The sequence below is a fragment of the Mycolicibacterium sp. 624 genome (genome assembly GCF_040548615.1).
Taxonomy (GTDB): Bacteria; Actinomycetota; Actinomycetes; order Mycobacteriales; family Mycobacteriaceae; genus Mycobacterium.
Genome location: NZ_JBEPRZ010000001.1, coordinates 459,660 through 571,637 on the forward strand (window position 1 = coordinate 459,660; position 111,978 = coordinate 571,637).

The following is a 111,978-nucleotide window of genomic DNA, read 5'->3' on the forward strand; positions in this document are numbered from 1 at the left end:
GCACCCCGGTGCGCCGTATCGTCGCCATAGTCGCATCAAGTGAAACAGCCAGAAGGGTTGCCCTTGTCCGAAGCCTCGAGTTCCAACGCCGTTCCACAGGAGATCTGGCGCGGCAAGGCCTATCCGCTGGGCGCGACGTACGACGGATCAGGCACCAACTTCGCGGTCTTCAGCGAGGTGGCCGAGCGTGTTGAGCTGTGCCTGTTCGACGCGGACGGCACCGAGAGCAGGATCGCGCTTCCCGAGGTCGACGGTTTCGTGTGGCACGGTTTCGTGCCCACCATCGAGCCGGGGCAGCGGTACGGCTACCGGGTGTACGGACCCTACGACCCCGACAACGGTCACCGCTGCAACCCGAACAAGCTGTTGCTCGACCCCTACTCCAAGGCCATCGACGGCACGTTCACCTGGAACCAGTCACTGTTCGGCTACACCTTCGGCGACGAGAACAGCCGCAACGACGACGACTCGGCCGCCGACATGCCGAAGTCGGTCGTGATCAACCCGTTCTTCGACTGGGGCACCGACCACCCGCCGCACCACGAGTACGCCGACACCGTCATCTACGAGGCCCACGTCAAGGGGCTGACTCAGACTCATCCCGACATCCCCGAGCAGATCCGCGGCACGTACGCGGCGGTGGCGCACCCCGTCATCATCGAGCACCTGAAGTCGTTGGGCGTCAACGCCATCGAGCTGATGCCGATCCATCATTTCGCCAACGACTCAACCCTGATCGAGAAGGGCCTGTCGAACTACTGGGGCTACAACACGATCGGGTTCTTCGCACCCGATCACAAGTACGGCAGCAGCGCCACCCCCGGCGGTCAGGTGCAGGAGTTCAAGGCCATGGTCCGCGCGCTGCACGAGGCCGATATCGAGGTGATCCTCGACGTGGTCTACAACCACACCGCCGAGGGCAACCACCTGGGCCCGACGCTGTCCATGCGGGGCATCGACAACGCGGCCTACTACCGACTCGTCGACGATGACAAGCGGTACTACATGGATTACACCGGCACCGGTAACAGCCTCAATGTCGGTCACCCGCACTCACTTCAGCTGATCATGGACTCGCTGCGCTACTGGGTCACCGAGATGCACGTCGACGGGTTCCGCTTCGACCTGGCGTCCACCCTCGCCCGGGAGTTCTACGACGTGGACAAGCTGTCGACGTTCTTCGAACTCGTGCAACAGGATCCGACGGTCAGCCAGGTGAAGCTCATCGCCGAACCGTGGGACGTCGGCCCCGGCGGCTACCAGGTGGGCAACTTCCCGCCGCAGTGGACCGAGTGGAACGGCAAGTACCGCGACACCGTGCGCGACTTCTGGCGTGGCGAGCCCGCCACCCTCGACGAGTTCGCCTACCGCCTCACGGGTTCGGCCGACCTGTACGAGCACACCGGCAGGCGACCGGTCGCGTCGATCAACTTCGTCATCGCACACGACGGGTTCACGCTGCGCGATCTGGTGTCCTACAACGAGAAGCACAACGAGGCCAACGGCGAGGGCAACAACGACGGGGAGAGCCACAACAGGTCGTGGAACTGCGGCGTCGAGGGCCCAACCGACGATAAGGAGATCCTCGCACTGCGGTCCCGGCAGGAACGCAACTTCCTGGCGACTCTGCTTCTGTCTCAGGGCGTTCCGATGATCTGCCACGGTGACGAACTCGGGCGCACGCAGGGCGGTAACAACAACGGCTACTGCCAGGACAACGAGATCACCTGGATCGACTGGGCCAACGCCGACGCCGAACTTCTCGACTTCGCACGGGCGGCCTCGGCACTACGCGCGGCGCACCCGGTGTTCCGTCGCCGCCGGTTCTTCAGCGGCAAGCCCGTCGGCAGGCGGGGTGAGGCCGGGCAGCCCGATATCGCGTGGTTCGCGCCCGACGGCGACGAGATGACGGGCGACGACTGGGGTTCGGGATTCGCCAAGTCGGTGGCGGTCTACCTCAACGGCCAGGGCATCCCGGACCGCGACGTGCGCGGCCAGCGGGTCATCGACGACTCGTTCCTGCTGTGCTTCAACGCCCACTACGAGGACATCGAGTTCACCCTGCCGCCGGCCGCGTTCGGCGAGGCCTGGCAGGTCGTCCTCCAGACCGGCGGCCCGGAGCCGGCACCCGATGCCACGGCCGCAGCGGGTGCGAGTCTGACGGTTGAGGCCCGCAGCACCGTCGTGTTGCAGGCCGTGGCGCCCGCGGAGTGACGTTGCGGGACCAGGAGACGACCCACCACTAGGAGACGACGTCGAAGAACGAGTCGCCGTCCTCGGGTGTGCCGTCGATCTGCCCGCGGTCACGGCCGTGCTGCTCGGGGTCGAGTCGGTCGATGTCGACGTCGCTGACCAGGTCCAGCCCACCACCCAGATCTGAGTCGTGCGCGTCGCTGGACGGCTGATCGTCGCCGTCGGGGCTGATGTCGGGCTCCTCGTCGGAGAGGCGTTCGGCCAGCGTCTCGTCGTCCTTCGGCTCGATCCAGTTCTGCGGCGCGTCCACCACCTCGTCGCCGTCGTCGTTGCGAATCTCGTCGGAGTCGAGCGACTCGGACGTCGACAGTGGGTTGTCGTCGAAGCCGTCTGTGCTCATACGCCCATGTTGCCCGACTTCTGCCAGAAAGAAACAGTCCACACTCGCAATTCGGCACCCAACAATATTTACCTCTGCAACAGAGGTATTGTTCTGGCATGGGCACCCGCGCCGATCTCGCCGCCGAACTGTTCGGCACCGTGGGCCGGTTCCGCCGTCAGGTTCGCCGCTCGGCGGGGCCGGCCATCGGCACCGGACTGCCCGAGTCCCAGGCCGAACTCCTGCGCCTGATCGGACGCCGGCCCGGCATCTCGGTGCGCGAGGCCGCGACCGAACTCGGTTTGGCCCCCAACACCGCCTCGACCCTGGTTTCGCGGCTGTGCGCCGATGGCCTCCTCGACCGCACCGTCGACCCCGACGACCGGCGCGTCGGCAGGCTGGCCCTGACCGAGTCCTCACAGCGCATCGCCGACGAGTCCCGCGCCGCACGCCGCGCCGCCCTCGCCGCCGCATTGGATCGCCTCGACGCAGACGCGATCGATCACCTGACCGAGGGCCTGGCCGTGCTGGCCACGCTCACCGAGCTACTGCGCGAGGAGGTTTCATGACACCCGCGGTACCCAATTCGCGGCCCGCCGCGGTACCCAATTCGCGGCCCGCCGCGGTCCACTGCCGGCACCTGACCCACCGCTACGGCGACTTCACCGCCGTCGACGACGTCAGCCTGCAGGTCCACATCGGGGAGACCATGGGGCTGCTCGGCCCCAACGGCGCGGGCAAGACCACCCTGGTCCGCGGGTTGACCACCCTCACCCCCGTGCAGGAGGGTGAGGTGAGCATCTTCGGGCTGGACGCGCGCCGCGACACCATGGATATCAGACACAATATCGGCTATGTGCCCCAACAGCTCTCGATCGAATCGGCACTGACCGGACGGCAGAACGTCGACCTCTTCGCGCGCCTCTACGACGTACCGCGCAAACAGCTCCGCGCCCGTGTCGACGAGGCCCTCGATGCGATGCAGCTCCTCGACGTCGCCGACAACCTCGCGGGCACCTACTCCGGCGGGATGGTCCGACGGCTGGAGTTGGCGCAGGCACTGGTGAACCGGCCCTCGCTGCTGCTGCTCGACGAACCCACCGTTGGCCTGGATCCCATTGCCCGCGACAGTGTCTGGTCGCAGGTGGCGCGGATGCAGGACGAGTTCGGCATGACGGTCCTGCTCACCACGCACTACATGGAGGAGGCCGACGCGCTGTGCGACCGGGTCGCGCTCATGCACCGCGGCGTGCTCCAGGCCGTCGGCACCCCCGCCGATCTCAAGGCCGAGCTGGTGTCGGAGGCCTCACCCACCGTGAGCCTGGAGGACGTGTTCCGGCACCACGCGGGATCGGACCTGTCCGAGGACGCCGCGCGCAAGGGACTGCGTGAGATCCGCTCCAGCAGAAGGACGGCCCGCCGTGTCAGTTGAGAGCACCACTCCCGTCGACCTGATCCGGGCACCCCGCGGAGTGCGGCGCGTCCCCGGCCTGCTGCGGCGGATGAACGCGTTCGCGCTCGTCGAACTGCAGAAGCTGCGTCACGACCGCAGCGAGCTGCTCACCCGGATGGTGCAGCCCGCGCTGTGGCTGCTGATATTCGGGCAGACGTTCTCGCGTCTCGACGTCATCGACACCGGCGGTGTGCCGTACCTGGCGTTCCTGGCGCCGGGCATCATCGCGCAGTCGGCGCTCTTCATCTCGATCTTCTACGGCATTCAGATCGTGTGGGACCGCGACGCCGGCATCCTGGCCAAGCTGATGGTGACGCCCGCGCCCGCATCCGCGCTGATCACCGGCAAGTCGTTCGCGGCGGGCGTGCGGTCGGTGGCTCAGGTGGTCGGGGTGCTGGTGATCGCCTATCTGATGGGTATTCACCTCACCGCCAACCCGCTCCGAATCCTGGCCGCGATGGGGGTCGTGGTGCTGGGGTCCGCGTTCTTCGCGTGCCTGTCCATGACGCTGGCTGGTCTGGTGCGCAACCGTGACCGGTTGATGGGCATCGGTCAGGCCATCACCATGCCGCTGTTCTTCGCCTCCAACGCGCTCTACCCCGTCGATGTGATGCCGCAGTGGTTGCGCTGGCTGTCAGCGATCAATCCCTTGAGCTACGAGGTAAACGCGCTGCGGGCGCTTCTCATCGGCACGCCGGGCAACACGCTGCTCGACGTCGCGGTGCTGATCGTCGCCGCCGGAATCGGGGTTGTCGCCGCCTCGACGCTGCTACGGCGCCTGGTGCGCTGATTCGTTCGGGTCGAGCCCTCAACTCAATGCAGTTGCCGTCGTTAGGGAGTTCGTCGGGTGCGAAGGTGCTCAACACAACCAAGGGGTGCGCAAACGGCCGATCCCGGCGCCATCGTCTGGCACGACGACGCACCTGACAATCCGACTGACCTGAACCATGAAGACAGCGGCTTGACTTCTTCATTGAGCGTCCCTTCGCCCACTCCCGACTTCCCGTGAGCCTTCCCGCCTTGTTGTGCTTGCGGTGGGCAGCTGAAGTCGTTTAAGCATCAGGGCGTTGACGGCCACGATGAGGCTGGAGCCCGACATCGACAGGGCGGCGATCTCTGGACGCAGCACCAATCCCAGCGACGGCTGAAGAGCACCGGCCGCGATCGGCAGGGCGATGACGTTGTAGCCGACCGCCCATCCGAGGTTCTGACGCATCTTGCGCAGAGTCCCCCGGCCGATGCGGAGTGCGGCTGCCACGTCGAGAGGATCCGAGCGCATTAGCACTAGCTCCGCGGTTTCAATCGCCACGTCGGTGCCCGCGCCTATCGCAATTCCCAGGTCTGCTTGCGCCAGCGCTGGGGCGTCGTTGACGCCGTCACCGACCATCGCGACCTTCTTGCCCGACCGCTGTAGCCCGGCGATCTTGCTCGCCTTGTCGCCGGGCAGTACCTCGGCGATGACGATGTCAATACCGAGCTGTTGCGCAATGCGGTGGGCGGTTGCCTCGTTGTCGCCACTGAGCATGACCACCTCGACGTCGAGGTCCTGCAGTGCCGATACCGCTTCTGCCGAGGTATCCCTGACGGCATCGGCGAGAGCGATGACCCCCACGCCTTGGCCGTCGACGGCCACCAGCACCGCGGTCCGGCCACTCGAGGCCAGCTCGTCACGCCGCTCCATCAGAGGTCCGAAGTCCACGTTCTCGGCGATCATTAGTTTGCGGTTGCCGACCGCGACGTGGCGGCCCTGCACGTCGGCGGTAGCACCATGCCCGGGCACATTGCGGAACCCGACCAGCGGCAGCTTCGGAACCGCGCGGGCAGCTGCGTAGCGCACGATCGCACCGGCCAGCGGGTGCTCGGATTCGCGTTCGACCGACGCGACAAGCGCGAGCATCTCGTCCTCGCCGATCGATGCGACGACAACATCGGTGACCTCGGGCTGCCCCTTGGTCAAGGTGCCGGTCTTGTCCATCACCACGGTGTCGATGCGAGCCGAGGTTTCGAGTGCGGTGGCGTTCTTGAACAGAACCCCACGCTTTGCGCCCAGCCCGGTGCCGACCATGATCGCGGTCGGAGTAGCCAGGCCCAGCGCGTCAGGACAGGTGATGACCACGACCGTGATCGAGAACAGCAGCGCAGACTGCACACCCGCACCAACAAGCCACCAGACCAGGAACGTGGCCGTGCCGCCGATTAGTGCGACCAGGACCAGCCAGAATGCGGCCCGGTCAGCGAATCTCTGCCCTGGGGCCTTCGAATTCTGAGCTTCCTGCACAAGGGACACGATCTGGGCCAGCACGGTGTCGGAACCGACCTTGGTCACGCGAACGCGAAGCGTTCCGGTGGTGTTGATTGACGCACCGATAACTGTCGAACCGGCAGCCTTCGTCACCGGCAAGCTCTCACCGGTGACCATCGATTCGTCTACCTCGGAGTCGCCGTCCGCGACGATGCCGTCGACCGGGATCTTTGCGCCTGGGCGGATCAGCAGCAGATCCCCTGCCACGACCTGCGCAGTCGGAATCTCGACCGGCTCGCCGTCGCGCAGCACCTCCGCCATTGGAGGTGCCAGTTCCAGCAGGGTACGGATGGCATCGTTGGCGCCGCCGCGGGCGCGCATCTCGAACCAGTGACCCAGCAGCACGAACGTGGTCAACACGGTGGCGGCCTCATAGAAGACCTCGCCACCGCCGGTCAGTGTCACACCAACGCTATAGACCCAGCCAGCGCCCACCGCGACGGCGACGAGCACCATCATGTCCAGCGTCCGCGCCTTCAGTGCCCGGTAGGCGCCGTCGAAGAATATCCACGCCGAATAGAAGATCACCGGCAGGCTCAGCAGCAGGGTGAACACATCATCGCGCAGCCCGAATGGCGCCGGCACCGTGAACCCGAACATGTCGCGCCCCATCGGAGACCACAGCATGATCGGGATCGACAACACCAGCGCGACCAAGAACCGGTTGCGCATGTCGCGGACCATCGCGTCCATCGACATTCCTGCATGCCCGCCGCCATGGCCCATTGTTTCCTGCGGGGATCGTCCAGTTGAGGTCTCATGCGCAATGGATGGCTCAGACATCGGGTCACACACGTGGGCGGGCACCGACCGGCCAGCGCAGTGAAAGCCGCAGTCCCGTAACCATTTCGACAGTTCCACCACCGATGTGCGGCCGGGATCGTAAGTGACGGTGGCGGTCTGATTGACGGCGTTGGCCTCAACGGCAATGACACCCGGTCGACGGAGAAGTGTGGCCTCGATGGCCGCCGTCGAACTCGTCCAACTGAGGCCACCCACCTCGAGAACGGTGGTTTGGTTCATTTGACACGGCACCCCCAATGACCACGGTGCCGACGATTCCTATGCTTCCCGCGGACGGCACACGATCAGCAAGGGCGGAACAGCACTGGCCTCTCCAGTGCTCCAACAGCGGCTGTTATCCCGGGTTTGGCACCTCAACTCTGAGCATGCCCCGGCCTAGTGCGGCTCGGGTAGTGATTCTGCGAAGGTTCGATGAAGAAATCACCGCTTCGTGTGCAACAACCATCGGCCCGCAGCATCGGCATGTTCGGAGGCCAAGCGTGCGAAGTCGACCTCGCCGCAGGCACTCCGGCCCAACCTCTGTTGCCTGGTCAAGCTGTTGATCACCCGCAACACCGTGTTCAGCTCACAATCTCCTCCGACGACGGCATGGCGTGGATCCCGGCGCAGTCCGCGATCCTGGTACCCGGAACCCACACAGAATCAGTCGGTCCATGGACCGACACCTAGCTCATCCCGGACAGGGCCCGTTGCGGGTTGGTGGTCAGCATCGCCGACACGATGTCATCCGCCACGCCGTGCGCACGCAACACCTGCGGCACCTCGTCGAGAAGATGGGTGAGACCGACCCCGCCGTAGGAGTGGAAGTGGCTGAGCCGGAACAGGTCATGCGAGAGCAACACGCGGGCGTGATGTCCGGCCTCCACCAGACGGGCGACGTAGCCGGCGATCCGCTCGGTGTCGTAGGGAACGTCGGTGGTGAATCCGTCGAACTCGGCCCAGCAGCCCCGCCGGACGACCTCGAGGTGGAATTGCGGGTCGTTGACGGTGTCGAGGTGACCGACCACCACCCGCTCCATCGGCACACCGCATTCGGCCAGGATGTTCAGAATGTCGCGGCCGACGGGCCAGCGCGCGGCGTGCAGGCTGATGGTCGCGCCGGTGCGGGCCTGCGCCCACGCCGCGGCGCGCAGGGCACGCTCCTCGAGTGCGGAGACCCAGCCCGCGTCGGCGCCAACCTCGCCGATGATGCCCGGCCGAACCCCGTCGACGCCTTCGGTGAACTCCGCAACGAGGTCCGCGCCGATCTGCGCGACGGTGCGCCGGTCCAGGTCGGCGTCGGCAAGGTAGGGGTCGCGGTAGTGCCCGCACCCCATCACGATGTGCACACCGGTGGCGTCCGAGGCCTCGCGGAGCAGATCGGGACGTCGGCCGAAGGTCGGGCAGGTCAGCTCGACCACGGTGCCGCCGCCCGCCGCCTTGAACCGCCGCAACTCCCGCACGGCGAGTTCGAGGTCGTCGAGCAGTCCGTCGGAACGGTACTCCCGCAGCGTGTTACAGAACAGGTGCTCATGCGGCAGCACCACTCCGAGCCGGTCCGCGCGGACCGGTCCGAGTACCGTCATCACCTCTGCGGCCGGGGATTCCGGCGGGTTGGCCATCACCTCACCCTGGCGAGAAACGCCCTGGTGCGCTCCGAGGACGGCTGGGCGAAGAACTGTGCCGGTGGTCCCGACTCGACGATGCGGCCGGCGTCCATCATCACCACTCGGTCCGCCACGTCGCGAGCGAACCCCATTTCGTGAGTCGCGATCACCATGGTCATACCGGCCAGTGCCAACTGTTTCATCACGTCGAGCACATCGCCAACGGTCTCGGGGTCGAGCGCGCTCGTCGGTTCGTCGAACAGAATCGCCCGGGGTTTCATACCGAGTGCGCGGGCGATCGCAATGCGTTGCTGCTGGCCGCCGGAGAGCTGGCGCGGGTAGGAGTCCGCCTTGTCCGGCAGACCGACCTGGGCCAGCAGCTCCCGGGCGGTCACCTCGGCGTCGGCCTTGGGTACCCGCGCGACATGGACCATGCCGTCGGTGATGTTCTGCATCGCGGTGCGATGACTGAACAGGTTGAAGCGCTGGAACACCATGCCGACGTGCGCGCGTTGGCGGGCGAGCTCGGCGTTGCGCAGCGGTTTGACGGTGCCGTTGACCTGCCGGGTCCCGATCGGCGTCCCATCGAGCCGCACCTCACCGCGCTCGGGCGCCTCGAGATGGTTGATGCACCGCAGCAGCGTGGTCTTGCCCGACCCGGAGGGGCCGATCAGCACGACGACCTCGCCGCGTGCGACGGACAGGTCGACGTCATGCAGGATCTGCTTGTCGCCGAACCACTTAGAGACCCCGGTTACCTCGATCAGGCTGATCGCTTGCTCGCTGGTCATGCCGCCTCACTTCCGACTGACGCAGGGATAGCCGAGCGGCGCTTCACCTTGCGCCGCTGCTTGTCGGGACTGATCCGACGTTCGATCCGGCCCTGGATGACCGTCCACACCACAGTCAGCCCCAGGTAGTAGATGGCCACCGCTCCGAAGACCTCGAACGGCTGGAAGGTCTGGCCCTGGATGATGGCCGCTGCGGTGTAGAGCTCGATGACGCTGATGACCGACAGCAGCGAGGTGTTCTTGAGCATCAGGTTGAACTGGTTGCCCAGTGGCGGCACGATGGTGCGCGCCGCCTGCGGCAGCACGATGCGACGCATGGTCTGCCGGTGGGTCATACCGATAGCGTGCGCGGCTTCAACCTGACCGACATCGACGGAACCGATGCCGGAGCGGATGATCTCGGCCATGTAGGCGCCCTCGTTGAGCGAAAGGGCGAAGATGCCGGCCAGGATGCGACCCAGAATGACGAAGCCGAGAAGCCGCACGTCATCCCAGCGGTATCCACCGAAGATGGACAGCCCGAAGAACGGAAAGCCGGCGAAGAAGATGATGGATACCTGCACCAGGAACGGTGTTCCGCGGAACAGGCCGATGTAGCCGGCCGAGAGCCAGCGGACCGCGCCGAACCGGCTTTCCCGACCGAGGGCGGCAACCAGCCCGATCAGCACGCCCAGAATCTGGGAGACGATGGCGATAACCACCGTGAGCACAAGGCCTTTGACGACGAGACTGCTGGGATGAATGAGGTAGTCCCAGAACGCAGGCCAGTCGAACGGGTATGTGTTGGCGGCAGCCGCCATCAGCTGGGTCTCCATGAAAGCCTTTCCATGGCGGGGCGGTTCGCGGCCGCCCCGCCGTCACCGGGATACGTCAGACGAGCTTGGGGTCGATGCTGATGTCGGACAGACCCCACTTCTCCCAGATCTTCTTCCACGTGCCGTCCTCGACCATTGACTGCACTGCCTTCATCACCGGGTCCTGCATGGCCGGGTCGTCGGGCCGGAACGAGAAGCCGGTGAGGCCGGCAAGATCGCCGTCGCCGAGCGGGAAGGTGTCGGTGAACTCGACCTTGGCGTTGCGCTCCTGCTTGAGCAGAAGGGCAGCAACCTCCTCGGTCATCCAGGCGTCAACTTGACCAGAGGCCAACGCCTGGTATGCATCTGGGCTGCGCGGGAACTGGAGGATGTTGACCGGAGGCTCACCCTTGGCGATGCAGGCGGCGCTGAGCTTCTCGAGCGCGTCGACATCCGCGCCGCCCTTCTGCCCGGCCACCTTGACTCCGCACAGCTGATCCTTGGTGCCGACTCCCTTGGGGTTGCCCTCAGGCACCACGACCACCTCGGCCGCCTTCCAGTAGGCGACCATGTCGAGCTGGTTGACGCGCTCGGGGGTCACGTACTGGTCGGCCCAGATGACGTCGCACTTGCCGCCCTTGAGCGCGGCGATGACAGTGTCGAAGACCGAGTTCTGAAAGTTCGGCTTGAGGCCCAGCCGGGCAGCCACCTCGGTCACCAGGTCGATATCGACGCCCTCGGGCTCGCCGGCCTCGTCGAAGTACTGAAACGGCTGATACGGCATGTCCATGCAGGTGGTGAGGTAGCCGTTGCGCACCAGACTGTCGGGGGCGATCTCGGCCACCTTCTGCACCGGGGCGCCCGGGGACTCCCCTTCCGCCTCCTCGACAGTGCTACACGCCGAGGTCAGGGAAAGTGCGCCGACCGCAAGCGCGGCGGCCGCCATCTTGATCTTCACGAGCTCTCCTGTGGTTTCGCGGACGGCGGGACGCCACCGACTGGATCCGGTTTGCCTAGCGGACGGTAATCGATCGATCGAACGAGCGCAACGCTTAGTTGTTACGTGGGTCACCCCGAGCGTCAGAAGGGACCTAGGCAAACACACCTTCTATGTGGCAGAACGGCTCCCGTACTGCAGTTGGTCGACAACGTTGACGTTCCACGGTGCGCTAGTTGTATGCTTCAAACCCAGATCGATCGATCGGCTCAACTTTGCGAAGGAGGCTGAGATGTCCGGGACCGGCTCAGAATCGGCTCGCCAGGAGATCCGCGGGGCGGCACTCGAACTCTTCAGCACCGTCGGGTTCAACGGCACGGGGATCCGCCGGATCGCCGAGGAGGCCGGAGTTTCGCTGGCCACGCTCTACCACTACATGAAGACCAAGGACGACCTGCTCGTCGAGATCCTGACGGAGAACATCCTCACGCTGCTCCGCGATGCCGAGATCGCGTTGCAGGGCAAGGTCAGTGCGGTCGACCGCGTGGCCGCGCTGGTCGAAGTCCATGTCCGGATCCACACCAGTCAACGCCTGCAGTGCATCGTCAGCGACATCGAACTACGCGCCCTGACCGACGAGAGTCGCGAGTCGATTGTGACGTTCCGCGATGACTACGAAGCGCTGTGGGCCAAGACCATTGCCGCCGGCCGCAAGGCCGGACAGTTCACGGTTGTCGACGTCGCGGTCGCGACGAAGGCGCTGCTCGAGATGTGCACCGGTGTCGCGCATTGGTATCGCCCAGACGGCAGGCTCGAACTGGCCGACCTCACCGCCATCTACACCGAGTTGTGCCTCAACGCGCTCGGTGCGGCCAAGCCGCGGAAGAGGTCTCAGTGAAGCACTCCTCCGATATGTCGATCGGGACGGCGCGGGTGCTGGCTCCCTCCGGCGTCCTGCCGCAGGCCGCCGAGAAGTTGTCCACTGCAGGCCCTTTGGCGGCCAGTGAGATCGAGATCGACGTCTCCTATCTGAACCTCGACTCGGCCAGCTACCGGGACCTCACCGAAGTGCACGGGCACGACGCCCAACGGATACGGGCCGAGGTTCTCGCCATCGTCGCCACAACCGGCAAGATGGCCAACCCGCGTACCGGCTCGGGCGGCATGCTGGTCGGCCGGGTGAGCGCGGTCGCCGACGCAGCGACATGCGCGCCCTATCGCGTCGGCGATCGGGTCGCCACGCTGATCTCGCTGACCGCAACGCCTCTCGAGATCCGCGACACACTCGAGCGGTGGGACACCAAATCAGAGGTGGTCCCGCTGTCAGCGCGGGCGATCGTCGCCGCACCTCGGATGATCAGCGCACTGCCCGATGACCTGCCGCAGGAACTGGCGCTGGCGGTCCTCGATGTCTGCGGCGCCCCGGCGCAGGCCGAGCGCATCCTGTCGCGGCCGCTCGACTCCGGTCCGGTCCGACAACTGCTCCTGCTCGGCGGCGGCAAGAGCGCGGTGCTCTCGGCGGCGGTCGCACGTCGGCGCGGAGTGCAGGCGGTGTGCGTGGTGCCCTCGGTGGGCGAGGCCGAGCGGCTCCGCGAGTTGGCGTTGTTCGACACCGTCCTGGTGGCCGATGCCACCGATCCGGTCGGCGTACGCAGGGCACTCGACGAGCATTCGGGGCCGGCCGATGTGACATTCGTGTGCGTCAACGCCCCGGGGTGTGAGCACGCTGCCCTACTGGCGACCCGCGAGGGCGGCGCCGTCCTCTACTTCTCGATGGCAACCAGTTTCCCGGCCGTGGCACTGGGCGCCGAGGCGCTGTGCCGGGATCTCGACCTGTTCATCGGGTCCGGTTACGTGCCCGGTCACGCGGAGTTGGCGCTGCAGATCGTGCGCACCGATCCGGCCGTTCGCAGCTTCTTCGACCTTCACCTGCCCGCCCGAACGATCAGCAAGGGAATGAGATGACCCAGATAGTCCACCGCAGGTATGTCTCGCACGGCGACGCGCACTACGCAGGCGGCCTCGTCGACGGCGCCTTCGTGATGCGAATCTTCGGTGAGGTGGCCACCGAGCTCAGCATTCTCACCGAGGGCGACGAGGGCCTGCTGGCCGGTTACGAGGTCGTCGACTTCCACGCACCGGTGCTGGCCGGCGATCTACTGGAGGTCACCGGGCGAATTGCCTCAGTGGGCAGGCGCAGCCGACGCCTTGAACTCGAGGCACATGTGACCTCACGCGCGGACCCGACACACCGCGAGTCCGGCGCGATCTGCCTGGCCGAGAAGAAGCTGGTGACCAGTGCGGTCGCGGTGCTCGTCGTACCGGGATCCGACAGGTGAGCGCTCTGTTCATCACCGTGGCGCCAACCGGCGCCGAATCCGGCCCACAGGACAATCCACACATACCGCTACAGCCCGAACAGATCGTGGCAGAGGCGGTCGCCTGCGAGCAGGCCGGCGCTGCGCTGATCCACATCCACGGCCGTGATCGCGACGGGCAGTCGACACTGGACCACGCCGTGTTGGCGGAGATCGTGGCCGGGGTACGGGAAAAGACAGGCCTGATCGTGCAGCTGTCGACCGGCGGCAGTGTGCGCGACCCGTTCGAATCGCGGCTGCGGGTACTCGAGTTGGAGCCTGAGTCGTGTTCGCTGACCTGCGGCACGGTGAACTTCGGGACAGAGGTGTTCGCCAACCCGCTGACGTTCATCGAGGAGCTGTACCAGGGTGCGCTCGAGCGTGGCATCCTGCCGGAGTTCGAGTGTTTCGACTTCGGCCACATCGCCACCCTGCATCGGCTGCTGGATCGCTTCGGCGCGCCGAAACAGGGTGTGGTGCACTGCAATCTGGTGATGGGGGTACCCGGTGGCATGCCGGGCGATTCGCGCACGCTGGTGGCGGCCCAGGCCGCCCTGCCGCAGGGCTGCTCGTGGTCGGCCACCGGCATCGGCCGCTCGACCCTGCCGGTGCTGATGACCACGATGGCGATGGGCGGCAACGTGCGAGTCGGTATGGAGGACGTGCTGCGGTACTCCGCGCATGAACTGGTATCGGGCAACGTTCAATTGGTGACTCGCGCAGCGGAACTGGCGGCCCTTGCCCAACACGATCTGATGGATGCGGAGCAGGCCCGAGCCGCGCTGGGCCTGACGTGACGCCGCTACGGCTGCTGTTGCGCTGACCGGCTCGGCTTCGACAGGTCCCACACGAGCGTCTTCCCGACCTGCATGGCGGGAAAGTTCGCCGCCACCCAGCGTGCGATATCGGCGTGGCTGCGCGGTGTCCGCCCCGGGCCTCGGCCAATCGTGTTCGCCGAGACGTAGTACGACACCCGGTGCGCGGCAACGTCGTCCTGGAACTGCGCCAGGGTTGGCACCGGATCGGTCCCGGAGAACCCACCGATCGCCATGACCGCGGTATCCGATGACAGTTCCAGTGCCGCAGCGTTTGATGATCGATCGACTGCGGCCGACCACGGGGTGTGGGTGGCCCTCAGCATCGACTCCAACGGCGCGCTGTTGACACCGCGGGCGAATGTTGTGACATGACCGGGGCGCGGCGGGCCCACCGAAGGTCCCCCACCCTGGTGCGCCGCACCGACAGTCGCCATGGTGTAGGCCCCCGAACCGGCCATGGCGCCCATCACCGCTATCACCGCGAGCGCCGCCGCGAACCCCCGCCGCCGCGCAGCCAACGTGCCGATCAGCGCCAGTGACGCCGCGGCGGTCAACCCCAGCACCGCCCACCGCAGGCCGGGCAACCACCCCACGTTGCGGCCAAGGACCCACCAGCTCCACACCGCCGTGCCGAGCACTAGCACCACGAATCCGGCTCGATACCACCAATTCTCGCGTCGCACCCAGCATTGCTGCACTCCGATCGCGAACATGGCGGCGACCGCCGGGGCGATCGACAGGCTGTAGTACGGGTGGATCATTCCGTGCATATAGCTCAGCACCAGCCCATCGACCAGCAGCCAGCCGCCGAATATCACCGTCACTGCGCGGATTCGGTCGGTGCGGGGCGCGCGTCCCCGGGCGATGATCACCAGCACGGCCGCCAGCAGCGCAGCGGGGACCAGCCAGCCGATCTCATAGCCGAACTCGCCGCTCAACAACCGGGACCAGCCCTGGGACTGGGCACCGAAGACACTCATCGCGGCGGGCTTGCTGAGACCAGCGGTGGGCACATCGTGATTGCGGCCCAGGATTCGGGCGACACCGTTGTAGCCAAACACCAGGTTCATGAAGCTGTTGTCGGTCGACCCGGCGAGGTACGGCCGCGACGACGCCGGCCACCACATCGTCAGCAACACGAACCACCCCGCCGCGGCGGCGAACGAAGCCGCACCGCCCAGCAGGTGCACCAGCCGGGTCCGCAGTGGCACCGGTGCCGCGAGCAGATACGCGGCAGCCAGCGCGGGCACGACCATGACGCCCTCGAGCATCTTGGCCAGGAACGCGCAACCCAGCGCCAGGCCCGCCAACGCCAGCCACCGCGCGCCGTGCCGGTCGATAGCGCGCACCGTGCAGTACGCGGCCGCGGTCATCGCCAGCACCATCACCGCATCGGGGTTGTTGAACCGGAACATCAACGCAGCCACCGGGGTCAGCGCCAGCGCCGCACCCGCGAGCAACCCGGCCCAGGGCACGCTGACCCGGGCGACGGCCGCGTAGAGAAGCCCGACGGCGCCGACGGCCATCAGGGCCTCGGGAATCAGCATGCTCGCGCTACTGAACCCGAACAGCTGACCAGACAGTCCCATCACCCACTGCGACAGCGGCGGCTTGTCGACGGTGATGAAGTTCTGCGGGTCCAGGGAGCCGAACAGCAGTGCCTCCCAGTTTGTGGCGCCAGCCGAGGCGGCGGCCGCGTAGAACTGATTTGCCATGCCATTGACCGTGATTCGCCACATATAGAGCACGGCGGTCCCGACCAGCAGCGCCACCACACCCACCCGATGCCACGACGAGGGAGCGGATCGGGTGGGCACGACTGGTTCGGCGGGCGGCTCGGTGCCGAGGGTGAGCAGCGCTGTCGTCACATGCCCAGTCACGCATCACTACCCTGCGTCGACCTGTGAATGACCCGCCAGGCTGCTGCGAGTTGGGCGGTGGCGCCCGGGCTCAGGCCAGGAGTCTGACGATCGACGCCATCGGGATCGGCAGCCAGCCAGGCCGATACCTGGCCTCGTAGCCCGCCTCGTAGGTCGCCTTGTCGAGTTCGTACGCCGCGAGGACACCGGCGGAGTCGCGTGGATCAGCGCCCGATGTTGCGGCATAGCCCCGACAGAACGACGCGCAGTTGCGGTCCACCCAATCCCTGGCGCGCGCCGCGATGCGGCTGTCGGCCGCGTGTTCGACGAGACGTTGATGGGCGGCATAGTCATAGGACCGAAGTACGCCGGCGACATCGCGCAGTGGCGAGTCCGGGTGGCGCCGTTCGGTCAGCGGCTGGCCGGGTTCGCCCTCGAAGTCGATGACCAACCAGCCCCGTGGCGTTCTGAGCACCTGGCCGAGGTGCAGGTCACCGTGCACCCGCTGCACGATGACGGTCTCGTCGGCGAGCTTGCGGTAGCGCTCCTCGATGAGGTCGCGGTGCGGTTGCAGTGCGGGCACCTGGCCGGCCACGACGTGTAGGCGTGCCACCAGGGCGTCGACGGGGAACGGTTCACGCGCGGTACCCAGCGCGGCGGCCAGGGTTTCGTGTACGGATGCCACGGCTTGGCCCAGGCGGTAGGACTCCTCGCAGAACTCGGCGGCGGCCTCGGATTCGGCCGCAGTGTCAGATTCGTCGTCGGCGAGCAGGCTCCGCGTGTCCGATGTGGCCATATCCCATCCCTCGGTGGAGCCCGCGGCGAACTCGGTCACCATGCCCAGCGCGTAGTGCTCACCGTCGAGGTCGGTCTCGATGGACCCCAGCAGGCGAGCCACATGCGGATTGCCCGCGCGGGCCAGGACGCGGTTGAGTTCGATATCGGGGTTGATGCCCGGGGTGACACGGCGGAACACCTTGAGGATCGCCGCGTCATCGAAGACGACGCTGGTGTTGCTCTGCTCGGCGCCCATGACACGCGGCACCGCGTCAAGGGGTAGTGCGACATCGGGTTCGGGGATGAAGCGCAGCGGACCCACCGCCGCGGACCTGTCGACGAGTTGCAGCAGATGCGTCGCCGCGGCGGGGTCCGACAGCGCGTCGTGCACGTCACCGTCCGCGCGCGTCACCACCTGATAGCGGTCCGACGTGCCGTTCGTGTAGTCGGCGTCGAGCAGTACCAGCTTGAGATCTGCTGCCGTCTCGATGTCGGAGCCGTCACTCAACGGCACCGAGAGCGCCTCGGTGATACCGCTCAGCTCACGTCCGCGACCGGCGTACCAGCGCTGCGAGGTCAGCCACTTCGCGAAGTCCACGGTCACAGTCTTCAAAGCTACCCACCGGCGCGTCGGTTGAATCACGCTGCGACGGCGGGCCCGACGCTCGCGGTGCGGTCACTGCAGGAAGCGGGCGGCGTCGGCGCGCAGATAGCGACCGGAGTTGGCCTGGCGGTAGCCGAGTACGCCGCCACTGGCCGTCAGTGCCAGCAGTCCCGCGAGGCCGGGGACGGCGATGACGGCGACTTCGGGGATGCGCGCGCTGCGCAGATACTGCGGATAGCCCTGGCGCAGTGCGGTGTTGCCGGGTCTGCCCAATCCGGCCGACATCGTGTTGGCCGGCGCTACCGAGCTCGTCGGCACCAATCCGGTCTGCGTCAGCGAACCCTTGATCTCCGCGGCCCGCACACCAGCGGATCCGGCGCCAATCACCTGTGGGGAGGCACCGGCGGGGATCGTCCGCTCGACGGGGCGTGGCGGCCCGATCCTCGGCATCGGCATCGGCAGCGCCATCGGCGCCTGTAGCACCGGCATCGGGGGCATCGGGTCCGAACTCGACGCGCCACCACCGCTGGCCGGGCCTGTGCCGACGTATCCGCCGCCGGCGTCGGCGACCGGTGTCTCCTCGGTGATCCGCAGCGTCGGCTCCGGCGGCTTGGGTGGGAACGGGTTGTACGGGGCGATGGCCTCGGTGACCAGGGTGCCGACCTGGTTGAGGGTGGTGGTCACCGACGTGAGCGCCTTGAACGGGTCGGACAGATCGATCGAGAACTGGGTGGCCCGCGCGCCGGGACGGGTCGGCAGCGGGACGGAGAACGGCGAGACGAACGGCAGCTGCACGCGCGCGGTGTGCCAGGACGGCTTCTTCGCCGGCGGGTCAACTCGCGGGTCGACGACGATCGGATCGACGGGTGACGGCTCCTTGGGCTCGCCCTCCACCGGCTCACCCTCGACCGGCTCACCACCGGGTTTGGGCTCGACCCACCCGGGTTCGACGCCGGCGATCGGAGGAACCCCGACGCTGAACTCCGGGACCAGTGGGCCCGGTGTCCGTCCGTTGCCAAAAACGGCGCGCGGGCGCTGCAGGAGGTCCCGAAGTTGGCCCAGTGGGCTCTTCACCGCGGGCACCGGCGGCTCCGTCGGTGGCGTTTCGCCGGGACCGCCGGGTTCGCTGGATTGACCGGAGCCGGGAGGGTTACCCGGATCCTCGGGTTCAGCCACCGCGACACCCGCACCCGCGCCACTCAAGATCAACACCGCGGCAAACACGCCGATGCTGAACGCGAAGCGTCGAGTCGGGGTCGGCACAACCCTCTCGTTTCTGTTTTGACGGGTGCCAGACAGTCCGTTCCAGGCCGTCGGCCGTTAGCCGATTGTGGCATAAAGAACCACTTCAGGCGGTGAAAAGGTGACCGCGGATCGGATCGGGATATGGTTTCGAACGTGGCATCCCGTGACCACGGCGACCCGGGCGATGCCCCGTCGGTTCCGCCGGCCCTGACTCCCATCGTCAACGACGTCCGCCCGACGGCCGCCGAGGAGGCGCGGACCATCGCCGCGTCGACCAACACCGGCACGCTCGCCACGCTGACCGCCACCGGTGATCCGTGGGCGTCGCTTGTCACCTACGGCCTCGACGGCGGAGCACCGGTGCTGTGCGTGTCGAACCTCGCCGAGCACGGCCGCAACCTCGCGGCCGATCAGCGCGCCAGCATCTCGATCGTGGCGCCCGCGACGGACGCCGACCCGTTGGCCAACGCCAGAATCACTCTGGCCGGTGTGGTCTACAAGCCCGCCGGCGCCGCGCACGATGCGGCCCGCCAGGCACACCTGGACGCCGTGCCCGCTGCCAAGTACTACGTCGACTACAGCGACTTCACCCTGTGGGTTCTGCGCGTGGACCGTGTGCGCTGGGTCGGCGGGTACGGCCGCATGGACTCGGCAAGCGGGCAGGACTACGCCGCGGCCTCACCCGATGCCGTCAGGCCCACGGCAGCCGGGGCCATCGCCCATCTCAACGCCGACCACGCGGACTCACTCGTGGAGATGGTCCGGGCCCTCGGCGGCTACCCCGACGCCACCGCCGCCGTCTGCACCGATCTCGACCGCTACGGCATGGATCTGCGGGTGACGTGCCCCCGCGGTATCGCCTACACGCGGGTCGGTTACGCCAACCCGATCGACTCAGCCGATGAACTGCGCTCTGCCACAGTCGAACTCGCCCGCCGCGCACGCCAGGGATGACCGCTGGTCGCCTCCTCGGTGCCGGACCGATACGATCGCACCATGCCTGAACGCCCGGACAGCTGGCACGCCGCGTTCGATCTGATCCGCACCCGTGGTTACGAACGCCGCGAGGAGCCGTTCCGGCTCGCCAGCGGCCAGATGAGCCACGACTACATCGACGGGAAGTTCGCCGTCGACACAGGTGAGCGACTCACCATCGTCAGCCGGGCGGTGGCCGATCTCGCGGCCCGCACCGGCATCGAGTTCGACGCCGTCGGCGGCCTCACGATGGGCGCCGATCCGCTTTCTCACGGCGTGGCCATGGTGACCGGCAAGGCCTGGTTCTCGGTCCGCAAGGAGCAGAAGCAGCGCGGCCGCGAGCAGTGGGTCGAGGGCACGCGGCTCGAGCCGGGAACCCGTGTCCTGCTGGTCGATGACGTCATCAGCACGGGCGGGTCCACCGAGATCGCGTTCGACCGGGTGACCGCGCTCGGCGCTGTCGTCACGGGCGTCATCCCCATGGTTGACCGCGGCGACGTCGCCACCGGACGATTCGCGAAGCGAGGCGTGCCGTTCGCCGCGCTTGTCACCTATCGGGACTTGGGCATCGAGCCCGTCAAGGACGTCTGAGTCCCGCCGCGGGGGTTACTCCGCGACCACCAGCACGCGGGTCTGCTCGACCCCGAGCGCCACGGGATCACCCGCCCGGAACTCCTGCGCCTGCGACGTCGGCATCTGCGCATTGACCACGACGCCGTCCGGCAGCTCGACGTACACCCGTGAGATGGGCCCGAGGAACGCCACCGACTTGATGGTCGCCACCCCTGACGCGTCGGCACTGACCCGTACCGACTCGGGACGCAGCAGCGCCGTGCCGGGGCCCGACGCGATCGACCCGGGCAGCGTCGGCGTCCATCCCCCGAACACCAGCGCCGTCCCACCCGACACCCTCGACGGCAGCCGGTTGTTCAGGCCGACGAACTCCGCGACGAACGGCGTCGCCGGGTGCGCGTACACCTCGGCGGGCGAAGCCAACTGCTCCAGCCTGCCCTGGCTCATCACGCCGACCCGGTCGGCGACGGCGAGCGCCTCCTCCTGATCGTGGGTGACGAACAGCGTCGTCGTCCCGACCTCGAGCTGAACGCGGCGGATCTCGTCACGCAACTGGACGCGCACCTTGGCATCCAGCGCGGACAGCGGCTCATCGAGCAGCAGCACGCTGGGTTCGATGGCGAGCGCACGCGCGAGTGCCACGCGCTGCTGCTGACCGCCCGACAGCTCGGCGGCGAACTTGTTCAGGTGCGCCGAGAGTCCGACCAGATCAAGCATCTGCGCGGCGCGGCGCGCCCGATCGGCCTTGGCTCGGCCACGCACCTTGAGCCCGAACTCCACGTTCTGCAACGCGGTCAGATGCGGGAACAGGCTGTAGGCCTGAAACACCATGCCCATATCGCGCTTGTTCGCGGGCACCGAGGTGATGTCCCGACCGCCCACCGCGACCGCACCCGAACTCGCCTCATCGAGGCCGGCGAGGATGCGCAGTGCGGTGGTCTTACCGCATCCCGACGGGCCGAGCAGCGCGACGAACTCGCCGGGCTCGATGTGGAGGGTCAGGCCGTCGAGAGCGCGTACCGTGCCATACACCCGGGTGAGGTCGGTCATCTGCACGGCCACACTGTTCGTCGTCATGGTCTGCGCCTCCGTCCGATCAGCAGTGAAAGTCCCAGCAGCAGAACGAAGCCGAACAGCAGCACGGCCAGTGAGGCGGCCACCGAGGTGGGGCCGTCGCTCTTGCCGATCGCCACGATCTGCACCTGCAGGGTCTCGAATCCCGACAGTGAGGCGATGGTGTACTCGCCCAGCACCACGGCCACCGAGATGAACGCCGCCGACAGGATTCCCGACCAGATGTTGGGCACCACCACTCGCAGGATGGTGGTGGTCCAGCCGGCGCCCAGCGACCGTGCCGCCTCCGACAGCGTGCGCAGATCGATGGCCGACAGCGCGGCGTCCAATGCTCGGTAGGCGAACGGCAGCACGATGACGACGTAGACGAACGTCAGCGTGAGTGCGGACTCACCCAGCAGATATGTCACCCACAGGTAGACGTTCTTCAGGCCCACCACGATCACCAGCGCGGGGATCGTCAGCGGAAGCAGGCACAGGAATTCGACGGCACCCCTGGCCCACGGTGCGCGCAGCCGCACCCAGATCATGGTGGGCACCAACAGCACCAACATCGCCACGACGGTCAGCAGCGCTAGCAGCAGGGACGTCACGATCGCCTGGTACAGCGCGTCATCGGTGAACAGGTTGGTCCACGCGGCCCAGGTGCGGCCGCCGTGGATCAGGTTGCGGGTCGAGAAGTCCGCCATCGCGTACAGCGGGAACAAGAAGAACGCCGCGAACATCACCCCGAGTCCGGCTCGGGCCGCCGTCCTCATCGCAGCCACCTCGCGGTGCGACGGACCAGCAGGTTGTAGGCCACCATCACCACCGCGACGACGACGATCATCTCGAGTGCCAGCGCGTAGGCGAAGCCGGACTGGCCGAGCACCACCTCACTCGTCAGCGCCGAACGGATCATCAACGGCACGATGGGGCTGCCCTGACTGACCAGCGCGGCGGCCGTGGCGTAGGCGGCGAAGGCGTTGGCGAACAACAGAAGCGCCGAGCCCAGGAACGCCGGGGTGAGCAGCGGGACGGCCACCTCACGCCAGTACTGCCAGGTGGACGCGCCGAGGCTGACGGCAGCTTCGCGCCATTGCTCGCGCAGACCCTCCAGCGCGGGCAGGAAGACGATCACCATCAGCGGGATCTGGAAGTAGGTGTACACCAGGATCAGACCGGGGAGCCCGTACAGCCACCCCGATCCGGCGAGGTTCCACCCCAGGTGCTCGGCCGCCCACAGCGTCAGCACGCCGTTCAGCCCGATGGTGGCCAGAAACGCGAATGCCAGTGCCACACCACCGAACTGGGCGAGCACGCTGCACAGCGACAGCACAGTGCGGCGCAGCAGCGACTCGGCCGGGCGCGTGACGATCAGCCACGCCAGCAGAGCGCCGAACACCGCGCCGAGCAGCGCGGTGCTGCCCGACAGCACGACGCTCCTGCCCAGCGCGGCCAGCGCGGTCTCGGAGAACAGTGCCTGTACGCGCCCCAGTGAGAATCCGGTCTCGTCGATAACTGCGCTGACGATGACCGTCACCGTCGGCACGATCAGGAAGATCGTGACGACCGCGAGGAACGGGAGAAGCGGTAGGGCGTCGCGGACGCGACCCAGGACTCGGCCCCGCGAGATCAGCCGACCGCCTTAACCCAGTTGGCCTCCAGATACTTGGTCGCGGCGGCGTTCTGGTCCACCGACACGAACGTGGCCGCGCCGTCGACCGGGGGCAGAACGGCGTAGGCGGCCCGGTCGATGGTGCCGCTTGTCACCATCGTGTCGGCGCGCACCGGACGGGCACCGCCCTGCAGGTAGAGATTCTGGCCCTCGTCGCTGTAGAGGAACTCCTGCCACAGCCGGGCGGCGGCGGGATGTGGGGCGTCCTTGTTGATCGCCTGGAAGTAGTAGCCCGCGACGGCGGCGTTCGTCGGGATGACCACCTTCCACGTCGGCAACTTCTTGCTCTCGGCCACGTTGAGGTAGTCCCAGTCCAGAACCACTGGCGTCTGACCCGACTCAATGGTGGCCGGGGTCGGGTCGACGGGCAGGAAGTTGCCCGCCTCGTTGAGCTTTCGGAAGAACTCCACACCAGGAGCGACGTCGTCGGGTGAACCGCCTTGAGAGACAGAGACCATCATCACGCCCATGAACGCCGCGCCGGCCTGGGTCGGGTCGCCGTTGAGGGCGACCTTGCCCTTGAACTCGGGCTTGAGCAGGTCGTCGACGCCGGTGATCTCGGACACCTTGGCCGAGTCGTATCCGATCGACATGTAGCCGCCGTAATCGTTGACCCACTTGCCATCCGGGTCCTTGAATGCGTCGGAGATGTCGCCGAACGTCGCCACCTTGTACGGGGCGAACATATCGGTGTTCGCCAACGCCACCGACTGGCCGAGGTCGAACACGTCCGGCGCGCTCGACTTGCCCTTCTGCTGGTTGGCCGCGTTGATCTCGTCCTGGCTGGCCGCGTCCGGCTGGGCTGACGTGACCTTGATGCCGTACTTGTCACCGAATGTCTTGATCATCGCGCCGTAGTTGGCCCAGTCGGGCGGCAGGGCGATGACGTTCAGCTCGCCCTCCTTCTTGGCGGCCGCGATCAGACCGTCGAGCCCACCGAAGTCGGCGGCCGACGTCGCCTCACCCGCCTTCACCCCCGACTGCGTCTGCTCGCCACCGGCGTCCTTCTCGGGAGGGGCGCACGCGGTGAGCCCGCCTGTGAAGAGGAGAGCGAGGGCGCTCGCTGCTGCCGTGAGCCGGATTCCGGGTGTCGAGAAATTGGGCATGCCGAACCTTCTTATGGACGGGAAGCGCGACTGTGGCGCCGAGGTGACGGCGCCAGGTCGCCACGATGAACTCCAACAACCTCGCCGGTGACCATACCGGCGGGCCTCGCCCAGCGGCGAGCGTTCGCCCCGACCTGGGCACCACTGGTGCGGCGATATCGACGCGGACGGCCGACACCCCGCTCTTCGTCGATACCTGTCACCCGTTTTCGCTGGTAGCCGCCTACCATCATGGAGTGGTTGAACGAGGAGACCCGGGGGACTCCGACTACACCGGTGACATCGTGACGGGCGACGCCGCCAGTGAGTCCGCCGATGAACGCGTCGCCGGCGATAGCGGCCCCGATCACGACTACCTGCTCAACGACGTGCCGCAGGGCCATCCGGTCGGCATTGCGTGGAGCGAGACCGAGTGGGGCCACCCGGAGCGACAGCCCGAACCGACGCCGAGTGACGGCCGATTCGACGCGTTCAACGCGAGCACCTGGAACTTCAAACCGGCACCGCCGCCCTGGTACGACTCCACGCAGGCGAAGCTGGCGATCGCCGCTGTGTCGCTGGCCGCCGTGGCGCTGGTGGTGTCGATCGTCCTGCTCCTCTTTCAGGGTTCCTCGGGCGAGGACAGCGAACCGTCCCCCACGACCACCACGGCACCGACCACGACAACGGTGTCCAGAGAGGCGCCGCCGCCTCCTCCTCCGCCGCCTCCCCCGCCGACGTCGCAGACCCCCGAGCAGGCGCCCGTGATCGTTCGACCCCGCCAGCCGACCCGACAGAGCAACAAGCCCGAGATCGGCGTCACCCGGACCCCCGTCACCCGCTCGCCAATCAGCGTGAGCCCGCAGCGACCCGGCGCGAACCGCTAGCCGACATGTCCGACACGGCTGATATGCCCCACGCGGCAACGCTGTTCGGCACCGCTCCCGTCGCGGTGCTGGCGACGGTGGGCTCCGACGGTGCGCCGCACGCCGTACCCGTCGTGTTCGCCCTGCGCGACGACGTCGTCTTCACCGCGGTCGACGCGAAGCGAAAGTCCACCCACCGGTTGCGCCGATTGGCCAACATCGCCGCCGAGCCACGCGTCAGCCTGCTCGTCGACCACTACGACGAGCAGTGGTCCCAGTTGTGGTGGGTGCGCGCCGACGGTGTGGCGCAGGTACACGAGGCCGGCGAGGCGATGGCCACGGGCTACGCGCTGCTGCGCGCCAAGTACCCCCAGTACGACCGCGTCGCGCTCGACGGCCCCGTTGTCACGGTGGCGGTCCACAAGTGGACCGAATGGCACGCCTGACCGAGTGACTTAGGAACGGGCCGACTTCGCCTGTGGCGCAGGCCACTAGTGCCATTCCTGCCATCTGTCGATCAATTACTGCCAGCGGAATTAAACCCCTGAGCAGTTGGTTTAAACCATCAGACCGGTCAGGACGGAGTTCTGCAATCGGTCGTGCGGACGCGGATGCGAGAAAAGAAGGAAACACGATAATGAAGAACCTCGGTATTGCCACCATCGTCGCAAGCGGTTTGGCGGCAGCCGTTCTCGGGCTGGCCGCCCCTGCCGTTGCGGCCCCCAGCGGCCCGGGCAGCGCGCAGCAGACGATCAACCAATTACAGCAGCAGGGCTACAACGTGGTCGTCAATCACGTTGGCAGCACGCCGCTTTCCCAGGCGACCGTCGTCGCGGTACGCCCCGGGCAGACGTACAGCCGGACTGACTCGGGCAACCCCGGCGACAGCAGGCAGACGACCGTCACCAACAAGACGGTCTACGTCGACGTGAAGTAGGTCCTACGACGACGGCGAAGGGGCATCCCACGGGGGTGCCCCTTCGTCGTGTTCGGGGTCGGCGTTCTGTCCACGCCTGGCGTGTGGGCGTGCGACTGTGATGGGCATGACACTTCGGATCATCGTGTGGGGTACCGGCGCCGTCGGCAGGGAGGTGCTCGCCACCGTCCTCGATTCGCGTAGCGGGCTCGAATTGGCAGGAGTCAGGGTCTATTCCGACGATAAGGACGGCGTCGACGCGGGGTCCCTGATCGGGCGCGACCCGGTCGGCGTGTCCGCCACCACCGACGTGGACCGGGTGCTGGCGACGGCCGCCGACTGCGTCGTCTACGTCCCGCGCCTCACCAGCGTCGAGGAAGTGTGCGCGATCCTGGCCGGCGGCAAGAACGTCGTCACGACCGCGTTCCTGTTCCACCCCGACCGGATCGCCGCCAGCGACCGGGACCGCCTGCTGGCAGCGTGCCGCGCGGGCGGCACCAGCGTGCACGGCTGCGGGCTCAACCCCGGGAACCTGTCCGGCGCGCTACCCCTGGTGCTGAGCGGCATGAGCCGCACCATCGAGAAGCTCACCCTGCAGGAGCGGGCTGACTGGTCGGTGTACGACAGCACGGCGATCACGTTCGACAACATGCGATTCGGGGCACCCGTCGACGAGATCAGCGTCGACGCCAACGATTTCCTGGCTTTCAACAGCGCGATCTTCACTGAGCAGGTGTGGCTTCTCGCCGACGCGCTGCACGCGGGTATCGATGAGGTGAGCGCGACGGTTGAGGCGGTCGCGGCCGAGCACGATCACGAGATCTTCGATCACGTGCTGCGCGCCGGGACGACGGCCGGTCAGCGATGGAACTGGGTGGGCAGGCGGGACGGTCAGCCGCTTGTCGAGATCGAGACGCTGTGGACGGTGGGCAACGAGTACCCGCGGCGTTGGCCCAAGCCTCGGCACGGGTGGACCCTGACCATTGAGGGCGATCCGTCGATGCAGGCGCACTTCATGTCGCTGGCGAGCTTTGAGCGCGAGGCCACGATGCTCGAGCATGTGAACTCTGCCAACGTCGCCACCGCGATGCAGGTTCTCAATGCCGTACCCGCCGTGTGTGCCGCCGATCCGGGCTTCGCGACCATCGCGGATCTGCCGTCGGTGCGCTCGCTGATCGGCTTCGGCAACGCCTGAATGACGTCCAGTTCCCCTTCCTGAGCGCCGAGACTGCTGTGAGATTGCAATTTCCGGGGATTTCGCGATCTCACAGCAGTCTCGATGATGATGGGGTGTCCCTTACAGCAGGCCGAGCAGCTCCAGGTCCGTGACGTACTTGACGATCACCTCGCGCGTGATGTGCGGGATGTCCTTATCCGGCCCGATCTTGGCGTCCTGCACGGCCGCCCGGAACCTGTCGGTCGGAGCCATCGCGCCGTTCACGGGCTGCTGCGGCGTCTGGTAGTTGTGCAGCAGTGGGAGTAGCGAGGCGTTGCGCTGTCGTTCGGGAAGTGCCCGCAGCGTTGTCTCGAACCGGGCCAGCCATTCGGCGTAGTCGTCCATCCGCTGGATGGGGTGACCGGCCTCGATCAGCCAGTCGACGAACTCGTCCATGCCGATACCGTCGTCGTACGGGTTCATCACGTGATAGGTCTCGAACCCCTCGGTGACGCGCGAGCCCAGGGTCGAGATCGCATCCGCGATGAACTCGACGGGCAGACCGTCGTAGTGCGCCCGCTGCCGGTTGCCCTCGGCGTCGGTCTCGTGGAACGAGAACGGTGCAACACCAGTTGCCACCAGGCTCAACATCATTCGGGTGAACATATCGGGCAGATTGAGCTGTCCGGCGTAGCTGGTGTCGGCCAGGATCATGTCGCAGCGGAACACCGAGACGGGCAGACCGCACAGGTCGTGTGCCTCCCGTAGCAGGACCTCGCCGGCCCACTTGCTGTTGCCGTAGCCGTTGGCGTACGAGTCGTCGACCGCGCGCGTCGCGCTGACGACGCGGACGTCGGCGTCCTCGGTGTTGTCGGCCGGGTTCATCCCGGCACCGACGGCCATGGTGGACACGTAGACGAACGGCTTGATCTTCGTGGTGAGCGCGATGCGGATGAGTTCAGCAGTACCAAGCACATTGGGCCCGAACAGCTGGCTGTAGGGCAGCACGTGGTTGACCAGCGCCGCCGGATCCACGATGAGGTCGACGGTGTCGGCCACTCGCTGCCAGACGGCATCGTCAAGGCCCAGGCTCGCCTCGCCCTTGTCACCGGCGTACACCTCGAGATGCTCGGCGGCCAGCTCTCGATAGTGCGCCAACAGCTTCGGGTCACCGCTGTCGAACGTGGCGTCGAGCCGGGCGCGCGCGGCCGCGTCGTCCTTGGCCCTGACCAGGCAGATCACCTTGCCGCCGACCAGGTTCATTCGCTCCAGCCAATCCAGCGCGAGGTAGCGGCCCAGGAATCCGGTGGCGCCGGTGAGCAGCACCGTGCGGATCTCGGCGGCCGGACCCGGAAGCGACGCTGCGGCGGAAAGGGTTTCGGGGTCGATGAACTTGTCCAACGTCAGGTCCGAGGCGTGCGCCACGGTGGCGTCGCGGCCGTGGACGGCGGCGTAGGTGGGCCGCTTCGCGGCGCCGGAGCGCTCCGCCTCGACATAGGCGGCGATGGCCGCGAGGTCGCTGGCGGGGCTGACGATCACGCCGACGGGCACGTCCACACCGTAGATCTCGTGCAGAAGGTTACTGAATGTCAACGCCGACAACGAGTCTCCACCGAGGTCGGAGAAGTGTGCATCACCCGTGACATCGGCGGCCGACGCACCGAGCAGCGCACGGGCGGCGCGCCCGAGCGTCTCGAGCACCGGGCCCTCGGCACCGGACTGCCGCAGCGCGCGCAGCTCACCCGCCTGACCGTCGGAGAGGTCGAGGTAGAGCTGTTCGAGCTCAAATCCGTACCGCTCCTTGAGCCGCGGCCATGCCAGCTTGCGGATGCCAGTCAGCAGACCGTTCTCGACCGTGAACGGTGTTGTCTCGACGATGAAGTCGCGCGGAATCTCATAGGACTGCAGATCGGCGGTGCGCGCGGCGTCCTTCAACGACACACTGATGGCCGACTTGAGATCGTCGGCCCCGTAGCGGGCCTGGGCGTCCTCGGTTGGGACGACCACCGCGAGCAGATAGGGCCGGGCGCTATTGCCGTAGATGTAGATCTGGTGCACCAGTGGGCTGCCGGTGAACGCCGCTTCGAGCTTGGACACCGTGACGAACTCGCCCTGCGACAGCTTGAGCACGTTGTTGCGGCGATCGACGTAGCGGACCTGGTCCGGACCGGTCTCGGCGACCACGTCACCGGTGCGGTAGTAACCGTCGGCGGTGAACACCTCGGCGGTGACCTCGGGGCGCTTGTAGTAGCCGGGGAACAGCTGATCCGACTTGACCAGCAACTCGCCGCGGGGGTGCGGCACGTCGGTGCCGAAGTAGCCGAGTTCCGGCACGTCGACCAGCTTGTAGTCGATCACCGGTGGGCGACGGATCTGGCCGTCGACGAACACGGCGCCGGCCTCGGTGGAGCCGTAGCCCTCGATGAGGTGCATGTCGAGCAGTTCCTCGACCCACGCCTTAAGTTCCGGCGCGATAGGCGCAGAGCCCGTCAACGCGGTGACGTAGCGGTCGCCGATCAGCCTGTGCCGGAGTTCGGCGAGCACCTGGCTCTCATCGGCGTCGACGCCGCGGCGGGCCAGTTCGCTCTCGTACTCCTGGTGGAGCATGTCCCAGATGCGCGGGACGAAGTTCATCTGCGTGGGCCGCGTCATCGCGAGGTCCTCGAGGAACGTGGACAGGTCACTGCGGGCGGCGAAGTAGACGGTGCCGCCTGCAGCGAGCGTCGCGTAGAGACCGCCGCGGCCCATCACGTGGCTCATCGGCATGAAGCTCAGCGTGATGGCTGGCACCGCACCCTGCTTCTCATCCCAGTGGGCCATCGCGTCACCGGCGCCCCACATGTCGGCGACCTTGCGCTCGGGGTACATCGCACCCTTGGGTGCCCCGGTACTGCCGGACGTGTAGATCAGCAGGGCGAGCGGATCCTCGCCCTCGCCCGTAACACCCTGGGGCGCAGGAAGTTCGGTGCCACGGGCGATGACGGCGGCGAGGGTCTCCACGACGACGCCGGTGGCGGCGAGGCGGGCGCGCGCGGCGTCGAGGGCGGCACGGTGGTCATCGTCCTCGTGCCGGTAGTCGAAGACCACGAGGCTCTTCGGGGCGGGGCCGGCAAGAATCAGGTCGACGGCGTCGTCGACGTAGTCGATGCTCGATGCGATGAGCGCGGGTTCGGTCTCGACGATGATCGGCTGCAGCTGGGCCTGCGGTGCGCTCGTCTGCAGCGGCACGGAGACGGCGCCGATCTGGGTCAGGGCGGTGTCCACGACGGTGTAGTCGACGCTCGTGAATCCGAGGATCCCGACACGATCGCCGGGTGCGACGGGGTCGCCGTGCAGCGCGGCGGCGAGCGCCCGGACGCGTTCGGCGAGCTGCCCGTAGGTGATGGTGTCGAAGCGAGGTAGCAACCGGGTGGTCGTCCGGCCGGTGTCATCGGTGACGAACTCGACGGCGCGCTGACCAAGCGCCGGCCGGTCGGCGTAACCCTCCAGCACGGTGCGGACAACGTCGGGCAGGCGGAGTCCGGGGCGGGCAACGGCGGCGACCACGGCGGGGTCGGGCTTGGCGGCGGCGAACTCTTGGTCGTTGGAGAAAAGGTCGGCGATGCGACGCTCGTAGCGCGCTTCGCGCTCATCAATGGACATAGGGGAGCCTCTAAACAAATCGCGGGATGTCTGCTGTGGCGGGCCACGCTGCCTCGCCGACTGATACAACGTTAGCAAAACTAAAGATATGCCCGGCTGAGCGTGACCTGCAAGTTTCCTGTCAGGGAACGCTTGCGTGGCCCTACTCGTTATACTAGCTAAGCAATCCACACCGAGAGGCGCACACGATGACACGCACCAATGACGACACCTGGGACCTGGCCACGAGCGTCGGAGCGACGGCCACCATGGTGGCAGCGGCGCGCGCCATCGCCACGACGGCCGAGCAGATCGACGACCCCTTCGCCGAGCCCCTCGTCCGCGCCGTCGGTGTGGACTTTCTCACGCGCTGGGCCACCGGCCAGATCGACACCGAGGCACTCGACGTCGACGGCGCCACCTGGGGGCTGCAGCAGATGCCCGCCGCGATGGCGGCCCGCACCCGTTACTTCGACGCGTTCTTCGCCGAAGCCGCGGCGGCCGGAATCCGCCAGGCCGTGATCCTGGCGTCGGGCCTTGACGCCCGCGCCTACCGACTGGACTGGCCGGCGGGCATGACGGTCTTCGAGATCGACCAGCCCGAAGTCATCGAGTTCAAGACCACGACCCTGGCCGGCCTCGGCGCCGACCCCAGGGCCGAGCTGAAGACGGTGGCGATCGATCTCCGTGAGGACTGGCCGACAGCGCTCCAGGCCGCCGGCTTCGATCCGGCGTTACCCGCGGCGTGGATCGCCGAGGGACTGTTCGGCTACCTGCCGCCGCAGGCCCAGGACCGTCTTCTGGACGCGGTCACCGCGCTCAGCGTTCCCGGCAGCCGGATAGGCAGTGAAGCGGTGCCCAGCACCGCGGACTCCTTCACCGACGAGGCCAGGGCGCAACTGCGCGACGCCACGGCCAAGTGGCGCGAGCACGGCTTCGAACTCGACTTCTCCGAGTTGAGCTTCACCGGCGATCGCAATGACGTCGGCGAGTACCTGGGCGCCCTCGGCTGGACGTCGGTCGCCACACCGATGAGCGACCTGCTGGCCGCCAACGGATTCCCGGCGACTCCACCGGCCGACGGCGATCAGCCAACCATGAGCAGTGTCGTGTACTTCACGTCGACGCTGCTCTGAGGCGGGTACCGGGTCACACCGGTCGGCGCGCTGCCTTGATCTCGAGTTCGGCCTCATACGCGCCCTCGTCTCGACCGAGGGCGACGGTGGCCGCGGTCATCGCCGCGATGGCGACGGTGAGCGCTATCGCCTCGTAGCGGCCCGCCTCGAGTGCCTCACCGAGCAGGAGCGCGCCCAGGACCACTGCCACGACGGGTTCGAGCACCAGCATCGTCGGCACCGATGTCTGTAGCGCGCCAGCGTGGAACGCCGACTGCTGCAACAACGTTGCGATGACGCCCAGCACGACCAGGGCGTAGGGGGCTGGCGTGGTGAGCAGGCTCAGCAGACCGCGCTGGTCGGCGAGGTGCATGACCACCCGGGTGACGACGGCGACCACACCGAACAGGACGCCGACCGAGACCGCCAACAGGACTGCGCGCTGCCAGCCGCCGAGGCGCACGGCCACGACGACACAGCCCACGATGATGAGCAGGCACACGGCGCCGACGATCGCAGCCGTCGGTATCGAGGCGACCTGCTGCTGCGGGCCCGGCCGGGCCAGGAGCACGAACACGGCGAGCGAGATGGTCAGCAGGCCCGCCCACAGCCATTCGCCGCGGGTCACGCGACGACCGGCCATACGCGCGCTGAGCGGCAGTGCGAACAGCAGTGCCGACACCAGCAGCGGCTGAACCAGGAGCAACGATCCCTTGATCAAGGCGAGCGCCTGGAAGACGTAGCCGAGGACCGCCGCTGTCGTGCCCAACCACCACAGTGGTCGACGCAGCAGCGTGGTGAGCATGACGGTGCTGACACCCAGTTCGGCCGGCACGTCCATGGTGGCGCGCTGGCGCACGACGATGCCGATGGCCATGAAGATGGCCGCGCAGATCGAGAGCAGGACGACGAGCCCGTGGGTCAGCACCGTCCTAGGCATCCCTTCATTGGTTCTGCGACGACCCCCGCCGCCTACACCGTAGAGGGACCACTAGACCGCTTCGAGTCGACCGCCCTCGACGGCGGTCTCGGCACCACTATGACCTGCGCGATCGGCCTTGGCGGGCGCGCCCGGCGGGTCGATGCGGTCGTTGACCCGCGCGACGACGGTGTCAACGCGGTGCACGGCGGCGTCGCACAGGTCGCGGACCCGCTCCCCGGCGGTGTCGACATCGTCGGCAGCGCTGAGCAGGTAGGACCTCACGTTGACCCGCACACCGTCGGTGACGCGACGCACGCGCCGCCGAAGGCGGTCGTCGACGTCAATGGTGACGTACGGCAGCACTCGAATTGCCATATCCGCTCCCCTGTTGATGTAGACGCGATCGCGTTGGACCCAGGTTATCGGAGGTGGCGTAGTTCACAACGTGACGTGGCTCGCCGCACCCTGCGTGAGCGGGCGCAGCGCCCAGATCACAGCAGGTCCGCGATGGCAGCGGCGGTCTGCAGATCCTCGTATGCCGCCGAGTAGCGCTGCGCGAGTGCCAGGGCGATATCGGGACGCTGCCACAGTTCCCCGGCACTGGCCGTGCACAACCACAGCGTCAGGCCGTGAGCCACCGAGGCCCGGTAGCGCAGCCAGATCTCATCGAGTGAGGGCATCTCGTCGGCGGGCAGCCCCAGCGCGTCGCGATAGGCCTCGATGATCGAGCGCTCGTTGCGCCTGCGGTCCTCGGTGCTCAGCGCGCCCTGCAGGAAGTAACCCAGGTCCAGAGCGAAGTTGCCGCGCCGCGCGACCTGCCAGTCCAGGAAGCCCATGTCACCGTCGGGCAGCACGTAGGTGTTACCGACGTGGGCGTCGCCGTGCAGAAGCGTGGTCGGCCCGATGGTGAGGGTACGAATGTAGGGCTTCCACACGTCCTCGATCAGTGCGCCGATGCTCAGCGCGTGCACCGCGGCGGGTGCGTCATCGCCGAGGCGTTCCAACGCGGCGGGCAACGGCGCGTACTCCATGCCGTCCCACGGCACGAACGGTTCGAGCCAGTCGAGTTCGGGCCGCTCGACGCGCGCACCCCAATACCGGCCATGCATGCGGGCCAGACCACGGACCCCGTTGGTCGCCTGCTCAGGAGTCAACGGCCGGGTGGCGTCGCGCGGATCGGCACCCCGCGCGTTCAGGTCCTCCATGACCAGGAGAAACTCCTCGGCGTCCTCATCGATCGGTGCGGCGTAGACCAGCGGATGCTCAAGCGGCAGAGCGATGTTCGAGTTGAACAGCCTCGGTTCGTGCAGCAGTCCGCTGGTAAGCTTGATCATCGCCTTGTGATCGGGATCGACGGCCTTGACGAACACCGTCGCCGGACCTGTCCCTGCGGCGTAGGTCACCGCCAGACGTGCGCGCCGGTTGGTGCCGTCGTCGCGCATGTCGACTGTGACGGTGTCAACGACGGCCTCGGGGTGATGCCGGTTCAGCGCGCACGTGAGCCAGGCCGGGGTGATGTCACTCCAGTCGCTCGGAACCACCAGTGCCGCAGTCACTTCACGTACGCCGGCATCGAGTCCCAACCGCGAATGGTCGACGTCGTGGAGAACACTGCACCTGCCAGGTCCACCTCCCACTCCGGGAACCGCTTGAGGATCTCCTCCAACGCGATCCGACCCTCCAGCCGCGCCAGCGAGGAGCCCAGACAGTAGTGGGCGCCGACGCTGAAACCGAGATGCGCCCTCTGCTCGCGATTGATGTCGAAAACCTCACCGTCGGGCGGGAACTGGCGGTGATCGCGGTTGGCAGCGCCTATGAGCATCATCATGACGGCGCCCTGCGGCACGGTCTGCCCGTAGAACTCCGCGTCGCGGGTGACATAGCGCGCCACGTGCGGGGCAGGCGGCTCGAAGCGGACGAGTTCCTCGACGGCCTTGGGAATGAGCGTGGGGTCCTCGACCAGCTGACGTCGCTGATCGGGATGCTCGGCGAGAACCTTTCCGGCCCAACCGATCAGGCGGGTGGTGGTGTCGTTACCCGCTCCGGCGACGACGTTGATGTAGATGAGCAGCTCATCGCGCGTCAGCTTGCGGGTGGTGCCCGTCTCGTCGACGAACTCGACGTTGAGCAGCTCGGTCATGATGTCATCGGAGGGGTTGTCGACCCGCCAGGCGACGTAGTCGGCGAAGATGTCACCGCTGACCAGGCCCTCCTCGGCGGCCTTCATCGGCTTGCCCGCCTCGGTCTTCATCTGGCTGGTGACGTGCTCGCGGATCATCTCCTGGTCGCCCTCGGGGATGCCGATCAGGGCACTGATGGTCTTCATCGGCATGACGGCGCCGAGATCGGCGACGAAGTCGAACTTGCCCGCGCCAACCACGGCGTCGAGGCTCTCGGCGCAGTAGTCCCGAATCTTCGCCTCGAGCAAGGCGATCTTGCGCGGTGTGAACATGCGCGCCAACAACTTCCGGTGAATGTCGTGAATCGGGGGATCCTCGAATATCAGCACACCGGACGGAATCGGGAAGTCGGCCCTGATCAGCTCGAGGATCGCGCCCTTGGCCGAGCTGAACAGGCCGTGGTCGACGATGCCCTTGTTGACGTCGTCGTAGCGGCTGAACGCGTAGAAGTCGTGCTGAGCGTTGTAGTACAGCGGCGCCTCCTCGCGGAGTCGCTTGAACACCGGGTACGGATCGGCGTTGATCTCGACGCTGTAGGGGTCGAAGTACACGTCACTGGTCGCGCTGAGGGTCACCGCGGTCCGCCTCTCTGAGGGCTGCGAGAGCATTGCTTACACGCGTAAGTTACACGGCAGCCTGATCGCCGGACAAGCTTCTGCGCAACTTCAGGTCGACGAGCGCTGAATCAGATGGGCGACGTTCTTGCTGCTCGGCTCCGTGACGGACGGGTAGCCCAGCTCGGCCATCATCGCCGCGACGGACACGTCGACGATGGTCTCGGCGTCGAATCCGACCGAGGTCAGCGGCGGCGCGCTCACCGCACCCAGCGGCCTCGCGTCGACGCCGATCACCGCCAGATCCTCCGGGCACCTCAGCCCGGCCCGCCGGATACCGTGCAGCACCACCATGGCCGTCTCGTCGCTCTCCGCACACACCGCGGTGACGCCGTCGGCCACCCAGCCGGCGACCACGTCGGCGGCATCGGTTCCGTCCATCGCGACCGATCCGACCGCGATCTCGGGGAGTCCTCGGCCCGCCGCCGCCACCCGCAGACCCTCGAGCCAGTACTCCCCCAGCGGCCGCACCTGCTCGATATCGGAGAACGCGAACGCCAGCTGCCGGTGCCCCCTCGACACCAGGTGCTCGACCCGCATGTCGCCGATGGTCAGATGCAGCGCGCCCATCGCATGCAGTTGCGCACTGCCCAGATGGATCTGCGGGATGCGCGCGTCGGTGACCGCCTGCAGTGCGGCGCCACCCAGCGGGAACACGCTCGTCACCGCGATCGGGTTGAGGTCGGCGATCGCGTCGACGACGTTGCGGCCGTCCTCGGTCTCGAACTGCAGCGACAGCACCACGCCGTGTCGCGCCAGCGCCGCGGTCAGTCGGCTGCCCACCTCGATGAGCAAGTCGCCCAGCGAGATTCGCGGGACGACGTAGAGCATGACCCCGCTGCCGCCGCGGGCGAGATTGCGTGCGGCGAGGTTGGGCCGGTACCCGAGTTCCTTGGCCGCCGCGTGTACTGCGGCCCGGGTCTGCGCCGAGATGGTCTGGCCTGCGACGTCGTTGAGCACGTAGGTGACCGTCGCGGCTGACACCTTGGCCAGGCGCGCGACGTCGGCTTTCGTCGGCCGAGCCGACTTGTTCGACACGGTCGGCCGAGCCGACTTGTTCGACACCGGTCCCTTCACACCCACACCGCACATCGTGGCATGTCAGCGCGTCGCGTCGTGCAATACGTCGGGCGGGCGCGACCCGGCGCGCAGCGGGTCACCCGCCGTCTCACGCAGACCGAGCACCGTCACCAGCGATAGTGCGGCTGCAACGATCAGGTAGAACGCCGGCGCCATCACCCCGTTGGTGCTGGTCAACCACGTCACCACATACGGCGTCGTGCCACCGAATCCGGCGACCGCGATGTTGTAGCCGACCGAGAACCCGCTGTAGCGCACCCGGGTGGCGAACAGCTCGACACCCGCAGTCACGGCCGCCGAGATGTAGACGGACTCGATCGCCGCGAGGATGCAGTGCGCGGTGATGGCCGCCGCCAGCGATCCGGAGTTCAGCAGCAGGAACAGCGGGTAGGCCAGCACCGCGAAGCACGCCGACCCGGCGATCAGCATCGGTTTTCGCCCCACCCGGTCCGAGAGTGCCGCGAACGGCAGAATCAGCACCAGGGCGACCAGGCTGGCCAGCGTTATCGACGTGAACGACGCCGTCTTCGAGTACTCCAGCGTCTTGATGAGGTAGGTCGGCAGGAACGTGAACACCACGTAGTAGCCGACGTTGAAGATCAGGAACAGCCCGATGACCTGCAAAATCGACCGCCACGATGTCGTAATCGCCTCGCGCAGAGGTCTTTTCGCCACGTTGTCGGTGCTGCTGAGCCGGGTGAACTCAGGGGTGTCGTCCAGGCGCAGACGGATGTAGAGCCCCACCATGCCCAGTGGCGCGGCGAGCAGGAACGGGATCCGCCACCCGTAGGAGTCCATCGCCGCAGCTGGTAGCGCTGCCTGTAGGACCGTCACGGTGATCGACCCGAGCAGGAAGCCGACCACGCCCGACCACGCCATGAACGTCACGATGAGTCCGCGCCGGTCATCGGGCGCGTACTCCGCGAGGTAGACCGCGCCGCCGCCGTACTCCCCGCCCGCCGAGAAGCCCTGCAGGCAGCGCAGGAACAGCAGGAGCAGCGGTGCGGCGACACCGATCGCCTCGTAGGTCGGCAGCAGACCGATCGCCAGAGTGGCCGCTGACATCAGCAGGATGACGACCGCGAGCACCCGCTGTCGACCGATGCGGTCACCGAGCGGCCCGAACACGAAGCCACCAAGGGGGCGCATGAAGAACGCGGCCGCGAAGATCGCGAACGTGTTCAGCAGCGCCGCGGTGTCATCACCCGCCGGGAAGAACTTGGCGGCGATGTACGTGGCGAGGAACCCGTAGATGGCGAAGTCGAACCACTCGACGGCGTTGCCGATGGACGCGCCGGTGACGGCCTTTCGCACGGCTGAGGGGGGCGGCATGCCGACCTAGGCTAGTCAGGGTCCGGTTGCGCGGGCGCAGAACAGGTTTGAGCGAAGCGCTTAGGGACCCAGGACACGCACAGCCCGTCGGCGTAGCGTCGGCGCCATGACAACGCTCGAAGACGCCCCTGTCGCCTCGGCCCTGAACCGGATGTACACCGAGTCCCGGGAGCAGATGTCCACGCTGCGCGCCCGGTTCGACGGAATCGACATGTCATCGGCCACCGCGCAGGAACGCGCCGACGCGCTGAGCGACGTCTACATGCCCGTCACGCCGGAGGCCGGCCGGCTGCTGTACGCGCTGGTGCGGGCCACCCGCCCGGCGACCGTCGTCGAGTTCGGGATGTCGCTGGGGCTGTCCGGGATTCACCTGGCGGCCGCGGTGCGCGACAACGGCATCGGGCGCGTCGTGACGACCGAGTTGAGCAAGGCCAAGATCGCCGCCGCGAAGGGCAACTTCGACGCCGCGGGACTCTCCGACGTCATCACCGTGCTCGAGGGCGACGCACTGCAAACCCTGGCCAATGTCGACGGTCCCATCGGCTTCGTCCTGCTCGACGGCTGGAAGGAGTTCTACCTCCCGGTCATGAAGCTGCTCGAGCCGAAGCTGTCCGAGGGTGCACTCGTCGTCGCCGACAACACCAACATGCCCGACACCCAGCCCTACCTCGACTACGTGCGCGACCCCGCCAACGGATATGTCAGCGTCAACTTCCTTGCGCGCGACACCGACAGCATGGAGCTGAGCTGCCGGGCCTGATCCGCGCTGTTAGTCCAGCCCGTTGGAAAGCGTGAGGTACTCACCGGTCTTGCAGCGCCCCTGGTCCGATACCAGGTAGAGCACGGCGTTGGCGACGTCCTCGGGCTCGAGCAGTCCCGGCCGCGGGCGGCCCTTGGCGAAGACCTCCTCGACGTCGGCTCGGGTTGGCGTCTCGAGGTCCGGCCGGATCACCCGGTAGGTGTCGAGGTTGTGGATCATCGTGGTGTCGACCCCGGCCGGCAGCACCGCGTTGACCGTGATGCCGTACTCGGCGACCTCGTGGGCCACCGACTTCACCAGCGCGACGACGCCTGCCTTGGCCGCCGCGTAGTGGGCGCCGCCGGCCGCCCCCGTCGTGGCGACAATCGAGGATGTCGCGACGATGCGTCCCGCGCGACGTTCGATCAGATGCGGCAGGACGGCGCGGAACGTGTTGAACACCCCGGTCAGGTTAATGTCGATCATGGTCTGCCAGCGCTTGGCCGACATGGTGGCGACCGGACCGCCGCTGGCGATCCCGGCGTTGGCGATCACGATGTCGATGCCACCGCACTCGCGTATCGCCCGCTCGGCCACACCCTCCATCGCCGCGAGATCGCGGACGTCGGCCGTGACCGCGACGGCGCGCCGGCCCAGGGCCTCCACCGCCTGCACGGTCTGCTGGAGATCGGCCGGGGTGGCCAGCGGGTAGTCAACCTCCTCGACCGGCCCGGCGATATCGCACAGCACGATGTCAGCCCCCTCCCGCGCCAACGTCGTCGCGTGCGCACGTCCCTGCCCGCGTGCGGCTCCGGTGATCAGTGCAACCTTGCCCTCGAGCGCACCCATGTGGCGTCCCACTTCCTTCGTCCCTCGATTTCACGTCCGACAATGGTGACCACGCCGGGCCCGGAAACTCATCGCGCGGTCAGCGCGGCGAGGTTGCTGACCGAGTGCAACACGTCACCGCGGATCACCCTGACGACCAGGCTGCCGATGGGACCGTCCAGCAACGCACCGCGCAGGTCGGCGGTCAGGTGGAACGTGGTGCCCGGGCGGTCGTCGACGATCCTCATCTTGAGCAGGATGTGCACGCCACCACGCCCGCTGCCCCGCATGGCGATGCTGGTCGGCTTGGCGTACTCGGTCACCTCCCAGTGGATGGTGTTGCGGAACCCCTTCACCTTGATCAGCGAGGACACCGTGGTGCCCTCGTCGATGACGGCGGGCACCGGGCTCTTCCAGCCGCCGAAGATGGTCAGCCACTCATCGAACCGGTCCAGGTCCGACGCGAGGGCCCAGGCCTGATCCGGTGAGAGGGCGGAGGAGACAGAGACGTCGACGGTCGCCATGACCTACCTCTACCCAGCTCGTGCCCGATCGACGCGCCGAGTGGGCTACGGCACTGGAACCGCAGCCGGCACCGGAACCGGAGCCGCCACAGGAGCCGGGGGTGCCGGGGGCGCCGGCGGCAGCGCACCGAGGACCCGCTGCAGGTCAGGCTTCATCGCCTGTAGCTGCGAGCCCCAGTAGCCCCAGCTGTGCGTGCCGTTGGCCGGGAAGTTGAACACCGCGTTGCGGCCACCGGCCGCCAGATACTTCTTCTGGAAGTCCTTGTTGGTGTTGATGGTGATGTTCTCCAGGAACTGCGCGCTGTACATCGTCCCGAAGTCACCGGGCGCGTCGAGATCCGACGAACGGCCGTTGCCGCAGTACACCCACACGGCGGTGTTGTTGGCCACCAGCGTCGCGATGTTGACCGTCGGATCGTTGCGCGCCCACGCGGGATCGCTGGTGGTACCCCACATGTCGGTGGCGTTGAACCCGCCGGCGTCCTTCATCGCGAACCCGATCATGGTGGGCCACAACCCTTGTGAGGGATTGAGGAATCCCGACAGTGAGGCCGCGAAGATGAACTGGGCCGGATGCCAGATCGCCAGGGTGAGCGCGGCACCGCCGGCCATGGACAGGCCCACGACTGCGTTGCCGGTCGTGGCGACGCCGCGGTTGGCGGCCAGCCAGGCGGGCAGTTCCTGGGTCAGGAACGTCTCCCACTTGTAAGTCACGGGGCCGGCGCTACCGACGGCGGGCCGGTACCAGTCGGTGTAGAAACTGGACTGTCCGCCCACGGGCATCACCAGCGACAGGCCCGATCCGTAGTACCACTCGAATGCGGCCGTGTTGATGTCCCAGCCGTTGGCGTCCTCCTGGGCCCGCAGCCCGTCGAGCAGGTACACCGCGTGCGGACCACCGCCCTGGAACGTCACGCGGATGTTGCGGCCCATCGACGGTGACGGCACGTCGAGCTGCTCCACGGGCAGGCCCTCGCGCGAGTAGGCGCCGGCGGTCGGCATGGGCGCCACCACACCGACCAGTGCGGGCAGCATCACCATCGTCAGCAGTGCCACCAGAGTTCGGCGCACGCCTCTACCCGCCCGACCACCGCGGGGAGGACCGTTGCGGTCAGAAACACTGTGGATATTCTTCGTCACCGCCAACACCGGTGGGACCCCATCTCTTGGTGGTTGTGTCCCGGGGAACCTAACAGCGCCCTTCATCAGGGCGTTCTAGCCACACGCGCCGTAATCGGCTCGTTATCAAGGCGTTTCGCGATCGTTGGATGATGTGCGCATCAACGCCACCCTGTGAGCCACACACCAGTGACCTGTGAATCACCTTGGGCGAGCAGCCGTCGGTGCGTCCGCTCACCCAAACTCGACTCGACTCAACCTACGAAGGAGCTGTCATGTCACTTTGCACATCCACGAGGCGCCGTGTCGCTACGGGTGCCGTCCTGGCGGGCGGTCTGGTGAGCGTCGCCCTGTTCGGGGGCGTCGCATCGGCGTTCGCCAACGAGGACCCCGCGGCGAACCCGCCGAACTGCAGCGCCGCCGATCTCGAGGGTGTCCGCGCCGGCGTCTCGGCGTCGACCTCGGCGTACCTGTTCGCCCATCCCGACCTCAACACCTACGAGTCGAGTCTTGGTGGGCTCTCCCGCGACGAGGTGTCGACGAAGTTGCAGGCCTACCTGGCGAATCATCCGCAGGAGCAGTCCGAGATCGCGGGCATCCGTCAACCGCTGGTGGACCTGCGGGATCGCTGCGCGGCCCCGCCCAGTCCCTGAGCCGCGCTAGCTGTGCTATCTCATGAGATTGGTTACGCGGTGATGTCATCGAAGGACAGCTGCTCGGGGTGGACAGGCTGTGCCGGCACGACGATTCCTCCAGCGGTCAGTCGGTAGGTCGCCAGCCGCACTCGGCTGGCGGGCGGCTTGTGTCCGAGCGCCGCGTGCGGTCGCTCATGGTTGTAGTTGTTCAGGAAGTCGACCAGCGCCACGCACCGCTCCTCTTAGGATGAGTACTCGCGGGCCAGCGTCCCGTTGAATCGCTCCACCTTGCCGTTCGTGCGCGGCGTGTACGGCCGAGTCCGACGACGGCTGGGCTCTCGGGGCGAGTCTTGGCGCCGAACCCGGTTAGGCGAAGTCGGCGACGAAGGTCCGCTTGATCCGGCCCCATCCGCTGACCTCGTCCCGGTCGACGACGCGGGGATTGGTGAAGGCCCGGGTCTTACCTCGGTGCATCACCTGTCCACCGCCGGACGCGAGGAGGTTGCGCAGCCAGTCTGACTCCTCGCCGTACCCGATCGGCACCATCAACGAGCCGTCACGAACAGTGACCGCTACCGGCGTGCGGTACTCGACACCAGACTTGCGGCCTCGGTGGATGAGCACCCCCCACGGAGGCAGGTACGGCGCCAACAAGCCGATCATTTTGTTGGTGACCCGCAGGTTGAACTTCGCCATCACCCGCATCAGTCGCATACCGCTCACCCTCATTGTCAGTGTCATTGAATCGCTTTCGGCGCAGTCATCGGCTCCCCGCTCGGTGCGATGTGCCGAGCGGGACGTGACCGCACCGGCTGCGGCCACCAGAACCAGCGTCCGAGAAGCGCCGCGATGGCTGGGGTCATGAATGATCGCACTATCAGGGTGTCGAAGAGCAGTCCGAGGCCGATGGTGGTGCCTACTTGTCCTAGGACACGTAGGTCGCTGACGACGAATGAGATCATGGTGAAGGCGAATACCAGGCCGGCTGAGGTAACCACGCTGCCAGTGCCGCCCATCGACCTGATGATGCCGGTCTTCAATCCGGCATGGCGTTCTTCCTTGAAGCGGGACACCAGAAGAAGGTTGTAGTCCGATCCGACGGCCAACAGGATGATCACCGACATTCCCAAGATCATCCAGTGCAGTTCGAGTCCGAAGACGTGTTGCCACAGCAGGACTGACAGCCCGAACGAGGCGGCCAGCGACAGCGCCACCGTGCCGACGATCACTAATGCGGCGATGACTGCTCGGGTGATGACGAGCATGATCGCAAAGATCAAGCAGAGCGCGGATATCGCAGCGATGACGATGTCGTAGTCGCTGCCCTGCTGCATGTCCTTGTAGGTCGCTGCGGTGCCGCCCAGGTAGATCTTCGAAGTTTCGAGAGGTGTTCCCTTGATGGCTTCGAATGCGGCGTTCTTGATCTCGGCGATGCGGGAGATGCCTTCAGGGGTGGCCGGGTCCCCCTGATGGGAGATGATGAGGCGCACGGCCTTTCCGTCCGGCGAGACGAACTGTTTCATGCCGCGTTTGAAGTCCGCATTGTCGAAGACCTCGGGCGGTAGATAGAACGAGTCGTCGATCTTGGACTCGTCGAATGCCTGGCCCATCGCGTTCGAGTTCTGTTGTTGCTCGGCCTGTTGGTCTTGCTGGCCCTTCTGCGTTGCGTAGTTGGTCAGGATCCGGTCACGGTTGGCTTCCTGACTGGCGATCTGGGGTGGAAGCAACGCGTTGAGCTTCGGCTGAAGGGCATCGATCTTGTCCAGACTGGCTGTCATGCCTCCGACCTGATCGGTGAGCTGGCCGATGCCGTCGATGGCGTCGAACACCGAACGCAACGCCGAGCATGAGGGGATGTCGAAGCAGTGCGGCTCCCAATAGAAGTAATTGCGAAGCGGCCGCAGAAAGTCGTCGAGGTTGGCGATCTTGTCGCGTAGATCATTGACGGTCCCAACCATGTCGTGCACGGCCTGGGTTTGCTCGTGTTGGGCTGCCGACGTCTGCTGCTGCAACGCAATCTGTTGTCGCATGATGTCGATGGTCTTGGAGATGTCGGCGGCCTGGGCCAGAAGATCGGCGGTGCGGTCCTGCGAATAGGACTGGTTCAACTGTTGAGTGACGCCCTGCATGCCGATCTGGTACGGGATCGAGGTGTGTTCGATCGGGGTACCTAGTGGCCGGGTGATGGTCTGAACGCGGGCGATGCCGGGCAGGTGAAAAACGGCTTTGGCGATCCGGTCGACGATGAGCATGTCCGCGGAGTTGCGGAGGTCGCGGTCGGCCTGGATCAGAAGCACCTCCGGATTGAGGCGGGCTTGGGAGAAGTGTCGGTCCGCCGCCGCGTAACCCTCGTTGGCCTCGACATCGGCAGGCATGTACTTCCGGTCGTTGTAGCTGGTCCTGTAGGACGGTAGGGCGAGGAGCCCGACCAACGCGATCGCGATGGTCGCCACCAGAATCGGGCCGGGCCAGCGCACCACGGCGGTGCCCATCCGGCGCCACCACCGCGTGCTCGTCACGTGTTTGGGGTCAAGGAGGCCGAATCGGCTCACCACGGTCATCAGCGCCGGGGCCATGGTGATCGCCGCCAGCGTGACGACGAGCATGCCGATCGACAACGGCACACCCATGGTCTGGAAGTACGGCAATCGGGTGAAACTGAGGCAGAACGTTGCCCCGGCGATCGTCAGGCCCGAGCCGAGGATCACGTGGGCGGTGCCCCGGTACATGGTGTAGAAGGCGGTCTCGCGGTCCTCGCCGGCGTTACGCGCCTCGTGGTAACGGCCGACGAGGAAGATCGCGTAGTCGGTGCCCGCCGCGATCGCGAGCATGGTGAGCAGATTGACCGCGAACGTGGAGAGCCCGATCACCTCGTAGTAGCCGAGGAAGGCCACCATGCCGCGGGCCACCAGCAACTCGAGCACCACCATGACCAGGACCAGGACCACGGTGACGGCCGAGCGGTAGACGAGCAGCAGCATGAGCAGGATGACCCCGATGGTCACCGCCGTGACCAGTTGCAGGCTCTTGTCACCTGCGTGCTGTTGGTCCGATGCCAGTGGCCCCGGGCCGGTGACGTAGACCTTCAAGCCCGCAGGCGGCGGTTCGGCGGCCACCACGTCCTTCACGGCCTGGACGGATTCGTTGGCCAAGGTCTCGCCCTGGTTCCCGGCGAGATAGATCTGCACGTAGGTCGCTAGGTTGTCGGCGCTCTGCGCGGCCGCCGAGGTCAGTGGATCGCCCCAGGAGTCCTGGATGTGTTGGACGTGCTTGGGGTCCGCCCTGAGCTTGGTGATCAGGTCGTCGTAGTAGTGATGGGCCTCGGCACCGAGTGGCTTCTCACTCTCCAGGACGATCATCGCCGTGCTGTTGGAGTCGGATTCCTGAAAGACCTTGCCCATCAACTTCATTGCCTGCAGCGACGGCGCATCGTTCGGAGTCAGAGACACCGAGTGTTCCTGGCCGACCACCTCCAATTGCGGCACGACGACGTTCACGATCGCAGTGAGAGCCAGCCAGCCCAACAGCACTGGCACGCAGAACAGGCGAAGGAAGCGAGGAATTGCCGGGTGCTTGCCTACCTGCTCGTCGACCTGGTTGTCGACGTTGTGGTCGCTCATGCGGACTTCACCAGGCAGAAGGTCTGCGCCTTGACTCCGTCTGACGTCTTCTCAGCCTTGACCTCGTCGTTCACCGTGATGCGGCAGCCGATGCTGTCGCCGTCGCCCTGGGCCACGATGTTGGCGCTGGCCGACGGCGCGGTGGTGGTGAGCGTGATTGACCAGGGCAGGGGCGCGTTCGTCACCTTCTGCGGTGTCGCCTCGAGATCGAGGTAGTTGATGGTCGCCACAGCGCCTTCCATCCCGAAGATCTCGTACTTCACGACCTTGGGATCGAACGGCTCCGGGTCTTCGGCGAGGCCGGCGCCTGGACGGGTGATCTCGTTGTCCGAGCCGAAAACCAAACGCAGGCGATCCACGCCGAACCCACAGAGCGCCAACACGATTACGACCAGGAGCGGTATCCACGCCCGCTTGAGGATTTGGCTCATCGCGGTATGGGCCCCGAGGCCCGCTGTGCACCCTCTGGCCGGGTAGCGCACTGGGCCGGGCGATGTTCATGACCGCGGCGCGTGAAGTCACCACGACGTAATTGAGATGACACCCAGGGCGCAGCCAGTCGGCGTCGCCCTACACGTCCGTCGTCGTCAGAGTGGTGACGGGCCGACTGCGTCGGTCGCTCGGATAGTGCCGTGACTGTCACGTGACCCCCAGCATCAAAACGGAAATACTTTTCCGTTTGAACGTACAGGAACCGGAAACGCATATCCACTTCTTCTACCTATGCTGGGTCTGTGGCACCCAATCCATTGCCTCCGGAAGCGGCCGGCACGCGTTCCGGGCAGGACCGAACGCACGACCCGGCACCGGACGTCGAATCAGAACCCCGGCCGCTGCGCCGCGATGCCGCGCGGAACCGGGAGGTGGTGTTGGAAGCTGCCGCCGAGGTATTCGCCGAGAGCGGGCTCAATGGCAGCTACGACGAGATCGCTCGACGCGCCGGGGTGGGCGCGGGCACCGTCTACCGACGATTCCCTAGACGCGCCGAGCTGGTGCAGGCGCTGTTCGAGTCGCAGATTGAGCAGATAGAGGCGCTGGCCGAGGACGCGGCTCAACGGCCCGACGCGTGGTCGGCCCTGTGTTGGTTACTGGAGCAGTTAGTCCAGATGCAGACCGCCAACCGTGGGTTCAAGGAGGTGCTGGGCGGCGCAGCGCAATACGGCTACGGCGTCGGCACGAATGAGGACCGTCTGATGCAGCCCTTGACCTCGTTGCTGGACCGGGCCAAACGTGACGGTGCCCTCCGAGAAGACATCGAGCCGGCGGACATCGGGACACTGGCTCTTGTCCTGAGTTCGTTGAGCACCGAATCGCAACCCGAACTGTGGCGTCGCTACTTCGTATTGTTGCTCGACGCGCTCGCCAGACGTCCTGAAGGGTCCACCCCTCTGCCGCTGACTCCGCCCGCCGCCGAGGAAGTCGTCGACATCATCCGCGGTCTGCATCCACGACCGCGCTGACGACACTGCGCCAGCATTCATCGCGGTGGTGCCATGCGGTCGATACCAACGCCAGGCACGTCGTTCGAGCACTGGGCGCCGCGAGCGTTGAAAACGCGATCATTGTGCTTCAGCCCAAGCAGGTGTTGTCGGCCGTCCGCTCAAATAGCCGATGGCGGCCCAAAGTTGCATTCAAAGGACACAATCCGATGCCTGCGTCACGGCAACTGAACAAACCCAACCACAGCTCGCGGAACCGCGAGACCACCATGGACAGCGTTCCGTGGAGAGATTTGGTCCCGGCGTGAGCTGTCAGTGAGGTTCTGGCCTGTCTCGCGGGATCCTGTAGAGGGAGCTATGTCGATCGATCGAGAACGGTTCGGATGAAGTCGCTCTTCGCTGCCGTGCAGGCCTGCCGGTTGTCGGTGTGCTTGGCGGCCTGGGCGCGTTGGAGTCTCAAGGTCTGACCGCGAGCAGCGCAGGCGTGCGCCCAGGACATGTGGAGGTCATCTCGTCGATCAGCGTGCGTGGCTCGTCAGCGGGCGCAACGGCAATCGTTCTGGTGAACGCGTCGAGCCTGGTGAGGATCCAGAGCAACACAGCCAACATCGGTGCCGGCGAGTGGCTGACCATGGCGATAGGTGCGGGCGTGATGGAGTTACCGAGGTGGCGCACCAGCGCAAGTCCTTCCTTCATGGCGCGCGCCAACCTGACCGCTTCAGCGCGGGAGATACCGGTCCCACGTCGGAGCGCGGTGCTGCCGGCGATCATGATCGGCACAGCTGCTGCGGCATGGCTGCGCAACCAGCTCTGCATGTCCGGATGCACTGTCGCGGGAATGCCCGCGTCCGTAAAAACCTTGGCCCAAAAGCGATCCGTAACCGTCGTCAGCTGTCCTCGGCGAAGGATCGTCGAGGACAACCTGCCATCATGCAGGCCCGCGGCGATCCCTGGAAAGCCGAAAGCGAAGCGCTGCGGTCCGACGGCGTCGCGCAGCCGATCAAGCGGCCGGAAGGTGTTGAACATGAACATCACTGACTTGGCTGGGCTGGCGCTCAGCGCGGGTAGCAACACGTCAACCTGGGACGCCAGGACCGTGACCAGGACCAGATCCCAGTGCGTTGTCGTATCAAGTTCGTCACTGACGTCGACGCCCGCGCGTTCGCCGTCAACGGTGACGATCGCCCCAGCGTGGCGCAACTGCTCGAGTCGGGCGCCACGCGCGATGACCGTCACATCGTGACCAGCCTCGGACAGCTGAAAAGCGAACGCACTACCGATACCGCCCGGCCCGACTACCGCGATCTGCACCTCCCCATCAATACCAGCACACGAACTGGCGTTGTCGTCGGAGGACGCGGCACGACGACTCCTCGCCGCTCTATCCGTATGTCCGATGAGGATGGGGCCGCCGGCCATACCAAGGCTGAGGATGAGGCTCTGACGGAGGTGTTGTGCCGTCTCCTGGCCAGATGCCTCAAAGCCAACGTCAGCGGCCCCGATAACTCCACCGTCGAGCACCGGGCCGTCCCGAAGGACCCCGACAGGCTCGCTCAGCGTTGACTACATCACCGGCCGATGCGAACACGTCCGCTGGGGCTATCCCGCCAAGCACTGGCACCTGGAGAAGCGAACCATGTTCCCCTTACAAATCGGCATCACATAGGTCCGTGTGGCCAACGGGGTGAGACATCACACCTAGCCGACGCCTGTCAGCAGGCTCGCGGTCCGCAACCAGATGAGCGCCCCGAACAGCACAAGAACGGCGACCGTGACCCCCGCCTGGATGACGTTGCGGTGCTCACGTGGTGCATACGCGTAGGCCCAGCTGACCACCGCGCCGGCGAGCAGGCCGCCGACGTGGCCCTGCCAGCTGATTGCTCCCGTGCCCAGCTGGGGGCCGATGAACGTGATGGCCAGGTTCAGCACGATGAGCCCGACCACCCACTTCACGTCGATGTTGAGCTTGCGACCCAGCACGAACGTCGCGCCGAACAGGCCGAAGATCGCACCGGATGCCCCCGCCGTCGCGGAGTCGAGCGGCGACAGCAGATATACCAGCACCGAGCCACCGATCGCGCTCAGGAAGTAGAGCGCGGTGAATCGCAGTCGGCCCAGCCATATTTCGAGCTGCGGGCCCACGATGTAGAGCGCCCACATGTTGAACAGCAGGTGCACGATTCCGTAGTGCAGGAACGCCGACGTGAGCAGTCGGTAGTAGTCGTCGAAGTAGGCGACACCGGGTGCCCACAGCACCAACTGCCGTTCCACGTCGCTCGACACGGTCTGCAGAACGAACATCACGACGTTGACGGCGATCAGCACGTAGGACACCAGCGGGACGGTGTTCAACCTGCCGCCGAAGGCGTTGGTCGGCTGCCGGACTGACCGGGCGGCCGCGTTGACGCAGTCGACGCACTGGTGCCCGACGGGCGCGGTACGCATGCACTCGGGGCAGACGAAGCGCTGGCAGCGCGTGCACTGGATGTAGGTCGACCGGTCGGGGTGCCGGTAGCAACTCGGGGGCGCGCCCTGCGGGGCATGCGGGTACGGGGTACTCACACGACCACTCTTCCAGCTGGACCGGATACGGCGCACGCAGGACTCCGCATTGCGCCGATCAGGACCATCAGAACCGCCAGAGCGCTTCCTGGCTGGTGCTGGCGACCAGTTCACCGGAGTCCGCGTACAGCGATCCCACCACCAGGCCACGGGAGTCGCTGTGGTTGAGCGGCTTCACCTCGTAGCGATGCCAGCGGCGCGGGTCATACGGCCGGTGGAACCAGACGGCGTGGTCGAGACTGGCGGCGTACCCGATGCCGAGGCCCTCCGGCGCGTCCGGCGGCCGGGCGACCGGGACCGGTCCGAAGTCGGACATGAATGTCAGGGTGCAGGCGCGGATCAGCGGATCGTCCTCGATGGCGTCGTGCGTCCGGATCCAGAACGGCGGCACCGCGAACACCGTGTCATCCCCCGGCGTGACGCGCATGTCGAACCGATCGGCGAACCCGATCGCCGGCGCCTTGGGCACCGCGTCATCGAACGCGACGGCGGGCACCACGGTGGGCTGCCAGTCGGCGGAGTCCTCCTGGCGGTGGAACGACGCGATCATCTCGAGGATGACCTTGCCGTGCTGGACGGCGGTCACCCGACGCGTGTCGAAGGACCGGCCGTCGCGGGTGCGCTCCACCTGCAGTTCGACGTCGACGCCGTACTCACCGCCCCGCACGAAGTAGAGGTGCAAAGACTGCGGCAGCTTGTCGGGCTCGACGGTGGCCCCCGCCGCGGCCAGCGACTGCGCGGCGATCAGCCCACCGAAGAGCCTGTCGCCGGGACCGCCGCTTGGGCTCGGCACGACGAACAGGTCGTCGCCGCGGCGGTCGAACTCCAGCAGGCGGGCGATCCAGCTTCGGTCCGCGGTCACGCCCGCCCCCGACTCAGAATTGACAGGTGTCATCGAGCGATCACCCTAGCCCAGGTGCGTCGTGGCGTCGCCTCAGGGTCCGCGTTGACCTGCACCGATGCACCCAGGGCTACCGCACCACGTGCGGTTGACTTAGGTTACCCTAAGTTCGTGATCAAAGCGGATGACAGTCAGGGCATGGGAACTTCAGTGGCGGACCAGGGCGTCAGGTTCGGCGTGCTGCTGAACATGGGGGCGAATCTGGGCGAGACTCCCGAGGCCGTCTTCGACCTGACCGCCGAGCAGGCCACGGCCGCCGAGCAGCTGGGCTACGACGAACTCTGGGTGACCGAGCACCACTTCATCCGCTTCGGCATCAATCCGAGCGCAATCACGACCGCCGCCTTCCTCCTCGGTCGCACCACGCGTATCCAGGTCGGGACCGCGGTGGTGTTGTCGCCACTGCTGCACCCGGTTGAACTCGCCGAGCGCGCCGCACTGCTCGACCAGTTCAGCGGCGGCAGGTTTGCGCTCGGGTTGGGCCGTGGCGGATACCGGCGCGACTATGACGTGCTCGGCGTGGACTTCACCCGGTGGGATGACGAACCACTGGCCAGCGCGCAAGCCCTGCTGGACATCTGGGCGCGACCAACTGACGACGCCGTGCCACCGGCCGACGATGTCGTCGACGTGCAGCCGCCACCACTCACGCACCCGCATCCCGAGCTGCTGCTGGCGACGTCGAGTGCACCGGGGGTTGAGTTCGCCGCCCGCAACGGCATTGCCCTGCAACACTATTTCGCGACGCCGGTGGGTGCCCGTGTCACCGCGGAGAACCGCTACGGCGAACTGCGCGGGAAGGGGTCCGCGCCAGCGCACTTGCACACTCTCATCGTCGTCGTCGATTCGGCACCCGACCGACGCGACGATCTCGCCAACGCACTTCGGGAGTCCTTCCGTGCCGGCGACCACCCGCATGTGCCGCAGAGCTCGAACAGACATCTGCTGCCTGACGGCCGACCGGCGAGCCCGGATGCGATGGCGCGGATGGTCGCCGACCAGGCGATCGTGGGATCACCGGCCCACGTCGTCGACGAACTCGGGCAGTTCATCGAAACCACCGGTGCATCAAGGATTGCCGTCTACTTCGAGTCGATCGCGGACAAGAAGGTCACACTGAGATCGCTTGAGGACTTCGCATCGGTCGTCGCGCCTGCGCTGGGCGCCGGGTAGCGCGTCACCGCAGTTCACCGTGTCCGGCCAGGTAGGGCCGGGTGACGATCAGGTAGACCGCCAGCACCGCGACCGGGGCCGCCAGCGGCAGCCACGCCACGTCCACCGGGATGAGCACCGCCGCCATCCCCACCGCCGAGAAGCCAACCGCCCCAGCCACCGTGGGCCAGGACACCGACTCCTCGACGCGTGCACTGTGGCGCAGCACCAGGTACGCGGTGGCACCCAACCCGGCGAGCGCGGCGACGATGGGCGGCGGATCGGACAGGACGAGCAGCACTACGGTGCACCCCACCGCGAGCGTCGCCGCGCCAACTGACCCGGCCCCGACGACCACGGCGGCCACCGCGATCGCCACCACGGCCAGCGACGGCCCGCGGGTACCGATGGCGGCAGCGGCCACCATCAGCAGACCGAACGCCGTGGACAGCGCGCGCATATCAGCGACCGCCCGTGCGACGTCGGTGATCCGGGACGAGGTGCATCACCTGGTCGAGCGTGCTGTTGGACTGCCACGCCAGCACCTCGACGCCGATGGTGGCCATGTCCCGATACATGAAGGCCCGTTGCATGGACCACATCCGCCTGATGAGTGGGTCCTGCTCGTCGGCGAACGGGGCGCCCTCGAGCACGTCGACGGCCACCACCACGTGCCCGCGCCGGCGCAGGTCGATCAGCGCGAGCGCGAAGTCGGTGTCGAGCAGCGTCGAGAAGGCGACGACGATCGCGCCGGACGGTATCGCGGCGCGTGGCGCCAGTGTTCCCGTGGTGGGCTCGAATCCGTCGCCAGCGGCCAGCACCGCGTCGAGCACGCGGTAGAACTGGCGGCGGCCGATATCGGGGGCAAGCCAGCGCGGCGTGCCGCCGAGGGCCACCACACCCGCCCGGTCGCCGCTGCGCAGCGCGCTCTGCACCACCTGCACGGCGCCGCGCACCGTGCGCTCGGTGGCCTCGGTCGCCGGCCCGGGAGGCTGGTCGGTCGTGTCGACGAGAACCACCACGTCGGCGGCTCGCTCACTGAGCCGCTCGGTGACATGCAGGCTGCCGCGCCGCGCACTCACCGGCCAGTTCACCGTCCGCAGCTGGTCGCCCGGCACATAGGACCGGATGTTCCCGAACTCGACACCCCTGCCGATGTGCGGGGTGATGTGGGTGCCGAGGCGGTCGAGCAGCTCGGTGCGGGGCATATCCGTCTGTGCCGTCGGCGCGATCGGGAACACGAAGTGCTCACCCACCTCGACGGTCGCGGTCCCCGTGAACAGGCCACCGCGGGCGACCGCGGCGACACGAAGCGAGATCGGATAGCGGCCCCAGCGTTGCGCGGTGCAAGCCAGTTCGATTCGGCCGTCAGGCATCTCGGTCGACTCGCAGGAGAACCCCGCTGGCGTGACGATGTCGAGGTCGACGGGTGTGCCGTCGTCGGCCGCCGCCCACACCGTCAGCCGCGTCTCCTCGGATTCGAAGCAACGTTGCGTCGCGGGCTCGGCGTGCACGGTCACGTTCGGCGGACGACGCTGCCACCACACCGACACCAGGACTCCAAGCAGGGGTGCTGCGAACGCGACGAGCTGCCACGTTGACGTGAGCGCGGCGGCGGCAAGGGCGATCGCGACACACGTCGCAATCGACCGGGCCATCGGCGAAGCGCGCCAGCGTAGTTCGGCATCGACGCTGCGACGGTCGGACATCACGGCGATGCGCCACCGGTACGGGGTACGGGCACCCGACGCAGAAGCTCCTCGACGACGTCGACGCTGCGCACCTGCCGGACCCACATCTCGGGCCGCAGGCTGATCCGGTGCGCCATGGCGGGTACCGCGAGCGCCTTGACGTCCTCGGGGATCACGTAGTCGCGACCGGAGAGCAATGCGCGCGCACGAGCCAGTTGGACCAGGTCCAGTTCCGCGCGGGGGCTGGCTCCGACCGAGACCTGCGGATGCTGCCGGCTCGCGGCGGCCACGGCGACGACGTAGTGCAGCACGTCCTCGTGCACCGTGACCTGCTCGACCGAATCACGCATGGCGAGCACGTCCTTCGCGTCGACCACGCGACCCACCGATGCGTCCGGTGTGCCTCGGTCCAGGCGACGGCGCAGCATCGACACCTCCTCGTCGCCCTTGAGGTAGCGCAGTTCGAGCCGGATCGTGAAGCGGTCCAGTTGCGCCTCCGGCAGCGGGTAGGTGCCCTCGTACTCGATGGGGTTGTCGGTGGCCAGCACGATGAACGGCGTCGCGAGTGGGTGCGTGGCGCCGTCGATACTGACCTGCCCCTCGGCCATCGCCTCCAACAAGGCAGCCTGGGTCTTGGGTGGTGTGCGGTTGATCTCGTCTGCCAGAAGCAGATTGGTGAAGATGGGGCCGGGCCGGAACTCGAACCGTCCCGACTGCATGTCGTAGATGGTCGACCCGAGTAGGTCGGCGGGCAGCAGGTCGGGGGTGAACTGCACCCGGGTGAAGTCGAGGCCCAGTGCGGCGGCGAAGCATCGGGCGATCAGGGTCTTACCCAGTCCCGGCAGGTCCTCGATCAGCACGTGACCCCGCGCCAGGACCGCGATCAGAATCAGGGTGAGCGCGGGGCGTCTCCCGACGACCACCCGCTGGATCTCGTCGAGCACCGCCTCACACTGTCCGGCGGTCGTCGTCACTGAGCTAGCCACGTTCGGTCACGTCCTCTCCAGCCGTTGCAGGATCTCGTCGAGCGTGCCCCGCCCGGGTCCGGGTTCGTTGCGGTCGCCGGCGTGCACGTTGTTGGGATCGACCCAGGCCCACAGCTCATCGCCGAAGACCATCCTCGCGGTGGCGCGCAGTGCCTCGGGATTCCTCGAGCTTCGCGCTCCGGTGGAGAGTTCGAACTGGCGTGCCAGCATGGGCCGCAGGTGCTTGTCCCAGTCGGCGCGGCTGCCATCGGCCCAACTGATCTGAGTCTCGGTGCGGGCGAGCCACCGTCGCAACGACTCCGCCGGATCACGTGCCCGTGTCTCGTCGACAAGCGATGCGGGCTCGCGCACCACGTACCACCGCATGGCGAGCAGCGCGATCCCCGCCACACCACCAGCCAGCCACGGCACCAGGCGACGGTCGGGCAGGGAGAACGCAAGAGCCTCGATGCCGACGATGACGAGTAGCGCCGCTGCCAGCGTTCGCTTCACCTCAGGCTCCCCAGTTCGTTCAGGACGCGTTGCAGCACTCCGACCGCCGCACCGCGGTGCGCCTCGGTCATCACGTGTGGGCTGAATCTCGCCTCGTCGAACAGATCAACCAGTTCGGTTGCGCTGTCGGTCCGCAACGCGTTGCGCTCGACCGCACGCGCCAGCACCTCCGAGGCGGTGTCGAAGTCCTGCGGGATGGCGCCGGGTACCTGTGCGAGTTCACGCTCCATCGCCGCGTAACACGCGATGATCGCCCTGCGCGGTTCCAAGCTCATGTCGCCCACCTCGGCGAGACCCACTTCTGCTGCGCGGGACAATGATTCGGAGGCCTTCAGCGGTAGTTTCACCTCACCGGGCGGAGCGTCGACGAGGACCGGCGAATCCCCTCGCCTGCGTCCCGCGACGATGGAGCCAACCACCAGAACGAGGAGGAACACGACCGTCGCGACGTAGAAGTAGCCAAGCAGATGCGACGGCGACGTCGCCGAGGAATCTGGCACGGGCGGCACATCGCCGGACCGGTCGGGCGCGGACGGCGCGGTCTGTGCAGGGGCGCCGGGCTGAGGTGGCTCGACCGCGATACCGGGGAGCAGCCCGCTCAGGTACACCACGAGAAGCAGCCAGCCACCGATCACACCAAAGACGATCAGCGCCATTCGCCACGTGGTCCCGCTCCGGTCCGCGCGCAGCCACGTCGCGCGGCTCGCCACCGGGTCTGGGCCCGCGACGCGGCGGCGCAGCCGCGTGATCACGGCGGCGACCATGACGGCCACCGCGGCGAGAAGCAGCGCGACCACCACTATCGCTGAGACGGGGTCGTCGGGCGGGCGCTCCCGCACCTGCGTCGTCGCGCCGGGCAGATGACCACGCAGCGCCAGCGCGATGAGAATGAGCAGGCTCACCACCAGCGCGAGGGACGTCGTCGCCCGCCGCGCGGAGGTGTCCGCTCCGGTCATCGGCGACCTCCCGAGCGGCACATGGCCGCTACTGTCGTGATCTGCTCGATCGTAGGCCGGTGATCACGGTTTCTGGCCGTGATCGCGCAACCACGCGGCGGTCAGCTGGCGGTAGGCCTGCTGGCCGATGCTGCCGGTGCGGGCGTCGAACACGTGGTCGGCGTGCGGTATCGACACCACCTCGACATCGACGCCCGCGGTCCGGGCTCGCTCGGCGAACCGGAGCGCGCCGCTGGTTGGGACCAGGTGGTCATCGGCACCGAGCAGGAGCAGCGTCGGCGGCGCGGCGGCGCTCACGTACGACGACGAGGTGACCGCGGCATAGCGGTGTGGGAACTCCGTCGGCGACCCACCGATATAGGCGGTGGCAAAATCCCGAGAGGTGCCGCCGAGGACGGTGTCATCGTTGCCGTACAGGTCGGCGGGGTCGACCGCCGGATACAGCGCGCTGACGGTCGACACCGCGGGCAGCCGCCCACCGCATGACGACCGCAGCGTGCCGTTGGCCGCCATGTAGGCGGCGTTGATCGCCAGGTTCCCGCCCGCCGAGTCGCCGGTGAGCGACAGCCGACTCGCGTCCCCGCCGTAGGTGTGGGCATTGGCGGTCACCCACGCCAGCGCACAGCCGATCTGGTCGGGCGCGACGTCCCAGAGATGGCGGTCCGGTCCGGACAGTGCGTAGTCCGCGGTGATCGTCAGCCAGCCCTGGTCGGCGAACCAACGCAGGTCGGCGGCGTGAGCGTTGCGGTCACCGGCCACCCACCCGCCGCCGTGCACGAAGAACAGCACTGGCGCGGGTGACCGTCCCGGTGGCGGCCGGTAAACACTGAGCGCCAAGGGTTCTGCGCCGAACGTCGTGTAGGTGACCTCGGCGTCGGGGGTCGCGGTGGCCTTCGACCACACGTCCAGCGTCTGGATCAGATCGATGCGCGCGCCCATGGCCTCGACGGCGGCCACCTGCCTGCTCACCACCACACCGCCAGCGGTGACGGTCAGCACCGCCACCACCACCAGGGCAGCGGACGGGATGCCACGGCCGCGCAGCCATAGACCCAATGCCAGCAGGCCACCGACGAGCGCGACCAGCACCACCCACGACATCAGGGGTGACACGAAGCCGGTGGCCAGGCCGAGCCCGGGCACCTCAGGCGCCAGTGTGCCGAGCACGCCGACGGCGGGGACGGCCACCAACAGTGCGGCGAGGCCTATGCCGACCCGGCGTCGCGTCGACGTCGGCATCGTCGGACGGGTCAGACGCCGGAGGCTTCGCGTTCGGCGGCCTTGATGAGCCGCAGCGAGATCAGCTGGATCGCGCCCTTGAGCGCCGCCCGCATGATCGGACCGGTGCCGGGCACGCCCTCGGTGAACCAGCCGCGCCAGCAGATGTCGGTGCCGCCCGACGCGTTCGCGGTGAAGACGGCCTCACCGTGATAGTCCCTCGCCGGTGTCGACGGGCCGATGACCGTGTAGACGTGCCTGTGGTCCTGCTCGTACTCAACGGTCTTCTCGCGCATCATGATCGGCCAGAGTCCGACCTTGCGCACCGCGCCGATACCCCCGGGGGCGGGCTCACCCTGCGTCTCCCAGCTGGACTGGAACACGACAGGCCTGGCCCACTCCTTCCACCCGGCGCCGTCGGCCTCCAGCCGGAACAGCGTCGCCGGTGGCGCACTGCTGGTCCGGTTGATCTCGAAGGTGAACGTCTGGCCCGTCATAAGCGCACCCTACCGGTGTAGGTCCTACCGCGAGATCTACATCAGCGTCGTGATTCGCGCCTGGCAACGACACTCCTGCAGAAGTCGGCGTGAAGTACGCGAGATCTGCATGAGGGTCGCATTAGCCGCCCGCGGTCACGGGACACCCTTCATCACCGGCTGCACCCACCGGGACGATCTGAGCGGTAAACGCTGGCAGGCCGCACGGCTGCCCGATGACCACCGTCCCCGTGCTGTCCTGGCAGGCGGCGATCGACACCAGCACACGTGCGTCCAGCGCCCGATCGAACCGCGCAGTGCGTCCGGCGGAGATCTGCCCGCGGTCGCGTCGAGTACTACAACGCTGCGTCACAGGCATCGGCACATTGCCAGGACAGGGCGGCATCGCCGACTAGGGGAGGACAGGCAGCAGTGCTCATTCGATTCGTGTGTCTCGACAGGCCAACCCTTGAGGGTTTCGCAGCGCAGACGGCGGTCTCATCGCGGAGGCCGGCCAAAGCGGAAGGAGGGGGCCAGGACGATCGTGAGTGGACGATGTCTTACCCGCACGAGACACAGTTTCAAAGGCTTCTAGCCGTTGTAGCGGATCACCGGCCCATCTAGCGACCACCGTTCCCCGCGCCATTCGATCTGTGGTGCATCACCGAACCTGCCGCACAAACCGGCTCGTTGGACCTAGCATCAGTCTCATCGAGCCAGGACAGCACTGCGTCGGTGTCTTCGCCGAGGACTGGTGGCGCGTCGTGCTCTTGACGAAGAAGGGTCAGCCCGGTTGGGGTCTCGATGCGAATGGCCGGTCCCGGCAGGCTGATCGAGCCGACTGACGAGTGCTTGACGTTGATGATCAGACCTTGACTTCGGGTTTGTTCGGATTCGTAAACCTCGTTCAGACTGCGAATACCTCCAGCGGGCACACCGGCATCGGACAGCTGGTTCAGTAGATCGTCTCGATCTATGCAGGACAAGGCGCATTCGATTGTGGTGACGAGTTCCTCGCGGTTGGCTACCCGGAGATGATTGGCGCGAAATCGGGCGTCATCGGCGTTGAGGCCGAGCACCGGGGCAAACTGCCGCCAGATGGCCTCAGTCCCGACTGCCAGTTGGACCCACCCGTCACGGCAGCGGAAGCTCCCGTACGGCGCTATCTGCGGATGGTGATTTCCGGCCAGCCCCGAAACTTCCTTGCCCACAGTCCACTTCGTACCATGGAATGCGTGCGCGCTGACTGCCGCGGCCAGCAAGGAGGTGCGCACCACTGCACCACTTCCCGTCTTGTCGCGGTCGATCAACGCTGCTGCGATACCGAAGGCACCCTGCATGCCGGCGAGGACATCGGCGATGGGAACTCCGATTCTGACAGGGCCGGTATCCGGTGATCCTGTCACCGACATGAGTCCGGCTTCGCCCTGGGCAATCTGGTCGTATCCCGCGCGCGTTCCCTCGGGACCGTCGTGGCCGAATCCAGTCACCGACAGCGTGATCAGGCGCGGATTGATCTGTTCGACGACCTCCGGTGTGAACCCCAGCCGGGCGAAACCCCCTGGCCGGAAGTTCTCCACCAGTACATCGGCGCGCCGAATGAGCCGGGTGAGCGTCCGCTGCCCGGTATCGGACTTTAAGTCCAGCCGAATGGACTCTTTGTTGCGGTTGGCTGACATGAAATAGGTGGCGTGCATGTCACCGTCGGATCCTACGTACGGCGGCCCCCAGCTTCGCGAGTCATCGCCCCCGTCCGGCGTCTCAACTTTGATGACCCGCGCGCCCATGTCCCCCATCATCATGGCGGCGATAGGACCGGCGAGGGCACGTGAGAGATCCAAGACAACGATCCCGTCAAGTGGTCCGAGAGTCATAGAGATGCCTTCACTTGGAGATGCGGACATTGATCTGTTTGGTCTGCGTGAAGCCCGCGATCATGCCCTCCAGGGAGACCTCGCGCCCGAGTCCGCTCTGCTTATAGCCTCCGTATGACTGTCCAACCACTTGACCGCCGCCCTGATTCACCTGAACCCAGCCTGTTTCCAGAGCGTGGGCTGTGGTCAGCGCATCGTCGAGATTGTGCGTCCACACATAAGCCGCCAACCCGTAGTGCGAATCATTGGCCATCGCGATCACCTCGTCGCGGTCCGACCACGGCAGTGCAACCAGAACGGGTCCGAAGATCTCCTCGCGGGCCAGACGCCATCCGTTGTCCGAAGTACCGAACACCGTCGGTGCCAGGTAGTAGCCGTCCGTGCCCACCTGCGCTGTGGTGCCGTCCAGCACGGCCCGGACCCCGGGCGCTGCGAGACCCTCGTCGACAAACGAACTGACAGAGTCGAACTGGGCCTGGTTGATGATCGCACCGATGTCGGTCGACTCGTCGAGGGGATTCCCGATGACCTGTCGGGTCAGAAGGTCTGTCAACCGAGACAACACACTGTCATAGACCGAGTTGTGGATGAACAGGCGTGAGCCGGCGGTGCAACTCTGCCCCTGCCGGTGCACCCGTGACGAGAGCAACAGATTGTCGATGAGATCGTCATCGTCGGCGGCATCAGGGAAGACGATGGAGGGGTTCTTGCCGCCGAGTTCCAATGAGACGTGGGCCAACCTGTCGCTGGCAACTTTCGCGACGTGCTTACCGACTTCCGTGGAGCCGGTGAAGGACACCTTGTCGACGTGGGGGTGGTTGGTCAGAGCTTCTCCTGCCACTGATCCTCGACCGGTGATGACGTTGAACACCCCCGCGGGTAGGTGCTCCGCACACACCTCGGCAAGCAAAAGCAAGCTCAGCGGTGCCGCTTCGGCGGCCTTGACTACGAGGGTGTTGCCGGAGGCGAGTGCGGCGGGGAACTTGAAGCCCGCGATCATCAATGGCGAATTCCACGGCAAGATACAGCCCACGACACCCAGCGGCTCTTGGCGGGTGTACTGCAGTTGGTTCTCACCAGCGGGAAGAACGGTGCCCTTCACCTCACCGGCGACCCCGGCGAAATAGCGGAAGAGATTGATCGTCGCAATCACCTCTGGGCGGGCCTGCGTCCGGATCGCGTTGCCGGTGTCCAGCGCAGTCAGTCGGGCGAACTCTTCCGTGCGGGCTTCCAGGGAATCCGCGATCTTCGCCAATGCGCGTTGCCGCTCGGTGAAGTGAGCTGCACGCCACCGCGGAAAAGCTCGCCGTGCCGCCTGCACCGCCGCATCGACGTCTGCTGCCGAGGCATCCGGCGTCCGGCCGATGGTCTGCCCGCGGAGGATGGGGGTGCTCACCTCGCTCCACTGACCGCTTTCTGACGGTACCCAGTGGCCGTCGATGAACATCGGGTAGTCCCTGGCACCTGGAAGTTCCAGGCCTTCCAGGGCAATCGTGGTAGTCGTCATTGAGGTCTCCTTGGTCGTTGGGTGAGTGCGGTGCGTCACGGGTACATGCCGCGCAGGAGATGGGCCTCCGCGACGCGCTCTACGGCCGTCACGGTGGCGGCGGTCCGCAGCGAGACACCGTGTTTGGCTGCCCGGTCCCGCACTCCGCGCCACGCCTGCAGCATGCGGTCCTCGAGCCGGATCTCCACATCTTTGGCGCTCCACCAGTAGGCCTGATTGGCTTGCACCCATTCGAAGTAGGACACGATGACACCGCCGGCGTTGGCGAGAATGTCCGGGACTACCGTGACGCCACGACTGCGGAGGATGTCGTCGGCTTGCGCCGAAGTCGGACCGTTGGCACCTTCCACGATCACCGACGCCTGAATGCGGTCTGCGTTGTGGGCGTTGATCGTTCCTTCGACTGCGGCAGGGACGAGAAGGTCGACATCGAGTTCGAGGACGGCGGCCCGCTCGATCGCCTCCCCGCCGGGGAATCCGGCTACGGTGCCGGATGAATCGACATAGGTTTCAAGAGCGTCGATGTCGAGCCCGCGCGAGGACGTTACTGCTCCGTGCGCATCGCTGACCCCCAACACCCGGATGCCGGCATCGGCAAGGAACCTCACAGCGTGCCGGCCTACTTTACCGAAGCCCTCGACCACTGCCGTCGCCTGAGCGGGCTCGATACCGTTCTCGCGCAGCGCAGCCAACGCCACGTGGACCACTCCTCGAGACGTCGCAGTGGCTCGCCCCAGCGACCCGCCCAATCCCAGAGGTTTGCCCGTCGCCGCACCGAGCACCGTGTGGCCCGCCTGCATCGAAAAGGTGTCCATGATCCATGCCATGGTCTGTTCGTCAGTTCCGACATCGGGAGCCGGGATGTCGCGTTCAGGACCGATTAACGGGCTGATCTCGATGGTGTAGCGCCGGGTGACACGCTCGAGCTCACCATGCGAGTATCGGCTCGGGTCGATCCGGACTCCGCCCTTGGCGCCACCGTAGGGGACGTCCAAGAGCGCACACTTCCAGGTCATCCACATGGCAAGGGCTCGGACTTCGTCGAGATTGACGTCCGGACTGTACCGAAGGCCTCCCTTGGCCGGTCCGCGCGAAAGATTGTGCTGCACCCGATGTCCGGTGAGGACCTCAACGGCTCCGTTGTCCCGACGCAGCGGGATGCTGACCGTCACTTCGCGGCGGGGTTGCGCCAGCAGACGCGCCAAACCTTCGTCGTAGCCAAGGATGTGGACCGCCTGTGACAGTTGCGCCTGGGCATCGGCAAGTGGATCAGGGTGAGGTGAGAGATCGAAGTGGGTCAAAGTGGACAACGTGTTCCTCGCAAATCGGTGAGTGGACGACTAGCGCGACACGTAGGTGTCAGCGATGTCGAGCGCGGCATCCGTCTTGGCCAGTCCCTCAACGAGGTCTGTGTCCAGGATGTTCAGTGGTGGTTTGATGTGCATACGATTGAAGTTCGTGAACGGCAGCACCCCGTTCGCCTTCAGAAACGCGACCATTTCAATCATGGCCGGACTGGTACCGCCGTAGGGGGCCAGCGGTTCTCGTGTCCTGGGATCCAAAACCAGTTCCAGCGCCCACATACAGCCCGTTCCCCGGATCTCGGCGACACTGGGATGGCGTTCCTGCATCGTCCGCAGATGAGGTTCGATCACCTCGCGACCCAGACGAGCCGCATTGGCGACCATGCCTTCGTCCTCCATCGTGTTGATAGCGGCCACCGCCGCGGCACAGGCCAGCGGATGACCCGAGTACGTCAGGCCGCCCGGGTAGGCGCGGGTGGCGAAGAAGTCGGCGATCTCATCACTGATCGCAACGCCGCCCAGGGGTACATACCCCGAGTTCACGCCTTTGGCGAAGGTGAGTAGATCGGGCGTGACCCCCATTGCGCCGATGGCGAACCAGGCGCCGGCACGCCCGAACCCACACATCACCTCATCGGCAATAAGTTTGATACCGAATCGATTACACAGTTCACGCACACCCTGCAGGTATCCCGGCGGCGGGACCATGACCCCCGCGGTTCCCGGAATGGATTCCAAGACGATGGCGGCGATGGTGTCCGGGCCCTCGAACACGATTGTTCGCTCGAGATGCTCGAGGGCGCGGGCACATTCTTCCTGCTCGGTCTGCGCGTGGAAGGCGGAGCGGTACAGGAACGGCCCCCAGAAGTGGATCGTCCCCGCGCTCGCATAGTCGCTGGGCCACCGGCGTGGGTCGCCGGTAAGGTTCACCGCCGTTGTGGTTCCACCGTGATACGAGCGGTAGGTCGACATGACCTTGTAACGCCCGGTGACCAGTCGCGCCATTCGCACCGCGTGTTCGTTGGCGTCGGCGCCGCCGTTGGTGAAGAAGATCCGATTGAGGTCACCGGGGGTACGTTCGGCAATCAGTCGGGCGGCCTCACTGCGCGCGTCGTTGGCGTGTTGCGGAGCAATCATGCACATCCGACCGGCCTGGCCCTGAATCGCCTCGACTACCCGAGGGTGCTGATGACCGATGTTCATGTTCACCAGTTGGCTACTGAAATCCAGATACCGGTTTCCGTCACCGTCCCACACGAACGAACCGCTCGCACGGGTGAACACCATCGGATCGAGTTGCGCCTGCGCCGACCACGAATGGAACACGTGCTGCCGGTCCAGCCGGTGGGTCCGTGCCGCGTCTGACACGGTGTCCTGCGCGGAGATCTGCCGAACCTGCGTCATGTTCAATCCTCGCTGCTCCAGTGGACGGAAGGCTCTCCTCCCTGCCTCTCAAGCATCTAGGTTCGACGGCGAAAGATGAACTGACACAATGTCTGTTCCCCGCCGACGTCACGACACCTCGTCGGAACCCGGCCCCCGCGGTTACATTGCCAAGGTGGGGTCGTCGACGCCAATGACGCGCCGGCCCTGGAAGAACCGCACCATGTCGGTGGGACCGTGGCCGCCGATACCGGCGTTGTTCCAGAAGGACTGTTCAGCCCCGGCGGCGAGATCATCGAGTTTGCAACCGTTTATCTTGACCTCGCCCGCGGTGATCCTGCTTGCGACCATCAGTGCTGCATCAATGTCGTGACCGAAAACGTAGCCGGCAAGGCCGGTCTGGGGACCATGGGCGTCGGCGATAGCGCCTTGTGTTGAACGTGTCCTGTGCACGGACACAGCTGGGCCGAACAGTTCGCGCGTCGACTTTTCGGCTGGCAGCCCGACGACGACCGTCGGTGAGATGAACCAGCCTCCCAGTTCGGGCAAAGCTGCAGTGGTGAGCGCTTCACCGCCGTCCTCGACCAGCAGATTGATCTGGTCTTGCAGACGGGAGCGCTGCAGCGCGTAGGCCTGGGGCCCAAGATCGGCGGCCTCGTCGAGGCAGTGCGCTATTCGCACTGACCGCAACTCGGCGATCAGCGCGTCCACCAGATCGTCGTGAAGGTGATCGGGTACCAGTATCTTCCCTGGACCCTCGCACCACGTGCCGTTGAGCTTGGTCATGCCTTCAGCCAGGTCGGCGGCGGCCTGGGCGATGTCTGCGTCCGGCATGATCACTGCCGGATTGTGTCCACCAAGTTCGAGCTGCACGGCGGTGAAATGTGGTGCTGCCGCGGCGGCGATCGCCTGGCCGCCGTTGATGCCGCCGGTGAAGCAGATGGCGCGGATGCGCGGGTCAGCGGTCAATCGAGACCCGGTGGGTGCACCACCGTGCAGGAACTGGAACAGCCCTGCTGGAAGTGCCAGTTGCTCAATAGCATCCGCCAACAACTCTGCCACGATCTGGCACCCACCGGGAGCCCATTCCGACGGTTTGAGAATAACCGGGCACCCTGCGGCCAGTGCACTGGCGGTCTTGGCCACACCCACAAACGTCGGCGCATTCCACGGCGCCAGAATCGCCGCCGGACCCACCGCGCGCTGCAGTTGAAGAACCTTCCTGCCATTCGCTGGCAGTGGTGAGGAATCCCCCACTGCCAGAAGCTGATCGCGGGCGCCCCGCACCCGGGGCCCAAGCGACGATGCCATTACGCGTGCGAAACTGATCGGACTACCTGACGCCAGGGCATCCTCCTGAGCGATGTCGTTTGCCCGGGCCGCGAGCCCATCTGCGAACAGGTCCAGAAGCGCAACCCGCATGTCCAACGCCGACTCCGCCCACGTGCCGTCGGCGTGCAGTCGAGTTGCCGCCGCCACGGCACGTTCAGTGGCTGCCGCGGACGTCTCGGCCTGCTGCTGGCGCACAGCGCCGGTGTTGGGGTCATCGACGGTCGCCGCGACCAGAGCCGGGACTTCCCAACTGCCGTCGATGAAGTCGCGTTGTTCTCGAGGCGCGGGCAGAGTGATGTGCCGGGCCGCATGGTTGGAGATGACGGTCATGAACAGGTCCTTCTTTGAGGAGTGGTGGCGGTTTCGTGTTTGTCAGGTCGACACGTGCTGCACTTGGGCTACCGCGAGGTCTGCTTCGTCGACACCCTGGCCAGATCCGCTGCACATGGCCGCGAAATGTTCGAAAATTCGATTGTCGTCGGCCATTTCCGGATGCCACTGCACAGCAAGTAGACGACCGTGGGCATCCTCGAGGGCTTCGACCGTGCCGTCGTCGGCCCACCCGACTGGGCGTAGTCCGGGTGCGACAACATCAACAGCTTGATGGTGGTAGGTGGGGACTTCGAGCCGCGACCCGAGGGCTTCACCTAGCCGGCTGTCAGCGGCAATGGTGATCGGATGGAGCGCGAATTGTCCCTGTACCGGATTGTGCGCATGGCTGCCGACACGATCGGGCAGATGCTGACTGAGGGTGCCATGTAGTACGACATTGAGCAGCTGCATCCCTCGGCAGATACCGAATACGGGCAGCCCGCGCTGCACAGCCTGGCGAAGCAACGCCGCTTCGAAGGTGTCTCGAGCAGAATCGAACGGCCCTGACGCCGGGTGGGGTTCCTGTCCGTAGCAGTCGGGGTCGACGTCAGCACCACCCGCGATCAGAAGTCCGTCCAGTCCTTGCACCATTCGGGCCGCCTCGTAGGCCGTTGCGGCCACGGGCAGGAAGACCGGGATCATCCCGGCGCGGCGAAGCTGATCCGCGTAATTCCTGTTGAGCAGATAGACCTCCCCCGACCACACCCGCCAGTGCGCTTGCTCGATCGGCACAGGAATGCCCACGACGGCGGGCCGATGATCGCCTGCCCCCGATTCCCGGCGGGGTAATACGTTCTCTGGATATTTGGGCATGCCAAATAGTAGGATATGGGGAGAATCCGACGCAATGGTTGGTACAAATAGGTCAGGCCGGCTGCGTCGCTGCCGCTTTACCGCACGAACACACCGATGGGTCCGAGAAGGCGAGACGGCATGGCGATCACAGTCCGCAGCGTCTTGTCGATGCCGCTGATCGCCTCGGCCGATCCCGAGGTGCTGTCCGGCCACCACCGGCTCGACCACGCGGTTCGCTGGGTGCATCCCGCCGAGGTCGCCGACATCGCGCACCTGCTCAGCGGCGGTGAGCTGGTCCTGGTCACCGGCATCGTTTTGCCCGAGAACACCGAAGCGATGCAGGACTACGCCCAGTCGCTGTCCGCCGCCGGTGTCGCGGGGCTGTTCATCGAGCTGGGCCGACGATGGTCCGAGGTTCCGCCCTCGCTGGTCATGGCTTGTCGATCAGTCGACCTCGTCCTAGTCGCCCTGCACAAGATCGTTCGGTTCGCCGGCGTGGTCGAGGAAGTCGGCGGACAGATTCTCGCGTCCCAAGTAGAGGACCTCCGTGCCAGCGAGCACATTCACGAAACCTTCACCCGCCTCGATCTGAATGCCGCCGGACCAGACGAAATCCTGACGGCAGTTGTCCAGATCGCCCATCTGCCGGTGGTATTGGAGTCATCACGGCACCACGTCATCCGATACAACCTTGCCGGCCGCGATCCGAAGGATGTCCTGTCCGACTGGCCACGTCGCTCACGCGGTGTCAGCTTCTCGACTCGCACCGGCTACGACCGCGCGTCAGGCCGGCTGACCACAGTGGTGGGGTCGCTGGGTGACGACTGGGGCCGGTTGAGCATCCTGACGGACAGCCAGCCGTCCCGCCGCGACCATGTACTGGTAGAACGCGCCGCCGCCGCGATGTCGTTGTACCAGATGCGTTCACGGGCCCGGGACAGCGTCGAACGCAACACCCACACGGCGTTGATCGGCGAGATGCGGGCGGGGAGGATGTCACCCGAGCTGACGATGCGTTGTGAGACAGCGAATTTCCCGGCACGGTCACGTCGATTCGTCGCCATTGGCGTCCGGCAGCGGGTCGCTGAAGGACGGCAATGGGCGCTCACAGATATCGCCTCCAACATCGCACAGACAGCGCGAAGTCTCGGCGTTTCGATTCTGGTCGGAGTCGAGACGGACCACGTCATCGCCTTGATCGGTTTTCCTCAGAGCATTGCACCAGAGGTCGTCATGACCCGGCTGACCCAGGAACTGCAGAAATCGCTCAGCGCGCACATCGCGCGGGGCGAAGTTGTCGAGCGCCTCGATGAGGCTTATCAGACTCTGATCGACGCCCGGAACATCCTGGCGGTTACCGACCCCGACGATGAACGCCCGTGGGTGACACTCGCCGACGTCCATCTAAAGGGACTGATTCACCTGCTCCGCGACGACGAACGGTTAAGGCTCTTCGCGTGTCGGGAACTGGCACCACTTCTGGCACACGACGCGCAGCGAGGGACGGCACTGCTGCCGATACTCAGAGGGTTCCTGGATACGCCCGGCCCCAAGGCCGCCGCCGCGAAGAGGTTGCTGTTGTCCCGTCCAGTTCTCTACGAGCGGTTGGCGAGAATCGAGTCGATCCTTGGTGTCGATCTCGACGACCCCCACATGCGGACCTCCCTTCACGTCGCGGTGATGGCCAAAGAACTCTTCGATGGCGAAGCATCCGGCCGGCGACAGACGACACAGGGCCGTACATCAGGCGAACTGTCGGAGTCCGGGGTCAGTTCCGACAGTCTGTCGATTCTGAAATGACGCACGTCACATGACAATTGTTGGTTAGCGATCCCATCGGGTCGCACCGTCCGTCAGGAGAAAAGCACAATGTCAGAACTGATTCGGGATCAGCTGGATCAACCCGAACATCCCAGGTTGCACGGAAACCTCGGCACCGCAGCGATCGTGCTGATGGTCGTAGCGGCGGCAGCGCCCCTGACGTCCCTGAGCGCCAACGTGCCTCTGATGATCGCCCTCGGACAAGGTGTAGGCGCCCCGGTGGGTTTCCTGGTGGCAGGAGGGGTCTTCGCCTTGTTTGCAGCGGGATTCGTCGCGATGACCCATTACGTCAACAAGGCGGGAGCGTTCTACGCATACGTCGAGCGCGGTCTGGGACGACGGGCTGGAATCGGTTCCGCACTGGTTGCCTACGCGGCTTACATGGCAACCATGTTGGGCGTCTATGGTTTCCTCGGCGCGGTCTTGTCAACCCTGGTCAGCGACTTCGGCGGACCGATCCTTCCCTGGTGGGTGATGTCGTTTGTGGTGATGGGGATCTGCGGGTTTCTCGGCTACCGCCATATCGAGTTGAGCGTCAAAGTTCTTGGCATTTTCCTCATCTCCGAGATCGCCATCGTAGTGATCCTCGACGCGGTCATATTCGCGCGGGGCGGTTCGGAAGGAATTACCTTCGATTCGTTCACTGCGGCGGGAATCGGTGGCGGTTTCGGCGTCGCGGTACTGTTTGCCCTATTCGGCTTCGTCGGCGTCGAGGCCACAGCGATATTTCGCGACGAAGCCAAGGATCCACAACGGACCATCAAACGCGCCACCTACTGGGCCGTCGGCATCATCGCCGGGTTCTATGCAGTGTCGAGCTGGGCGCTGATCGAGGGCAACGGCGGCGCTGCAGCGGTGGCGATCGCAACCGAGGACCCCAACAACTTCACCATCAACACCGCCGGTGCATTCCTCGGCATGGTCGGCAAGGACGTCACCCAGGTTCTCCTGGTCGTCAGCCTGTTCGCCGCGGCACTGTCGTTCCACAACATCTCCGCACGGTACAAGTTCGTGCTGGCGCAACAAGGCATCTATCCGGCTTCATGGGGAGTTGCCCACCCGGAGCATCAGGCTCCATCGCGGTCGTCACTTGTCGTTTCGATCATCTCCGTTGTCGTCATCGGCGTTTTCGCCGTCCTACAACTAGATCCGTTGCTGGAGATATTCGGCCCGATGGGCGGGATCGGCATCACCGGCCTGGCGAGCCTGTGGCTTCTCACCGCGCTCGCAGTCACCGTCTTCTTTGCGCGCAAGGGCGGTATGAGTAGAACGACGGTGGTTGCGGGTCTCGCTGTCGTGGCGCTGGCGGCGAGTTTGGTTCTCATTCTGGTGAACCTGCCGGTAATAGTTGGTGGCACAGTCCTTCTGGCTGTGATGATGGGCGCGATACCGGTGGTGTTCTTTGTCATCGGTGTGCTGATGGGCTCTCGTCCCAGCAGGACCCCACTGGACCAGACTGAGCCTGCTAACTGTTGACTCTCTGCGTGACCATCGCGGGCGGCCGGCACCTTCCCTGGTGCCGGCCGCCCGTGATGTGTGTCCCGTTGATTCTGAAATCCAATGTCACGCCCCGTGATCAGGCCCGCGCATAGTCATCGATGTCCGTACTGAACTCGGTTACCTGCGCAGCGGTGAGCGTCGGCCTGGTCGCGCGGACAGCGTGCAGGTAGTCCTGAGTGGTGCTTCGACAGCGCGCTCCGCTGTCGACGCTGCGCTCGAAAATCGCTTGCGCAACTGCTCGCGCCACGTGCGCTACATCAGCGGGAGTGTAGTGCGTGGTCGCCTGCACCAGACTGTCGATGTCGATGTTCGGATCCGTGACATAGCGGCGCCACAAATCACCCCGGGCGTCGGTATCGGGTGGTCCGATCGGTAGCACGTAGTCAAAGCGGCCGTGCCGCAGGAACGCTGAATCTAATTCTCGCACCGAATTGGTGGCGCATACCAACAGGCGTCCCGGACGATCGCGGAACTGAACCAGTCTCTTCAACAGTTCGTTTACCACGGCCGTGGCGGCCGGTACCCCGGGCTCACGTTGCGCGGCAACTTCTTCCACCTCATCGATGAAGGCCACGACGTTGTCGAGCTCATTCAATGCGTCGAAGGCTTCGCCCAAAGCTGCCGCCAGCCCACCTTCGCCACTGGCCAGTCGCGCAGGAAAGAGCTCGACGAACGGCCATCCGAGTCGGCTGGCGATGGCCCGCACGAACGTCGTCTTTCCCGTACCCGGCGGGCCGAACAGCACTATGGCGTGGGGCGGCGTCACGCCGTGTTCGGCTGCCTGTTCGGGCAGCGAGAGCGGCAGCACTATACGGCGCTCGATGAGCCGCTTCTCGCTTGTCATACCTGCGATCTGCTGCCACAGACCCGCGGGCGGCACTACTCCCCCCAATCTGGACAGAATTCCGGCCGAGCGCGGCGAGACCTGCTCGTGCTTCTCGAAATAGGCTATGCCGGCGCGTTGGACGAAACCAGAGTTGACGAACGCCTCCGTGCCTGTTTCACCGGCCGGGAGAAGCGCAGAAATCCTCCGCACGCCCTGTGCGACCAACCGGTGTTCCAGCGCGCTCAGCAGGTCGCTTCCCAATCCTTTTCCGCGCCACTGGGGCGCAAGAGACAGTCGCACCACCCACGCGTGGTCGATCTCGATGCGACTGACAGCGACACCGATGACTTCCCCGCGAACCACGGCGACAACTGCCGGGTGACGCGCCTGAAGACTGGTGACCAGATCCGAAGCCTCGAACAGCGGTCTCTGATCGGTCATGGTCGAATCGGTGTCGAGTTTGATCGCTGCCTCCAGATCCTCTGGGGCAAATTCGCGAATGTGCCATGTCATCGCCACACACCTCCGTCGGGGATTTCAGGTCCCGATAGTCAGTCGCCGCGAACTGCGCAGCACCAGAGCCAGACTCAACCGCGTCAGAAAACTATGAGATCACGTAACGCGTGGCCCTTCTCCATGGCGGCGAAGGCTTCGTTGACGCCAGCGAGCGTGATGCGCGAGCTGACCATCTCTTCCAGGAGAAGTCGCCCATCGAGGAACATCTCGACGTACTTCGGCATGGCGATCCGGAAGTTCTGTGACCCCATGTACGAACCCTGGATACGTCTGTCGTCGAGCAGCAGCCGCCCCTGTACGGGGAACGTCTTGCCGGCCGGCATGAGTCCGACAATGGTCGCGGACCCACCGATGTCCAGACACTCCAGTGCCGCGGTGGCGGTAGTAGGCGAACCCACCGCTTCGAAGCTGTGGTCGACACCCCCGTTTGTGAGATCTCGGATAGCTGCGGCGACGTCGCCACAGTTGGCGTTCACCACGTCGGTGGCGCCCAACACCTTCGCTGTGGCGAGTTTTTCGGCGTTCAGGTCCACGGCGACGATGCGTGATGCGCCGGATAGGCGGGCACCTTGAACGGCACTCAAACCGATACCACCGCAACCGATGACCGCGACGGTCTGGCCCGGACGTACCTGCCCCTTGTTCAGCACAGCTCCAACGCCCGTGGTCACAGCGCACCCGATGAGGGCCGCAAGGTCCAAGGGCATGTCCTTGGTGATGCGGACCGCTGCCGATTCATGGACGAGGAGTTGTTCGGCGAAGCTCGATACGTTCAGAAACTGGAACACTTCTTCACCGCCCTGGCTGAGCCGGCTGGAGCCGTCCTGACGCAAGGTGTGTGCGCCACTGCACAGGTACGTCCGCCCAGTGAGGCACCGCTGGCACGCCCCGCACGCCGCAGCTAGACAGGTGATGACGTGATCGCCGGGGCTGAATCCTTGGACCTGATCCCCGACTTCGACGACCACACCTGCGGACTCGTGGCCCAGGACCGTCGGACGCGGAATGTCGAAGACACCTCGGAGGTGGTACAGGTCGCTGTGACACAAGCCGGCGGCAGCCGTATCGACAAGGATCTCGTGGGGACCGACCCTGTCGATTTCCACATCCTCGATTTCGAGGATGTCTGCATTGTCGCGCAGTACGGCTGCTTTCATGGTGATCTCCTGATTCCAGTCCGCGGACAGCATTCAGCCGCTCCGCGGTGCAACATATTTCGAGAACTGCGACGCTTCCACGTCACGTCTTCCGACCTGCCCGGATGGGCGTCGCCGGATTTGGTAGAGCTACGCCGTTACGCGTAGCGGCTCATCCACGTTCGAACCCGCGCGCCCTGTCCCAGTCGGTGACTGCGGACTCATGAGCCGCCACCTGCTTAACGGCAGCATTGGCGTAGTGATGCACCACTTCTGGGCCAAACGCCTTGACGGCGGCGTCGCTGGTCTGCCAAAGCTCCACAGCTTCTCGCAGCGAACCGGGCATCCGGGAGACATCGGTCTCGTAGGCGTTGCCGGTGACTTCCGGCTCCAGTTCGAGCTGGTTCTCGATGCCGTGCAGACCTCCGGCAATGATGGCCGCGACTGCGAGGTAGGGGTTCACGTCTGCGCCAGGAGTGCGATTCTCCAGTCGCAGGCTGCGCCCCTCTCCGAGTACACGCATGGCGCAGGTGCGGTTGTCCCGACCCCACGTGAGTGCAGTGGGGGCAAATGACCCGTCCCGGAACCGTTTGTAGGAGTTGATGTTCGGAGCAACACTGATCCCGAACTCGCGCGCAGTCGCAAGCTGCCCCGCCAGGAAGTGCTCGAAAGTCCTCGAGAAGCTTTTCCCGTCGGTACCCACGAACACCGGCCGTCCAGTCTCGTCGATAAGCGAAAGGTGCACGTGGCAAGAGTTGCCGGGACCGTCATCGTATTTCGCCATGAACGTCAGGGAGACATCGTTGGCCATCGCGATCTCTTTGGCGCCGTCCTTGTAGATTGCATGGTTATCGCAGGTGGTCAACGCGTCGGAGTACTTGAAACCGAGTTCGAACTGACCGATGTTGCACTCCCCCTTGAGTGCTTCGACCTTCATTCCGGCGTCGCGCATGTTTCGACGGAGCTTCCGCATCAGCGGCTCTGCCATGGACGTGCCAGAGATCGTGTAGTCGATGTTGTAGTAGGCGGCACGTTGCACGTCGTGATAGTGCTTGTCGTGTGCTTGCCGGTAAGTATCGTCGAAAAGCAAAAACTCCAGCTCGGTAGCTACAAGTGCCTGCCAGCCACGGCTTTCGAGCCGGGCCAACTGCTGCCGGAGGATTTCCCGCGGCGATTGAACCACGGGGCTGCCGTCCTCCCACCTCGCGTCGGCGATCACCATGGCAGTCCCCGGCATCCACGGCACACGCCGCAGAGTGTCGAAGTCAGGTACCAAGACGAAGTCGTTGAGCCCGCTGGCCCAGCCGGCGACCTCGAATCCCTCGATGATCTCCATGTCGATGTCGCGAGTGATCAGATATGAACACGCGTTCACTCCTGAATCCACGCTGTCCTCGAGAAAGTGCTTGGCGTCCAGCCTCTTACCGACGAGCCGGCCGTGCATATCGGGCATGGCCACCACCACCGTGTCGATGGTGTCTTCTCCGACCGCGTGGCGCAGGTCCTCGATACTCAACGATGCACCCATGTGCAGTTCCTTCCACTCTGTTCCTCGCTCGCCCGCACCGAGGTCAGACTCGATTCAAGTTAAGCCGATCCAAAACCCGTTCCGACCGCAATCATTTCGATGTCCGCCAAATCCGCACCGACACCGACAGACACCGACCATCACGCTGCCCACTGAGTGGTGTTGCGCATCCGCGGGACCAGTATTCGAGTCCAGATGCGTGCCGCCCAGATTTGGTCACACCAAATAGTAGAATGTGACGGGAAAGACTGCAAATGGTTGAAGCAAATCGACTATCGGCGGTACCATCACTCCACGCGACGAAGGGCTGTGGATGACGGAACCCCTGACTTTGGCCGGTGATGATGGCCATGTTGACGACGGGCCTAGCCGGAACCCCTTCGAAGAGTGCTTAGGCCACCTGGTATCCCGAATCCGCAGTGGTGAGCTGCCGGCGGGTTCACGGTTGCCCCCGGAGCGGGAGCTCAGTGACGAGCTGCAGGTCGGCCGTAGCACCCTCAGAGCGGTCATCAGAGCTCTACAACAGGCTGGATACATCCACACACGACGAGGCCGCACGGGCGGGAGCACCGTCATTTGGGAGGCGGACGGCCAAGAGCCCGGTCAGCGTCGGCTCAGTGATCAGATGAAGGAGCGCCTATTGGACTCTTTGCGCTTCCGTTCGGTGCTCGAGCCCGGAGCGGCGGCACTGGCCGCCGAGCGCCGACTCACGGACGCCGAACACCATAAGTTGGAAGCGCTGCTGACAGAGGCCACGTACGGGGCCGATTTCAGACTGGCCGACTCCGAACTGCATGGCTTCATCGCAGAACTGAGCGGCTGCAAGGCGTTGGCTGACTCGATAGCCAACATCCAGCTCATTTTGAATGAGAATCTTTTGCAGGTGGTTCCGTTCATGGGGCCGGCGCTCGAGCATTCCCACGAACAACACGCTCAGATCGTCGCCGCGATACGCGCCGGCGACCGGAACCTCGCTCGACAGGTGATGGAGACTCATGTCGGCGCCACAGCCGAGCTATTACACAGTTTCTTGCGCTAGTTCGCGATAGCCCTACCGCCGATTCCAAGCTACACGGACAACGACGTCGCCATCGGAAGGACTATCCCGAGGACCTGCCGTTGCCCTTTGACGGTCAGTCCGGTAACTCTGCGGGCCCAAGTTCTGCCGCGTTCGGAGATGAACAGCCGCAGCGTGGTGGTGTCTCTGTAGCCGACCTCGCGTAGGCCCAGCCCGCCAGCATGTTGCGCCGGAGATCGGCTTGCCGTCGCGAACCCTACCGGCAGACATGCTCAGGCAGCGGACGCCCTCAGTTCAGGGCGGCGGCGCCGCGTACGTCGTTGCGCGCGAGGCGCAGTCGGCGGGGCAGCTCCTCGATGTCCCATTCGCCGCGCTCCACCCAGTCCCGTACCCGGGCGGCGTCGTTGCGGTCGGTTATCGGCCCCACCAGGCGGGCCGCCCCGACCGGTGACCTGTCGTGGGTACAGGGCTGCACGATGACCACCGCACCCGGTCCCCGGTGCGGGTCCGCGGCCGTCACCAGGACACCGTGGCGGCAGCGCCGGATCGAACCGCGCAGCTCGTCGAGCACCGACCACGCCGCGGGCGGAAGGCAGCCCGTGCACACCACCACGGTGAATGGCCGGTCGGTGGCGCCGGTGGTCATCGCGGCCGGCCTGCGGGATAGGGCAACAGCGCCATCTCACGCGCATTCTTGATGGCCGTCGCGACCTGTCGTTGCTGTTGCACGGTCAGACCGGTGACACTGCGCGCCCTGATCTTTCCGCGGTCGGAGATGAACAGGCGCAGCGTGGTGGTGTCCTTGTAGTCCACCTCTTCGAGGCCAAGTCCCGCCAGCATGTTGCGTCGGCCCGGCCTGCCGTCCCCGGCCCGGACCCGGGGCTGCCGCGGGGGCTTCTTCGCCATCACCAGCTCGACTTCCGCACACCGGGCAGGTGGCCGTCGTGGGCGAGTTCGCGCACCCTGACCCGAGACAGGCCGAACTTGCGCAGGTGCCCGCGGGGCCTGCCGTCGACGGCGTCGCGGTTGCGCACCCGGACCGCGCTGGCGTCGCGGGGTTGTCTGGCCAGTGCCCGAACAGCCGTGTCGCGCTGCTCGGCGGTGCTCTGTGGCGACCGGATGATCTCCTTGAGCTCCGCGCGTCGCTCGGCGTATTTCGCCACGGTCTCGCGACGCTTCTCGTTCTTGACGATCTTGGACTTCTTGGCCATCGTCAGCGCTCCTCTCGGAAGTCGACGTGCCGCCTGACCACGGGGTCGTACTTGCGGAGCACCAACCGGTCGGGGTCGTTGCGGCGGTTCTTGCGGGTTATGTAGGTGAAGCCGGTGTCCGCCGTGGAGCGCAGCCTCACCTTGAGCCGGATCTCGTTGCGCGCCATCAGATTCTCTGGCCGTCGCGACGCAGGCGTGCGACCACCGCATCGATGCCGTCCCGATCGATGACCTTGATGCCCTTGGCGCTCACACGCAGCCGGATACGACGGCCCTCGGATGCCAGGTAGTAGGTCTTGGTCTGCATGTTGGGCATCCAGCGCCGCTTGCTGCGCCGATGCGAGTGGGACACCTTGTTTCCGAAACCCACTGTCCTGCCGGTGATCTGACATCTCGCCGACATACCTGAACCTCCCCTGCTCGATTCTCTTGTTGAAAATGATTTTCGACAACGCTCGGTTGGCACTGTAGCGTAGGCAGCCACTTGTTGAAAATCATTATCAATAGGAGTGACGTGCGGACACCTCTGCTGCTGGTCGCAGGCCAGGGCGCCACTGACACCGCGACCGGGGTTCTGCTGCGCACCCCGGGCACGCTGGTCGTCGAGCATCGCTTCGACGGTCACATCGTCCGGCGAACGCTGATCTGCCTCAGGAACGGCGTGCCGACCTCGACGGAATCCGCGCTGGAGCTGGCCCACGGCTGCGTCGCCTGCACCGTCCGCAATGACCTGCTGACCCTGCTCCGCAAGCTGCACCGCCGCAACGACGTCGACCGCATCGTCGTACACCTGGCACCGTGGCTGGAGCCCGAGCCGATCTGCTGGGCCATCAACCACGTGCGAGTGCGCGTCGGTCCGGGATACCCCGACGGCCCGGCTGCCCGTGACGTCGAGATCGCCGGCGTGATCACGTGCGTCGACCCAGCGTCGTGGCTGCCACGGGCCCTCGGTGACGACGAACTCGACGACGGGCGCACCATCGCGCAGGTCGTGGTGGGTCAGGCGGAGTTCGCCGACACCCTCGTGCTCAGCGCGCCCGACGCGACGACGTTGGATGTGCTTCGCCGGCTGGCGCCGCGGGCCAGGATCACGGTGGGTGTCGAGCGGCTCGAACAGGCCCTGGCCCACCTCGAGTCGGACGCCCGACGCGGCCGCAGTGACGATCCGCACGGCCCGCTGCTTGCGGGACAGCCACCACTGCGCGCCGAGGGCCGGGTCGAACTGCTCGAATTCAACGCGGACAGGCCGTTTCACCCGCAGCGTCTGCACGACGCCGTCGACCTCCTATTGGACGGGGTGATCCGCACCAGGGGCCGGCTGTGGCTGGGGGGCCGACCCGACCAGGCGATGTGGCTGGAGTCGGCGGGTGGAGGCCTGCGCGTCACCTCGGCTGGAAAGTGGTTGGCCGCCATGACACCTCGAGAGGTTGCCTACGCAGACCCGGAGCGGCGTGCCATGGCGAACCTGATGTGGCGCAATGACTTCGGTGACCGGCACAGTGCACTCGTGGCGCTGGTGTGCGGGGCGCCGCCCGCCGAGATTCATGCCGCACTGTCGGGCGCGCTGCTCACCGATGCCGAGATGACCAACCCGGGCGTCGCGTCCGGCTACGAAGATCCGTTCGGCGACTGGCACGAGGACCCGTGCGGTCACCGCGCGGACGTATCCGAGGAGGACGCCGTGCCCGGCACGGGTGAGGCAGACCGCAGATGAAACCCGACACCCGTGGTCTTCGCCGCGAGATCTGCATGAGCGTCGGGTCAGCCGAGCGCGCCGCTATGGCGACTGCGGCAACCGCACGACCTGAACGAAGAACTCGTCGATCTGGCGCACCGCACTCATGAACTGGTCGAGATCCACCGGCTTGGTCACGTACGCGTTGGCGTGGAGCCTGTAGCTGCGCAGGATGTCCTCCTCGGCAGAGGACGTGGTGAGCACCACGATCGGGATGTGGCTCAGATCGGGGTCGGACTTCACCTTCTCGAGCAGCTGCCTGCCGTCGTACTTCGGCAGGTTCAGGTCGAGCAGGATCAGATCCGGCGTCGGAGCGCCGGCAAAGGGTCCGCGCTTGTAGAGGAAGTCCAGGCCCTCCTCACCATCGTGCGCGACGTGCAGATTGTTCTTGATCTTGTTGTGCTCGAAAGCTTCCCGGGTGATCAACTCATCCCCAGGGTCGTCTTCGACTAACAGAACGTCTATCGCTCGAACAGCAGGTGTCATTCGCGTGTTACCTCCAGAGCAGCCACGGGCACTTCTTCTGACTCAGCGGCGGTCTCGGCTGAGGCATTGGGCAGGGTGAACCGGAATCGCGTTCCGGCCGGGTAGGACGTGTCGATCCAGATGGTGCCACCGTGGTATTCGACGATCTTCTTGCAGAGCGCGAGCCCGATACCGGTGCCGCCGTAGACATCCCGGCCGTGCAGCCGCTGGAAGATCACGAAGACCTTGTCAACGAATTCCTCGGCGATGCCGATTCCGTTGTCCTCCAGGCTGAACGACCAATTGTCGTCGACGGCCTCACACTCGATCGCGATCCGGGGAGCGACGCCCTCCCTACTGAACTTCATGGCGTTGCCGATCAGGTTCTGCCACAACATCGTGAACAGCGTGGGGTCACCGATCACCGTCGGCAGTGTCCCCGACGTCGTGATCTCGGCACCGGACTCCTCGATGGCCGTGCTCAAGTTGGCCAGCGCGGCGTCCAGGGTGACGCCGAGGTCGACCTCGCCGTGCGTGGTGTTCAGCCGGCCCACCCGCGAGAAGGTGAGCAGGTCGTTGATAAGCACCTGCATGCGCTTGGCGCCGTCCACAGCGAAGGTGATGTACTCCACGCCACGCTCATCGAGTTGGTCGCCGTAGCGCTTCTCGAGCAGCTGGCAGAACGACGCCACCTTCCGCAGTGGCTCCTGCAGATCGTGGGAGGCAACGTAGGCGAACTGCTCGAGTTCGGCGTTGGAGCGCTGCAGCTCGAGGGTCTGTTCGGCGAGGGCCGAGCGGGCTGTCTGGGATGTCTCGAGATCGGCGACGATGCGCTGCCGCATGTTCTCGACGTCGGTGGCGATGGCCCGGATGTCCTTGGGTCCGCGAGGCACGATCCTCTCGTCGAATCCACCCTCGGTGATGCGCCGGCACGCCGCGGCGAGCGTGGCCAGCGGGCGGGTGATCGCACTGCGGATCAGCACCGCCAGCAGTACCGCGGTGACGAAGAAGGCGACAACCATGCCCAGTAGGACCCGGTCGCGCCAGCTGCGCGTGGCGTCGAGGTTCGCCACTCCAAGGTCGCGCGCGGCCGTCAGGTTCGCTGTCTGTGCATCGGACAGTTGGCGAATGCCGTCGAACTCAACCTTGCCGCGCTCGATGACCGCCGGACTGACGGCCCTGGCGGTGCCGACCTGAACGCTGGCGATGACCGGTTCGGCAAACCTGGCCCGCCACTGCGCCGCGGCGGTCTCGACGGCATCGAGGTCGGCCAGCAGATCCGGTCTGTCGGCCAGCCGTGCACGTATCGCGTCGGAGGCGGACTTTTCGGCCTGAAGGCCGTCGTAGTAGGGCGTCAGGAATTCACGGTCTGCGGCGATCGCGTAACCACGAACGGCCGTCTCCTGGTCGCGCAGTGCGGTCTGCAACCGATACGACGCGACGCGCGCGGGTTGGATGTCGTCGATCAGCTCCCGGGACACGTCGTCGGTGCGGTTCATCAGCGTCCACCCCATCAGCGCCCCGGCCAGCACCACCACACCCATCAGTGCGAGCACCAGGTTCTGCCAGCCGGCCACCGTCAGCTTGCGCTCGCCGGTGCCGCCGGTGCCGTCGTCCTTGGTCATCGAGTCTTCCGCTCCACGCGGACCACGGCGATGTCGTCGCTCAGACCACCGTGCGCCTCGGCGCGGCTCTCCGCACCGTCGACGAGTGCGGTGACGAACTCCTTACCTGGCAGCCCGGCCAGCGATCGGGCGAGTTCGAGTAGCCCGTCCTCACCGAGTCGCTCGTTGCCCTCACCGGAGTGCCCCTCGAAGAGGCCGTCCGTGAGCAACAGCAGGGCGTGGTTCTCGGGCAGCTCCAGCTCGTTCAACGGCCAGTCGCTGGCACCAAGGCCGAGCGCGGGCCCGGCCGGCGGCTCCAGCCACTGCACCGTGTCCGGACCATGCACCAACATTCCGGGATGGCCGGCGCGCACGGCGGTGAAGCGCCGGCTGTCGGGGGCGAAGGCGAGGCTCAGCACCGTCGCGAAGGTACCGGGGCGGGCACGTTCGGCACGGAGCAGACGCTCGAGCTGCCACATCCGCTCATTGCCTCGCAGGTTGGCGAACGTCAGTGCCCGCCAGCCGATGCGCAACGCCACGCCGACCGCTGCCTCGTCGGGACCGTGGCCCGCGACGTCACCGACCATCACGTGCACCGTGCCGTCGGGGGTCTGAACGAAGTCGTAGAAGTCACCGCCGATCAGCGCGTTCTGCGCGGTGGGCCGGTACTGGGTGAAGATGTCGACGCCCGGGTCCGCCGACAGCAGCGGTGACGGCAGCAACCCGCGCACCAGTCGCGCGTTCTCCGATGCGAGCAGCTGGCTTGCCCGCAGGTCCACGGCGGTGAGCTCATGGCGTTTGCGTTCGATGGCGTACATCAGCGCGCGCCGCAGCGTCTCGGGTTCAACCCGACCCTTGACCAGGTAGTCCTGGGCGCCCGACGCGAGCGCCAAGACGCCGTAGTGCTCGTCGGTCAAGCCGGTGAGCACCACGACGGGCACGGTGTCATCCTGTTTGGCGATGCGATCCAGCGCGCTGATCCCGTTGGCGTCCGGCAGATTGAGGTCCAGGAGCACGCAGTCCGGGGTATCCGCGGCGAGCGCCCGTTCGGCCTCCGCCATCGACTGCACCCACCGCACCCGGATGTCGGCGTTGGCGTCGGCGATCAGTTCCTCGACCAGCAGCGCGTCGCCGCGATCGTCTTCGACGAGCAGCAACGACATGTGCCGCCCTGGTTCGGCGGCCATGGCGTCAGGTTTGGTCACGGACACCAGCATGGGTGAGCACGTCGAACTTGATGTTGATGAACAAACCATACCCAGGTCCATTGAGGACGCGGGCATAGTCACACGGTCCGGGCGCCCCGCACTCCCCGGTAGATACCCCTGCGGACGGCCAACGGCATCAGCACGCGTTCGAAGGACCACGCGGGGATCCGGAAGGCACGCCCGTTCGGCGCGAACACCTCCAGCCCGTCGCGCTGGATTCCGAGCACCGAACCCCAGCGCGATCGCGGCGCCCGGTAGGTGCGCAGCGGGCGGCCCTCGAACGCGGCCATGACGTTGTGGGCGAGCAGCCCGTCGGCACGGTTGCGGGCCGAGCTGCGCTGCGGATCCGTTGCGGCGATGTCTCCGACCGCGAAGACCTCCGGATGCCCGGGAACCTGGAGTTCCGGTGTCACGCGCACGAAGCCGTCGTCGTCGAGCAACTCCGTCGGCAACCATCCGCTGTTGGGCCGTACCCGGCCGACGGTCCACAGCACGGCGTCGGCGCTCGCAGGCTCCTGCCCGGTGCTCCATTGCACTGGGCCGCTGGTGATCTCGTCGCCGGTGAAGCCGTCGGGCAAGACGGCGCGATGCCCCGGCCGCAGCGCGACGCCTGCCTCCTCGAGGCGACGATTGATGCGCGCCCAGGTGCGGGGGTGATACTGCGTCAGGGCCCGGTCCCCGGGGAAGTAGAGCTCGACTCGTTTGTCGGGCCAGGTGCGCGCGATGTTGGCCGCGCTGCTGACCGCTGCGGCGCCGCCCCCGACGACGATCACCGATGCCGCCGCGGCGAGCCGGTCGTGCGCCGCGTGCAGACCGGCACCGATCTCCTCGGCCGACTGAAGCGTCGGCTGCCGCCAGAACCCGTTGGTGACGCCGGTCGAGATGACCAGTGCGTCGTAGCCCTCCCGCACGTCCTCGCCGTCGGAACCCCGCACGGTGACGGTGCGGCTCGCCAGGTCGACCGCGGTCAGGATGCCGTGCACGGTGCGGACCCGGTCCAGACCGCGGAACCGGTCGAACGATATCCAGTTGTGCGCCGCCCAGTGGTCGGGCCTGCTGATCCGCCAGCCGAGTTCCTGGCCGCTCACCAACGCCGTCTTGCCGGAGATGCCGACGACGTCGCAGTCCTTTGCCAGCCGGATCGCGGTCAGGACGCCGCAGTCACCAAGTCCGGCGACGACGACGCGCTTCACGGCGCCACAGGCTTCCGCGGCTTGGGCTGCCTCGGCGGGCGGGGCACGAACTTCGACACCCGGTCGATCACGAGCTGGTAGTCGGGTCGGCGCGCGAGGCTGCGCTGCTCCATCATCGGGATGCTGGCACCCAGGAACAGGGCGAGCATGACGGCTGCGCCCGCCAGGACCCACCACGCGTCGGCCGGCGCTGCGGCCACGCCGAACAATCCGAGGGCGAGCCAGAAGCTGAACTCACCGAAGTAGTTCGGGTGCCTCGACCACGACCACAGACCGCTCTCCATCGCCTCGCCGGGTTTGCGTGTCCGCGCGAAGCGATACATCTGTGCGTCGGCGACGAACTCGAGAGCGACGGCGGCGACCCCGATCACGAACGCGACCCACACCAGCCAGGGCCACCCCGTGCCGGGGCGCGTCACCGCGACGTAGACGGGCACCATGCCGAGGAACACCTGCAGGGTCGGGATGAGGTGGATGGCGAACAGGTCGACGAAGAACTCCCACTTGCCGCCGCGCTCCCGGAACATCGGATAGCGCCAGTCCTCGTGGTGCAGGCCGGGGAACGCGTAGACCCAGTTGCCGGTCAGCCGCACGGCCCACAGCACAACGACGATGGCCACCAGCCAGGTCCGCAGTGGGTCGACATCGGGTCCGGCCTGGCTCCACCAGTACACGAGCAGCAGCGGCGGAATCACGCTCCAGTAGGCGTCGTAGAAGCTCGAGTTGCGGTAGGCGCGGCTGAACGCGAACACCACAAGGGTCGCCAGCACGTCGGCGATCAGGGCGTCCAGCCACAGCCGGTCGGTGGTCGCACCCCACACCAGCCAGCTGGCTCCGACCGCGATGGCGATGACGTATGCGACGGTCACAATCGCCAGCGAGGCCGCCTTGGACCTGGTGTTACTCATGATCTCCCTGCATCGGAGGTGGCAGAAATGTAACACGTTCTAGTTATGGGACGGCGTCGTTTCGCGCGCTCGCCGTACCCTGGCGGCGTGGTCGATCTGCATCCTGATATCGCCGTGCTGGCAGCACTGCTCGGCACCTGGACGGGCCGCGGTTCCGGCGAGTACCCGACGATCGAGCCGTTCGAGTACATCGAGGAGGTGACGTTCGGTCACGTCGGCAAGCCGTTCCTGAGCTACGGGCACCGCACGCGCGCGGTCTCCGACGGCAGACCGCTGCACGCCGAGACCGGATACGTGCGGGTGCCCGCGCCTGGCCGGGTCGAATGGGTGCTCGCCCATCCGACGGGCGTGACCGAGATCGAGGAGGGCACGCTGACCGTCACCGGGGGCGTCATCGAGATGGAACTGACTGCGACGACCATCGGGCGCACGTCATCGGCCAAGGACGTCAACGCCCTGTCTCGCTCGTTCCGCATGGAACCGGACCTCCTGACCTACACCGTCCGAATGGGCGCGGTCGGCCAACCCCTTCAGCACCACCTGGCCGCGACTCTGCATCGAGTGCGACCGTGACCGCCCAGGCGGACACCGAGGGACGGATCCGGGTCCCGGCCGACCTCGACGCCGTCACCGCGGTGGCCGACGAGGACCACTCCGGCGTGGATCGCGTTGCGGTCGAGGGAATTTGGGATGCCGCACGGCACTGGTACCGCGCAGGCATGCACCCCGCGATCCAGGTCTGCCTGCGGGTCGACGGCCGCGTCGTGCTCAACCGCGCGATCGGGCACGGGTGGGGCAACGGACCGCAGGACTCGCCTGACGCCGAGAAGATCCCGGTCACGCCGGAGACACCGTTCTGCGTGTACTCGGCGGCCAAGGCGATCAGCACCACCGTCGTGCACATGCTCGTCGAGCGCGGGGCGTTCTCCCTCGACGATCGGGTCTGCGACTACCTGCCGACCTACACCAGCCACGGCAAGGACCGCACGACGATCCGGCACGTGGTGACGCACAGCGCCGGTGTGCCGTTGGCGACCGGCCCGCGTCCCGACCTCAAGCGGATGGACGACAGCGACTACGCCCGCGACATGCTCGGCAATCTCAGGCCGATCTACCGGCCGGGACTGGTGCACATGTACCACGGCCTGACCTGGGGACCGCTGGTCCGCGAGATCGTCTCGGCCGCCACCGGACGCGACATCCGCGAGATCCTGGCGACCGAGATCCTCGACCCGCTGGGCTTCCGGTGGACCAACTACGGCGTGGCCGCGGGCGACGTGCCACTGGTCGCGCCGAGCCACGTGACCGGCAAGCCCGCGCCGGCAGCCATGGCGGCGGTGTTCAAGAAGGCCGTCGGCGGAACGCCCACCCAGATCATCCCGTTCTCGAACACACCGGCGTTTCTGACCAGTGTGGTGCCGTCCTCGAGCACCGTGTCGACCGCGGACGAACTGTCGCGCTTCGCCGAGATTCTGCGCCGCGGAGGCGATCTCGACGGCGTGCGCGTGATGTCACCCGAGACCCTGCGCGCCGCGACCCGGGAGGCCCGCCGATTGCGGCCCGACGTGGCGACCGGCCTGATGCCACTGCGATGGGGTACCGGATACATGTTGGGGTCCAAGCGCTTCGGCCCGTTCGGCCGCAACGCACCCGCCGCGTTCGGGCACACCGGCCTGGTCGACATCGCGGTCTGGGCCGACCCCGCGCGCCGGCTGTCGGCGGCCGTGGTCAGCAGCGGCAAGCCAGGCGGTCATCCCGAGGCGAAGCGCTACCCGGCGCTGCTGGACGCCATCACGGCCGCACTGCCCCAGTCCTGACTCGCTAGACGCCTGCACCCAGCACGTAGTGCCCGTCGTCGGGGTGGTGATACCAGCCGCCCGCGGCCGATGTGCCGCCGTCGACGTGCAACGTCTGGCCCGTCACGTACGTGCTGAGTTCGGAGGCGAGAAACACAGCCGCACCGGCCATCTCGTCGACGTGTCCGACGCGGGCCATCGGAATGTTGTGGCCGGTGCGTTCCTCCCAGCCCTCAGGCGCCAGCCCCGCGAGGCCCTCGGTGGCCGTCACGTCGGGAGCCAGCGCGTTGACCCTGATCCCGTGCGGGGCCAGCTCCAGCGCCGCGGTCTTGGTGAAGTTCACGACCCCGGCCTTGGCCGCGGCGTAGGCGCCGTAGCCCGGGGCGGCCCGGGTGCCCTCGATCGATGTCACGTTGACGATGCTGCCGCCGACGTCGGCGGCGGTCATGGCACGCGCGACGCGCTGCGTGCACAGCAGAACGTGGGTGAGATTGGATCGGATCAGAGCGTCCCATCCGCCCGGCGAGGTGTCGAGGATTCCCGACCAGAAGACACCACCCGCGTTGTTCACCAGAATCGTCGGCACTCCGAGGGTCTCGATGGTCGTGGCCAGCGCGGCGTCCACCTGCTCGGGGTCGCGGACGTCGGTCACGCACGCCAGGCCGCCGCACTCGTGGGCCGCGGCCGTCGCGGTGTCGGCGTCGCGTTCCCAGATCGCCACGCGCGCACCGAACTCCGCGAATCCGAGCGCGATTCCACGCCCGATTCCCGATCCGCCGCCCGTGACCACGGCGACCCTGCCCTCGAGAGATGCGGCATCGCGCTTGAGCACCATCGGACTCTCCTGACGTTACGAGAATTCGCTTCTCTGAATACGAGAACTCTATTACCCGAAGACGGCATCCGCGACGTTTCGGCCCCGGTGTCGTTTGACGGGTGTCAGTTTCCTATCGTGACCAGATGAGCAACGCTGCTGATTCCGAACGGGTCGCGGATCTCGCGCACCGGGTCGTCGCCGACCACGACCCGAAGTCCGTCCCCATTCCCGAGTACCTCGCCGCCTGTTACGACGCGGGCCTGTCGTGGGTGCACTTCCCGGAGGGCCTCGGAGGCCTGGGCGTCTCCCGGGGTCTGCAGGCGGTGGCCGACAAGATTCTGCAGGGCGCGGGCGGGCCGGTCCCGCTCGGCCTGAACCCGATGGGCTACGGCATGGCCGCGCCCACCATCCGCGAGCACGCCCAGAGCGAGGACGTCAAGAAGTCCTGGCTGCGTCCCCTGGCCACCACCGAGGACATCTGGTGCCAGCTGTTCTCCGAACCCGGCGCCGGTTCCGACCTGGCCGGGCTCGCCACCTCGGCGGTGCTCGACGGTGACGAGTGGGTGATCAACGGCCAGAAGGTCTGGACCAGCCTCGCGCACAGGGCTCGGTGGGGCCTGCTGCTGGCGCGCACCGATCCGGACGTGGCCAAGCACAAGGGGCTGACGTACTTCGTCATCGACATGCACGGACCGGGTGTGGAGACCCGGCCGCTGCGACAGCTCACCGGGCACGCCGAGTTCAACGAGGTCTACTTCACCGACGCCCGTATCCCCGATGCGCATCGCCTCGGCGCGGTCGGCAACGGCTGGAACGTCGCGATGACGACACTCATGAACGAGCGCAGCGCGCTCGGCGGCAGCGGCAGCAAGCGTGGCGCGGGCACCATCTCCGAGGCGGTGTCGCTGTGGGCGTCGCGGCCCGACCTTCAGACGCCGGTGCTGCGGGATCGGCTCGCGTCGCTGTGGCTGAAGTCGGAGGCGCAGCGGCTCACCGCCGAACGCTCCCGCGCCAGTGCCGGCGTCGGCGGACCCGGCCCGGAGGGCTCGATCGGCAAGCTCGTCGGCGCCGAACTCAACCAGCACATCTATCGGTTCTGCATGGATCTGCTTGGGCCCGAAGGCATTCTGTACCACGGCTACGGGTCGCCCGACCCGGACCGGGAGGAGGCAGACTGGCGCGGCCCGATCCAGCAACGGTTCCTGCGCAGCCGCGCCAACACCATCGAAGGCGGCACCTCGGACGTGATGCGCAATATCCTCGGCGAACGGATCCTCGGGCTGCCTGGTGACCTACGTGCCGATGCCGGCATGCCCTGGAAGGAGATCCCCCGTGGCTAGTCCCACCTTCACGTTCACCGATGAGCAGGGCCAGCTTCGGGCGGCCGTGCGCAAGTTCTGCGCCGACAACTTCGACGAGCCGACGGTCCGTGCGCTCATGGAGTCCGAGCCCACGTTCGACGCCAAGGTATGGGCGCGGCTGGGTGGCGAACTCGGCGTTCTCGGCCTGTCGGTGCCGGAAGCCGATGGCGGCGTTGGTGGTTCGCTGGTCGATCAGGCCGTCGCGGTCGAGGAGCTTGGCTCGTCGCTTGCGTGCGGACCGGTGTTCGGCACCGTGTTCCTCGCCATTCCCGCACTGGTCGCCGCGTCGTCGGGTGAGGTGCGCGACGCCGTGCTGGCCGATCTGGTCGAGGGTCGTCGTACCGCGGCGTTCGCCGTGGCCGATCGGGCCGGCGGGTTCGACCCGGCCAATGTCGCGATCGCGGCCGCTGCCAGCGGTGCGGAGACCACGCTGAGCGGGACGCTGGAACGTGTCGTCGACGGCACCGCCGCCGATGACCTGCTGGTCGCCGCCAACGGCCCGGACGGCGTTGCGCTCTACGTCGTCGACGCCGCGGGTGCCGGTGTGCAGCGCACGGGACTGGTCACACTCGACCTCACCCGGCCACAGGCCACCATCGTGCTCACCGATGCGCCGGCGCGGCTGGTCGCCGGGCCCGACGAGGCGACCCGAGTCATCGAGCACGCCGTGCAGGTGGGTTCCGCACTGCTGGCCGTCGAACAGGTCGGTGCCGCACAGCATCTGCTGGACCTGGCGGTCGAGTACGCGAAGTCACGGTTGCAGTTCGGCAGGCCGATCGGATCGTTCCAAGCCGTGAAGCATCGCCTGGCCGACATGCTGGTCGACGTCGAGCACGCCCGTTCGACGGCCTACCACGCCGTGTGGGCGCTGGCCGACGGGTCGGATGATCCCGCGTTGGCGGCCAGCATCGCCCAGGCGGTGTGCTCGGCGGCGTTCGCCCGCGTCGCCACCGACACCATTCAGACCCTCGGTGGCATCGGGTTCACCTGGGAGCACCAGGCGCACCTGTACTTCAAGCGCGCGACCACCGACGCCGCACTGCTGGGTAGCCCCGAGCAGCATCGGTCGCGGGTGGCCGCCATGGTGCTCGACACCGCGTCGGCGGACCGGGCGCCCCGAGTGGCGGACGGCACCCCCGCCTGACCCCTGCGCCGAACGTGAAGAAGTGTGCGAGTTCGAGCCGAAACTTCGCACATTTCTTCACGTTCGGCGAGCGTTACGGCTAGCCGTAGCAAACCGCCATCCGTGTGTTGAACCCACTCGGCGCTGGAAGCTCTCGGTTAGCATCAGTCTGTGCGAGCGACCGCGGGCCTTGAGTGCGGCGCCCAACATGGAGATGGTGTCGTTGAGCGACCTTGAGTTCGACTTCATCAGCGAACAGATCGCCAAACCCACGGATTGGGTATTCGACGAACCTCACCACGTGATCGCGATATACACCGGCGGCCTGGTACGTGCCAAGGAGACCGAGTTCGATCGCGGACCTTTGCACCGTGACCTCCCGAAAGTCGGAGACATACTGGTGATCCCGGCCGGCCAGCATGTCGGGATCACCGCACAGGGGCGTCTCGCCGAGTTCAGCCAGGTTAACGTGCCCACGAAGCTGCTTGAGCATCGCGAACTCACACCGCGTTTCGGTTATCGAGACTCTCTGCTACACCAGATGACGCGACGAGTGCAAAGTGTCGTCGACCGCGAAGATCTGCTCGCACGCCTGCTCAAGGAGTCGTTGACCGACGTGGTCCGGCTTCATCTGAGCGACCACTACGCAATGATCCAACGGCGCCGCACCACGCGCACATTCGACCTGGCCACGCAGGTGAGGCTTGTGGAGTTCATCGAGGATTCACTGGACGAAGACATCAGTATCGCTGCGCTATCTGAGTTCACCGGGATGTCCGCCAACTCGTTCATCACAGCGTTTGTGAGCTCATTCCACACGACGCCCTACCAGTTCGTCCTGACCCGCCGCATCAACCGAGCGAAGGTTCTTCTCGCTTCTACTGCCATGTCGATCACCGACATCGGTGTGGCAGCGGGGTTCTCAACCCCGAGCCACTTTGCCACGACGTTCAAGAGTCGCGTCGGGGCGACACCCACCGCCTATCGGAGCGGACTCTAGATCGGCGATGAGGAGCGACACGAAGTCGCGCTCCGGCCGCTGACTCGTTGCTTCACATCTGCCCCAGCGCCTCGACACCGTCGACGCTGAGCCAAAAGCCCTCGTTACTACGATTGTTGGTGAATCGGGTGCCGTCGCTGAAGGCCTCCACTGCCCAACCGTTGGTGATGTACGTCTGGTCGGAGTTGACGGTATGGAGTGGATCGATCACCCCGAGATCGGCAGCAACACAGGCGAACGTTCCATCCTGGCTGAGAGTCACCGAGTTCGCCCGTTGACCTTCATCACACACGCCCCGCATTCCAACTCACCGAGTTCGACTGAGTCCACTCGACGCCATCATCGCGAGACCGGAGACAGTCCCGCACCCCCCAGCCGGGGCTGCCTCCGGCTACGCGACCTATAGGGGACGCTTGGCGCGCCGTCAGCTAGTTCGGCGTGTCCGAGTTCCACAGGTACCAGTGGCCGTGCTCGCCCTGCTTGCAGAACCAGTACGGATACTCCCGGTCGTTGACTTGCAGGTGAACATCGGGTCCGTCGGCCGCGCAGTCCGCTTCGGTGTAGTAGAACTCCTCCACACCGTCGGCCCCCACCACCAGGACGTCATCGGCGTACGCCACGGTTGCATTCGCCAGCGCGGCGCTCAGCGCCAGCGCGCCGGTAGCGACAATCTTCTTCAGCACGGGTCTCCTCACACACGAATTTCGGGCCGGACAGCCCGGGGAAATCGAGTGGACGGTATACAGGAAACTCCAAGCCCGCTTCCACAAAAACACCGGACTTTCGACAAACCACCGCGAACAAGCGGAGTCGACGAGAAGGCGCGCCCCGAGTGGCGGACGGCACCCCCGCCTGACCCCTGCGCCGAACGTGAAGAAGTGTGCGAGAGCCAGCCGTGAACTCGCACACTTCTTCACGTCCGGCGAGTCTTTCCCTAGGCAAAGCCGCTGTCGCGTGCTGAGATCAATCGATGAGTACCTACCACCCCGCCATGCAGAAGGCCCGGCTCGCCGACATTGAGAGCGATGTCCACGGACTGATCTCCAAGCGCACCGCCGAACTCGACGGAGTGTCGGTGACGGAGGTGACGTTCGGCAAGGGTGCTCGGTGGTCACAGGACCTCAAGGAGTACGCGGGCACCGACCTGTGCGAACTGCCGCATGTCGCCGTGGTGACCAGCGGAGCGCTCGGAGTGCAGATGGTCGACGGCTCCGAGGAGGTGTTCTCGGCGGGTGACGTCATGCTGCTCCCGCCCGGACACGACGCCTGGAGTGTCGGCGACGAGGCGTGCACGTTCATCGAGTTCTCCAGAGGCGCCGACTACTACGCCAGCTGACCCCCACTGACCTTCTCGGCGATGAAGACGAACTCCTCGCCGGGACGGTCGGGGGCGTCGCGAACTTCGTGGACCCGGAACCCCTGGGTGATCAGATCCGCCTCGATGTCCTCGCGCTCACGGAACCGCAGCGTCGACTCCGACACCAGAACCTCACCGTCAGCGCCAAACGTGTAGGTGTATCGGAACGACACCACCGGAGCCTGCACTGCCGTGACCTCGAAACGGCGTGTAACCCGCCCGATTCCGGCGATGTCACGCATCTCGGTCTCAGTGTCGGCGGCCCAGTCCTGCCATGCGCGGCGGGCGGGACGCCTGGTTTCGAACACGAAATGACCGCCAGGGCGCAACGCTCGGTAGACAGATGCCAGGGCCGTGGTCCACTCGTGGTCGGTAACCAACGCCTGGGCCACATTCCCGGTCATGACCGCGAGGTGGGCACCGATATCCGGTACGTCCGCGGCATGCCCGTGCAGCCAGGTGATTCCCGGTACGCCTTTCGCCTTTGCGACCTCCAGAGACGCTTGAGCTGGATCTACGGCCACCACCGTGCGACCGGAGCGCGCAAGCAGTACAGCGAGAGAACCAGTCCCACATCCGATGTCGAGAACCAGCTCGGCGTTGAGCGCCTCCGCAATTGCCAGGTAGGCAAGGAGGTCGGCGCGGTTGTCCTCGAACTCGTCATACAGCGGTGCCAGGCGCGGATTCGCATAGATCGCATCGGACACAGGGTGGGACTGTACCCACGTGAGTACACCGCTCCAACGGATTTTCCGCGCCCTCAACGCATCCCATCGACGCTTTCCCGCCGGAACGCGTGCATCCCGTCGTCGACACCCAGATAGGACCATCCGAGAGAGGTGAACAAACCGAACGCGGGCTCATTGTCCAACTCAACGTAAGCACACCAGAAGTCCGTGGGCGGATGCCCCGGCCACCGAGTCGTCATATCCACAGCCACTGCACCCAAGCCTTGTCGGCGGTGGAGCGGAGCCACTGCAAGATCGGTGATCGCGTGGCCCATCGCAGGTGCGCCCCACACACACCCCACGACTGCGACTGGATGGTCACGCTGCTCGACGACAAGCTGCACACCGTCACGCTCCTCCAGCACGTGCGCGAGCCATTCCTCATCCATCGGCCCAAGCCGACGATCGAGCTCGCGATCAGCGAACCACTCGCGATACCAGTCCCAGTCCGCGCGGGAGAACCGTCGAACGGTCAACACGAACTCCTCGATGCCTGGGCGTCATCCGGATGTCGGTCGGCGGGGGTGACGGTCTCCCATCTGCCGAACAGGTGCAGACCCAGACTCGCCGCTAGGTTGACCGACGCGGTGTTGTCGACCTGGCATCGGTACTGCGGTTCGTGGCCGTGAGCGAGCGCGTAGCGAAACATGGCGCGTACCACCTTGCTGGCGTATCCACGGCCTCGGGCGGACGTGCGGGTGAGGACTCCGAGATCAACCATCGTGGACTCGTCGTCCCATGGATACATGCTGGCCGCGCTGACAAGACGACTGTCCTCGTCGAACGCGCCGAAGACTGCCCAGTGGTCTAGTTCAACGCTTGCGTCATCACGGTCCTGCTCGGACGTCGCGGCTTCGAATGAGGCGAATACGTCGACGTCGTCGCCCGTGAGCCGGCGGACACCGGGACCGTCGGTCTCTGCGAGCATCTCGACCTCCGCGGACTCAGTCAGGCAGAAGATGTTGTCGGCGCCGTGCAAGACGATCTTCTCCGCGGCCAGGGCCGCGCGGATTCCATTCTCGGACAGAGTTTCAGCAGGGCTGGAGCGGAGGCCGATCGCGCCAGCGACAGCAGGGGTGAGCGCGATCGAAACGCGATCATCAGCTGCCGTCCACAAGACAGTGACCCGCTCGTCGTCGTCGAGGCTGGGGTTCACGACGACCGTCAAGCGTTCGTCGCTGTGCACCACGTCTCCGGTGAACGGCGCAAGCCAGCAGTCGGCGACGACCGGCGAGAATTCGGGCATGAGTCTCCTGGGAGGTTTGGGGCGAAGCCTGGGTCGGCACCAAATCTGAAGCGGTGGAACTAAGTCCGCTCGCCGTGTCCAATGACCATGGCTCCGTTCGCCTCGTTCATGACCGTCCAACCCCATATGGTGCGCTTGCTCTCCAAATTCGTTTGCTGCACCAAGTCTTGACAACAACCGGAGGCATGGCAATCGGTTTTCCTGCCCTGATCGATCACCGAGACTGCTGGGAGATCGCGATCTCGTCGAGTATCGCGATCTCCCAGCAGTCTCGCGGGGTGGTGACCTCAGTAGCGGACGCCCTCCAACAGCGGCGGGTACACGCCGGAGGGCTCGCCGTCGATGGTGCTGCCCGCGAACTGCAGCATCGCGCGCAGGTCACCGTTGAGTTCGGCGGGGTAGTTAAGCACCGGGGTCGACGCCTCGTCGAGGCGGCGGATCTGGTCGGCGCTGAGGGTGACGTCGAGGCCGGCGAGATTTCCGGTCAGGTGCTCGACGCGGCGCGCGCCGATGATCGGCACGACAGTGCCCGGGCGGGACCGCAACCACGCCAGCGACACCGCGGCCGGGCTCGCGTCGATCTCCTCGGCGACGGACGCGACGACGGCGATGACGGCGAACTGCTCCTCGCTGGGCCCACCGACGAAATCGGCTCGCGCGGAGTCGGTGACCTGTTCGCCGCGGCGGTACTTGCCCGACAGGAAGCCGCCCTTCAGCGGACTCCACGGCAGCAGTGCCATACCGGTATCGAGCGCGAGCGGCGCCACCTCACCCTCGACGGTGCGCGCAAGCAACGAGTACTCCACCTGTAACGCGATGAGCGGCGTCCACCCCCTGAGCAGCGCGAGGGTCTGTGCCTGCGCCGTCACCCACGCCGGGGTGTTCGAGAAGCCGATGTAGCGCACGGTGCCCGCGCGGACCAGATCGTCGAGCGCCGACACGGTCTCCTCGATCGGCGTGTGCCGGTCCCAGTTGTGCATCCAGTAGATGTCGACGTGATCGGTATTGAGCCGGCGCAGGCTCTCATGCAGTTGGGCGCGGATCGACGAGCGGCCCGCCCCGCCGCCGTTCGGGTCGCCGGGATACATGTTGGTGAAGAACTTCGTGGCGAGCACGACCCGGTCGCGAAGCCCTGGACGGCCGGTGAAGTAGTCGCCGAGGATCTTCTCGGAGTGGCCATTGGTGTAGAAGTTCGCGGTGTCGATCAGGTTGCCGCCGAGGTCGAGATAGGTCGACAGGACACGCTCCGACTCCTCGACAGTGCTGCCTGCGCCGCCGGGGTCGGTGCCGAATGTCATCGCGCCGAGCGCGAATGGGCTGACCCGCAGGCCCGACCTGCCGAGGGTGACGTAGTGATCCAGTGACATGAAATTGCTCCTTGAACAGTCGATACGGTGTGCACTCATCGAATCGCGGAGCCCATCGGCGGGGTAGACCAAAGCCGTCGCGTGATTGCACGATCCTGCTCGATTCGCGAGGATCGTCTTGCCGTACGCCGACCCGGGTGCTTCCGTGTATCCATGCACTCCCGCGCCGACTTGCTCGACGAGATTCGCCACCGCATCTCCGTACACGCGCGGCCGGACATGCGCACCGCCATCGACGGCCTGCTGCTGTCGAGGGTCACCACCGACGCCGTCACACCCGACTACACGCTGACCGAGCCACTGCTGGTGCTGATGGCCCAGGGCGGTAAGCGCCTGCTGCTCGGCGATCGGACGTACGAGTACCGCGCCGGCCAGTGCCTGGTGATCACCGCGACAGTTCCGGTCACCGGCCACCACATCGACACCAGCGTCCAGTCGCCGTCGCTGGGCCTGGGCCTGGTGCTGCGACCTGCGGACGTCGCCGAGCTGATCCTGCAGGGACCGGCAGGATCGCGGGCCAGGTCGGACGACGTGTCGGCCATCAGCACCGGCGACGCCGGGGTGGACCTGCTCGACGCCATGGTGCGCATGCTGCGGCTGCTCGACAACCCCGCAGACGCCGCCGTGCTGGCACCGCTGGTGCAGCGCGAGATCCTGTGGCGGACCCTGACCGGACCGCAGGGTGCGGCGCTGCGCAACATCGGTCTGGCGGACAGCAACCTGTCGCATGTGAGCCGTGCGATCACGTGGGTGCGCGACAACTACGCGGAACCGGTGCGCATCGATGACCTGGCGCAGCTGGCCGGGCTGAGCACGTCGGCCTTCCACCGCCACTTCCGCGCGGTCACGGCCATGACGCCCCTGCAGTTTCAGAAGCGCATCCGGCTGCAGCACGCGCGTTCACTGCTGCTGGCCCAGCGCAGTGACGTCGCCACCGTCGGCCACGAGGTGGGCTATGACAGCCCGTCGCAGTTCAACCGCGAGTACCGCCGGCTGTTCGGCGCCCCACCGGGCCGGGACGCGTCGCGGTTACGCGATGACGCAGGCCCAGTTGCGCATCTGGTCTGATCATGGCGAACCAGAATTGTTGAATCGTTGTGACTGTCAGGCGAACTGCTGCGTGCCGAGATTGGGGGTGCTGTCCGTCCCGGAACGGAAGGCTCGTAGCCGCAGGCTGTTGCTGACGACGAAGACGCTCGAGAACGCCATCGCGGCACCGGCGAGCATCGGATTGAGTAGCCCGAGCGCGGCCAGTGGGATCGCGGCGACGTTGTAGGCGAACGCCCAGAACAGGTTGACCTTGATTGTCGACAATGTCTTGCGTGCCAGCCGTATTGCGTCGGCGGTCGATCGAAGGTCGCCGCGCACCAGGGTCAGGTCGGCGGCTTCGATTGCAGCGTCGGTTCCGGTGCCCATCGCCAGGCCGAGATCTGCTTGCGCGAGTGCGGCGGCGTCGTTGACGCCGTCGCCGACCATTGCGACGACCTTGCCCTCGGCTTGCAGCCGGGTCACGACGTCGACCTTTTCCCGTGGCAGGACTTCAGCGATGACCTGCTCGATCCCGACCTGCTCGGCGACCTGCTCGGCGACGGTTCGGTTGTCGCCGGTCAACAGAACTGGGGTCAATCCCAACGCCTTGAGTTGGCCGATGGCTTCGGCGCTGGTGTCCTTGACTGCGTCGGCGACCACCAGCACGCCGCGGGCGGCTCCGTCCCACGCAACCACAACCGCGGTCTGCCCGGCCTTCTCGGCAGCCCCCTTGGCGGCGGTCAGGTCTGCGTTCATCGTGATTGACCAGTCGTCGAGCAATGACGCTCGTCCCACGACCACGAGGTGTCCGTCGACGATCCCCTGCACGCCCCTGCCTTCGATGTTCTTGAAGGACTCCGGGGTGGGCAGAGTGCCAACCCGCTGTGCTGCGCCTTTGGCAATCGCCTGAGCGATCGGGTGTTCGGATGCGTCCTCGACGGCTCCGGCGAGCCGCAACACCTCGTCGTCAGTGGTGTCAGCGGCGGTCGTGACACCGAGCAGGGTCATCTTGCCGGTGGTGACCGTTCCGGTCTTGTCGAGCACGATGGTGTCGATCTTGCGCGTCGATTCCAGCACCTCGGGGCCCTTGATCAGAATGCCGAGCTGGGCGCCGCGGCCAGTTCCGACCAAGAGTGCGGTCGGGGTCGCCAAGCCGAGTGCGCAGGGGCACGCGATGATCAACACTGCGACTGCAGCGGTGAACGCGGCCGAGATTCCGAACCCGCCGCCGAGCCACACCGCAAGGGTGGCGACTGCGATACCGATCACGATCGGCACGAAGACACCGGAGATCTTGTCCGCCAAGCGCTGGACCTCGGCCTTGCCGGATTGAGCGTCCTCGACCAGCTTGGCCATCTGCGCGAGCTGCGTGTCCGATCCGACCCGGGTGGCACGCACTACCAGGCGTCCGCCTGCGTTCACGGTTGCGCCGACCACGGTGTCGCCTTCGGTGACTTCGACCGGCACCGATTCACCGGTCAGCATTGACGCGTCGACCGCGGAGGTGCCGTCAACGATGACGCCGTCGGTGGCGATCTTCTCGCCTGGCCGCACGATGAACTCGTCGCCGACTGCCAGGTCCTCGGTCGGGATTCGGGTCTCTACGCCATTGCGCAGTACCGCAACGTCTTTAGCGCCCAACTCCAGAAGTGCCCGCATGGCCGCACCGGCTTGACGCTTCGATCGCTTCTCGAAGTAGCGTCCGGCAAGGACGAACGTGGTGACGCCGGCGGCGACCTCCAGATAGATGTTGGCGGACCCGTCCCCGGGGGCGATGGTGAACTCGAACGCGTGCGTCATCCCGGGTACCCCGGCTGTGCCGAAGAACAGCGCATACAGCGACCACAGGAAGGCCGCGGAGGTGCCCACCGAGATGAGGGTGTCCATCGTCGCAGCGCCGTGCCGGAGGTTGGCGAACGCGGCCTTGTGGAACGGCCATGCGGCCCAGACGATCACCGGCGCGGCGAGCGCCAGCGACGCCCACTGCCAGTAGGTGAACTGCAGCGCCGGAGCCATCGCAAGGACGATCACCGGCACCGACAGCACGATCGAGCCGATGAGACGGTTACGCAGGGTCGTCAGCTCCGGATCCTCGCGCTGTTCGTCGGCGTCCGACACTGAGTCCTTGGCGGCCGGCACGGCGGCGCCGTAACCGGTCTTCTCAACCTCGGCGATCAGGACCGCGGTGTCGAATCCGGGCGGGGTACTGACGCGGGCCTTCTCGGTGGCGTAGTTCACCGTCGCCGAGACGCCGTCGAGCTTGTTGAGCTTCTTCTCGATCCGCATGGCGCATGACGCACAGGTCATTCCGCTGATGTCGAGCTCGATGCTCTCTGCATCCGGCGTCTGCGGCTGAGCGGGCGATGTCGTCATGTGATCAGTCCTTCCATCGTGCTGCCGGTCAGTGACCGGCGCCGGAGTGTCCGTGCTCGGGCGAGCCGGCGGTGGCATTGCCTGCAGCCGCGGCTGGTGCCGCGGTGACCGTGAACTCTGCGGTGCGGACCTGTCCGTCCACCTTGAAGTCCAGGTACAGCAGGTACGTGCCGTCGGTGGGTGCAGCCGCCATGAAATCGATGTCGGGGCCGGGCTTGGTGACTCCGTCGCCCGGCTCACCCATCGGGTGCACGTGCAGGTACCCGAGGTCACCGACCCGCAGCGCCACCAAGTGCCCGTACGCGGCAAGATATGGCTCTAGCGTATTCACCGGCTGCCCCGCGCGGGTGACAGTGAACGTCAGGGTCGAACTTGTGCCGACGCCGAGCGATCCGCCGAGGGTTACGGTGAGGTCGTCGACCGTGGCGACAGCGGATTCCGGCGGCAGCGGCCTCGGTACGAAGTCGCCTGCGACCGAGGTGGTCGAGGTGAGTGTCACGTTGCTGCCAAGGTCCGTGGGAACGACGTCGGCGAAGATCCGGTAGGAGCCTGCCGCATTCCACCGCCACGGAATCGACCACGAGCCGTCACCGTCGTTGGTGGGGTGCACGTGCCGGAACTCGGCGCCGTCGCTACGGACGACAATCAGGTGCAGGTCCTTGTCGTGGGCGGTGTCGTACTCGGTGACCGCAACTCCGCCGGGGCCGGTCAACCGGAACGACAGCGTGCCGTCCTGTCCGACGGCGCCGGGTGCTGCCACGTCGCGGATCTGATACCCACTGCGTTCGATCGATAGACCGGGCATCTCGACCGAGCGTGGTGATTCGGTGGTGTCGGCGCGGTGTTGTGCTCCGTGGTCCATCTGCGCTGCCTCTGCTTGACTTTTCCACGACGCGGACGCGTCCGTGGGGATGAATGCGCGGGCCCCGACGAAACCGACGACGAAGATCGCCACCAGGCCTACGCCGTACAACCCGAGCTTTGTCGGTGCGCGCATGTCAGGCACGCACTCCGGCATACCCGGCTTCCTCGACGGCAGCCAGGACCGCAGCGTCGTCGAGTTCACCCGTGCTGGTCACCGCGAGTATGCCGGTGGCTGCCGAGACGTCGATATGTTCGACGCCTGCAATCTGGCTGACTTCCCGGGTGATCGCGCCCTCGCAATGTCCACAGGACATTCCGGTCACTTGGTACGTGGTCGTAGTCATCGGCTCTCCTTCACATCCACCACTATACCCTGTGGGGGTATGTGGCACTACGAACCACACCATACCCCTACGGAGTATTTCGTCAAGACTGGCGTCGGAGGTTCGGCAGCGGCCACGGCTCCGCCGAGCAGCAGCAACCGAGTCCGGCACGTAGGTCAATTGCCCCGGCGACCGCGGTCCCCCGGGCCCCGGTCGTGGACCACGACCGGGGCGTCCAAGACAAGACCGGGCTGGGCATCACCAACGTCGTCAAGCAACTCCGGCCGCTGCGCCTCAGTGGGCCGGAACCGGGATCTCGCTGGTGTCCTCGTCGGGGGAATCGTCGGGTTTGGCGGCCCTCCGACCAATCACCGAGGTGGGGAGCACCTTGATCGGCCACCAGAACCAGCGACCCAGCAGCGCCGCAACCGTCGGGGTCATGAACGCGCGGATCACGAAGGTGTCGAACAACAGGCCCAGACAGATCGCGGATCCCACCTGACCGATGGCGATCAGGTCGTTGGTGATCATCGAGCCCATGGTTATCGCGAACACCAGGCCCGCCTGTGTGGCCACGCTCCCGGAACCGGCAACCCCGCGGATGATCGACGTTTTCATGCCGGCGTGCAGCTCTTCCTTGAACCGGGACACCAGCAGCAGGTTGTAGTCCGATCCCACAGCCAACAAGATGATGACCGTGATCGGTAGCACGAACCAGTGCAGCTGCTGGCCGAGAATGTGCTGCCAGATGAGCACCGAGAGCCCGAACGACGAACCCAGCGAGATCGCGATCGTTCCGACGATCACTATGGCCGCGACGATGCTTCTCGTCATGGCCAGCATGATGATCAGGATGAGACTGAGCGCCGCGATCACGACGATCATCAGGTCGTACTTCGTGAACTCCTCGATGTCGTGATACGTCGCGGCGGTACCGCCGAGATACAGTTCGGATCCCTCCAGCGGCGTGCTCTTGATGGCTTCCTTCGCCGCCGTCAGCTCCGCCGGTGTCGTGGCGAGCGCCGCAGGTCCCGCCGGATCACCCACATGCGTGATGATCATCTGCGCGGACTTGCCATCCGGTGATACCAGCAGCTTGAGGCCCTTCTGGAAGTCCGGGTTGTCGAAGGCCTCCGGCGGCAGGTAGAAGTAGTCGTCGTTCTTCGCGGCGTCGAAGGCCTGACCCATCGCGGTCGCTGTGTCGGTCATGCGACTGATCTGGTCAATCATCCCGTTGAAGCTGCTGTACATGGTGAGCATGGTGGACCGAATGTTCTTGGAGATTGCGATCATCGGCGGCAACTGGGCGACCAGCTGCGGCATCAGCGCATCCATTTTCTCCATATTGACCAGCATCGAAGCCATGTTCTCGCTGAGCTTGTCGATCCCGTCAAGGCCGTCGAACAATGACCGCACCGAAAAGCAGATCGGGATGTTGGCGCAGTGCGGTTCCCAGTACAGGTAATTGCGCACCGGCCGCCAGAAATCGTCGAAATTAGCCATGTGGTCACGCATTTCGTCGGAAGTCGCTTGCAAATCCTTCGCATTGCCGACCATGTCGTGGGTGATGTCGGCCTGTTGCTGCATGAGGCCGTGCATGCGTTCCATGATGGCGATCATCGCACCGAGTTCGTCGGTCATCTCGAGCATGTCGCCCATACGGTCCCTCATGAACTGCAAGTTCTCGGTCATCGACACCGACTGCATGCTCACCTGGAACGGGATCGAACTGTGGTCGATCGGCGCCCCCAAGGGCCGGGTGATGCTCTGTACCTTGTTGATTCCCTCGACGCGGAGGATGTTCTTCGCGATCCTGTCCAGGATCAGCATGTTGGCGGGGGTGCGCAGATCCTGGTCGGCCACGATCAACAGGATGTCCGGGTCCATTTTAGCCTTGGAGAAGTGCCTGTCCGACGCCTGATAGCCCTGAATGGAAGGCATCCTGTCTGGGACGTAATACCGGTCGTTGTAGTTGACCGTGTACGACGGCAGCACCCCCAGACCGATCAGCGAGACAACCATCGTCACGACCAGAATCGGTCCCGGCCAGCGCACGAGGGCGGTGCCGATCCGGCGCCATCGCCGGGTCGTGATCTTGCGCTTTGATTCGAGCAACCCGAAGCGGGTGCCCACTAGCAGCACCGCCGGCGTGAGCGTGAGTGCTGCGGCGACGATGACAAGCATGGCCACGGCGTTGGGAATACCCACCGCTGCGAAGTACGGCAGCCGGGTGAACGTCAGGCAGAGCGTCGCACCCGCAATCGCCAAACCCGACCCGAGCACGACATGCGAAACGCTGTGATATGTCGTGTAATACGCCGCAATACGATCCTGGCCGGCCGCTCGCGCCTCGTGGTATCGGCCGAGGAAGAAGATTGCGTAGTCGGTAGCTGCCGCGATCCCCAGCATCGTCAGCAGGTTCACTGCGAGGTTCGACAGTTCCATGACCTGGTAATGCCCGAGGATGGCAACCACTCCGCGCGCGGCACTGAGCTCGACGAAGACCGTGATCGTGACGAGCAACATCGTCGCGAAGGAGCGATAGATGATCAACAGGATGAGAGCGATGATCGCGAAGGTGATCAACGTCATCATCAGCTGGCTATCGTCAGCGGCGGAATTCAGGTCCATCGTGAGCGCGGCCGGACCGGTGACGTAGACCTTCAGCCCGGGCGGTGGATTGCTTCGATCGACGATATCGCGTACCGCTTCGACGGATTTCTTGGCCGGCGTAGTCCCCTGGTCACCAACCATATTCAGTAGCACGTAGGCTGCCTTGCCGTCCACGCTCTGCGACCCGCCCGCGGTGACGCGGTCGCCCCAGAAGTCCTGAACGTGGTCGACATGCTCATGGTCATCCTTGAACTGAGCGACCAGGCCGCGATAGTAGTCGCGCGCCTCGTCGCCGAGTTCGGTGTCGCTTTCCAGCAACACCATGACCATGCTGTCGTAACCGAACTGATCGAACTCTTCGCCCAGCTTCTTGAGCGCCTTGTAGGACGGCGCCTCCTGGGACGCCAGCGAGACCAGGTTCGCTTGCCCCACCTTTTCGAGCGACGGCACAACGACGCTCACCGCCACCATCGCCACCAGCCACGCCACGATCATCAAACCGGGCACCCGGCGGATGGCCGACGCGACGCGGGACGGCTTGGCAGCGGCCATGAGTGTTCTCATGCGGACTTCACCAAGCAGAACACCTGCGCGTTATGGGCGGTCACCGATTGCTCGTCGCGGACCACGCCGTTGACGGTGATCCGGCAGCCAAGCGTGCCGCTGTCCCCCTGCGCGACCACATTGGCGAAGACCGACATCAGTTTCGTCGAGATCGTGTACGACCACGGCAATGTCGTGAAGTTCGCGTGCTGCGGCTGAGCATGCTCGTCGAGGAAGTTCGCCTGGCCCGTCGTTCCCGCGGGACCGAACACCTCATAGATTACGTCTTTGGGAATGACGGGTTCGGATCCATCCCTGATGGCGCTCGGATCATCCGTTGTCGAACCGGCCACCCCATGCAGCCGAATCACCGCGAACACAGCGATCGCAACCACCACCACCACGACCATCGGTATCCACATCCGCTGCATGACCCTAAACATCTCTCGTCCCTTCAAAGCGTCAGCCATACCGGCTTTAACAACTGCAGAATCGGCGCGCTGTCCGCCTGCGCCGAGCTGTCGATCATCTGCCGGGAGCGTACACCCCATACCCCTATGCCGTATACATGACCGCCGCGCGGGCGCACGGTAGCCGCATCCTCGATCCACTGATGAACGTTGTTGCGTTGTGCCACAGAAAAACCCAGGCTGTCGCGGGCGCTGCGGAGGCGACCTCCAGCCAGAGGCACGGCGGCGCGCAACAGGTTGTGTGCGATCGCAGCGCACAACACGCAGGACGAGTTCGCGACGAAGCGGCCCGAGGAAATGTGGACCGAGGGCTCGTCGACCAGGTCGGCGAACCCTGGTTTCGTTGATGGCGTGGCGGCGGTGGGCGAGGTCGGCATCGGCGATGGGGTTGCCCGGACGGTGATCCCATCGGTGGTGGAACCGCAAGTGGCATAGATGATTTCAACGAAAACGATGCACCCGGCGCTCAGCGACACCCCGGAGATCACCGGGGCTGCGGTGTCGGTGCCGATCGTGGTTCGCAGCGGGACAGCCCCTTGAGAGAACCTGCGGACATGGCTGCGGTCAGCGTGGCCAATTTCCCAAAGCCTCTTGCATGACAACCATACCCTGGTAGGGTATCGCGAGCGCCTTGCTACGGAGCGTAGTCGACGCGAAGCACGCACCCCTGTTCAAGCTCTCGGTGCCTGGCCAACGATGACCAGACACCCAATACTGGTACGAGGTAACGAAAATGTCAGTCGCATCACCTCCCCCCTCCCGGCGTTGGTGGGCACTCGCACTGATCGCCACAGCTCAGTTCATAGTCATCATGGACACCTCGATCATCGGTGTCGCATTGCCCCGTATGCAGGAAGATCTCGGCTTCTCGCAGGAGAATCTGTCCTGGGTGTTCAACGCCTACGTGGTCGCTTTCGGCGGATTGCTCTTGCTCGGCGGTCGCCTGTCCGATCTCTTCGGGGCTCGCCGGATGTTCAGTGTGGGATGGGGCATCCTTCTGGTCGGGTCTGCCGCGGCCGGCCTCGCTGGCACCGTGGGCGTCGAACTTGCCGGCCGGGCCGTGCAGGGCGCCGGGGCGGCTCTCATCGCTCCGTCGGCCCTGACCCTTTTGATGATGTTCTTCGGTTCAGACCCGCGTGAGTTGACGAAGGCCCTGGCTCTTTACGGCGCCGCGGCCCCAGCCGGGGGCACGGCGGGTGTGTTTCTCGGCGGCGTGATCACCGAGTACGTGTCGTGGCCATGGGTCTTCTACATCAACATTCCGGTCGCGGCGCTCGCGCTTGTCGCCGCGCCAGCGCTGATGCCTGCTGGTGGCACCAGCGCCAGGGGCGCCGTCGACGTAGCAGGCGCGCTCACAGTCACCGGGGGTCTCGGCGCGGCGGTGTACGCCATCGTCCGGGCTCCCGAGGTCGGATGGGGCTCCGTTCAGACGTGGGGCGTGCTCGCCATCTCGGTCGTCCTGCTTGGAATCTTCGTCGGAGTGCAGGCGTCCCGTCGTGAACCGTTGATGCGCCTGACCATCTTCCGTACGCCGAACCTGGGTGCGGCCAACATCGCACAGCTGCTGCTCGGCGGTGCGTGGATCCCGATGTGGTTCTTCCTCAACCTGTACCTGCAGCAGGTTCTCGGCTACAGCGCCTTCCCCTCCGGTGCCGCCCTGCTGCCGATGACCCTCCTCATCATGATCGGAATGATCGCCCTCGCGCCGCGCGCGATCAACCGCTTCGGACCCAAGACCATGATCGTGACCGGCCTGGTGATTCTCGCCATCGGCATGGGTTGGCTGTCCCTCATCCGGCCTGATGGCAACTTCTGGGCCGACGTCCTGCCCGCGTCACTCGTGGCGGCACTCGGTATGTCGCTCGCCTTCATACCCTCACTCGGAACCGCCATCTCGTCCGCCCGGCCCGAAGAGGGCGGCCTCGCGGCGGGGATCGTCAACACTAGCTACCAGGTCGGTTCCGCACTCGGCCTAGCGGCCATGACTGCCATCGCCGCTTCCTACGGCGCGGACCAGCTCGGCGACCCATCCGCGCTCACCGACGGCTTCTCGTCCGCCTTCCTCGGGGCCGGTCTGGTCGCCCTCGCGGGGGCAGTGATCGCTGCACTGACCCTCCGCACGCCACAGCCCGAAGGTCCCGTTCCCGGCAGCAAATCCGCTGCAGAGCACGCCTGAACGCAGGCCAGCTCAAACCCGCACTTAGAAAGGCAGTATCACCATGACCACAGCGCCTGTTCTGATCGCATACGACGGCTCTCCCGACGCGCGCACGGCAATTGACGAAGTCGCCAGGCTCCTCCCTGGCGCTGAGGCGGTTGTCTTGTACGCCCGCCAGCCGATGGAAGGCCTCGCAGCTCACCTCGAAGGGCATCCCGCCCTGGAGGACCTTCGGGGTATCGAAGAAGCCGGCCTCGACGCCTCCGAACGGGTCGCGTTCGAAGGCTCGGAGCGTGCGCGCGCCGCCGGTTTGGACGCCGTGCCGCGGGTGTTGTCCAGGATGGCCACCGCATCGGAGGCGATCGTGCAGGCCGCCGATGAGATCGACGCGGCCCTCATCGTCCTCGGCTCCCGAGGCCGCCGTGGGCTGTGGTCGGCCGTGCTCGGCAGCACATCGGTAAACGTGCTCCACCATGCCCGCCGACCAACCCTGGTCGTACCGTCCGAGGCAGTCGTCTCTGCCCGGCAGCGGCCAAGCAAGCCGGAGCCCGACGCCCGGCACGCCTGAGCGCCCGACAGAAGCGCAACGGCGACCTTCACCGTGTCCGCCAAGTTCGGTATCTCTTGGAGCCCAATCGAAGTCCGGAAACGTCAGCAGACCATCACGCTCGGTCTGGGTCTGCTCTTCGTACGTTGGCGATCCGGGCGTTCGTGAACCGTCGATAGCGACCGAAGCCCGATCCGGTTGCGGCCGGAATCTCCTCGTAGGAAACGAGTTAAAGATGTTCAAGACCAAGTTGGCCGTGTTGTCTGCGAGTGTCGCATCTGTTGCCGCACTCGCGTTGGCCACTCCGGCACAGGCCGATCCGGATAGTGCGTTCGCCAAGGAGTTGCATGGCTACGGGATCTACGGGCAGAAGGACTTCAACGCCTGGATCGGCAAGATCGCCTGCAAGCGCCTCGACCGCGACGTCGATGTAACCGCCCGGGACTCGGCCGAGTTCGTCTCTGATCAACTGCTGCGCGGCACCAGCACCGAACAGGCCTGGCAATTCCTCGGCGCGGCAATGAATTACTACTGCCCTGACAAACGCGTGCTACTCACCGCACAGTAGGGAAACACCGATGAAGATCAAGAAGCTGAGCCTCGCGGCCCTGGCCGCGGCCGCCGCCCTGACCCTCGCCCCCACCGCGTCGGCCGACGCCACCGGGGACTACCCGATCCCGCGGAGGATCCTGCACACCCCGTGCACCGCGGAACAGATCCTGGCCGCCACCCGCGACACCAACCCGGTCTACTACGAGCGCTACCTGATCGACTACAACAACAAGTCCCCCGAGGTGCACCGCGCTGTGCAGGACCGCATCCACTGGTTCTTCGCCATGGACTACGCGGGCCGTCGCCAGTACTCCGAGAACACAGCCACCAACGCCTTCTATGAGCAATTGGCATGGAACTGGCCCAACTGGGCCAAGATCTTCTTCAACAACAAGGGCGTCGTCGCAGCGTCCACCGCGGTCTGCATGAACTACCCGCCCGACGATATGTCGGTCTGGGTCTGGTGACGCTCTAGATTGACCCGGTGTGCAAGCATAGGAGCACAGTTGTCGCCGCCCTGACACTCGTCGGCGCGCTCTTGTCGATCGACTGATCAACGTTGTGACGTAAGCGCGTCGGGGCTGTACGTGTGCTCGGGGTGGCGTGAGTCTAATGCTCTACGATACCGAAATCGCCTGTGGCGCGGCCCAACTGCGTTGGCGCCATCATGCCGTAGCGATCAGGAACGTACGAGTCGCGCGATGGCAGCGGAGGCCTCAGCCAGCTTCGCGTTGGCCTCGTCGCCGCCCTCGGCGACCGCCCGGGTCACGCAATGGTCGAGGTGCTCATCGAGCAGGCCCAGCGCCACCGAGCGCATGGCGCTGTTGACCGCGCTGATCTGGGTCAGGACATCGATGCAGTACTTGTCGTCGTCGATCATCTTGGCGATGCCGCGAACCTGGCCTTCGATACGGCGCAGCCGCTTAGCGTAGTTGTCTTTGTTCGCCGTATATCCGTGTGCGGTTGTCATCTAGCCTCCCGGTGTCTTCTCCACCGGGCGGACTCGACCGTATTAGCCATCCCAATCGTGCCCCGGTGGTGGCCGGTCATCGACTGCAACTCCACCGATGCCAGGCAAGGGCCAGGACCGCGAGAGCACAGAGGACCGGCAGGTTTCACGCAGCCATCATACCCCGTAGGGGTACGATGACGAAGGGCCGGGGTCGCTTGAGCGCTGGCCGAGCCCGGCCTGAGCCCTGCGACTCGACGGTTCCGCGCTTGGGCGCGTTGTTCACCCCGCCGGTATCGGCACACCCGACAGCGCATCGCGGCCGTTATCGCGCCCTGTACTGCGGGACAGTTGTCGCGCCGACGTTGTCGGCGGTGGCGTTTCGCAACGATGGAAGCCGGGCACCAGAACCGACCTGTCGCTGCGGTCGCTGGACCGCCCATCCCCTGACTTTCCAGCCCCCGCCGGCGAGAAGAATTTGACCAGTAGCGCTTCGCCCCCTTGGGCCTTCAGTCACGTTTAGCGAATCCGGGCCAAGGAGGCGAAGAACCGTCGCGGTGGTTGCGTGTCGTTGATCAGTCGTTGCAGGTGCAAGAGGGGTGGCCACACTGGCAGCCCGACCCCTGGTTGCACGAGGCGTCACCGCATTGACAGGAAGCCGACGTGGAACAACAGGATTTGCTCTCTTGTGTCTCGTTCATGTCGCCGACCATACCCCCGTAGGGTACATGCGTCAACCGCTCTGCGACGCCGAAAGGGCCTGCAGCGCGGCCCAACTGCGATGGCGCGTCGCGCGTGTGGACGAATCTGCGGAGAGATGGATTCCTAGGCGAGGACAGGCTCGACGTGTGGGCTGGCGACGGGTCGACAACTTGCCCTTGGCAACCCCTGGGGGGTATCTTTTTATATACCCACTGGGGGTATCTTCTGGCGGAGGCTTCGCCGTCTACGAGGCAATTTCACGTACGAAAGGCGACGGAGTGACCAAGTCCAGATTCAACGCTTTCATCGCAACGCTATTGGCCGCTGTGTCGATCGCCGCCGCCGCTCCGTCTGCCGCGGCGCCATCGGGCGCCCGGTCAGCCCAGGATGTCGTCGATTCTTTGCAGAAGAATGGCTATAAGGTCATTCTCAACAAGATCGGCACGGTGCCACTGGGTCAGTGCGATGTTGCTGTCGTCCGGCCCGGCCGAGCAATCACTGCCATAGATGCAACGGGCGGTGTTCGGGAAGAGATCCTTAGCTATACGACCGCGTATGTCGTCGCGCGATGCTGACGGAGAACCATGGTGCTCGCCGACGACAGAGCTTTCGCAGTCCAACGCGGCGAGCGATGCGTGAGCGCAAGCGTCGACGTCTGACCCCGCGCCGAACGTGAAGAAGTGTGCGAGATCCAGCCCCTCAAAGTCGCCATCTTCTTCACGTTCGCGGCAGGCTAGCGCGTCTCACCACAGGTCGGCGTAGTGCATCAGCGCGTCACCGACGAGAACCAGACCGATAACCATGAACAGCGTGCGAACCACCACCGGCGCGTACCGCCCGAGCACCCGAACCAGCGTGCGTTGCAGTCGCCGCGCGCGCATGGTCTTGCGCACCGACAACGCGAGCATCAGCAGCGCAGGCACCAAGGCCATTGCGCAGTAGGCGAATACGTAGAACGGCCAGCCCGACGGCAGCGGATTGCGGGCCGAGATCAGCGCCAGCGCGGTCAGGAAGGGCACTGAGGTGGCCGCCTGCCCCAACCCCACCACCAGGCCGACGACGCCGAACAGCCACGGGTTTCGCCGGGCCGCCTGCAGCGCCCAGTCAGGCGGCTTGGGCCCCCGTGCCGAACCGGTGAGGGCGGCGACGGCGATCAGCACCAGCCCCAGAGCGAGCTGCCCCCAGTATCGGACGGTCGGTGTCACCTCGATGTCGACCTGCGTGGTGAGGAACGTCAGGCCCAGCACGGCACCGATGCCGAAGGTCGACGTGGCGACGAACACACCGCCCACGAAGCTCAGCCCCGCGGGCAGCGGAGAGCGACGGCCCAGCCGGCTGTCGTACACGACCGCGGTCGTCACGCCCAGGTTGAGGACGTTGAGCGAGTCGAGGAACGCGAACCCCGCGAGGGGCAGGAGAAGTGCCGGCATATCGGCCTTGAACCTACGGGTCGGGCCGGTGAGTTGCACCACCGGCGAACTCCCGGGGGCATGAAATCGCCGTCCGCGGGTATTCGAGATCGTCAGCCATCGGCCCCGGAAGGACCTATGACCGCAGCCCGAACACAGCTGGATCGGCGTGATCTCGATGCCGCGCAAGCCACGGTGAACGCCGTCGCCGCGGCGTTCTCCGCCAAGGTGGTGGGTCAGCTGCATCTGCGGGAGTCGATGCTGATCGCCCTGCTCGCGGGTGGTCACCTGCTGGTGGAGAGCGTGCCGGGCCTGGCCAAGACCCTTGCCGCGCGTGTCGTGGCGGAATCCGTCCATGGCGCGTTCCGCCGCATCCAGTGCACGCCGGACCTGCTGCCCAGCGATATCGTCGGCACCCAGATCTACGAGGCCGCCACCAACTCGTTCGTCACGCAGCTCGGCCCGGTGCACGCCAACATCGTGTTGCTCGACGAGATCAACCGGTCCAGCGCGAAAACCCAGAGCGCAATGCTGGAGGCGATGGAGGAGCGGCAAACCACGATCGCCGGTGTCGAGCACCTCATCCCCGAGCCGTTCCTGGTCATCGCCACCCAGAATCCGGTGGACCAGGAGGGCACCTACCCGTTGTCGGAGGCCCAGACCGACCGCTTCATGCTCAAGGACGTCGTCCGCTATCCGTCCGCCGAGGAGGAGGTCGAGGTCATCTCCCGGATGGACGCGGGCCTGTACGACCGGGAGCATCGCGCATCACCGGTGGTCGGGCTGGCGGAGGTGCGCCACGCGCAGCACGTGGCGGGATCGGTGCACATGGACCGCTCGCTGATCGAGTACGCCAGCCGCCTGGTCGAGGTGACCCGGTTCCCCGACGATTTCCTGTCCGCCGGGATCGCCCGCGTGATCGAGTACGGCGCCAGCCCCCGCGCGACCATCGCGTTCTGCCGCACCGCCCGCGCCCTGGCGATGCTGCGTGGCCGCGACCACGTCGTGCCCGACGACATCGCATCGCTGGCTCACCGGGTGCTGCGGCACCGCCTGATCCTCGGCTTCGAGGCCGCCAGCGCACGCATCACCCCCGACGTCGTCGTCGACGCCGTCCTGCATGCGGTGCGGGTGCCGTGAAGTGGGCAGACACCTCGACAGCGCCAAGGCGCACTTCGGCCGCGACACCGCGGGCCTACTCGACGGTGGCCGGTACTCGTTGGTCCACACCCGCAGCCTGGAGTTCGACGACCTGCGACCCTACGTACCCGGCGACGACGTGCGCGATATCGACTGGAAGGCGTCGGCCCGCTCGGGCGACGTGCTGATCAAGCGGTTCGTCTCAGAGAAGCACCACAAGATCCTGGTCGTCGCCGACGCCGGCCGAAACATGACCGCGGTGGCCCCGTCCGGCGAGTACAAGCGCGACGTCGCCATGCATCTGATCGGCGCCCTCGGTCTGATCACGCTGCGTCGCTCCGATGAGATCGGCATGGTGTTCGGCGACACCAGGGGCTGCGTCGACATCCGCCTTCGCCGCGGCGAGACCCATCTGGAGTACATGCTGACGCACTACCTCAGCCACACGCTCACACACCCGGGCCGCAGCGACGTCATCACCCAGTTGTCCTGGGTGACAGAGCATTACCGTCGCCCACATCTGATCGTCGTCGTGTCCGACGAACCCGACGCAGACGAACGGCTGGCCGCCACGCTGACGAGGCTGCGACCCCGCCACGACGTGCTGTGGGCGATGGTGGCCGACGCCTCGGCGGTGGACTCCCCCGACGACACGACCGCGGACGACACCATCGGATACGACGTCTCCGACGGTCGCACGGTGCTCGGTGCCGCGGATCTCGGCGCGGACGTGATCGCGGCGTACCGCGACGCGGAAGCCGCCCGCCGGGAGGCCGTCTCGGAGTTGATGACCGCACACGCGGTGCCGCACGTCGTTGTCGAGGGCAGCCGCGGGGTGCGGGCCGGGCTCGTCGGTCTGGCCGGAGTGTTCGCCCGTGCCGGATGACCTGCTGCGCTATGTCATCGGCCCCACGCCAGCGTCGTGGTGGTGGATGTGGCTGTCCCTGCTGCTCGTGGCGGTGCTGGCCGGCTGGTACGTCGCGGTCATCCTGTGGACGCGGGCGCCGGAGTTGCGACACGTGCCACACGTGGTGGAACGTGTGCAGGCCGCGCTGGTCCGGCGCAGGTTCGCGACCGCGGTGCGCCGGGTGGGCGAACGTTACCGCGCAGGCGAACTGGGCGGTGCACAGGCGGGTGCCGCGCTCAGCGCCACCCTGCGCGACTTCCTGACCGCGGCCACCGGCGCACGCGCGCAGTACATGCAACTCGGCGATATGGCTGACGGCGAGGTGGCACGTGCGGCGCCACTTCTGGCCCGTATCAACGACGTTCAGTTCAACGCACACTCGGCCGAGGATGTCGCCGACTTGAGCGGTGCCACCGAGGAGTTGATCCTGACATGGACCTGAGGTGGTGGGCGGTCGTCATCGTGGCCTGCGTCGCACTGGCCGTCGGCATCGTGGTGGCGGTGTGGCGTCCCGTCGACACCGATGCGCGGCGTTTCCGCCCCCTTGCCAACGCCGACCGTCTCACGAGCCTGCCCGGCTACGTCCGCGCCGTCCGCCGCAGGGCATTGACGACGGCTGCGACGCTGAGCCTGCTCACGGTCGTATTCGTCTGCGCCCTGATCGCTGGTGCCCGACCGACCGGGCTGCCCACCGCGGCCCAGGACGTCGAGTCCGGCCAACCCGAGGACATCATGGTGTGTGCGGGCGCGCCGGCAAGCGATGCGGCGGTGGCGGCGACGATGCGGTACTTCGCCGGGCACGCGACAACCCTTGGCACGCAACGCATCGGCTTGACGGTGCCCAATCGGCGGGTGATCCCCCTGACTCGCGATCACCAGTTCGCCTCGGCCCGATTCGGTGAGGCCGCAGCGTCCGGAGAGCCGTCGGACCTCGCCCCCGCGGTGCGCTACGCCGACTACGCGCAGAGTGTCTCGGATCTGCTGGCGCTGTGCTTGACCGGGTTCCCGGAGTTCGAAGAGCCCAGTGCGCAACGCCGTTCGGTGATCTATGTCGGGCCAGGCGATCTCCGTAGCGCGGACGATCCGCGGCCCGCACTGTTCGACGCCGATCGATTGCGGACCATGGCGCAGGCTGCGGGCGCGCAGGTCAACGTGCTGGTGACCGGCCCCGGTGGCGATGAACTCGAGGCGCTTGCGCGCGACACCGGCGGCCGCTCGTTCGACGCCCAGTCCGATGTCGCCGGGCGCCTCGCGGAGATCCGCTCAAATCCCCCACCCCCCACGCCCGACGTCGCAGCGACCGTGCGGGCCGCGGCACCGGACTCACCCGATATCCCGCTCGCGGTGGCAGTCCTCGCGGTGGCGGCGCTGTCGCTGCTTCCGATGGTGGTGCGGCGATGACGCTCTACCCGGTTCTGCCGCCGCTGCTGCTGCTCCTCGTCGCGGCCGTCGTCATCGCCGCGCGCGTCGTGACACTGCGTCGCCTGCTGACGGCACCCCGGCGGAGGCCGACGGCAGTGTGGCGGTGGGCCGGGGTCACCGCGGCGGCGCTGCTGCTCCTGCTGGCGGCGGCGCGCCCGGTCGTCGGGGCCGATGCGCAGACCACACCTGCCGGATCAGCCGACGGCGAACCCAACGTGTTCCTGGTGGTGGACCGCTCCCCTGAGATGGGCGTCACGGACATGGCCGGCGAGCAGTCCCGGATGGACGCGGCGCGCGCCGACATCGCCGCGGTGATCGCGCGGTATCCACGTGCCCGGTTCGCGGTGATCGCGTTCGCGTCCAGCCCGGACCTGGAGTGGCCCCTGTCGCCCGACACCTGGAGCCTGCGTCCGGTGCTGGCGGCCGAGACGCCCTACGCCGCCGCCCCTGACGCCGTGTTCGAGACGAACGTCGCAGCGGCAGGCAATGTGCTTCGTTACCAACTGATCTCGGCTCGTCAGCAGTTTCCCCGCGCGCAGAACC

The 111,978-nt window shown here is 66.2% G+C and carries 111 protein-coding genes and 2 pseudogenes (1 of these 113 cut by a window edge); 41 read left to right on the forward strand and 72 right to left on the reverse strand.

The genetic code is table 11. The features are described 5' to 3' along the window. Window positions 1–63 precede the first annotated feature (63 nt). A complete protein-coding gene (gene glgX, locus ABIA65_RS02045; RefSeq protein WP_241401825.1) occupies window positions 64–2,214 on the forward strand; it encodes a glycogen debranching protein GlgX in 2,151 nt (716 codons plus the stop codon). A gap of 28 nt (window positions 2,215–2,242) precedes the next feature. On the opposite strand, the gene ABIA65_RS02050 is transcribed toward glgX, so the two are convergent. Next, entirely contained in the window at window positions 2,243–2,593 is a 351-nt protein-coding gene (locus ABIA65_RS02050) for a hypothetical protein (protein WP_241401826.1), read from the reverse strand. 98 nt (window positions 2,594–2,691) lie between these two features. On the opposite strand from ABIA65_RS02050, the gene ABIA65_RS02055 reads away from it, so the two are divergent. The 3 genes from ABIA65_RS02055 (at window position 2,692) to ABIA65_RS02065 (ending at window position 4,815) form a co-directional block, all read left to right on the forward strand. Further along, on the forward strand, window positions 2,692–3,141 hold the full coding sequence (locus ABIA65_RS02055) for a MarR family winged helix-turn-helix transcriptional regulator (RefSeq protein WP_354522449.1): 450 nt from the start codon (window positions 2,692–2,694) through the stop codon (window positions 3,139–3,141). Further along, window positions 3,138–4,004 (forward strand): ATP-binding cassette domain-containing protein, encoded by an 867-nt coding sequence (locus tag ABIA65_RS02060; RefSeq protein ID WP_354522450.1) that lies wholly within the window; start codon window positions 3,138–3,140, stop codon window positions 4,002–4,004. Before ABIA65_RS02055 ends, ABIA65_RS02060 begins: the two co-directional genes overlap by 4 nt. A 70-nt stretch (window positions 4,005–4,074) precedes the next feature. Then, window positions 4,075–4,815, forward strand: a complete 741-nt coding sequence (locus ABIA65_RS02065; RefSeq protein WP_371747152.1) for an ABC transporter permease — start codon at window positions 4,075–4,077, stop codon at window positions 4,813–4,815. Between the two features lie 180 nt (window positions 4,816–4,995). Here ABIA65_RS02065 and ABIA65_RS02070 read toward each other — a convergent pair whose 3' ends face one another. The 5 genes from ABIA65_RS02070 to ABIA65_RS02090 all read right to left on the reverse strand — a co-directional run bounded on the left by ABIA65_RS02070 (window position 4,996) and on the right by ABIA65_RS02090 (window position 11,260). Continuing rightward, window positions 4,996–7,350: a heavy metal translocating P-type ATPase gene (locus ABIA65_RS02070; protein WP_354522451.1), complete on the reverse strand. Its 2,355-nt coding sequence runs from the start codon at window positions 7,348–7,350 to the stop codon at window positions 4,996–4,998. Between the two features lie 446 nt (window positions 7,351–7,796). Then, window positions 7,797–8,732 carry a phosphotriesterase family protein gene (locus tag ABIA65_RS02075; protein WP_241401831.1) on the reverse strand — a complete coding sequence of 312 codons (936 nt, stop codon included), beginning with the start codon at window positions 8,730–8,732 and terminating at the stop codon, window positions 7,797–7,799. Then, complete coding sequence (locus ABIA65_RS02080) at window positions 8,732–9,508, reverse strand: amino acid ABC transporter ATP-binding protein (RefSeq protein ID WP_305853317.1); 777 nt, start codon at window positions 9,506–9,508, stop codon at window positions 8,732–8,734. The genes ABIA65_RS02075 and ABIA65_RS02080 overlap by 1 nt, the downstream gene beginning before the upstream one ends. Beyond that, window positions 9,505–10,323 (reverse strand): amino acid ABC transporter permease, encoded by an 819-nt coding sequence (locus ABIA65_RS02085; protein ID WP_354522453.1) that lies wholly within the window; start codon window positions 10,321–10,323, stop codon window positions 9,505–9,507. The genes ABIA65_RS02080 and ABIA65_RS02085 overlap by 4 nt, the downstream gene beginning before the upstream one ends. A 55-nt stretch (window positions 10,324–10,378) precedes the next feature. Beyond that, entirely contained in the window at window positions 10,379–11,260 is an 882-nt protein-coding gene (locus ABIA65_RS02090) for an ABC transporter substrate-binding protein (RefSeq protein ID WP_354522454.1), read from the reverse strand. Between the two features lie 271 nt (window positions 11,261–11,531). On the opposite strand from ABIA65_RS02090, the gene ABIA65_RS02095 reads away from it, so the two are divergent. Genes ABIA65_RS02095 through ABIA65_RS02110 form a run of 4 tightly spaced genes read left to right on the forward strand, consistent with a single transcriptional unit; the run spans window position 11,532 to window position 14,393 of the window. Then, complete coding sequence (locus ABIA65_RS02095) at window positions 11,532–12,137, forward strand: TetR/AcrR family transcriptional regulator (RefSeq protein ID WP_241401834.1); 606 nt, start codon at window positions 11,532–11,534, stop codon at window positions 12,135–12,137. After that, entirely contained in the window at window positions 12,134–13,204 is a 1,071-nt protein-coding gene (kdd, locus tag ABIA65_RS02100) for an L-erythro-3,5-diaminohexanoate dehydrogenase (protein ID WP_354522455.1), read from the forward strand. Before ABIA65_RS02095 ends, kdd begins: the two co-directional genes overlap by 4 nt. Next, on the forward strand, window positions 13,201–13,578 hold the full coding sequence (locus ABIA65_RS02105; RefSeq protein WP_241401836.1) for a hotdog domain-containing protein: 378 nt from the start codon (window positions 13,201–13,203) through the stop codon (window positions 13,576–13,578). The genes kdd and ABIA65_RS02105 overlap by 4 nt, the downstream gene beginning before the upstream one ends. Further along, a complete protein-coding gene (locus tag ABIA65_RS02110) occupies window positions 13,575–14,393 on the forward strand; it encodes a beta-keto acid cleavage family enzyme (protein WP_241401837.1) in 819 nt (272 codons plus the stop codon). Before ABIA65_RS02105 ends, ABIA65_RS02110 begins: the two co-directional genes overlap by 4 nt. A gap of 5 nt (window positions 14,394–14,398) precedes the next feature. Here ABIA65_RS02110 and ABIA65_RS02115 read toward each other — a convergent pair whose 3' ends face one another. The 3 genes from ABIA65_RS02115 to ABIA65_RS02125 form a co-directional block, all read right to left on the reverse strand. Continuing rightward, window positions 14,399–16,294 (reverse strand): glycosyltransferase family 39 protein, encoded by a 1,896-nt coding sequence (locus ABIA65_RS02115; RefSeq protein ID WP_354522457.1) that lies wholly within the window; start codon window positions 16,292–16,294, stop codon window positions 14,399–14,401. A gap of 70 nt (window positions 16,295–16,364) precedes the next feature. Then, entirely contained in the window at window positions 16,365–17,654 is a 1,290-nt protein-coding gene (locus ABIA65_RS02120) for a maltokinase N-terminal cap-like domain-containing protein (RefSeq protein WP_354522458.1), read from the reverse strand. 72 nt (window positions 17,655–17,726) lie between these two features. After that, window positions 17,727–18,917, reverse strand: coding sequence for a hypothetical protein (locus ABIA65_RS02125; RefSeq protein ID WP_241401840.1), 1,191 nt, complete (start codon window positions 18,915–18,917; stop codon window positions 17,727–17,729). 135 nt (window positions 18,918–19,052) lie between these two features. Between ABIA65_RS02125 and ABIA65_RS02130 the strand changes: the two genes are divergently transcribed. Next, window positions 19,053–19,853 carry a HugZ family pyridoxamine 5'-phosphate oxidase gene (locus ABIA65_RS02130; protein ID WP_354522459.1) on the forward strand — a complete coding sequence of 267 codons (801 nt, stop codon included), beginning with the start codon at window positions 19,053–19,055 and terminating at the stop codon, window positions 19,851–19,853. 42 nt (window positions 19,854–19,895) lie between these two features. After that, window positions 19,896–20,465 (forward strand): orotate phosphoribosyltransferase, encoded by a 570-nt coding sequence (locus ABIA65_RS02135; protein WP_241401844.1) that lies wholly within the window; start codon window positions 19,896–19,898, stop codon window positions 20,463–20,465. A 15-nt stretch (window positions 20,466–20,480) separates the two neighbouring features. Here ABIA65_RS02135 and ABIA65_RS02140 read toward each other — a convergent pair whose 3' ends face one another. The 4 genes from ABIA65_RS02140 to ABIA65_RS02155 are packed head-to-tail and all read right to left on the reverse strand — an operon-like array spanning window position 20,481 to window position 24,284. Then, window positions 20,481–21,524 carry an ABC transporter ATP-binding protein gene (locus tag ABIA65_RS02140; RefSeq protein ID WP_354522460.1) on the reverse strand — a complete coding sequence of 348 codons (1,044 nt, stop codon included), beginning with the start codon at window positions 21,522–21,524 and terminating at the stop codon, window positions 20,481–20,483. Beyond that, on the reverse strand, window positions 21,521–22,279 hold the full coding sequence (locus tag ABIA65_RS02145; RefSeq protein WP_354522461.1) for an ABC transporter permease: 759 nt from the start codon (window positions 22,277–22,279) through the stop codon (window positions 21,521–21,523). The genes ABIA65_RS02140 and ABIA65_RS02145 overlap by 4 nt, the downstream gene beginning before the upstream one ends. Beyond that, window positions 22,276–23,136: an ABC transporter permease gene (locus tag ABIA65_RS02150; RefSeq protein WP_371747154.1), complete on the reverse strand. Its 861-nt coding sequence runs from the start codon at window positions 23,134–23,136 to the stop codon at window positions 22,276–22,278. Before ABIA65_RS02150 ends, ABIA65_RS02145 begins: the two co-directional genes overlap by 4 nt. Beyond that, entirely contained in the window at window positions 23,136–24,284 is a 1,149-nt protein-coding gene (locus ABIA65_RS02155; RefSeq protein WP_354522462.1) for an ABC transporter substrate-binding protein, read from the reverse strand. The genes ABIA65_RS02150 and ABIA65_RS02155 overlap by 1 nt, the downstream gene beginning before the upstream one ends. A gap of 236 nt (window positions 24,285–24,520) precedes the next feature. Here ABIA65_RS02155 and ABIA65_RS02160 point away from each other — a divergent pair, with 236 nt between their 5' ends. The 4 genes from ABIA65_RS02160 (at window position 24,521) to ABIA65_RS02175 (ending at window position 27,240) form a co-directional block, all read left to right on the forward strand. Then, the gene (locus ABIA65_RS02160; protein WP_241401848.1) at window positions 24,521–25,150 is read left to right on the forward strand and encodes a hypothetical protein; all 630 of its coding nucleotides are present in this window, start codon (window positions 24,521–24,523) and stop codon (window positions 25,148–25,150) included. Window positions 25,151–25,155: 5 nt separating this feature from the next. Continuing rightward, window positions 25,156–25,575, forward strand: a complete 420-nt coding sequence (locus tag ABIA65_RS02165) for a TIGR03668 family PPOX class F420-dependent oxidoreductase (protein ID WP_354522463.1) — start codon at window positions 25,156–25,158, stop codon at window positions 25,573–25,575. Window positions 25,576–25,766: 191 nt separating this feature from the next. Then, window positions 25,767–26,066, forward strand: a complete 300-nt coding sequence (locus tag ABIA65_RS02170) for a hypothetical protein (RefSeq protein WP_241401850.1) — start codon at window positions 25,767–25,769, stop codon at window positions 26,064–26,066. A gap of 106 nt (window positions 26,067–26,172) precedes the next feature. Next, window positions 26,173–27,240, forward strand: a complete 1,068-nt coding sequence (locus ABIA65_RS02175; protein WP_354522464.1) for an NAD(P)H-dependent amine dehydrogenase family protein — start codon at window positions 26,173–26,175, stop codon at window positions 27,238–27,240. 102 nt (window positions 27,241–27,342) lie between these two features. On the opposite strand, the gene car is transcribed toward ABIA65_RS02175, so the two are convergent. Then, complete coding sequence (gene car / locus ABIA65_RS02180; protein ID WP_354522465.1) at window positions 27,343–30,843, reverse strand: carboxylic acid reductase; 3,501 nt, start codon at window positions 30,841–30,843, stop codon at window positions 27,343–27,345. A gap of 188 nt (window positions 30,844–31,031) precedes the next feature. Here car and ABIA65_RS02185 point away from each other — a divergent pair, with 188 nt between their 5' ends. After that, complete coding sequence (locus tag ABIA65_RS02185; protein ID WP_354522466.1) at window positions 31,032–31,958, forward strand: SAM-dependent methyltransferase; 927 nt, start codon at window positions 31,032–31,034, stop codon at window positions 31,956–31,958. 13 nt (window positions 31,959–31,971) lie between these two features. Here ABIA65_RS02185 and ABIA65_RS02190 read toward each other — a convergent pair whose 3' ends face one another. The 6 genes from ABIA65_RS02190 to ABIA65_RS02215 form a co-directional block, all read right to left on the reverse strand. Beyond that, window positions 31,972–32,877, reverse strand: coding sequence for a DMT family transporter (locus tag ABIA65_RS02190; protein WP_371746891.1), 906 nt, complete (start codon window positions 32,875–32,877; stop codon window positions 31,972–31,974). Between the two features lie 51 nt (window positions 32,878–32,928). Then, window positions 32,929–33,234 carry a hypothetical protein gene (locus ABIA65_RS02195; protein WP_241401854.1) on the reverse strand — a complete coding sequence of 102 codons (306 nt, stop codon included), beginning with the start codon at window positions 33,232–33,234 and terminating at the stop codon, window positions 32,929–32,931. Between the two features lie 116 nt (window positions 33,235–33,350). After that, entirely contained in the window at window positions 33,351–34,415 is a 1,065-nt protein-coding gene (locus ABIA65_RS02200) for a phosphotransferase (RefSeq protein ID WP_354522467.1), read from the reverse strand. Next, window positions 34,412–35,614, reverse strand: a complete 1,203-nt coding sequence (locus ABIA65_RS02205; RefSeq protein WP_354522468.1) for a cytochrome P450 — start codon at window positions 35,612–35,614, stop codon at window positions 34,412–34,414. The genes ABIA65_RS02200 and ABIA65_RS02205 overlap by 4 nt, the downstream gene beginning before the upstream one ends. A gap of 90 nt (window positions 35,615–35,704) precedes the next feature. Beyond that, window positions 35,705–36,730 (reverse strand): LacI family DNA-binding transcriptional regulator, encoded by a 1,026-nt coding sequence (locus ABIA65_RS02210; protein ID WP_502919531.1) that lies wholly within the window; start codon window positions 36,728–36,730, stop codon window positions 35,705–35,707. 24 nt (window positions 36,731–36,754) lie between these two features. Next, a complete protein-coding gene (locus ABIA65_RS02215) occupies window positions 36,755–38,065 on the reverse strand; it encodes an MFS transporter (protein ID WP_354522470.1) in 1,311 nt (436 codons plus the stop codon). A gap of 106 nt (window positions 38,066–38,171) precedes the next feature. Here ABIA65_RS02215 and ABIA65_RS02220 point away from each other — a divergent pair, with 106 nt between their 5' ends. Then, window positions 38,172–38,825, forward strand: coding sequence for an O-methyltransferase (locus tag ABIA65_RS02220; RefSeq protein WP_354522472.1), 654 nt, complete (start codon window positions 38,172–38,174; stop codon window positions 38,823–38,825). Between the two features lie 9 nt (window positions 38,826–38,834). On the opposite strand, the gene ABIA65_RS02225 is transcribed toward ABIA65_RS02220, so the two are convergent. The 3 genes from ABIA65_RS02225 to ABIA65_RS02235 all read right to left on the reverse strand — a co-directional run bounded on the left by ABIA65_RS02225 (window position 38,835) and on the right by ABIA65_RS02235 (window position 41,197). Beyond that, the gene (locus ABIA65_RS02225) at window positions 38,835–39,653 is read right to left on the reverse strand and encodes a mycofactocin-coupled SDR family oxidoreductase (protein WP_354522473.1); all 819 of its coding nucleotides are present in this window, start codon (window positions 39,651–39,653) and stop codon (window positions 38,835–38,837) included. A 68-nt stretch (window positions 39,654–39,721) separates the two neighbouring features. Next, the gene (locus ABIA65_RS02230; protein ID WP_354522474.1) at window positions 39,722–40,156 is read right to left on the reverse strand and encodes a type II toxin-antitoxin system Rv0910 family toxin; all 435 of its coding nucleotides are present in this window, start codon (window positions 40,154–40,156) and stop codon (window positions 39,722–39,724) included. 45 nt (window positions 40,157–40,201) lie between these two features. Further along, window positions 40,202–41,197: an esterase family protein gene (locus ABIA65_RS02235; protein WP_241405917.1), complete on the reverse strand. Its 996-nt coding sequence runs from the start codon at window positions 41,195–41,197 to the stop codon at window positions 40,202–40,204. 353 nt (window positions 41,198–41,550) lie between these two features. Here ABIA65_RS02235 and ABIA65_RS02240 point away from each other — a divergent pair, with 353 nt between their 5' ends. Next, window positions 41,551–41,928, forward strand: coding sequence for a heme-binding protein (locus ABIA65_RS02240; RefSeq protein ID WP_354522475.1), 378 nt, complete (start codon window positions 41,551–41,553; stop codon window positions 41,926–41,928). Window positions 41,929–42,047: 119 nt separating this feature from the next. Here ABIA65_RS02240 and ABIA65_RS02245 read toward each other — a convergent pair. The 4 genes and pseudogenes from ABIA65_RS02245 to ABIA65_RS02260 all read right to left on the reverse strand — a co-directional run. Next, window positions 42,048–42,230 (reverse strand): annotated as a pseudogene (locus ABIA65_RS02245) (integrase core domain-containing protein); the annotation flags it as partial. A gap of 46 nt (window positions 42,231–42,276) precedes the next feature. After that, the gene (locus ABIA65_RS02250; protein ID WP_354522476.1) at window positions 42,277–42,651 is read right to left on the reverse strand and encodes a nitroreductase family deazaflavin-dependent oxidoreductase; all 375 of its coding nucleotides are present in this window, start codon (window positions 42,649–42,651) and stop codon (window positions 42,277–42,279) included. Next, entirely contained in the window at window positions 42,648–45,530 is a 2,883-nt protein-coding gene (locus ABIA65_RS02255; RefSeq protein ID WP_354522477.1) for an MMPL/RND family transporter, read from the reverse strand. Before ABIA65_RS02255 ends, ABIA65_RS02250 begins: the two co-directional genes overlap by 4 nt. Further along, the gene (locus ABIA65_RS02260; protein ID WP_354522478.1) at window positions 45,527–45,961 is read right to left on the reverse strand and encodes an MmpS family transport accessory protein; all 435 of its coding nucleotides are present in this window, start codon (window positions 45,959–45,961) and stop codon (window positions 45,527–45,529) included. Before ABIA65_RS02260 ends, ABIA65_RS02255 begins: the two co-directional genes overlap by 4 nt. Window positions 45,962–46,264: 303 nt before the next feature. Between ABIA65_RS02260 and ABIA65_RS02265 the strand changes: the two genes are divergently transcribed. Continuing rightward, window positions 46,265–46,990: a TetR/AcrR family transcriptional regulator gene (locus ABIA65_RS02265; RefSeq protein WP_354522479.1), complete on the forward strand. Its 726-nt coding sequence runs from the start codon at window positions 46,265–46,267 to the stop codon at window positions 46,988–46,990. A gap of 435 nt (window positions 46,991–47,425) precedes the next feature. Here the strand turns inward: ABIA65_RS02265 and ABIA65_RS02270 are convergent, their stop codons facing one another. The 3 genes from ABIA65_RS02270 to ABIA65_RS02280 form a co-directional block, all read right to left on the reverse strand. Beyond that, window positions 47,426–48,280: a ketopantoate reductase family protein gene (locus ABIA65_RS02270; RefSeq protein ID WP_354522481.1), complete on the reverse strand. Its 855-nt coding sequence runs from the start codon at window positions 48,278–48,280 to the stop codon at window positions 47,426–47,428. A gap of 387 nt (window positions 48,281–48,667) precedes the next feature. After that, window positions 48,668–49,531 (reverse strand): rhomboid family intramembrane serine protease, encoded by an 864-nt coding sequence (locus tag ABIA65_RS02275; protein ID WP_241401862.1) that lies wholly within the window; start codon window positions 49,529–49,531, stop codon window positions 48,668–48,670. 67 nt (window positions 49,532–49,598) lie between these two features. Continuing rightward, entirely contained in the window at window positions 49,599–50,426 is an 828-nt protein-coding gene (locus ABIA65_RS02280) for an acyl-CoA thioesterase (protein ID WP_241401863.1), read from the reverse strand. 144 nt (window positions 50,427–50,570) lie between these two features. On the opposite strand from ABIA65_RS02280, the gene ABIA65_RS02285 reads away from it, so the two are divergent. Then, the gene (locus ABIA65_RS02285; protein ID WP_354522482.1) at window positions 50,571–51,605 is read left to right on the forward strand and encodes an LLM class flavin-dependent oxidoreductase; all 1,035 of its coding nucleotides are present in this window, start codon (window positions 50,571–50,573) and stop codon (window positions 51,603–51,605) included. 4 nt (window positions 51,606–51,609) lie between these two features. On the opposite strand, the gene ABIA65_RS02290 is transcribed toward ABIA65_RS02285, so the two are convergent. From ABIA65_RS02290 to ABIA65_RS02320, 7 genes are all read right to left on the reverse strand, one after another. Then, complete coding sequence (locus tag ABIA65_RS02290) at window positions 51,610–52,044, reverse strand: hypothetical protein (RefSeq protein WP_354522483.1); 435 nt, start codon at window positions 52,042–52,044, stop codon at window positions 51,610–51,612. A gap of 1 nt (window position 52,045) precedes the next feature. Then, window positions 52,046–53,293, reverse strand: a complete 1,248-nt coding sequence (locus ABIA65_RS02295; protein ID WP_354522484.1) for a DUF58 domain-containing protein — start codon at window positions 53,291–53,293, stop codon at window positions 52,046–52,048. Further along, complete coding sequence (locus ABIA65_RS02300; protein WP_354522485.1) at window positions 53,293–54,261, reverse strand: AAA family ATPase; 969 nt, start codon at window positions 54,259–54,261, stop codon at window positions 53,293–53,295. The genes ABIA65_RS02295 and ABIA65_RS02300 overlap by 1 nt, the downstream gene beginning before the upstream one ends. A gap of 6 nt (window positions 54,262–54,267) precedes the next feature. Next, window positions 54,268–54,753: a hypothetical protein gene (locus ABIA65_RS02305; protein ID WP_241401869.1), complete on the reverse strand. Its 486-nt coding sequence runs from the start codon at window positions 54,751–54,753 to the stop codon at window positions 54,268–54,270. Further along, window positions 54,750–55,709, reverse strand: a complete 960-nt coding sequence (locus tag ABIA65_RS02310; protein ID WP_354522486.1) for a DUF4129 domain-containing protein — start codon at window positions 55,707–55,709, stop codon at window positions 54,750–54,752. The genes ABIA65_RS02305 and ABIA65_RS02310 overlap by 4 nt, the downstream gene beginning before the upstream one ends. A 63-nt stretch (window positions 55,710–55,772) precedes the next feature. Continuing rightward, the gene (locus ABIA65_RS02315) at window positions 55,773–56,948 is read right to left on the reverse strand and encodes an alpha/beta hydrolase (protein ID WP_241401872.1); all 1,176 of its coding nucleotides are present in this window, start codon (window positions 56,946–56,948) and stop codon (window positions 55,773–55,775) included. Between the two features lie 11 nt (window positions 56,949–56,959). After that, a complete protein-coding gene (locus ABIA65_RS02320) occupies window positions 56,960–57,424 on the reverse strand; it encodes an SRPBCC family protein (protein WP_354522487.1) in 465 nt (154 codons plus the stop codon). Between the two features lie 215 nt (window positions 57,425–57,639). On the opposite strand from ABIA65_RS02320, the gene ABIA65_RS02325 reads away from it, so the two are divergent. Next, window positions 57,640–57,819 carry a hypothetical protein gene (locus tag ABIA65_RS02325; RefSeq protein WP_241401875.1) on the forward strand — a complete coding sequence of 60 codons (180 nt, stop codon included), beginning with the start codon at window positions 57,640–57,642 and terminating at the stop codon, window positions 57,817–57,819. A 204-nt stretch (window positions 57,820–58,023) separates the two neighbouring features. On the opposite strand, the gene ABIA65_RS02330 is transcribed toward ABIA65_RS02325, so the two are convergent. The 6 genes from ABIA65_RS02330 to ABIA65_RS02355 form a co-directional block, all read right to left on the reverse strand. Then, a complete protein-coding gene (locus ABIA65_RS02330; RefSeq protein WP_241401876.1) occupies window positions 58,024–59,277 on the reverse strand; it encodes a CaiB/BaiF CoA transferase family protein in 1,254 nt (417 codons plus the stop codon). A gap of 10 nt (window positions 59,278–59,287) precedes the next feature. Further along, window positions 59,288–60,784, reverse strand: a complete 1,497-nt coding sequence (locus ABIA65_RS02335) for an aldehyde dehydrogenase family protein (RefSeq protein WP_241401877.1) — start codon at window positions 60,782–60,784, stop codon at window positions 59,288–59,290. A gap of 35 nt (window positions 60,785–60,819) precedes the next feature. Continuing rightward, window positions 60,820–62,094 carry a Glu/Leu/Phe/Val family dehydrogenase gene (locus tag ABIA65_RS02340; protein ID WP_241401878.1) on the reverse strand — a complete coding sequence of 425 codons (1,275 nt, stop codon included), beginning with the start codon at window positions 62,092–62,094 and terminating at the stop codon, window positions 60,820–60,822. 30 nt (window positions 62,095–62,124) lie between these two features. Beyond that, complete coding sequence (locus ABIA65_RS02345; protein ID WP_241401879.1) at window positions 62,125–63,492, reverse strand: aspartate aminotransferase family protein; 1,368 nt, start codon at window positions 63,490–63,492, stop codon at window positions 62,125–62,127. A 141-nt stretch (window positions 63,493–63,633) separates the two neighbouring features. Beyond that, a complete protein-coding gene (locus ABIA65_RS02350; protein ID WP_354522488.1) occupies window positions 63,634–65,133 on the reverse strand; it encodes an aldehyde dehydrogenase family protein in 1,500 nt (499 codons plus the stop codon). Window positions 65,134–65,175: 42 nt separating this feature from the next. Further along, on the reverse strand, window positions 65,176–65,988 hold the full coding sequence (locus ABIA65_RS02355; RefSeq protein ID WP_241401881.1) for a gamma-glutamyl-gamma-aminobutyrate hydrolase family protein: 813 nt from the start codon (window positions 65,986–65,988) through the stop codon (window positions 65,176–65,178). A 120-nt stretch (window positions 65,989–66,108) separates the two neighbouring features. On the opposite strand from ABIA65_RS02355, the gene ABIA65_RS02360 reads away from it, so the two are divergent. Together ABIA65_RS02360 and ABIA65_RS02365 are read left to right on the forward strand one after the other, a co-directional pair. Continuing rightward, on the forward strand, window positions 66,109–67,770 hold the full coding sequence (locus ABIA65_RS02360; RefSeq protein WP_241401882.1) for a PucR family transcriptional regulator: 1,662 nt from the start codon (window positions 66,109–66,111) through the stop codon (window positions 67,768–67,770). Window positions 67,771–67,887: 117 nt separating this feature from the next. Beyond that, entirely contained in the window at window positions 67,888–69,267 is a 1,380-nt protein-coding gene (locus ABIA65_RS02365; RefSeq protein WP_354522489.1) for an APC family permease, read from the forward strand. Between the two features lie 100 nt (window positions 69,268–69,367). On the opposite strand, the gene ABIA65_RS02370 is transcribed toward ABIA65_RS02365, so the two are convergent. The 3 genes from ABIA65_RS02370 to ABIA65_RS02380 form a co-directional block, all read right to left on the reverse strand. Further along, window positions 69,368–70,630, reverse strand: coding sequence for an ATP-binding protein (locus ABIA65_RS02370; RefSeq protein ID WP_241401885.1), 1,263 nt, complete (start codon window positions 70,628–70,630; stop codon window positions 69,368–69,370). 83 nt (window positions 70,631–70,713) lie between these two features. Beyond that, window positions 70,714–71,790: a zinc-binding dehydrogenase gene (locus tag ABIA65_RS02375; protein ID WP_241401887.1), complete on the reverse strand. Its 1,077-nt coding sequence runs from the start codon at window positions 71,788–71,790 to the stop codon at window positions 70,714–70,716. A gap of 151 nt (window positions 71,791–71,941) precedes the next feature. Continuing rightward, window positions 71,942–73,297, reverse strand: a complete 1,356-nt coding sequence (locus ABIA65_RS02380) for a glutamine synthetase family protein (RefSeq protein WP_354522490.1) — start codon at window positions 73,295–73,297, stop codon at window positions 71,942–71,944. 313 nt (window positions 73,298–73,610) lie between these two features. Between ABIA65_RS02380 and ABIA65_RS33465 the strand changes: the two genes are divergently transcribed. After that, window positions 73,611–74,336, forward strand: a complete 726-nt coding sequence (locus ABIA65_RS33465) for a FadR/GntR family transcriptional regulator (RefSeq protein WP_502919506.1) — start codon at window positions 73,611–73,613, stop codon at window positions 74,334–74,336. Between the two features lie 29 nt (window positions 74,337–74,365). Here ABIA65_RS33465 and ABIA65_RS02395 read toward each other — a convergent pair whose 3' ends face one another. Genes ABIA65_RS02395 through rpmB form a run of 6 tightly spaced genes read right to left on the reverse strand, consistent with a single transcriptional unit; the run spans window position 74,366 to window position 75,929 of the window. Continuing rightward, window positions 74,366–74,581, reverse strand: a complete 216-nt coding sequence (locus ABIA65_RS02395) for a bS18 family ribosomal protein (protein ID WP_241405919.1) — start codon at window positions 74,579–74,581, stop codon at window positions 74,366–74,368. A gap of 23 nt (window positions 74,582–74,604) precedes the next feature. Next, entirely contained in the window at window positions 74,605–74,961 is a 357-nt protein-coding gene (locus tag ABIA65_RS02400; protein ID WP_241401890.1) for a hypothetical protein, read from the reverse strand. Then, the gene (gene rpsR, locus ABIA65_RS02405) at window positions 74,958–75,221 is read right to left on the reverse strand and encodes a 30S ribosomal protein S18 (RefSeq protein ID WP_241401891.1); all 264 of its coding nucleotides are present in this window, start codon (window positions 75,219–75,221) and stop codon (window positions 74,958–74,960) included. Before rpsR ends, ABIA65_RS02400 begins: the two co-directional genes overlap by 4 nt. Then, window positions 75,221–75,526, reverse strand: coding sequence for a 30S ribosomal protein S14 (gene rpsN / locus ABIA65_RS02410; protein ID WP_241401892.1), 306 nt, complete (start codon window positions 75,524–75,526; stop codon window positions 75,221–75,223). The genes rpsR and rpsN overlap by 1 nt, the downstream gene beginning before the upstream one ends. 2 nt (window positions 75,527–75,528) lie before the next feature. After that, window positions 75,529–75,693: a 50S ribosomal protein L33 gene (gene rpmG / locus ABIA65_RS02415; protein WP_354522491.1), complete on the reverse strand. Its 165-nt coding sequence runs from the start codon at window positions 75,691–75,693 to the stop codon at window positions 75,529–75,531. Next, a complete protein-coding gene (rpmB, locus tag ABIA65_RS02420; protein ID WP_241401894.1) occupies window positions 75,693–75,929 on the reverse strand; it encodes a 50S ribosomal protein L28 in 237 nt (78 codons plus the stop codon). The genes rpmG and rpmB overlap by 1 nt, the downstream gene beginning before the upstream one ends. A gap of 111 nt (window positions 75,930–76,040) precedes the next feature. Here rpmB and mrf point away from each other — a divergent pair, with 111 nt between their 5' ends. Next, on the forward strand, window positions 76,041–77,240 hold the full coding sequence (gene mrf, locus ABIA65_RS02425) for a ribosome hibernation factor-recruiting GTPase MRF (RefSeq protein ID WP_354522492.1): 1,200 nt from the start codon (window positions 76,041–76,043) through the stop codon (window positions 77,238–77,240). A gap of 63 nt (window positions 77,241–77,303) precedes the next feature. Here mrf and ABIA65_RS02430 read toward each other — a convergent pair whose 3' ends face one another. From ABIA65_RS02430 to ABIA65_RS02450, 5 genes are all read right to left on the reverse strand, one after another. Next, window positions 77,304–77,747 carry a response regulator gene (locus ABIA65_RS02430; protein ID WP_241401897.1) on the reverse strand — a complete coding sequence of 148 codons (444 nt, stop codon included), beginning with the start codon at window positions 77,745–77,747 and terminating at the stop codon, window positions 77,304–77,306. Beyond that, window positions 77,744–79,351, reverse strand: a complete 1,608-nt coding sequence (locus tag ABIA65_RS02435) for a sensor histidine kinase (protein ID WP_354522493.1) — start codon at window positions 79,349–79,351, stop codon at window positions 77,744–77,746. The genes ABIA65_RS02430 and ABIA65_RS02435 overlap by 4 nt, the downstream gene beginning before the upstream one ends. Next, window positions 79,348–80,547 (reverse strand): PP2C family protein-serine/threonine phosphatase, encoded by a 1,200-nt coding sequence (locus tag ABIA65_RS02440; protein ID WP_241401901.1) that lies wholly within the window; start codon window positions 80,545–80,547, stop codon window positions 79,348–79,350. The genes ABIA65_RS02435 and ABIA65_RS02440 overlap by 4 nt, the downstream gene beginning before the upstream one ends. 68 nt (window positions 80,548–80,615) lie before the next feature. Next, window positions 80,616–81,731 carry an FAD-dependent oxidoreductase gene (locus ABIA65_RS02445; protein ID WP_354522494.1) on the reverse strand — a complete coding sequence of 372 codons (1,116 nt, stop codon included), beginning with the start codon at window positions 81,729–81,731 and terminating at the stop codon, window positions 80,616–80,618. Then, the gene (locus tag ABIA65_RS02450) at window positions 81,728–82,639 is read right to left on the reverse strand and encodes a DUF1295 domain-containing protein (RefSeq protein ID WP_354522495.1); all 912 of its coding nucleotides are present in this window, start codon (window positions 82,637–82,639) and stop codon (window positions 81,728–81,730) included. The genes ABIA65_RS02445 and ABIA65_RS02450 overlap by 4 nt, the downstream gene beginning before the upstream one ends. Before the next feature lie 45 nt (window positions 82,640–82,684). On the opposite strand from ABIA65_RS02450, the gene ABIA65_RS02455 reads away from it, so the two are divergent. After that, window positions 82,685–83,212 (forward strand): peroxynitrite isomerase, encoded by a 528-nt coding sequence (locus ABIA65_RS02455; RefSeq protein WP_241401906.1) that lies wholly within the window; start codon window positions 82,685–82,687, stop codon window positions 83,210–83,212. Next, entirely contained in the window at window positions 83,209–84,456 is a 1,248-nt protein-coding gene (lipE, locus tag ABIA65_RS02460) for a lipase LipE (RefSeq protein ID WP_354522496.1), read from the forward strand. The genes ABIA65_RS02455 and lipE overlap by 4 nt, the downstream gene beginning before the upstream one ends. A 4-nt stretch (window positions 84,457–84,460) precedes the next feature. On the opposite strand, the gene ABIA65_RS02465 is transcribed toward lipE, so the two are convergent. Then, a complete protein-coding gene (locus ABIA65_RS02465; RefSeq protein WP_354522497.1) occupies window positions 84,461–85,270 on the reverse strand; it encodes an SDR family NAD(P)-dependent oxidoreductase in 810 nt (269 codons plus the stop codon). Window positions 85,271–85,395: 125 nt separating this feature from the next. Here ABIA65_RS02465 and ABIA65_RS02470 point away from each other — a divergent pair, with 125 nt between their 5' ends. From ABIA65_RS02470 to ABIA65_RS02480, 3 genes are all read left to right on the forward strand, one after another. Next, complete coding sequence (locus tag ABIA65_RS02470) at window positions 85,396–86,592, forward strand: acyl-CoA dehydrogenase family protein (protein WP_241401911.1); 1,197 nt, start codon at window positions 85,396–85,398, stop codon at window positions 86,590–86,592. Then, window positions 86,585–87,757, forward strand: a complete 1,173-nt coding sequence (locus ABIA65_RS02475; RefSeq protein WP_354522498.1) for an acyl-CoA dehydrogenase family protein — start codon at window positions 86,585–86,587, stop codon at window positions 87,755–87,757. The genes ABIA65_RS02470 and ABIA65_RS02475 overlap by 8 nt, the downstream gene beginning before the upstream one ends. Window positions 87,758–87,950: 193 nt before the next feature. After that, entirely contained in the window at window positions 87,951–88,736 is a 786-nt protein-coding gene (locus tag ABIA65_RS02480) for an AraC family transcriptional regulator (RefSeq protein ID WP_354523070.1), read from the forward strand. Between the two features lie 52 nt (window positions 88,737–88,788). On the opposite strand, the gene ABIA65_RS02485 is transcribed toward ABIA65_RS02480, so the two are convergent. Together ABIA65_RS02485 and ABIA65_RS02490 are read right to left on the reverse strand one after the other, a co-directional pair. Beyond that, a complete protein-coding gene (locus ABIA65_RS02485) occupies window positions 88,789–88,998 on the reverse strand; it encodes a hypothetical protein (RefSeq protein ID WP_354522499.1) in 210 nt (69 codons plus the stop codon). A gap of 166 nt (window positions 88,999–89,164) precedes the next feature. Beyond that, complete coding sequence (locus tag ABIA65_RS02490) at window positions 89,165–89,419, reverse strand: hypothetical protein (RefSeq protein WP_241401914.1); 255 nt, start codon at window positions 89,417–89,419, stop codon at window positions 89,165–89,167. Window positions 89,420–89,706: 287 nt separating this feature from the next. Between ABIA65_RS02490 and ABIA65_RS02495 the strand changes: the two genes are divergently transcribed. Further along, on the forward strand, window positions 89,707–90,072 hold the full coding sequence (locus ABIA65_RS02495) for a cupin domain-containing protein (protein WP_241401916.1): 366 nt from the start codon (window positions 89,707–89,709) through the stop codon (window positions 90,070–90,072). Here ABIA65_RS02495 and ABIA65_RS02500 read toward each other — a convergent pair. The 4 genes from ABIA65_RS02500 to ABIA65_RS02515 all read right to left on the reverse strand — a co-directional run bounded on the left by ABIA65_RS02500 (window position 90,060) and on the right by ABIA65_RS02515 (window position 93,434). After that, entirely contained in the window at window positions 90,060–90,800 is a 741-nt protein-coding gene (locus ABIA65_RS02500) for a class I SAM-dependent methyltransferase (protein ID WP_354522500.1), read from the reverse strand. The genes ABIA65_RS02495 and ABIA65_RS02500 overlap by 13 nt on opposite strands. 53 nt (window positions 90,801–90,853) lie before the next feature. Further along, window positions 90,854–91,297, reverse strand: a complete 444-nt coding sequence (locus ABIA65_RS02505; protein ID WP_354522501.1) for a GNAT family N-acetyltransferase — start codon at window positions 91,295–91,297, stop codon at window positions 90,854–90,856. Then, window positions 91,294–92,067, reverse strand: coding sequence for a GNAT family N-acetyltransferase (locus ABIA65_RS02510; protein WP_354522502.1), 774 nt, complete (start codon window positions 92,065–92,067; stop codon window positions 91,294–91,296). Before ABIA65_RS02510 ends, ABIA65_RS02505 begins: the two co-directional genes overlap by 4 nt. Before the next feature lie 287 nt (window positions 92,068–92,354). Next, window positions 92,355–93,434 carry an aldo/keto reductase gene (locus ABIA65_RS02515; protein ID WP_354522503.1) on the reverse strand — a complete coding sequence of 360 codons (1,080 nt, stop codon included), beginning with the start codon at window positions 93,432–93,434 and terminating at the stop codon, window positions 92,355–92,357. Window positions 93,435–93,587: 153 nt separating this feature from the next. Here ABIA65_RS02515 and ABIA65_RS02520 point away from each other — a divergent pair, with 153 nt between their 5' ends. Continuing rightward, complete coding sequence (locus ABIA65_RS02520; RefSeq protein ID WP_241401923.1) at window positions 93,588–94,502, forward strand: AraC family transcriptional regulator; 915 nt, start codon at window positions 93,588–93,590, stop codon at window positions 94,500–94,502. Window positions 94,503–94,538: 36 nt separating this feature from the next. On the opposite strand, the gene ABIA65_RS02525 is transcribed toward ABIA65_RS02520, so the two are convergent. The 6 genes and pseudogenes from ABIA65_RS02525 to ABIA65_RS02550 all read right to left on the reverse strand — a co-directional run. Continuing rightward, entirely contained in the window at window positions 94,539–96,836 is a 2,298-nt protein-coding gene (locus ABIA65_RS02525) for a heavy metal translocating P-type ATPase (RefSeq protein WP_241401924.1), read from the reverse strand. 28 nt (window positions 96,837–96,864) lie between these two features. Beyond that, window positions 96,865–97,833 carry a DUF8832 domain-containing protein gene (locus ABIA65_RS02530; protein ID WP_354522504.1) on the reverse strand — a complete coding sequence of 323 codons (969 nt, stop codon included), beginning with the start codon at window positions 97,831–97,833 and terminating at the stop codon, window positions 96,865–96,867. Between the two features lies 1 nt (window position 97,834). Continuing rightward, window positions 97,835–98,044, reverse strand: coding sequence for a heavy-metal-associated domain-containing protein (locus ABIA65_RS02535; protein ID WP_241401926.1), 210 nt, complete (start codon window positions 98,042–98,044; stop codon window positions 97,835–97,837). A gap of 273 nt (window positions 98,045–98,317) precedes the next feature. After that, window positions 98,318–101,200, reverse strand: coding sequence for an MMPL/RND family transporter (locus tag ABIA65_RS02540; RefSeq protein WP_354522505.1), 2,883 nt, complete (start codon window positions 101,198–101,200; stop codon window positions 98,318–98,320). Further along, window positions 101,197–101,622, reverse strand: a complete 426-nt coding sequence (locus tag ABIA65_RS02545; protein WP_241401928.1) for an MmpS family transport accessory protein — start codon at window positions 101,620–101,622, stop codon at window positions 101,197–101,199. The genes ABIA65_RS02540 and ABIA65_RS02545 overlap by 4 nt, the downstream gene beginning before the upstream one ends. Window positions 101,623–101,834: 212 nt before the next feature. After that, window positions 101,835–102,036 (reverse strand): annotated as a pseudogene (locus ABIA65_RS02550) (IS1380 family transposase); the annotation flags it as partial. A gap of 346 nt (window positions 102,037–102,382) precedes the next feature. Between ABIA65_RS02550 and ABIA65_RS02555 the strand changes: the two are divergent. The 4 genes from ABIA65_RS02555 (at window position 102,383) to ABIA65_RS02570 (ending at window position 105,373) form a co-directional block, all read left to right on the forward strand. After that, window positions 102,383–103,825, forward strand: coding sequence for an MFS transporter (locus tag ABIA65_RS02555; RefSeq protein ID WP_354522506.1), 1,443 nt, complete (start codon window positions 102,383–102,385; stop codon window positions 103,823–103,825). Between the two features lie 43 nt (window positions 103,826–103,868). Then, entirely contained in the window at window positions 103,869–104,375 is a 507-nt protein-coding gene (locus ABIA65_RS02560) for a universal stress protein (RefSeq protein ID WP_354522507.1), read from the forward strand. 214 nt (window positions 104,376–104,589) lie between these two features. Then, entirely contained in the window at window positions 104,590–104,922 is a 333-nt protein-coding gene (locus tag ABIA65_RS02565) for a DUF732 domain-containing protein (RefSeq protein ID WP_241401931.1), read from the forward strand. A 10-nt stretch (window positions 104,923–104,932) separates the two neighbouring features. Beyond that, a complete protein-coding gene (locus ABIA65_RS02570; protein ID WP_354522508.1) occupies window positions 104,933–105,373 on the forward strand; it encodes a DUF5078 domain-containing protein in 441 nt (146 codons plus the stop codon). A gap of 212 nt (window positions 105,374–105,585) precedes the next feature. Here ABIA65_RS02570 and ricR read toward each other — a convergent pair whose 3' ends face one another. Further along, the gene (gene ricR, locus ABIA65_RS02575) at window positions 105,586–105,876 is read right to left on the reverse strand and encodes a copper-sensing transcriptional repressor RicR (RefSeq protein ID WP_241401933.1); all 291 of its coding nucleotides are present in this window, start codon (window positions 105,874–105,876) and stop codon (window positions 105,586–105,588) included. A gap of 959 nt (window positions 105,877–106,835) precedes the next feature. Between ricR and ABIA65_RS02580 the strand changes: the two genes are divergently transcribed. Continuing rightward, complete coding sequence (locus ABIA65_RS02580) at window positions 106,836–107,132, forward strand: hypothetical protein (RefSeq protein ID WP_354522509.1); 297 nt, start codon at window positions 106,836–106,838, stop codon at window positions 107,130–107,132. A gap of 168 nt (window positions 107,133–107,300) precedes the next feature. On the opposite strand, the gene ABIA65_RS02585 is transcribed toward ABIA65_RS02580, so the two are convergent. Then, window positions 107,301–107,987 carry a GAP family protein gene (locus tag ABIA65_RS02585; RefSeq protein ID WP_241405921.1) on the reverse strand — a complete coding sequence of 229 codons (687 nt, stop codon included), beginning with the start codon at window positions 107,985–107,987 and terminating at the stop codon, window positions 107,301–107,303. Window positions 107,988–108,104: 117 nt separating this feature from the next. Here ABIA65_RS02585 and ABIA65_RS02590 point away from each other — a divergent pair, with 117 nt between their 5' ends. The 5 genes in view from ABIA65_RS02590 to ABIA65_RS02610 are tightly spaced (at most 1 nt apart) and all read left to right on the forward strand, a layout consistent with a single transcriptional unit that may run on beyond the window. Next, window positions 108,105–109,106, forward strand: coding sequence for an AAA family ATPase (locus tag ABIA65_RS02590; protein WP_354522510.1), 1,002 nt, complete (start codon window positions 108,105–108,107; stop codon window positions 109,104–109,106). A gap of 1 nt (window position 109,107) precedes the next feature. After that, window positions 109,108–109,992 (forward strand): DUF58 domain-containing protein, encoded by an 885-nt coding sequence (locus ABIA65_RS02595; protein ID WP_354522511.1) that lies wholly within the window; start codon window positions 109,108–109,110, stop codon window positions 109,990–109,992. Then, window positions 109,982–110,455 carry a hypothetical protein gene (locus ABIA65_RS02600; protein ID WP_354522512.1) on the forward strand — a complete coding sequence of 158 codons (474 nt, stop codon included), beginning with the start codon at window positions 109,982–109,984 and terminating at the stop codon, window positions 110,453–110,455. The genes ABIA65_RS02595 and ABIA65_RS02600 overlap by 11 nt, the downstream gene beginning before the upstream one ends. Then, window positions 110,446–111,414, forward strand: coding sequence for a hypothetical protein (locus ABIA65_RS02605; RefSeq protein ID WP_241401938.1), 969 nt, complete (start codon window positions 110,446–110,448; stop codon window positions 111,412–111,414). The genes ABIA65_RS02600 and ABIA65_RS02605 overlap by 10 nt, the downstream gene beginning before the upstream one ends. After that, a protein-coding gene (locus ABIA65_RS02610; protein ID WP_354522513.1) for a vWA domain-containing protein crosses the window boundary here: on the forward strand, window positions 111,411–111,978 show its 5' portion. 419 nt of this gene lie beyond the right edge of the window; 568 of the gene's 987 nt are visible here — the first part of the coding sequence; its start codon is at window positions 111,411–111,413; the stop codon falls past the right edge of the window. The genes ABIA65_RS02605 and ABIA65_RS02610 overlap by 4 nt, the downstream gene beginning before the upstream one ends.

What these genes read in the sequence shown, in the direction of transcription:
- ABIA65_RS02050 (WP_241401826.1), bottom strand. Translation starts at nt 2,593, where the DNA reads ATGAGCACAGACGGCTTCGACGACAACCCACTGTCGACGTCCGAGTCG.
- ABIA65_RS02055 (WP_354522449.1), top strand. Translation starts at nt 2,692, where the DNA reads ATGGGCACCCGCGCCGATCTCGCCGCCGAACTGTTCGGCACCGTGGGC.
- ABIA65_RS02060 (WP_354522450.1), top strand. Translation starts at nt 3,138, where the DNA reads ATGACACCCGCGGTACCCAATTCGCGGCCCGCCGCGGTACCCAATTCG.
- ABIA65_RS02065 (WP_371747152.1), top strand. Translation starts at nt 4,075, where the DNA reads ATGAACGCGTTCGCGCTCGTCGAACTGCAGAAGCTGCGTCACGACCGC.
- ABIA65_RS02070 (WP_354522451.1), bottom strand. Translation starts at nt 7,350, where the DNA reads ATGAACCAAACCACCGTTCTCGAGGTGGGTGGCCTCAGTTGGACGAGT.
- ABIA65_RS02075 (WP_241401831.1), bottom strand. Translation starts at nt 8,732, where the DNA reads ATGGCCAACCCGCCGGAATCCCCGGCCGCAGAGGTGATGACGGTACTC.
- ABIA65_RS02080 (WP_305853317.1), bottom strand. Translation starts at nt 9,508, where the DNA reads ATGACCAGCGAGCAAGCGATCAGCCTGATCGAGGTAACCGGGGTCTCT.
- ABIA65_RS02085 (WP_354522453.1), bottom strand. Translation starts at nt 10,323, where the DNA reads ATGGAGACCCAGCTGATGGCGGCTGCCGCCAACACATACCCGTTCGAC.
- ABIA65_RS02095 (WP_241401834.1), top strand. Translation starts at nt 11,532, where the DNA reads ATGTCCGGGACCGGCTCAGAATCGGCTCGCCAGGAGATCCGCGGGGCG.
- ABIA65_RS02105 (WP_241401836.1), top strand. Translation starts at nt 13,201, where the DNA reads ATGACCCAGATAGTCCACCGCAGGTATGTCTCGCACGGCGACGCGCAC.
- ABIA65_RS02135 (WP_241401844.1), top strand. Translation starts at nt 19,896, where the DNA reads ATGCCTGAACGCCCGGACAGCTGGCACGCCGCGTTCGATCTGATCCGC.
- ABIA65_RS02140 (WP_354522460.1), bottom strand. Translation starts at nt 21,524, where the DNA reads ATGACGACGAACAGTGTGGCCGTGCAGATGACCGACCTCACCCGGGTG.
- ABIA65_RS02145 (WP_354522461.1), bottom strand. Translation starts at nt 22,279, where the DNA reads ATGAGGACGGCGGCCCGAGCCGGACTCGGGGTGATGTTCGCGGCGTTC.
- ABIA65_RS02155 (WP_354522462.1), bottom strand. Translation starts at nt 24,284, where the DNA reads ATGCCCAATTTCTCGACACCCGGAATCCGGCTCACGGCAGCAGCGAGC.
- ABIA65_RS02165 (WP_354522463.1), top strand. Translation starts at nt 25,156, where the DNA reads ATGTCCGACACGGCTGATATGCCCCACGCGGCAACGCTGTTCGGCACC.
- ABIA65_RS02170 (WP_241401850.1), top strand. Translation starts at nt 25,767, where the DNA reads ATGAAGAACCTCGGTATTGCCACCATCGTCGCAAGCGGTTTGGCGGCA.
- ABIA65_RS02175 (WP_354522464.1), top strand. Translation starts at nt 26,173, where the DNA reads ATGACACTTCGGATCATCGTGTGGGGTACCGGCGCCGTCGGCAGGGAG.
- car (WP_354522465.1), bottom strand. Translation starts at nt 30,843, where the DNA reads ATGTCCATTGATGAGCGCGAAGCGCGCTACGAGCGTCGCATCGCCGAC.
- ABIA65_RS02185 (WP_354522466.1), top strand. Translation starts at nt 31,032, where the DNA reads ATGACACGCACCAATGACGACACCTGGGACCTGGCCACGAGCGTCGGA.
- ABIA65_RS02190 (WP_371746891.1), bottom strand. Translation starts at nt 32,877, where the DNA reads ATGCCTAGGACGGTGCTGACCCACGGGCTCGTCGTCCTGCTCTCGATC.
- ABIA65_RS02195 (WP_241401854.1), bottom strand. Translation starts at nt 33,234, where the DNA reads ATGGCAATTCGAGTGCTGCCGTACGTCACCATTGACGTCGACGACCGC.
- ABIA65_RS02215 (WP_354522470.1), bottom strand. Translation starts at nt 38,065, where the DNA reads ATGCCGCCCCCCTCAGCCGTGCGAAAGGCCGTCACCGGCGCGTCCATC.
- ABIA65_RS02220 (WP_354522472.1), top strand. Translation starts at nt 38,172, where the DNA reads ATGACAACGCTCGAAGACGCCCCTGTCGCCTCGGCCCTGAACCGGATG.
- ABIA65_RS02225 (WP_354522473.1), bottom strand. Translation starts at nt 39,653, where the DNA reads ATGGGTGCGCTCGAGGGCAAGGTTGCACTGATCACCGGAGCCGCACGC.
- ABIA65_RS02230 (WP_354522474.1), bottom strand. Translation starts at nt 40,156, where the DNA reads ATGGCGACCGTCGACGTCTCTGTCTCCTCCGCCCTCTCACCGGATCAG.
- ABIA65_RS02235 (WP_241405917.1), bottom strand. Translation starts at nt 41,197, where the DNA reads ATGGTGATGCTGCCCGCACTGGTCGGTGTGGTGGCGCCCATGCCGACC.
- ABIA65_RS02240 (WP_354522475.1), top strand. Translation starts at nt 41,551, where the DNA reads ATGTCACTTTGCACATCCACGAGGCGCCGTGTCGCTACGGGTGCCGTC.
- ABIA65_RS02250 (WP_354522476.1), bottom strand. Translation starts at nt 42,651, where the DNA reads ATGACACTGACAATGAGGGTGAGCGGTATGCGACTGATGCGGGTGATG.
- ABIA65_RS02255 (WP_354522477.1), bottom strand. Translation starts at nt 45,530, where the DNA reads ATGAGCGACCACAACGTCGACAACCAGGTCGACGAGCAGGTAGGCAAG.
- ABIA65_RS02260 (WP_354522478.1), bottom strand. Translation starts at nt 45,961, where the DNA reads ATGAGCCAAATCCTCAAGCGGGCGTGGATACCGCTCCTGGTCGTAATC.
- ABIA65_RS02280 (WP_241401863.1), bottom strand. Translation starts at nt 50,426, where the DNA reads ATGACACCTGTCAATTCTGAGTCGGGGGCGGGCGTGACCGCGGACCGA.
- ABIA65_RS02285 (WP_354522482.1), top strand. Translation starts at nt 50,571, where the DNA reads ATGGGAACTTCAGTGGCGGACCAGGGCGTCAGGTTCGGCGTGCTGCTG.
- ABIA65_RS02290 (WP_354522483.1), bottom strand. Translation starts at nt 52,044, where the DNA reads ATGCGCGCGCTGTCCACGGCGTTCGGTCTGCTGATGGTGGCCGCTGCC.
- ABIA65_RS02295 (WP_354522484.1), bottom strand. Translation starts at nt 53,293, where the DNA reads ATGTCCGACCGTCGCAGCGTCGATGCCGAACTACGCTGGCGCGCTTCG.
- ABIA65_RS02310 (WP_354522486.1), bottom strand. Translation starts at nt 55,709, where the DNA reads ATGACCGGAGCGGACACCTCCGCGCGGCGGGCGACGACGTCCCTCGCG.
- ABIA65_RS02315 (WP_241401872.1), bottom strand. Translation starts at nt 56,948, where the DNA reads ATGCCGACGTCGACGCGACGCCGGGTCGGCATAGGCCTCGCCGCACTG.
- ABIA65_RS02320 (WP_354522487.1), bottom strand. Translation starts at nt 57,424, where the DNA reads ATGACGGGCCAGACGTTCACCTTCGAGATCAACCGGACCAGCAGTGCG.
- ABIA65_RS02325 (WP_241401875.1), top strand. Translation starts at nt 57,640, where the DNA reads ATGACCACCGTCCCCGTGCTGTCCTGGCAGGCGGCGATCGACACCAGC.
- ABIA65_RS02330 (WP_241401876.1), bottom strand. Translation starts at nt 59,277, where the DNA reads ATGACTCTCGGACCACTTGACGGGATCGTTGTCTTGGATCTCTCACGT.
- ABIA65_RS02335 (WP_241401877.1), bottom strand. Translation starts at nt 60,784, where the DNA reads ATGACGACTACCACGATTGCCCTGGAAGGCCTGGAACTTCCAGGTGCC.
- ABIA65_RS02345 (WP_241401879.1), bottom strand. Translation starts at nt 63,492, where the DNA reads ATGACGCAGGTTCGGCAGATCTCCGCGCAGGACACCGTGTCAGACGCG.
- ABIA65_RS02350 (WP_354522488.1), bottom strand. Translation starts at nt 65,133, where the DNA reads ATGACCGTCATCTCCAACCATGCGGCCCGGCACATCACTCTGCCCGCG.
- ABIA65_RS02355 (WP_241401881.1), bottom strand. Translation starts at nt 65,988, where the DNA reads ATGCCCAAATATCCAGAGAACGTATTACCCCGCCGGGAATCGGGGGCA.
- ABIA65_RS02360 (WP_241401882.1), top strand. Translation starts at nt 66,109, where the DNA reads ATGGCGATCACAGTCCGCAGCGTCTTGTCGATGCCGCTGATCGCCTCG.
- ABIA65_RS02370 (WP_241401885.1), bottom strand. Translation starts at nt 70,630, where the DNA reads ATGACATGGCACATTCGCGAATTTGCCCCAGAGGATCTGGAGGCAGCG.
- ABIA65_RS02375 (WP_241401887.1), bottom strand. Translation starts at nt 71,790, where the DNA reads ATGAAAGCAGCCGTACTGCGCGACAATGCAGACATCCTCGAAATCGAG.
- ABIA65_RS02380 (WP_354522490.1), bottom strand. Translation starts at nt 73,297, where the DNA reads ATGGGTGCATCGTTGAGTATCGAGGACCTGCGCCACGCGGTCGGAGAA.
- ABIA65_RS33465 (WP_502919506.1), top strand. Translation starts at nt 73,611, where the DNA reads ATGACGGAACCCCTGACTTTGGCCGGTGATGATGGCCATGTTGACGAC.
- ABIA65_RS02400 (WP_241401890.1), bottom strand. Translation starts at nt 74,961, where the DNA reads ATGACCACCGGCGCCACCGACCGGCCATTCACCGTGGTGGTGTGCACG.
- rpsR (WP_241401891.1), bottom strand. Translation starts at nt 75,221, where the DNA reads ATGGCGAAGAAGCCCCCGCGGCAGCCCCGGGTCCGGGCCGGGGACGGC.
- rpsN (WP_241401892.1), bottom strand. Translation starts at nt 75,526, where the DNA reads ATGGCCAAGAAGTCCAAGATCGTCAAGAACGAGAAGCGTCGCGAGACC.
- rpmG (WP_354522491.1), bottom strand. Translation starts at nt 75,693, where the DNA reads ATGGCGCGCAACGAGATCCGGCTCAAGGTGAGGCTGCGCTCCACGGCG.
- rpmB (WP_241401894.1), bottom strand. Translation starts at nt 75,929, where the DNA reads ATGTCGGCGAGATGTCAGATCACCGGCAGGACAGTGGGTTTCGGAAAC.
- ABIA65_RS02430 (WP_241401897.1), bottom strand. Translation starts at nt 77,747, where the DNA reads ATGACACCTGCTGTTCGAGCGATAGACGTTCTGTTAGTCGAAGACGAC.
- ABIA65_RS02435 (WP_354522493.1), bottom strand. Translation starts at nt 79,351, where the DNA reads ATGACCAAGGACGACGGCACCGGCGGCACCGGCGAGCGCAAGCTGACG.
- ABIA65_RS02440 (WP_241401901.1), bottom strand. Translation starts at nt 80,547, where the DNA reads ATGCTGGTGTCCGTGACCAAACCTGACGCCATGGCCGCCGAACCAGGG.
- ABIA65_RS02450 (WP_354522495.1), bottom strand. Translation starts at nt 82,639, where the DNA reads ATGAGTAACACCAGGTCCAAGGCGGCCTCGCTGGCGATTGTGACCGTC.
- ABIA65_RS02455 (WP_241401906.1), top strand. Translation starts at nt 82,685, where the DNA reads ATGGGACGGCGTCGTTTCGCGCGCTCGCCGTACCCTGGCGGCGTGGTC.
- ABIA65_RS02465 (WP_354522497.1), bottom strand. Translation starts at nt 85,270, where the DNA reads ATGGTGCTCAAGCGCGATGCCGCATCTCTCGAGGGCAGGGTCGCCGTG.
- ABIA65_RS02470 (WP_241401911.1), top strand. Translation starts at nt 85,396, where the DNA reads ATGAGCAACGCTGCTGATTCCGAACGGGTCGCGGATCTCGCGCACCGG.
- ABIA65_RS02480 (WP_354523070.1), top strand. Translation starts at nt 87,951, where the DNA reads ATGGTGTCGTTGAGCGACCTTGAGTTCGACTTCATCAGCGAACAGATC.
- ABIA65_RS02495 (WP_241401916.1), top strand. Translation starts at nt 89,707, where the DNA reads ATGAGTACCTACCACCCCGCCATGCAGAAGGCCCGGCTCGCCGACATT.
- ABIA65_RS02510 (WP_354522502.1), bottom strand. Translation starts at nt 92,067, where the DNA reads ATGCCCGAATTCTCGCCGGTCGTCGCCGACTGCTGGCTTGCGCCGTTC.
- ABIA65_RS02515 (WP_354522503.1), bottom strand. Translation starts at nt 93,434, where the DNA reads ATGTCACTGGATCACTACGTCACCCTCGGCAGGTCGGGCCTGCGGGTC.
- ABIA65_RS02520 (WP_241401923.1), top strand. Translation starts at nt 93,588, where the DNA reads ATGCACTCCCGCGCCGACTTGCTCGACGAGATTCGCCACCGCATCTCC.
- ABIA65_RS02525 (WP_241401924.1), bottom strand. Translation starts at nt 96,836, where the DNA reads ATGACGACATCGCCCGCTCAGCCGCAGACGCCGGATGCAGAGAGCATC.
- ABIA65_RS02530 (WP_354522504.1), bottom strand. Translation starts at nt 97,833, where the DNA reads ATGCGCGCACCGACAAAGCTCGGGTTGTACGGCGTAGGCCTGGTGGCG.
- ABIA65_RS02535 (WP_241401926.1), bottom strand. Translation starts at nt 98,044, where the DNA reads ATGACTACGACCACGTACCAAGTGACCGGAATGTCCTGTGGACATTGC.
- ABIA65_RS02540 (WP_354522505.1), bottom strand. Translation starts at nt 101,200, where the DNA reads ATGAGAACACTCATGGCCGCTGCCAAGCCGTCCCGCGTCGCGTCGGCC.
- ABIA65_RS02545 (WP_241401928.1), bottom strand. Translation starts at nt 101,622, where the DNA reads ATGTTTAGGGTCATGCAGCGGATGTGGATACCGATGGTCGTGGTGGTG.
- ABIA65_RS02555 (WP_354522506.1), top strand. Translation starts at nt 102,383, where the DNA reads ATGTCAGTCGCATCACCTCCCCCCTCCCGGCGTTGGTGGGCACTCGCA.
- ABIA65_RS02560 (WP_354522507.1), top strand. Translation starts at nt 103,869, where the DNA reads ATGACCACAGCGCCTGTTCTGATCGCATACGACGGCTCTCCCGACGCG.
- ABIA65_RS02565 (WP_241401931.1), top strand. Translation starts at nt 104,590, where the DNA reads ATGTTCAAGACCAAGTTGGCCGTGTTGTCTGCGAGTGTCGCATCTGTT.
- ABIA65_RS02570 (WP_354522508.1), top strand. Translation starts at nt 104,933, where the DNA reads ATGAAGATCAAGAAGCTGAGCCTCGCGGCCCTGGCCGCGGCCGCCGCC.
- ricR (WP_241401933.1), bottom strand. Translation starts at nt 105,876, where the DNA reads ATGACAACCGCACACGGATATACGGCGAACAAAGACAACTACGCTAAG.
- ABIA65_RS02585 (WP_241405921.1), bottom strand. Translation starts at nt 107,987, where the DNA reads ATGCCGGCACTTCTCCTGCCCCTCGCGGGGTTCGCGTTCCTCGACTCG.
- ABIA65_RS02590 (WP_354522510.1), top strand. Translation starts at nt 108,105, where the DNA reads ATGACCGCAGCCCGAACACAGCTGGATCGGCGTGATCTCGATGCCGCG.
- ABIA65_RS02605 (WP_241401938.1), top strand. Translation starts at nt 110,446, where the DNA reads ATGGACCTGAGGTGGTGGGCGGTCGTCATCGTGGCCTGCGTCGCACTG.